This window comes from Lunatimonas salinarum (assembly GCF_017811155.1).
GTDB lineage: Bacteria > Bacteroidota > Bacteroidia > Cytophagales > Cyclobacteriaceae > Lunatimonas > Lunatimonas salinarum.
This window is the reverse complement of record NZ_JACVCV010000004.1, coordinates 57,672-173,014: the sequence shown is the minus strand read 5'-3', so window position 1 is coordinate 173,014 and position 115,343 is coordinate 57,672. Positions and strand designations below refer to the sequence as shown.

Here is a 115,343-nt window from a genome sequence, read left to right as displayed (position 1 = left end):
TGCCCACCAAAGGGAAGTGCCGCCGCCTCTTCAAAGGAGGCATTATGGGGTTTTGGGAGTACGTTGCCTTTCGCTTTAACCGCAATATACGCTGCATAGGTTCCGAACTGAAATCCCGTCATGCCGAATACCTCATCACCGGGTTTAAAGTTCGACACGTCCTCTCCAACACTTTCCACTATACCCGAGAAAACGGTTCCCAAGATGGGTTTTCGGGGCTTTCTGACGCCCAAGACCAGCCGCATAATGACTTTCATAACCCCCTCTACCTGCAGCCCCCGTACCCGCACGTCGCCGGAGTTGACCGCAGTTGCCCTGATCCTGACGAGGATTTCGTCTTTTTTTGCATGGGGTTTGGGTACATCTGCCAATTGCAATACCTCAGGTCCGCCATAGCGGGTACATATCACGGCTTTCATGGTGTTCATGGGAATGTTAAAGTAATGTTAGACCGGCTTGTTCTTTCCACAATGTATTCAAAAGATGGAGCATAAGCAATAGGTCCAGTGTACATCGAATGGGTTAGTTTTTTTCTCCATTTTTTAGTATCATGCCCATGAAACTGTCAGATCTGTCAATGATGCAAAATAATACGATCCGAATTGAGTATGCTACGTTACGGGGCGTGTTGGAAGCCGTTTTGAGTAGTAGGGGGTTCGACTCCGAAAAGGCGGCAGTTTGTGCGGGTTTGTTTGCCGATGCCAGCTTGGATGGGGTAGCATCCCACGGACTGAACCGGTTTCCGGAGTTCGTGCGCCTGGTGGAGGCGGGCATAGTCGACCCACGGGCGGAACCAAGCTTGGATTTTGCCTTACCCATTTTTGAGCGGTGGAACGGCAATCTCGGTGCGGGACCCTTAAACGCCCGATTTGCAATGGACAGGGCCATAGCCTTGGCAAAGGAACAGGGGATGGGCGCGGTAGCGCTCAGGCGAACCAACCACTGGAAGCGTGGAGGCAATTTTGGGTGGCAGGCCGGCAGAGCGGGCTGCGTGGCCGTTTGTTTTACCAATACATTGCCCAATATGCCTGCTTGGGGTGCAAAGGAGGCCAGGCTGGGAAATAACCCGTTGGTAATCGCGATTCCCCGCGAGCCAGAACCCCTTGTATTGGACATGGCGATGACTCAGTTTGCCTATGGAAAAATGCAGACTTACCTGCGGGAAGGCAAGCAGATGCCCTTTGCGGCAGGTTTTACTTCGGAGGGAAAAACAACCCAAAGTCCCGAAGAGATACTAGGTAGCGGATTGGCCATGCCCATGGGTATGTGGAAAGGAGCCGGATTGGCCATGATGCTCGATTTGATCGCTTCGCTGCTTTCCGGAGGATTGGCAACGAAGGACATTGGCAAGTTGGAGGAAGAGCATGCGATTTCCCAATTTTTCCTTTGCTTGTATCCACCTAAGTTGGGGCTGGAGCAGGAAAAAATAAACGAGCGGTTACTGGAGTGGGTAGAGGACTTGAAATCGGCGGCTACTTTTTCCGGACACCCATCCCAATATCCAGGCGAGCAGTCCCTGATTCCCATGAAAAAGTGGGGCGTATACCTTTTAGGGTCTGCCGGGAAATTGGTTTTAAAGAAAAAGGCTGCCCATTGCGGACAGCCTCTTCTTTTTTAGTTCTAACCAAGGTTTATTAGCCTATGGACGAATGATCTCTACGGCTATTCTTTTTGAAACACCCTCACGTAGTCCACAGCCATTTGCTGAGGAAAGATGGTGCTGCTGTCCGGATTGCCGGGCCAGTTTCCTCCGACAGCCACGTTCAGGATAAAGAAAAAGGGAGCTCTAAACTCATCCATTGAGTCCGGGCTGATATCTTGCTCGTGGTACACTTCATCGTCCAGGAGCCAAGTAATTTTGGATTCATCCCAGATGACGCTGTATACGTGGAAATTATCCGCCAGCTTGGCACCATCGGGCAGGGTTTTTTTGCCGCCCCGATAGGAGTAGGAACCGTTGTTGTCCCAGTGTACCGTACCGTGCACGGTGTCGTCCCTACCGGATGCATTTCCTCCGACCATTTCCATGATATCGATCTCTCCGCAGGCTGGCCAGCTTACTTCTGTGATGCTTTCTCCCAGCATCCAGATGGCTGGCCAGATTCCCTGTCCTTTTGGCATCGCTGCACGGATATCCATACGGCCAAATTGGAAACTCTTGTTTGCCTGTGTCTTGAGTCGGGAAGAGGTGAAGTTCTTCCCGCCGATGTTTTCACGTTTGGCGGTAATGACCAAGTAGCCATCTTTTAACTCGGTGTTTTCCCTGCGGTAAAATTGCAGTTCGTTATTTCCCCATCCGCACAAGTTAGGACAGCCATCGCCTAGTTCGAATACCCAGTCCGAAGAAAGGGTACTCGACTCAAATTCATCGTTCCAGACCAAGGCGTACCCGTCATAGCTCATCGGAGATTCGAAACCCGTAGTTGGCAGCCCAATCCCTAGAAGTTGCTCGGTGATGATGACCGTTTCTTCTCGCTTGATAAAGTCAGCTTCGGTGCTGTGTGCCTGTACGGTCACCGTATATTCGCCAGGAGCGGTGTATCTGTGCGTGGCCGTACTCCCTGTAGCCAACTCAGGTTCTTGGTTTCCGATTCCAAAGCCAATTCGAAAGAAGTTGGCTCTTTCTGCCGAAAACTGTACCTGTACGATACCGTTTTCCAATATTTCCACTGTCACATCCAGGTTGGTGGGAAGCAATACCTGCTCTTCCACATTGTCCGAGTTGCAGGCATTGGTTGCCGTCAGTAGGAGAAATAGGAGTAGTGCGTGCAGTGTCTTTGCCATGATGATCATCGTTTAGTCGTTAGCGGGGACAAGCACAAAGGTCCAGAATGTGCCGCCTTCACCGGAGATATCTATTGTTATCGTGAGCTCTTCGGAATTGGCGTCGTACCCCAGTATGTCATAGGTAACCGTTTCGTCGGCCCTTGGGGGGCCAGAAGTGTACTCTCCTCCATTATAGGCTTTAGGCAATGCAATGAAGGCACCAGTGCCGGTTACAGACAGTTTTGCCGGGGCATCACCGGATGGAGGAATGAAGGCAAACTGATGGTTTCCAGCTCCCCAGGCTTCTCCAGCTGTCCCGCTAAGGGCATCTACCGATTGGCATCCATCCTCTATCCCCATATACGCCTCTCCGAAAACGTCTCCCTGCGGGTCGTAAGTATAGGTGCCGTTGTCATTGAAAATGAACCGGTCATTAAATAAGCAAGGTCGGTCTTCACTGATATCATTTCCATTCGGGAACCACTCGTCACTACCTGGACTTGGCCCCACTCCGAAGGCTCCCGCTCCCGGTTTTAGTTTCCAAGCCTTTTCACCGGCTCCTACCAAGTTATTACGTGTAAACTCCGATAAGCCTAGCGATTGATCCGGTGCGGGAATCAACACGAAGTTCCAGAACACACTTCCATCGGTGCTGATATCGATGGAAAGGGATAATTGTCCCGTAGATGCGTCGTAGCCAATCACCTCATAGGTAACAGATTCATTTTCTCTAGGTGGTGCCTCAGCGTATTCTCCTCCGTTAAAGGCTTTGGGCAGTGCAATGAAGGCACCAGTTCCTGTTACCGTTATCTTGGGAAGATCAGTCGCTGTTCCAGGAGTGAATGTAAAGCTGTGTAGTCCAGAGGCCCAAGCTGACCCGGAAGCTTCCAGTAGATCGCTTTCAGGTTGACAGCCATCCGCAAGTCCCAAGTACCCCTCACCAAACACATCTCCCTGAGCGTTGTATTCGTAATTTCCGTTGGAATTGAAAATGAATAGGTCGTTGAACAAACAGGCTCTGTCTTCGGAGATATCCTCGCCATTGGGGAAGAAGGCATCGCTGCCCGGGCCGGGCCCTACCCCGAATGCACCGACAGCAGGATTTAACATCCATACCCTTCTACCATTTCCTACCAAGTCATTGAGGGTGAAATTAACATCTGGATTTTCCGGTTCCGGTTCTGGTTCCGGTTCGGGAAGCGGATCCGGTTCAAATCCTTCAGGAATCAATCGAATATACCAGGCTAGGTCAGTGTTGGCTTGATCTACAAAGCGGAGGAACATTTCGTTTTCTTCCAATCGAATGATCTGGTAAGTTCTTCCGCCGGCAAAGTAACCCAAGAAGCCGCCGGGAGAAATAGTCAGTTCGGGGTATCCTCCCTCAGGTTCTACGATAGACCACCTTAACCCATCAGGCGCTTCATACGGAGCAGACAAGTCGCCTACACCTGGATCAAATGAACCGGGGAAGTTACTGCCTTGTGCAGCGTTCAGGTACACAAATCCATTGGTTTCCATGTTAAAGCCGAATCCATCCAAGAAAAAGGTGTATCGGTCTGTATACATTCCGGAACCTTCTTTTTCGTTTGCCACGGCTTGGTACCATTCGGGGAAGTCACCCGCGGAGGATGAAGGATTGGGGCCTACACCGAAGTGGCCGGGTCTTCCCGCGTCTATTTTCCAAGTTTTTCCTTCGGTGGCTTCTACACCTCCCGTCAGCATATTAAAGATGGGTCGGTCCAGCAATAGCGGATCGGTCTGTTCAATAACGATATCTCTGGAAAAGGTCACGCTTCCCCCTGCATTGAAGACCGTAAGTGAGACCGTGTAGGTTCCAGCGAGGGGGAAGGTTCCCGTAACGGTTTTGCCTTCGCCCGTTTGGCCGTTACCTAGGTCCCAGTTCATCATAAAGAAATTCCCATCTGCGGTAAATTGCAGGATGTTGTCGCTTTCAGCGGTTGGCGTAAAGCTAAAGTTGGCCTCTGCTTCGGTAGGCGCGGCACCTTCTAGCCGGTACTCTTCTATGCAGCTCAATACTGCCACTAGTGGCAACAAGAGCCAAATATATGATAGGATCTTTTTCATTGTTCAATCAATTTAATAACCCGGATTCTGATTCCAATTGCCCCCGGCCAAGTCTATTTCTACCTGTGGGATGGGGAATACTTCGTGCTTGCCGGTCACAAACCCGCTGATTCGCTCAGCAGCTTGGCCCGTTCGTACCAGATCCCAAAATCTGTAACCCTCGCCGGATAGCTCCAATCTCCGCTCCCGTAGTATGGCTTGATACAGTGCGTCTCCTGTAGCGTTGATGGAAGGCATTTGTACCCTTGCCCTCACTTTATTTAGCTCTACTCTTGCCCTTTCATCGTTACCGGATCGCTGGAATGCTTCCGCTGCCATAAGCAGTACGTCTGCCCACCGGATTACCCGGTAGTTAAGGGGGCTGGTAAGGTCATCATCCGGCAGGCCTCGTTCGTCTGCACGCTTGATGTATTTGTTATTGTAGTAGCCTGTATGTCCTCCGCCTCCGATCGCATAGGTGATTTCATCTGCATTGGGTTGTGCGGCAATGAATGCTTCAATATCCAATATGGTGGCCCCTCGTCGGATATCGCCTTCTTCAAAGGAGTCGTAAAGATCCTGCGTGGGGAGGTTATAGCTGTTGCCGTCTGCATAGAATGGCCCTTCATACAGCCTGATGCCATGGAATCCGACGGCAGCGTTGCCATTCAGGCAGATTAGGCAACCGTAGTCACCGCCCTGCAATCCGGAAAACTGAATGGTGAACACATCTTCAGATACGTTTTGGTTTGCCACCAAAAACAGCGTGCTATAGTCTGAAAATAGGTCGTATCCGGCCGCATTGTTATCAATCAGATTGCCCAGTACCGTGGCGGATTCACTGTATTTGCCTTGATAGAGTAGCACCTGCCCCAAGAGCGCTGCCGCAGCACCGGAAGTCAAACGCCCCGTTTCGCTGACCGTCGCGGGGAGCACCTCGAGGGCTGACCGGAGATCCGATTCGATCTGGGCATAGATTTCTGCTTTTGGTGTTCGGGAGGAATTGGAGATCTCGTTTATTGAGATCCGTCGGTCCACTATCAGTGGCATATCTCCAAAGTACTTTACCAAATTGAAATAGAAATAAGCCCGCATCATTCTCGCCTCTGCAAGGATGAGGTCTTTGCCGTCAAATTCGATATTATCCTGATTCTCAAAGATGTAGTTTGCTCTCGCAATACCGGTGTAATTTACCCGCATCACGGCACGCAACTCCTCGTTTACGCCGCCATGCGTCATGTTTTGAATCTCATGCAGCCCCTGTGTATCGTTTACGCTTTCTCCACCGGCGATGGAGTTGTCGGAGGCGATTTCCCCTATCCACATATTGAGATAGGCGGGCTGTAGCATGTCGTAGACGCCGATGATCGCCCGGTCAAAGTCTTCTCTTGTATTGAAGAAATTTTCTGCATCCTGGGTGTATTCAGGATCTATATCCAGCAGGCTGTCGCATGCTGATATTATCCCTATGGGGATAATCAATAACCACTTATATATACCTCTCATGATGTTAAAATTTAATGTTAAACCCTGCCATTATTGTCCTTGCCTGTGGGTAGATACCATTATCTACTCCAGAACCAAGCGGATTACCTGATCCCACATCCGGGTCAAATCCTTGGTACCTGGTCAAGGTGATCAAGTTATTGGCGGCTACATAAAATCTAAAAAATTGCACTCCGAATTTCTGAGAAAGCTCCGTAGGAAGCGTGTAGCCCATCTGTACGTTTCTCAATCGGGCAAAGGAACCATCTTCTACATAGAAGTCAGAGAAAACAGTGTTTCTGGTGGCTCCAGTGGTGAGTCTTGGGATGTCATTTGAAGTGCCCGGACCTGTCCAACGGCCCAGGTTGTAGCTAAGTTGGTTGGCCCATGGCTGTTGCCTTTCGTAGTTTCGGATAATCTCTTGGCCAAGTGCCGCATACACGTTGGCGCCGAAGTCGATTCCTTTGAAGTCAACGGAGAAATTAAAGCCCATTACCACATCCGGAATAGGCGATCCGATCATTTTTCGGTCTGTATCATCGCCAAAACTGATGGCTCCATCGCCGTTATAGTCCACAAACCGAAGATCACCTGGCATGGCACCGGGTTGGGTAACCGGATTGGAAGCCACCTCCTCCGCAGACTGGAAGATACCGTTTGTTTCATATCCTACGAAGTAGCCGATTGGAAATCCTTTCTGGAATCTGGTGGCCACATTGCCACCGACACTAAACGGTGCGCCTGGAATAAATTCAAATCCTTCGGGAACGGCCGTTACCTCATTCTTTAGAAAGGTGACGTTGTAATCAAATCGGAAGTTGACACCCTGTGGTCTTACCGTGCCATAGCCCAGTTCCAGCTCGATGCCGCGGTTCATCACATCCCCCGCATTGATAACCGGAGGCGACCCCCCTGGTCCGTAAGATCCCAACAAGGCGGATACGTCAGGCTGAAACAACAGATCCTTGGTGTTTTTTATGAAATAGTTTGCCGTAAAGTCCAAATTTTGGAAGAAGGAGAAGTCCAGTCCAATGTTTGTCTGGTATGTGGTTTCCCATTTTAGATCCGGGTTGCTCGTATTTCCGATGGCCGCACCGTTCACGATAAAATCGTTGAATACATACGTGGCAGAGCCGTTTAGTAACCCTCGGTACCTAAATAGACCAATTTGGTCATTTCCGGAGACCCCAAAGCTGGTACGCAACTTCATAAAGTCTACGATACTCGAGCTGAAAAAGGATTCATCTGAAATGACCCAAGCGCCAGAGACTGCGGGGAAGTACCCGATCCGGTTATTTGGACCAAAGTTAGACGAACCGTCTCTTCGTAAAATGGCAGAGAAGAGGTAGCGCTTCTGAAAGTCGTATTCTCCTCGAATGAAGGCAGAGGTAAGTCGTTGCCTGCTCTGAAAAGAGCCGACGTTGTTCAAAAATCCGCCGGGAGCTTGGTTTGCGGAAATATCGGCAAAGTTAATGTCATTGTTTGGGATATTAAATGCGGTGCCGTTTAAGCCTTCGCTTCGGTTTCCTACTAAGGATACCCCAAACATACCCTTCACCCGATGGTCTTCAGTCAGGGCTTTTTCGAAGTTTAGGAAGGTTTCCAGGTTGTAATCCAAAAAGGTGCTTCTGGATTCAAACACACTGGCACCCCGCTCGATCTGCGATCCGCCTACATCGACAAGAACGGGATCAAGGTTGGCGTTTCTCGCTGAGTTTGCAAATTTTCCCGGGCCATACCAAACCAACGGATTGAAAACCTTGGAATCAACCAGGGCATAGTTATAGCCTGCACGGCCGGTCCATGTGAAGTTGTCGTTGATTTTATATTCAATTTCCTCTTTACCTACGAGCTTGTTTACCCAAGCATCGTTGTAGGCGTTTTCCATCTGTGCCAATGGGTTGATGATGTCGTTTACATTTTCTAGGTAGGAGTACCTGTTGCCGACAAAGATGGGTTCTGTTGGATAGGCGTTGATGGTGTTGTAGAGTACCGAGCCAATTCCTCCTTGGGGGAGCGTTTTGCTCTCTTCCCGAGTGTATAAAAGCACGTTGGTAAGCTTAACCCGCGGAGCCAGCTCTGTAGTGAAGTTGATACGGGCGTTGTACCGCTCAAAATTAGCCTTGGGACCACCCACGATACCCTGCTGTGAAAAGTAGGATCCTCCGATGGAGTAGGAGGTTTTTTCGGATCCTCCCGTTACCGTCATATTGTATTCCTGAATAGGCGCCGTTTGAAACACGGCATCTTGCCAATTGGTGCCCTCGCCCAACGCCACATTATTAAAGGGCATGGGTTGGCCACCTGCAGCGAAGGCTTCGTTTTTCAGAATGGCAAATTCCCGGGCATTTAGCAGGTCGAGCTTCCGTGCGGTTTCCTGCACGCCGTAATAACCCGTAAAATCCAGTCTTGGCTTCGTGCCGAGATTACCCTTTTTCGTTTCGATTAGGATTACGCCATTGGCAGCACGAACCCCATAGATTCCAGCGGTACCATCTTTTAGCACATTTACTGATTCGATATCGTTTGGATTTAAGGCATTAAGTCCGGCGGCATCGTAAATGACACCGTCCACCAATATGAGTGGATCGTTATCCCCAAAGGTTCCAATACCTCGGATACGGATGTTTGAAGTGCCTCCTGGTGCGCCTGAGTTGGTGGATATATTGACGCCTGCCAATTGTCCCTGTAAGGCTTGATCCACTCTCGGCATATTCATGCGTTCGATGGCCTCTCCTTTGAGTTGGGAGGTAGCCCCTGTGAGCTCCTTCTTGGTAGCTGTACCATATCCAATGACGACTACCTCATTTAAGTTAGTGAGGTCTTCTTGGAGAACAACGTTTATTTCTCCGGCATTTTCCACAGTAATTACCTGCTGCTTATACCCTATAAACGAAAACTGGAGTCTGTCTCCAGTAGAAGCATTGATGGTGTAGTTGCCATCCAAATCCGTTACAGCACCTACAACAGATTCGAGCTTCAAAATGCTAACTCCCGGTAGTGGAAAGCCGGTATCATCCGTGACTTGCCCTCTCACTACGTCTCCCTGCGCCCATACTCCCGCATGGAGCGAGAGCGCAAAACAAAACAGTAATAGTTTTTTCATTTTTTTTGGATTTATGAGCCTACAAGTTGGCGTTAAAAATTAGTGATACGAAAAAAGCCAGTACATCAATACTACATCACTGTACTTTGCAGCCTTTCACAATAATTCATCAAAACAACTAAAAAGGCTTTAATTGGTTCAATTTGAGGGGTTTTTTTAAAAGGATCTCAACTCATTTTTTTCAATAACTTACTACATCACGGATAAAACTAGTATCTTGTGTGTCAAATTAACTAAACCCAAAAGTTGAAGTCACTGCTAATTTATCTATTGAGCTTTTTTCAAGCCGTTGTCCTGTTTGGGCAGGGCTTGGGATTGCCTTTCTCAAGGTATTATGCGAGTCAGGAATACGGGGGAGGAATACAGAACTATGCCATCACTCAAAATCCTACTGGGATTATTTACATCGCAAACAACTACGGGTTGTTGGAGTACGATGGAACTTCCTGGCGACGCTATGCACTTCCTTCCGGATCAAAGGTACGCCATGTGCAGTTGGGTGAAGATGGCCTGATCTATGTGGCCGGTCAGGGGGATTTTGGTTTTTTTGGGCCAGATTCTTCTGGCGAGTTTGCGTTTCAGTCTCTGCGGGGCGAACTTCCCGAAGCCTACCGTGAATTGGAAGAAGTCTGGAGGGTATACTTGTTGGCGGATGCCCTGTATTTTTGCACGGATAGACATATTTTTGTTTTTGACAAGAACCGGCAGTTTCAGCAGGTGTTTTCGTCTAAGAGTTCCTTCGAAAGCTTCCATTTCAATGGAAATAGGCTATACATCAATGAGGTGGGTCAGGGGCTGCAAGTGGTGCAGGGCGGAGAGCCGACTCCAATTGGCGGAGCCCGCTTTTTTCAGGATCAATTGGTCACATCGGTCCTACAGTTATCACCGAGTGTCCTGCTTGTTTTTACACGGGATCAAGGCGTTTATCATGTGCAAGGCGAAACAATCACTCCATGGAGGCAAGCCGATGGAACAGGTGTCAACACAGCCTTGCGCCTGAGAAATGGACAGGTTATCCTAGGGACCCAAACTGACGGGCTCTACATGCTGGATGAACAAGGGCAACAGCTTTTGCACCTTGATACAAATAACGGTCTAACAAACAATGCCATCCTTTCTCTCTTTGAAGATCTTTCGGGAAACCTTTGGATAGGACATGCCAATGGCCTGACGTTACTCGAACTGGTCAATCCCTTTCGGAAGATTAATCAGTTTTCAGGACTTACCGGGACGGGGTATCACGCTACACTGTTTGATGGAAGTCTTTATTTGGGAACCAACAATGGGGTTTATGTATTGGGGGATACAGAAGCCGATGGCGAAGACGCTGTTTTTTTGCCAAATTCCCAAGGACAGGTTTATCAGTTGAAGGCGATTCAAGATCAGCTTTTAATTGCGCACAATGATGGCGCCTTTGTCGTGGACAATGGGATCGCCAAGAGGGTCGATGGACCCTCAGGTATTTGGAATTTCCAACCACTCCGGGGTCATTCCAATTTACTCTTGGTAGGTGGGTATAATGGCATTTACCTGTATGAGATTGATCCAGCCGGTATCCGTTATTTGCGGAAAATAAGTGGGTTTACAGAATCAAGCCGGATCATCGAGCAAGACGCCCAAGGGAATATTTGGGTGGCTCATGGCTACAAGGGACTGTACAAACTTCAGTTGGACAATAAGCTTCAGAGTGTTTCAGTGGAGGTGTATGGGCAGGAGGCAGGGCTTCCCTCCAAAACCATGAACAACGTATGGTATGTCAACAACCGACTGGTATTTACCACCCAATCCGGTATATTCCGGTTTGATGAGCAAAGGGGGCGCTTTGAACGCGACGAATTCTTCCAGAAGTTTTTTGGCAATGGAGATTTGCTGCATGTGCTTCTGGAGGATCCGCTAGGAAATATTTATTTTATCGGAGCACAGGAGGTTGGGGTATTGGAAAAACGGGTGGATGGAAGATTTGTGAAACGTACCGAGCTATTCAATCAGCTTCGCCCTTTACTGAATGATGACCTACAGAATATATCAGCCATTCGGGGAAATGAAGTGCTGTTTGCCGCAAACGAGGGCTTCGTTCGATTTAGCCTAAATGAGGGAAATTACCGTCCTCACGACTACCCAACACTGATTCGTTCGGTTCACCTAACAGGAGCAGTTGATTCCCTGATATTTGCCGGGGGGACGGCAAACACCGTGTCCGGCGGGGAGAAATGGCGGCCAAATATTCCATATAGCAGGGCGAATCTTCGAATTACTGCGAGCAACCCAACGCCTAACAATGAGAAGGAACTTGCCTTTCAATACTGGCTGGAGGGATTGGAGGAAGGTTATGGAGAATGGACTCAAAGCAATGAAAAAGCCTATACCAACCTGAGCGAAGGGAAGTATACCTTCCGTGCCAGAAGTAGAAACCTATACGGTCAAATAGCCGCCGAAGCCATTTGGTCTTTCGAAGTATTGCCGCCTTGGTATCGAAGCCGGTTGGCCTATGGAGCCTATTTTCTGTTGGTTTGTTTGGTAGGGCTTCTGGGCTATCGGACGGTGGACAGGCGATTTCAGCAAAAAACCCAGCAAATGAAGGATGCTTCTATGCGGGTGATACAAGAAAAGGAGTCGGAGCTGCTGAGCTCCCAAAAAGAACTGGAGTCACTGAGAACAGAGAAGCTCAAGCAGGAAATTCAGCTTAAAGACAAAGAGCTTGCGACCGCCACGATGCACCTAATTACCAAAAATGGGTTTATTGACCAAGTCAAAGGGAATCTCTCCGGGATCATCAAAAAGAGCAAGAACCAAGAGGTGAAAAATGAGATCCAAAAAGTGATCAAAAACATTGAGAAAAATATTGCCGAGGACGAGGATTGGGAGCAGTTTGAAATCCATTTCGACCAAGTGCATGGCGACTTCATGTCCCGGTTCAAGAAGTCCTTTTCCGACCTCAGTCCGCAGGAGATTAAGCTGAGTGCTTACCTGCGCATGAATTTGAGCACGAAGGAAATTGCTTATCTCATGAATATTTCTGTCAGAGGTGTAGAGATAGCGCGGTACCGGCTGAGAAAGAAGCTTGACCTACAGCGGGAAGATAATCTTCAGGAGTATATACTGAAATTTTAGGTGCCTAAAGCTGTTTGAAAGCACACTCAGTTACGCATGTGATGGATGCGGAAAGGGCAAAAACCGAAGCGGTTATTTCTCTTTGGCTACAAATTCAGAAGGAGTCATGCCATAGGTTTCTTTGAAGCACTTGATGAAATAGGATGGGGAACTAAATCCCACGGCATAGGCGGTTTCTGAAATCGTCTCTCCGGATTTAGACAGGCGCTGTAGGGCAAGTCGCAGTCGTTGATCCCGGATAAACGCCGACGTGGACAGTCCTGTGAGGGCGGTGAGTTTTCGGTGTAGCTGCATTCTACTCATGCCCATGTTTTTGCAAAATTTTTCCACTGTAAAGGTTGAGTCCATCAGTTCTTCGTCGACTATTTTTTGAAGCCTTTCCAAGAATTTTTCTTCCGTGGAGGAAACAGCGATTTCGGTGGGGGAAAAGTTTGATTTATTACCGTAGTGGATGCGCAGATTTTTTCTTAATTCGATCAGTTTTTGTATACGGAGTAACAGTTGTTTGGTGCTGAATGGTTTTGGGATAAAGTCATCCGCACCTACTTCCAGACCACTTAGCAGGCTTTCCTCGCCGATCTTTGCGGTAAGTAAGATGATGGGTATATGGGATGTTTTCTCGTCTTTTTTCAACTGACGGCAAAGGGAAATTCCATCCAATTCCGGCATCATGATATCCGAAATGATTAAATCGGGAATCTTTTTGAACGCCATATACAACCCTTCTGTACCATTGACGGCCTCCACCACGCGGTATAGGGGGCTGATAGATTCTCTCACGAAATCTCTTATTTGTGAATTGTCTTCTACCACCAAAATCAATGGCGCATCCTCAGCGGGAGGTAGCGGCCTGTTAATTTCTGTAGTCGCTAAGAATTCCTCCTCTTCCACCACCTGATCGGGCCGGAAAGCATATTTATCAACGGGGATTTGAACAGTAACTTCGAAGATGTCGGATTCGTGTACTTCCAAGTCAATATGGCCGTTGTGGAGCTCCACCAGATCTTTGACCAAGGGGAGGCCTATTCCAAATCCTTCCGATTTTGCGTTGGGTTTGAAAAATTTATCGAAAAGCCGGGATAGTTGATCGCGGGTATATTTGATCTGGCTTTCGTTGGCTATCCGCAGGACAAGGTGCTTGTTGGCTATTTCAGCGTGAAGCGATACCGTTGTGCCGGGTTTTCCATACTTGATGGCATTTTGCAGCAGATTACCGACTATTTTTTCGATTTTGTCGGCATCAAACCAAATTTCGGTCATCAAGGGGATGCTTTCACGCAGTCGTATCTGTTTTTCCGAGGAAAAATAAAAAAAATTTGAAACAATGGATTGAAGCAGTAGGCCAAGATTTCCTTTTTGGATACTGAGGACTTGTTTTCCGGATTTTATCTTCGAAACTTCCAGCAGTTGATCCACCAAGTTAAGAAGCCGTTGGGAATTCTGTTTGATCAGGTTTAACTGGGATTTGACCACAGGGCTGTCAGACTGGCTAATCAACCGCTCCACCGGGCCTGAAATCAGTGTTAAAGGCGTCCTAAACTCATGGGAAATATTGGTAAAAAACATTGTCTTAAATCGGTCGATTTCCAATAAATGTAATGCTTCTTCCTCCTTTAATTTTAGGTTATAATTCATTTGCCAGCGCCATTTTAGGTAGGTATATACCCACATCAAGCCGGCTGAAATCAAAAGAGCATACCCTAGGTAGGCCCACCAGGTCAGGTACCAGGGAGGTAAAATGGTGAAGTTAAGTGAGGCGGGGGTTTCAGACCATACGCCATCGTAATTGGAGGATTTGGCAAAAAAGGTGTAATCGCCCGGGGAGAGGTTTGTGTATCGGGCTTGGTGGTTGTTTCCCGAAAACACCCAATCGGCATCATGCCCTTCGAGTTTGTATTGAAATTCATTTTTGTTCGGCAGTGAAAATACCAGGCTGGCCATGCTGATAGTGAGGGTGTTGTCAAAATGCTTCAATGCTATTTCTTCTGCCGTATCAATAGGCTGCTCAAAAGCAACTATTCCGGTGATGGCAGTTTTTGGGGGAGTCTCATTCAAAAAAATGTTTCCGGGGTTAAACCAATAAACCCCTTCTAAACTTCCGAAATAAAGTGAACCGTCCCACTTTCTGAAATAGGCTCCTGTATTGAATTCCGTGGCGAGGCCATCGTAATTGGTGTAGTTTCTTACTTCGTAGGCTTGCTTGCCGACAGAGGGTGAAATTTTGGAGATTCCCTTATTGGAACTTACCCATAAGTTGCCATTGTCGTCGGGTAGAATGGCATAGACGACATCATTTGCTAACCCATGGTGGCTGGAAATTCGAATTACTTCACCGCTTTCTGTATTCAGTATGCTGATCCCCGACCCGTTTGTTCCTATCCAGAGCAATTTTTGCCCATCGAAATACAGGGATTTGATGCTGTTGGATGAAATTGAGGTTGAATCTTCTTCTCCGTGATTCCAGGTCTCGAATCTGCCGGATTTGGAGTCAAAACGTGCTATCCCGTTATTCTCTGTCCCTATCCAGAATTCGCCGTTTTCGCCTTCCTCAATTGTTCTGATGTTGTTTCCGGGGATGCTAAAGGGATCCGCAGCATCGTGTACATACTGTTGGATCACGCCTTTTTGTGGGTCGAACTGGATCAAGCCTTCGTTTCGGGTTGCCAGCCAGCACCGTCCTGTACTGTCGCGGATGATTTTCCACACCGTGTTTGCGGGCAGTGGAATCTCGCTGTTGGGGTGATAGTGTTGGAATTTCTCCGTTTTAAGGTCCATGATGCTCAGCCCCTCATCTTGGTACCCAATCCAAAGTTTACCCTTTCCATCGCCCAATAAACTCATCACCCGGTTGCTGGCGATGGAATTTTGGGTAATGTCGGATGCTGTTCGGGTTTTCCAGGTATTGTTTTTAGGATGATAGGACGTGAGTCCTTTGCCTGAAGTGCCTATCCAAAGGGATTCGTTTTCATCTACATAGAGAGAACGGACTACGTCAATATGGATGTTTTCAGGCACCTGTTGGTTGTGGAAAAAACTAAACTTTTCGAGAAAACGGTCATAAAAACTTAAGCCTCCGCCGTCTGTCCCAAACCATAACGTACCGGTGTAATCTTCGTACATGCAAAGTACATCATTGTAATGAAGGGAACGTGGATTTTGTTTTTGAAAAAAATAGTTATCCGCAGATAGGGCATCGGTATGGAGTTGGATTACGCCTTGTCCATAGGTCGCCAGCCAAATGGCTCCTCTCCGATCTACCATTATATCCAAAATCATTTCGCGTTCGAACCCACTGGGTAGGTTTTGGAAGATGGAATGGATCGGTTTGGGCGTGTTTGAGCCATTTTCGATGAGCTGTACGCCCGCATTTAAAGTGCCGGCCCATATGTTTCCCTGGCCATCTTGAATAGCGCAAGAATAATAGTGTCTGTCGTTCGAACCAATTAATTCGCGTGCAGTATCGCTGGCGCTGTCCCAAACGAGCACTCCATCCTTAAAGGTTATTAATAGTGAATTTTCCCCATAGTCGGCAATGTCAAGCAACTCACGGGAAGGGAATTCCCGTATGATCTCGGCAGATTCTGTGTCTTCGTTCCACCGGTATAGCTGACCAGAAAATGCCCCTATCCATATTTCTCCATTGTCACCCTCGTGTATACAGCTAGCCATCGAAATATCGTTTACGGCTACAAACTCCTTTTTTCCTGGAAGTAGCCGCTCAGGAACAGCTGATTCTGGGATGATCCAAATGCTGCCTTTTTGGTCTGCAAGCACCTTGCCCAGTTGGAGGTGTGATTCTTGGGTGACATCGGCAAATTTTTTGGGGAAAACCGTAAAACCTATTCCATCATACTTGTTCAACCCGTCTTGGGTGGCTATCCAAAAGTATCCTTCCCGATCTTGGGTAATGGAGACGGCCGAATTTTGAGAGAGTCCGTCATTCACGGACAATTGCCTAAACGAAAGGTCTACCTGCCCAAAGCTAAGCTCCGCTATGCTTAGAAGTGCCCAAATGAGCGACGTGAATTTTAGGGATTTAATAGACAATCTCATGGTATTGCATTGGTTGTGGCAATATCTTACAAAAAGGCCGGTAAGTGAAGGAATAGGTGAGAATCATTTGAATAATTTCGTCTTATGGTATCATTTGTTTTGATCAGCCTTTCTTTTCTAAAATGATACATACGTGTTATCCTTTGTTACATACCAGCAATTTTACCAGGTTGGTTTGTCCGATATTTAGCAATTAATAAATTCACTGTCAACCTAAATCTTTATAAAAATGAAGTCATTGCTCACAATTGCCATCCTATTGCTGTTTTTTCAGGCCAATAGCCAGCAACTTTCCGGAAACGTAAAGAACCATGGGAAAGCCGAAATGGATTTGGTGCTCATGCTTTTTGGGATGGACTATCCCATATCTATCGGCAAGGTGGATAAGAAGGGTGCCTTTACGGCGAGCTTAGCCGATACTAGTCTCGAAAAGATACCAGATGATTATAAGTCAATGTCTATGGGGCCTTTGTATTTCAATTTTCATTTCAATTGCAGTCCAGATGCCTTCGGTGATCAGGCCGAAAAGCCAGCAGCTAGGCAGGATTATGTACGGATGACCAATGGTAAAGGGGAATGGGCGGGAACTGTTTTTTTACTGTCGGATGAAGCACTTAAGCCATGGTTGGAGGATTCTGGCTATAATAATGCCGTGAAGGGCTCCTTTTATGAAGTTATGTATGTGGACGAAGACGTGGAGCTGAGCACATCCTGTACGAGCAGCGTGTATGCTGACGACAATACGGAGGTGCCCGTAGAATATGTCTTTGAAATCAGCCTGAAGAAGGGGTTTAATTGGGTCGAGTACACGATAGACGAGGTTTATAAGACAAATCCCGATGTTCGCGCTTCATTTCCGTCTAAAGTAACCATAACCAACCTGAAAGACCCGTCCAAGATGCATTGGATAGGTGTTTATTATTAATAAGAGCGTCTCCTGTTTCCATAATAGTTTTTAGCTGTCACAAACTGGCCCGGTTGATCGGGATGGAATTTCGCACGTACCATAGTCTTTTCAGCGTGTGACGGGTAGAGGTCATGCCTGCCTGTCCGGTAGGTAGGCTCGATTTCATCGAAATGTTACCGGATTGCCATGAGTTGTTACATGCTTTATGTCCATTGCTCTGGGGAAACAGCATTTTTGTTTGAAGGTCTATTCTGGCTTTTAGGGATTAGGATCTAAAGTTTACGATTGTTTACCTGTGTTTATTATGGAAATAATTTTACGTGCTCACTCCGCCACGACAAGATGGATGCTGTTTTTAGCGTTGATGCTCATGAGTGGGTCTGTAGTTTTTGGGCAGGCACCGACCGAACCATCTAAAAACCTTACGGTTTCAAATCTCGATGGAGACAGGTTTTATATCAGCTTCACGAGGGGCAATGGATCGAGAAGGATCATTGTTGCCGGTACGAATCCGGTGAGTGCCGTTCCAGTGGATGGAGCCGACTATCTGGCAGGGAACTTTGGCCAGGGAAATGAAATTGCACCCGGTGAATTTGTGGTGTATAACGGAACCGCCAATCAGACTTGGTTGTATGGATTCAATCATTCCACAACCTATCATCTGAAAATAGTTGAATACAACGGTGCAAATTTTTCCACCGTTTACCTAAAGAACCAATTTTTGGAGGGTACCGCCACCACGCTGACGGCACCGACTGTTCAGGGGAGTGGGCTTAGTTTCAGTCAAGTGACGGGCTCGGGAATGACTATAAGCTGGACCAATGGCAATGGCACCGGTCGGATCCTTATCGGCAAAGCCGATGGACCCGTAGATGTGGAACCTCAGGATTTGACAAGTTACAGTGGCGGCACCGCTCCGTTTGCAAACGGAACCAATTTGGGGAACGGGAATTTTGTACAATACTCCGGTGCCGGAAATAGCACGGCTATTAGTGGGTTAGATCCAAATCGAACCTATCATTTTGCGCTTTTTGAATACAATGGCAGCAGCGGACGGGTCTACCTGAGGCCGGGTACCCGATCCGCTCAATCCACCGTATCCACACCCACCGTGCCGGCGACGAATTTCACAGTCAGCACTGCCAATGTCGACGGAGATAGGTTTTATTATTCCTATACAAATGGGAACGGTGCCAGCAGGATGGTGATTGCAAAAAATGGAAGTCCGGTAACTTTCCTGCCTCAGGATGGAGCATCTTATGCGGGCAACATCAACTTTGGGTCGGGAACCGAAGTAAGTCCTGATGAATTCGTGGTATACAATGGTACATCAAACGCCAATTGGTTATACAACCTGGAGCCGTCTACAACGTACCATTTGGCCGTCTTTGAATACAATGGTACCGGCACCAATACCTACTACCTTCGGGATCCTTTTTTGACCGGGGAGCGGGCTACCCTCAGTCCACCCACGGTGCAGGCCAGCAATATGGTCTTCAGCAATATTTCCGGTAATTCGATGACGATCGGTTGGGCCAATGGCAATGGAACCGGAAGGGTGCTGGTAGCAAAGGAGGGTGCGCCGGTGGACGCTTCCCCTGCAGATTTTACAAACTATGGTGGTGGATCGGGTACATTTACCAACGGCAGTAACCTAGGAAATGGAAATTTTGTCCAGTACTCAGGTGGAGGCAATAATACCACAATTACCGGACTAAGCCCGGCCAAAACCTATCATTTCGAGGTGTTTGAGTACACAGGAAGTGGGTCTGGAAGGCAGTACCTCCGGCCCGGTGCGAAGGGCGTAGCATCCACCGTTTCTACTCCCTCCATCCCGTCTTCAAATTTTTCGGTCAATAATGCCAACGTGGACGGGGACCGGTTTTATTATTCATTTACCAGTGGCAATGGTTCCAGGCGGATTGTTGTGGCCAAAAAGGGAAGTGCAGTTACCTATAGACCGGTAGATGGAAAAGTCTTTACGGCTTCCACCACCTTTGCGCAAGGGGAGGAAGTTGCAACAGGGGAATTTGTGGTATACAGTGGTAACTCAAACGGCAGCTGGCTCTATGGTTTAGATCCGTCATCCACCTATCATCTGGCAATTTTCGAGTATAACGGAACTGGGGAGGAATCATTCTATCTTAGAGACCCTTTTTTGACGGGGGAAAGAGCGACACTTTTTCCGCCAACCATACAGGCCGGAAACCTGAATTTCACAAATGTTACCGGCAACTCGATGACGGTTAATTGGACCAATGGGGATGGAACCGGACGTGTATTGGTCGGAAAGGCAAATGCACCGGTGGATGCCGCCCCTGCTGATTTTACGAATTACAGTGGCGCGGGATCATTTGCCAACGGCAGCAATTTGGGCGAGGGCAATTACGTGCAGTACTCCGGTTCCGGTAGGAGCGTTAACATCAGCGGACTGAGCCCGAACGTCACCTACCACTTTGAGCTGTTTGAGTATACAGGCAGCAGCTCCGGTAGGCAATATCTCAAGCCCGGCACAAAAGCACTCCAAGCTACCGGAGCGGCTCCAACCATAGCGTCCTCTACGTTTACGGTGAACAACGCGAACGTAGACGGAGACAGGTTTTATTATTCCTTCACAGTAGGTGATGGCGCAAGGCGGGTCGTCATTGCGAAGAAAGGCAGCTCGGTTACTTTCCGGCCAACCAACGGGCAGATTTTTACAGGATCCACCACCTTTGGGTTTGGTACAGAGGTCGCCTCCGGTGAATTTGCCATTTACGACGGCACGTCCAATGGCAGTTGGCTCTACGGATTGGAACCCGCTACTGAGTACCATCTGGCGATCTTCGAATACAACGGAACCGGCGAAAACTCCTACTACCTTCGGGACCTCTACCTGGCAGCATCTAAGCCTACCCTAAGCCCTCCCTCTATTCAATCCAGCAATGCCTTTACCAGCAGTCGCAGCAATAATTCGATAAACATCTCCTGGACAAGGGGCGATGGCGCTAACCGTATACTGATCGGCAGAAAGGAAGGCCCCGTGAATGTAGAGCCCACGGATCTGGCTAATTATCCCGCATCAAGCATGTTTGGCGTCAGGCAAGTGGGCACCGGAAATTACGTCTTATACTCCGGTTCGGGAAACAATATCAACGTGACCAATCTGGAGCCAGGTACCAATTACCATTTTGCGTTGTTTGAATTCAATGGCAGTTCAGCGAGGCTTTACCTGAGACCTGGCTACTCCTTTGCCTTAGAAACATTTGGAGAAAGGCCTTCGGTGCAGGTGACTAATGCCACCTATTCCAATGTCGATTTTAACGGTATGGATGTAGGCTTTTCCAAAGGAAATGGAACGCGCAGGTTGGTGCTTGCCAGAGCGGGAAGTGCCGTCAACGCGGGACCGGCGGATTTTACTGCTTATTCCGCAAGTGCCACCTTTGGGCAAGGCGGTCAAATCGGTTCAGGCAACTTTGTGGTGTACAACGGTACCGAGGAGGGTTTTACCTTAGAAGGGCTTGAACCCGGCGTGACGTATCATTTCGCTTTCTATGAATATGCTACGTCGGAACAAGGAGACCTCTATCTGGCTCCTCCCTATACATCTTCCCAGTCATCCAAAACATCCGCAGATATAGGGATCACGGGTATCACCGCCCCCGTTTCCAGTTGTGAATTGGGTGATGCGGAAACCGTCAGCATCGAAATCACCAACTTCAATTCTGCTCCGATCGGTCCCTTTCAGGTGGCATACTCCTTAAATGGGGCTGCCCCGATCATCGAGCGTATTTCGGGCACAAATACCATCCCCGGAAACGGTAAATTGAGCTATACATTCCAGACGAAGGTGGACCTATCTGCCGAAGGAAATCACGAGCTGATAGCCTACACCATCTTGGAGGGAGATTCAAACCCTTCAAACGACCGCTTTGAAATAAGCATCAACAGCTCGGCGGAAAGCGATGCAAATGTATCTCCCGATGTGACCATCTGTCGGGGTACTCCCGCTTTACTTCAGGCTTCGGGAGGAACTTCCTATCGATGGAGCACGGGTGCCATCACCAACTTATTGGAGGTGGCTCCATTGGTGTCTACCGAATACCGGGTTACGATCACTACCTCAAATGGATGTCAGATAGAAAAGCGTGTTTGGGTGAATGTGGAGGAGTCTGGTGAGTTGCCCGTTATTTCCTCGGAGCCTGACCCGGAATCCTGTGAAGGAGGTCGCGTATTCAGTACCCAACTCGATATTCCGGTTCGATGGTATTTGGATGTGGATGCTGAAATTTTTGACCTTGGAGAATCTATTACGCTAAAATCCGATCGGTCAGGTAACTACATTGCTCGATACCAGAATGAAAGTGGCTGTGAAATCAGCTCTTCTCCATTGCTAGTGGAAGCAGCAGAACTGCCCGTGCTGACGGTCTCGGGCTTGACTACCATTTGTACAGGAGAATCCCTCACGCTATCCGTTTCAGGCTTAAGAGAACTGGTTTGGTCCACCGGCGAGTCGGGAGAGAGCATTACGATCAGCCCAACCGGCGACACGAAATATTGGGTCAGTGGGAAGTATAACGCAGATTGCCACTTTTCCGATACCTTGGAAATAAACGTGATACCGGCAACGGCACCCGAACCCGTACGACAGATGCTGCCCGCCAATGGATCGCTCAACCTGGCCCAACCGATTTCACTTTCTTGGACGCCCGGAGCCAATTCGGTAGTCTATGATGTCTTCGTATGGGAGGAAGGATCGGAAAAACCCAGTCAGCCGGTGGCAGCGGATATTCCTCAAATCAGTTATACCACCCGAAACCTAGAGCGGGGAAAAGCCTACCTATGGCAAATACACGCCAAAAATAGCTGCTTTGTGTCGGAGGGACCCGTGCAGCGCTTTGTTGCTGCAGGCCTTCCAGATCTGCTTATTCAATCGTATGTAGCCCCTGAAGCGGTGGTGGCCGGGAATACCCTAACCGTTTCTTGGGAGGTGAAAAATGTAGGTGCCGGTAACACGAACAATACCCGATGGAAGGATCGTATTTGGCTGTCGGCAGACTTGGATCTCCGAAAGGCAGACGATATCCTGCTGGGGACTTTTGATAATCCATCCTCGCTGATGGCGGGGGAATCCTACACCATGACCCAGGAAGTGCGGGTCCCGATCAACCTGAGAGGTGTTTATTACTTATTCATCATCACAGACAATGATGACGGGTATTGTACGATTGAAAACGGTGTTTGCGCCAACGAGCGTCGGTCCCATACGCAGACGGTTTCGGAAAGCGAAGAGCAGAATAACCTGATCTATCGCCCGATTTCGATAGGTATTCCCCCGTTGGCAGACCTCAAGGTCAATCAGGTCGGCGTCACCACGGATGCCTTTTCCGGGGATTCGATCAGTGTGTTGTATGAGGTTCAGAACATTGGAGAAAGAGATGCCAAAGGTCTGTTTTGGAGATTCAAGAGAGACAACGGACAATATAGCTACTCTACCGGTAATGCTGGGGGGACATTCGGTGGGGGCAATACCGTCAGTGCCGGTTCAGCGCCCGCAAATGTGAGTTTGACAGAATCTTGCAGAATCGAGTATTATTGGAGAGATGCCATTTACCTATCCCAGGAACCTGAATTTAACATCAGCAAATCCACCAAAATAGAGGAATATTCGGTCTTTTTAGCAGAGGAAGATAGCAATTCCAGCTGTATTACCGGAGGGGATGTTGCCGTGAATGCTACGTATACACAGCAGCGGGAGATGAAATTGCCCGATAATGTCTTTGGGACCTATTATGTGTACATCGTATCCAACTTCTCCGGAATGTTTGAAAACGATTACAGTAACAACGTCCGCCGCAGTGATCCCATCAATGTGATACTTCGGCCACCCTCAGATTTGGAAGTTGCGGACCTCCAAGTACCGGCAGAGGTGATCGCGGGCACCAACATGAAGGTGTCATGGACGGTGGAGAACATCGGAGCCAACCCTCCCAATGTGAGTTCGTGGGTGGATGAGGTGTTTATCTCTGACCAGCCGGATTTTGATAGATCCAAGGCCATCTCGATTTTCCGCAAAACATTTACCACACCACGCAGCTTCAATGAATTTGGAAGCAGCACCCCCATGCCGCTGGAAACCGGCGATAGGTATTCAGCAGAAGCCGAGGCCTTAGTGCCTGAGAGATTGTCCGGAGATTATTATGTTTATTTACTCACGGATAGTGATAACCGGGTATTTGAGTTTGACTCAAAATCTAATAACGTCAAACGAAGTACAGACACCATCAAGCTGATCACCGGTGAACGGGCCGAATTGACACCCGTATCCATCTCCTTTCCCGACACGGTTTATCGAGAGGCAGCTTTTCCCCTTAAATGGAGGATACGAAACAGCGGCACCAAGTCGGCTGTAGGGTTTACCGATAGGGTCTACTGGTCCGTCAGTCCCAACCCTGCTCAACAGCCAATAACAAGCATGGGCTCGATCCTTCATGGGGACAGCTTGCCTGCGGGACAAGCCGTAGAACGGACCCTGTTGGTCAATTTGCCAAAGAACGCACCGGATAGTATTTATTTTCATGTTTTTACCGATGTTTTTGATAACCTATTTGAAGTGGATGAAACCAATAACAGGGCCAGCAACCAAGCCTTAGGGGTTCATTCTCCCGTGGTTTTATCCCGAGAAGCGGAGCTTGTTGCCAGGCAGTCAGATTTAGCCGCTACGGATCTGGTAGTGAGCAACAGCAGCATTGGTTCTGGAGAACTGTTAAACATCAATTTCACGGTAGAAAACCTGGGGCCAGATGATGTGACGGACGCCTTTGTCACTCGGGTTTACCTGGCTAAAAGCAGTGTTCTCACAGAAGACGACCACTATCTGACCGAATTTGGAAGAGCCAGGCTGGCGGTTGGAGACCAATACGCTACAGGGAGGGCCGTGAAGATTCCTGAGTGGGCATCGGGTGAATACTTCGTTTACCTTTGGGTGGATTACCGGGGTGCTGTCACCGAAGATCAGGACAAAACCAATAATATAGCGGTACGGAAAATCACCGTGACACCGACTCCTGCGCCAGATCTGCAGATCACCGCGCTTTCAGCACCTTCGGAGGTCATCTCTGGAGAGGCATTCTATGTCACCTACACAGTAGAAAATAAGGGAGAAGGATCAACAAGGGCGGATTGGAACGACGGTTTCTTTTTGAGTACTTCCCCCTCCTTGGGTGCCGGGGCGCAGAATATCGGATTCAAAAACGTATCAGTCGCTTTGGCGAAAGGGGAAAGCTTAACCGATAGCGCATTGGTTAAGGCTCCAAGTAACTTTTCGGGAAATTACTTCTTGATCGCTAAGGCAGATTACCAGAACAGGGTCTTCGAAGGCCTAAACGGGGCAGAACTCAACAATGAGCGCAATCAGGTCCTATTGGTCACTATTTCAGATCCCACCGACTTAGAAGTAAGTTCTTTTTCGACGCCGGAATCAGCCTACTTGGGAGACGAGACCTCCGCTGAAATTGAAGTTACCAATGTAGGGGAAAAGCCCGCCTCGGGACGCCTTTTCAATGGATTCTATCTCTCCCCCGACAATCAGTTTGATGGTGCTGCAGACCCCTTGGTAGGCACACAGGATGCAGACGTGACCATCCTCCCCGGCCAAAGCCGGACATTTACCCTCAAAGGCCCTATTTTAGACCTGGCTCCAGGAGACTATTTAGGCATTGGTCGGACTAATTTATTGGCGTCCATCAATGAAGTCAATTACCAAAACAACTTGATGGTGGCGGAGCGGGCACTGAGCCTGGATGTAAGGTCTCTTCCATTGGATGTGCCTACATCTGCATCGCTCACTGCGGGTACTTGGCGCTATTACAGAGTCAATGTAAACGCAGATTTGGATCTGCTGATTGACTTGTCATCCAATCGGACCGTGGGTTCTAACGATGTGTTTGTCTCGTTTGGAAAGGTACCCACTCCCAATGAATTTGACTATCAAGGGATCCTAAAAAACCGCACTGACCAACGGGTTTTGATACCTGAAACGAAGTCTGGAACCTATTACATCCTAGTAAAAACCGATATTCCGCTAGGTCAACAGGTTGAACTGCTCGCCAGAGCGTTGCCTTTTAGTATTTTATCATCCAATCCCGGGGCGGTGGGAAATGGCACCGTCACCACTACACTTACCGGTGCGGGTTTCAAAGCGGGCATGGAGGTGTCTCTGTTGACAAATGGAGCCAAAGTGGCCGGGGCAACCCATGTAAATCTCACCAACAGCATGAGTGGTAGTTTGACTTGGCGACTGGGAGATGTGCCTTTTGGGGTTTATGATGTGGAAGTTAAAAATCCAGATGGGTCCCGGGTGACCTTGGCAAATGGTCTGGAAGTGGAACCCAGTACCGGATATGGAGGCTTGCGTTACGATATTCTTGCCCCTGACGTGGTGAGAAGAGGTAAGACCGCCTTTTATAATGTAGTCTTCCGAAACGAAGGGAATGTGGATGTGCCCTATGTGATAGCTGAACTGGCCATGGAGGATGATATCGTGATTTATGAGTTGAAGACCCAAGGAAACCTAAAGACCAATTCCACGGTGGATCCGTTGGGTAGGTTGTCCGATCAACCCGATTACGGCTTTGCCAATGGATTCCTCGTGTTGCCGCTGTATGGAAGGGATTTGAGGCCGGGTGAGGAGTTTTCAGCTAGCTTGTTATTGGGCAATTTTACGGGAAACACCTTTCCCATGCAGATAAAATCGGCAGGGGTTTCTCCGTCCGTGTTGGTGCTCAACCTGGTAGAAAAGATCGAAGCCACGCGGCAGCTTGCATTGGATAATCCGCAGATGTTTTCCAGCGACCGGGCACTGGTGGCAGATCAAGTGGGCTTCCGACATGCCATGCTTCATAATTACATAGATATCGGATTGATCACCACTTCAGATACCGTGGGGATAGATTTGGGCTGTCTCAATTGTAGTCTTGTTCCGTCTGACGGAAGTTTTGATCCCGAAACCGATAAAGGGATAGGCACACAGTTTTTGGGCAATGCCACCTTCGGACCTGGGCAATATTACCATTGGGATATCAACAAATACGGAGGTAGGGCAGGAGAAAATCCAGGATGGGACATGGTCAAGGTTTCCGGTAATCTTGCCATAACGGCGACCAAAAACTCCCCATTTACCATCAAGGTCAATAGTCTGGATTATAACAACAATCCGGGCTACCTCGCAGGGTGGTATCCTGCGGTCAATAAATGTTGGACGATTGCGGTGGCTGATAAGGGTATCACAGGATTTGATCCGGAAAAATTCGAAATCGATTTAACGGGGTTTCTAGCCTATAATTTTATTTACAACGGTCAGTTCAGCATAAGGCAGCTTGACGAATACACGATTTCCCTTTGTTTTACGGCGTATGTTCCCGGACCCGGTGAAGTTGGTGTTCCCGGTGCGCCTGGTGGATGGGGAGAAGACGGTTCTCCCGGAGGGCCCGGAGGTCCCGGAGCTCCGGGCGTTGCGCCTGGATCAGGGGGAAGAGGTGGAATAGGTGGTCCAGGAGGCGGAACACGGGGTCCCAGTGGGGGTAACGGAGGTTGTCCCCCCGGAATGGACTGTACACCGGATCCAGATCCGAATCCCGAGCCAAATCCAGACCCGAATCCAGACCCGAATCCGGATCCGGATCCGAATCCCGAACCAAATCCAGACCCAGATCCTTCGCCGGATCCCGGTCCAAACCCCAAACCCGCTCCACAGGGAAAATGCCCCTACCTGGAGGGCTGTGGTAACGATGAAGTGCCCGAAGATTCCATTGGAGATTGTACCCATGGAGTACCAGGTTCCCCCTTTGGGACGCCATGTCCTTCACCTCCGGGTAGGCCGGTGGTCCCACCGGGTGGCGGTGGTGGCGGTGGCGGAGGTCCCGCACCTACCGGATGCGCAGAAGGAGAGGGCAGTGGCGGGGCATTCGCCAGTTTCCGGAGTTCCTCTTACTGTGGCGCCTTATTTACCGGACTAGGTTGTGGTACTGCCATTGCTGGGTGCGGTGTTGCCGTGGCAGCGGGATGTGCCACAGTGATTGGTTGTCTACCCGGGGCTGTGGGCTGTGGGCTGGGGCTCAATGGCTGTGTGAGTTCCATCATGGATATGTACAACGTGCGAAAGCAATCCGAGGAAGCGTGGCTTGGGGGTTGCGTAGCAGGATTTTTTGACCCCAAAAAGCTAAATATTGCCGGAGGCTTGATCGACGTGGGGATTTGTGCCGGACAATCGGTGGTTTGCAAACCAGTGGTTTCCTCCTGCGACCCCAATGAAATCCTCGGACCGGCAGGGTACGGAGATGAGCGATTTGTTTCCAAAGACGAAGAGCTGCCGTTTACGATTTTCTTCGAAAACGACCCTGTTTTTGCCACAGCCCCTGCCCAGCGGGTGGTGGTGAAACAGGCGCTGGATCCAAATTTTGATCCGGCCAGTTTCCGACTTAATGGCTTCGGCTTCCAGAATATGACCTTCGATGTTCCCGCAGGCCTCACCAACTACACGGCCAAGTTGAACACCGCATCCCAAATCGGGGTGGACGTTAACGTGACCTTTGGGTTGGATCCGGTAAACAACGAGTTGTTTTGGGCTTTGCAATCCGTAGATCCAACTACCGGACTTCCCCCATTTGAAGCATTGGCTGGATTCCTGCCCGTCAATGATTCCACGGCGAGAGGAGAAGGTTTTGTGTCTTATACCATCAAAGCTGGAAGAGAAACCGTAACCGGAGACAGCCTCCGGGCCATGGCCAATATTTTCTTTGACACAAACGCACCCATTTTGACCAACGAGGCATTCAATACGGTGGATGCGGTAGCACCTACTTTGCTTGAAATCAAAGATATGTTGGTTGAATTTGATTCCTTGATGAGCTTTACCGTGATTACCCAAGATGATGCGGGAGGTAGCGGCTTAAAGGGCTTTGACCTCTTTGTTTCTGAAGATGAAGGGCCTTACCTGTTGCAAAGTATTGACAACGCGGTTGGAGAAAAATTTGTGTTCCGCGGCACCCCTGGAAAAAAATACTGCCTTGCCACGGTAGTGAAAGATCAGGTTAACAATGCTACTCGGGTGAGTGATGAAGATGTAATTTGCTTTACCACACCCGAAGATACAGCGCTTAGTACGACTGTCTATACGCTTCAGTCTGAAGTGTCCGGGCAGGGGCAAATTAACACACTACCGGGTGGATCGGTGTTTAGCGAGTCTGAGGAAATTCAGGTAGAGGCCGTTGCAGCTGTAGGATGGACCTTTGTGCGATGGGAGGGAGATGTCAGCGGTACGGACATACGTACTCAACTGACCATGGACAGCGATAAGCAGATTCGGGCGGTATTTATACAGGGAGATCTGCCGGTATTTGCAGTGAACACCCTAATAGAGGGTAACGGTACGGTTACCCGTGACCCGGCCGGTAGCGGATACCCTGCTGGAACTTTGGTGACTTTCACCGCTACGCCTGCAGCCGGATGGGAATTTGTAGCCTGGGAAGGGGACGAGTCCTCGTTAGACCCAACCATTACGGTTGCGGTGGACAAGGAGAAAAACCTGAAAGCCCTATTTGTGGAAATCCTGACCATTACCTTGGAAGGCACACCACCTACTTGCCCAGAGGCCTTTGATGGGATGGTCAAAAGTTATGTGTCGGGAGGCATTGCGCCATACGAATACAGTTGGCATACAGACGGGGACGTGCCAATAGAAGGGGTCGATTCGATCAATGAACTGAAGGCAGGAACTTACCACGTGCGGGTGACGGACGCAAGGGGAAAAACAGCAGAGCAAAGTGTTTCTATAGCTGCAGAGGATATCCAAGCCCCCGAAGTAAAGATAAATGAAGGGGTAGTGGTGTATTTGGATACACAAGGACAAGGCAGGCTGACTGTTGAAATGGTCGACGCCGGATCCACCGATAATTGCTCGATTGCCACGCGTACCATTAGCAAAGCAACCTTTGGCTGCTCCGACCTGGGCGAAAATGAGGTGATGCTCACGATCACGGATGGATCGGGGAATACCTCAACCGCCCGTGTGAACGTACAGGTACGGGATACCATTCCACCGGTAGCTTTGACAGTTCCCGCAGATAGTATCGTCTATGCGACTGCGTCTTCGGGGTATAACCTGCCCGATCATATCAACAAAGTTACCACAGAAGACAACTGTGGAGCCGTTGAGGTTACCCAAAGTCCCGCCGCGGGCACTTCTTTGGCGGCAGGCCAAGCGCATACCATTACGCTCACGGCCAAGGATGCAAGTGGTAACGAGACCAAAGCCGTCTTTGAGGTTACGGTGGAAGCACTTCAGATAGCGTCCGTGGCGGCTTTAGAAATGCTGGAAGTGCCCTGGAACACGCCGTTTAACGCACTTGCTCTTCCTCACACCGTTTCTGCCACGCTGAACAATGGAGAGACAGCTAACCTCCCTGTGACTTGGGAGGCCTTCGGCTACGATCCGATGGAATCGGGTATCTATAGCTTTTCAGGAACCATTGCGCCAACGGATGGGCTGACCAATCCAGCCCAAGTTCGGGCAGCGTTGACCGTTCTCGTATTGGAGAAGCCGGATCCGCAGGATTTATTACTTCATGTCAGCCAACAAAAGGTTCATCCCGATACTCCCCTGGCCACGTTGGAGACGGTAGATCCGGTGGATGATGTCCATTTCTACGAGTTGACGGATCAGGGAAGTGATAATGCCCATTTTATCCTGGATGGGAATCTACTGAAATGGAATAGCAGCCAGCCAGTTTCCGGTAAACCGACTTACACCATAGAGGTCAGTACCACTGACCGGGCGGGGAATCGCCTTACCAAGGTGTTTACGTTCGCCGTAAATTGGCCTACGCTGGATGACCTAGAGGTATTTAGTGCGTTCTCTCCCAACGGCGACGGGCAGAACGACACATGGGGGATTCCGGATCTTTTTGGCTTCCAACAGGTAAACATTACCATAGTGGATCGGGCCGGCAGAATCGTATTTAGCACCACAAATCCCACAGGCCGATGGGACGGCGCCTATCAGGGCAAGGCACTGCCGGCGGGCACGTACATCTACGTACTCGAAACAAAGGATCCCAGTCAAAGAAGGTCCGGGATCATCAACCTAATCACGAGATAACATGGAAAGAACATTTGGCAGGACACACACCGTGCAAAGGGCTGGGATTCTATCAATAGAGAGATGCTCCCGGTTAGGTTTCCCCATTCGGGTTATTGTCAAGATGGGACAGGTAGTCCAGGGCCTTGAGTACCAAATGATAAAAAAAATGAAAGTGAGACAGATACTAGTTGGGATGGTGCTATGCTGCGGTATTTCCGTGGAGGCATTCGGTCAGAGCAGGAAGTACATTTCCCAGTTTACGCAGTTTCAGAGTTACTACAATCCCGGCCTGACCGGCTACGAGGGCAGTGCGCTGAGAGGGTTTGTACGGAATCAGTGGAGTGGTGTGGAGGGTGCCCCAAAAACCAGGTTTTTGAGCATAGAACTTGACTTTGGCGAGTTGGGAGGATTGGAAGACCCAGCTCTCATGGGTAAAAATGCCGTGAGTCTGAACATGCTGCATGACACGTACGGGGCCTTTATGGAAACGGAACTGATTGGGGCCTATGCCAGCCGGATCCGCATAACAGACCGGCACAACGTACGCCTTGGCGCCGGTGTCAATTACCTGTCGGTCAGGTTGGATGGCAATGCGCTGACGGTAGAGCAGGCACAGGATGCATCCATTGGTCAGTATTTGGGCAGTTTCGCCAATATGCAGATCATTGATTTTAACTTGGGGCTCGCATTGACACACGAAGACTACTATATCTCCTACGGCATGCACCATGTCAATGGCGGGCGCTTGTCTTCAGGCGATGATTTTATGAACGGGCAGCCCATGTCTATCATGGTGCAGACCGGATACCGGTACTCATTTAGCGAGAGTGTCACCGGTATTGGAAATTTTTTCTACCGCAAGCAAGAGGGCTTTGCAGATAATACAGAAATCAACCTGAAAGCGCTCATGCTGGATACCTTTTGGGTGGGAGCAGGGCATCGGTTAAACTACGCAAACTCGCTGCACGTCGGATACCTCGGAGGCGCTATTCGCTTGGGCTATGTATATGAGTACCCCATTAACTCCAGCCGGCAGTTTTTGGGCAACACCCACGAATTTATGGTTATGTTCCGGTTTTTTGACCAACAGGGGCCGGGTGGGATTTGGTAGTTTTGGATCCTTGTAATGGGTTTGTGTTAAATGGCAAGATCGTGGGAGATTCCATGTATTGTATTGGATGCTATCCCTTTGCCAGCTCCGTGCAGGCTTTTACCAGCACATCCAACTCATCCAGCGTTGTATAGAGGTTGGGACTGATTCGGCAGCCGTGAACGTTTTGACCGTCGATTGCTACGGTGAAAATCTTGTATTTATCCATCAGGACCTTTGCAAAATCTGCCGGTTTCATGCCCTCGATGCCTACGTTTCCGATCCCGCAATGGCGCGCAGGATCCGCGGGCGTGTTGACGATTACACCGGGAATATCCCGCACCTTGCTGGTCCAATACGTTTGCAGATACCGGAGTCGTGCTTCTTTTCGCGCTCCGCCGATGGCATCGTGGTAGTCGATGGCGTCGTTGATGGCCAAGTCGGTATGCGCGGGGTGGGTACCCACGTGGTTAAGCCCATGAATATCAGTGTGAGCGCGGGACCCCTCAGCAAGCAAGGGCCAGATCTTTTCCGCATTTCCTTTCTTGACGTACAGTAGCCCGGCACCAAGCGGCGTACTCAGCCATTTGTGCAGACTGGATCCGTAGTAGTCGCAATCCAGGTCAGGCAGGTTAAATTGAAAATGGCCAAAGGCGTGGGCACCATCCACCAATACCGAGACCCCTTTGCTATGGGCCATGTCGCAGATTTTACGTACCGGCAGGATCTGACCGGTGATATTGATGATGTGGGAAACCATGAGTAGCCTGGTCTTTGGCGTGATTACCCGGGCATAGAGATCCACGATCTCTTCGTCCGATTTGGGGTGGTTTGGTACAGAAACCACTTTGTTTACGACCCCGTATCGTCTGGCAGCGAGTTTGAATTGATTCAGCATGGCGCCATAATCCTGTTCTGCCATGACTGCTTCATCCCCTTCCTTCCAGTCAATGCCCGTGATGATCATATCCAGCGATTCGGTGGCGTTGCGGGTGATCACGAGCTCCTCCGGGCTGCAACCTCCCATTGCTGCAAGTCGGGCTGCTGTGGCATCTTTGTCTTTCTTCCTATGGTTCCGCATGTACCAGGATCCCTGGTAATTTACATCCCGTACGTGTTGGATGAAATTTTCCAGTGTCTCCTGCGGTACAAAGCAGTAGAAACCATTTTCCAGGTTGATATAATCGGGTTTTAGCTTGTATCCCGCCCGTATCCTTGCCCAAAAATCTTCATCTGATGCGAGCTGGGTTGGGGGAATATGCTCCACGCCGGACAGAAGCTGGGCAAAGGAGTTAATTCCAGGGCTGGCCGTAACACCCAATGCCATCAGATTTTTGAGGAAGGTTCGTTTTTTCATGTGTTTGGGAAGTTTGGTTAAATGTAACGAAAAAATGGCTGGATTTACAAGGGGTATTTTGTGTTTGGTACTTGTTTGTGGGTTTTGTGGGTGTTTTTGGTTCAGTGTTCATGGTTTAGATCCAGCTCAATAAAAATACAGGCGTTCGTAACAGCAATCCTCATCAGATAATTCTATTTTCTTTCCTAAACTCGGCCAATTTCTGATTTTTTAAGGCTGCTGCCTTACTGACGCTGATATACTCCTCCGCTAAGGCCCTAAACAAAAACTGGGAAAAACGATTGGAATGCTCTACTCCTTCGTAATCCACGGGCTCAGTGACCCGAAATCCCAACTGATTGAAAACCATGTTAAACTGTTTGAGGTAATTTCATGAAATCAAACCCAAGTTTTTAGCTCGATAAACCAAGGCTTGCATAGAAATCCCATACTGTTGTTTGATTGCACCCAGTTCATTCATCGACAGCTTGCTTCTCTTACCTCCTAATTCCTGCCGTAAGATTTCCTTGTGGATCAACATAGCTGATGCAAAAGCATGGCAGAATTTTTCCTTTTGCTTGTCTTCGTATCCATTGACATCAAGGAGCAAATGCCCCAATTCATACAAAGCAGTAAAACGCTTTCTGACAAGTTTGTTCTTAAACTTGGCTTTATTAAGGACGATTAAGGGAATGTCTTTCCCATTCACCCAAGTGGCAAAGCCATCAAAAGACTCTTCGGAATTCAATTTCTCCGAAATCAATGACTGTATCGGTATGAAAATAGTCGGTCCTGACTTTCAAGGCTTCTGCCAAAATGCCGATCATTTCAGAATCAGGAATAACCTGCCCCTGCTCGTATTTGCTGAGTGCTTGTTTGGTGATACGGTTTTCTATTCGGTCCGACAGACCTTGGAGGGATAAGCCATTCATCAAACGGGCTGATTTGAGACGGGAGGCGAGGTATTTCATTGGTTCTAAGTGTTTTCACTTAAAATAAAAATACCTATTTTGGTTGACAAAACTAAATTTTATTACATGGGTGTCAACTGACTTTCTTAATAGAGTAAAATAAAATTAATTATTGCATGGCTTGTTGAGGCATATTGTATTATTTTACGCTTGGTATTACACAGCATGTTAATAATCTCTCCTTGAAAACAACAACCTATAATATTGACAGAATTAAACACTTGATCCAGCAATACCAGTTGGATAAGGAAGAGTTCCTGCAATTGGTAAGTGAGGGATTAAAGAATTCTTTAACCTGGGAAACTGTTTTCAAGGAAGAAATCCAGATTAACCATCTCAAGCGAATAGACAAGATTTTCAAAAAGGGGCTTTCTTATTACTTAGATCCAACGCCTCCTGTTAAGAGTAAGGATTCAAGTATTTTTTTCAGAAAGGAAAAATTTGGGACAAACCTGAATCTTGCTGCAAAGAAAATTGTAAATCATTTTGAGGAGCTAAAGATTTCTCTTTCAGGATTGGCTAAGCTCTCTGATATCAATCTGGAAAGAAAGATCTCTGTTTTCAGTAGTAATGATAATCCTATTTCGGTTGCGAATAAGGTCCGTGAACTACTGATGCCCCGTTTTAAAAAAGACCCAAAGAAATTTCTCAATGCCTTAATTGATAAATTTGCTGAATACAATATTTTGGTATTTGAATATGTAGAGCATCCTGCTTTGAAAGAAAAAACGAATATTGATGGATTCTTTTTGCAGCCAAATGTCATTGTATTGAGAAGAAATCAGGATTATTTCAAAAGAGAAATATTCACTCTTGCACATGAGCTTGGTCATTATCTTCTCAACCAAGAAGAAGTAGAGTCCATGGATTATGATCACATGGCTTTTGGGAAGATCAATAAGATAGAGGCATGGTGTAACAATTTTGCTTTTGCCTTTTTAGCAGGATCCGAGTTTATTAATTTGGAGAAACTGCCCAATCTTACCACACGGAATGATTATAACTTTGATGAAGTCAAAGCCATTTCGGATCAAACACATTTGAGCTTTACCGCTATTCTGACTTATCTCGTTAACAAGGGAAAAGTGGGTGGTGCTATTTATGCCAAAATGAGAAGTAATCAAGAGGAAGAGAATCAATTGAGAAAAGAAGAAGAGAAAAAGAAGCGGGAGCTGGAAAAAGAAATGGGTAAAGCTTCCATGGCAAGCATAGGTAAACCCATTAAATCCCCATTGTTTGTATCCACTATACAGTCTGCTTTTTTTGACGGGGTAATCAATGAATATGAGCTGTGCAAAACGCTTAATCTCAAGCCCAACCAACTTGAAAAATACCTGAGATGAAGGCTGTAATCGATACCAGTTCCCTTTTGAGTTTGGTTCGGTATTACCTGCCTTTTGATAAGAATGATATACTTTTTAATCTAATCAAGACTAAAATAGAAACCAGAGAGATAGTAATACTTGATGCAGTTCTCCAAGAATGTAGATTTGTTTCTAAAAAGTTGGTCGTCAATAAGCTGGCCTATTTGGTCGAAAAAGAATTTCAGAAGACATTTCACATTCCCGTTAAGACTGATGAACTACTTCCTTTGGCTCCAAAGAAATTTCTTGGTATGCTTCAGAATCAATTTATAGCCAATAATTTTCAATATAGAAAACTGAATGAAGCAGAGTTTGAGGTAAAAAAGAAGGAGTTTATGGAGTCTGCCGATGCAAAAATGATCATGCAATGCCAGTATATAATGAGGGAATTTTCCGATGAAGAGGTTTTTATTGTGACAGAGGAAAGCAATTCAGAAAATGACCATAAGCTTTTCAAAAAAATCCCGGCAATTTGTCAGATTTTAGGTATCAAGGTATTAAACCTTCCTGAACTTTTGAACAAGTTTACGGAGTTGGACCTTGGATTTAATTTTAAAATCATAAACCAATAAAATGGATGAGATTCAAATTTACGCCTCCGCAACTGTCGCTATTTTAGGTATCGCATATCCCATTCTTCTTCAGGTTATTTCCAGATTAGACGAAAAGTATGATTCTGATTATATCGTGGAGCTTTTTGAAAGGGAATGGAGCAGAAAACTATTCATCATCAGTTTAATAGCCACATTGATTTCCACATTAATTTGGACGATGAAGTGGCCTCCATTGATACTAAGAGATTTCTATATTGTACAAAACTCTGCTGCTATTTTGGTTATTACAACAACGACTTTTTTAATAATCGTGTTTTTCAGGTTTGTAGATAAGGTCATTGTGTATTATACCCCTCAAAAAATTGTAAAGTATTTCATAAAGGAGCATGAAAATTCCAGAGAAGACTTGAAATACTTTAAAGCTCTATCAAATATCTTTTTGGTTTCGATCAAGCGACACCAAAAAAGCATATCAAAAACCTTGTCAAATTTTTTCTATGGAGAATTCAGAAAAGTGCGTGAAAAATATAGAAATCAGCCTGTTGAGTGTCCGCAGCAATTTTATGATCTCCTGTACAATTCAATAGAAGAGTTGATTCTTACAAAAGAAAGAAGAAATAGAACCTTGGAATACAGGATAGGCAGTGGTATTTGGCTTATCGGAGAAACAGAAGAAGTGCAAATTTCTGAAAGAACATATTTATGGTTATGGTTAAACCTGCGCATAGCAGCTCAATTTAATCATGATGATATGGTGTTCGCATATTGGGAAAATGCTGATCAATATTACTCATATAATCTCCAAAGGATAGAACCCATTCATGATTTAAATCCTACAACTGGCTCGGTTGAACCATCAAATCAAGATGAAATAAAACAGCGGGAATCCGAAAGAGAAAGGTTCATTGAATTTCATTATGCTTTAGGTGGGCTTTTGACATTTTCCAAAAGATTTGACTGCATAAGAAGAATGTTTGAGCATACAAATCAAATACCACCTAAGTATGTATTACTTCCAGATTCGATGAATGAAATATTCAAGTTCTTTTTTATAATCAGAAATGACTTTAACCGTGAATATGAATGGATTTCAAATAAATACCCCTTTCCAAAATTAAGTGGACTAAGAGCTGATGGAATGGTGAAAAGATGGATTTGTTCATATATGGCAATTCTGTTTTTGAGGCAGTATACTTTGCATTCCTATTTTATTTATTCACGTCCTTTAGATTACCCCAATTTACCTCCAACACAGGGAGAAAAAAAGACATGGATTGAGGGGATGGATTTCTTCAAAGGGCTGGTTGTTGATCTTCTCGGAAATTCTGAAATAATGGAGTCATTAGGGTTAGGGTTTCTGACCAAGAGTTGGTGTGAAGAAAACGAAAAACCTTATCCATTAGAGTTTTTTGATAGTCTGAAAGAAAAGCTTGAAGCGGAATATGAACAAGGGTCGCTTACAATATCTGTGAATCCTGGAAAAGAAAACCAGTTTATTGATTCAAGTAAAAGAATAATTGAGCCTGCGGTAGAGTCTGCATTGAGGATAAATAATGCTTCACCTATCGAAGGAGAGGTTGATAAACGGTATGTGATTGGAGAAAGGATGTTGCAAAGCAAAGACCCTTTTTCCGAGAACCCCGAGGCATCGCATGCAAATTTTGATTCCATTTTAGCGGAAGTTATTGCAAGAAAAATTATTGATGGTTTGGGATTTACTTTCTTTTTGAAGCTTGCTAAAACATATTTAATGCGATCGGATTCCCTTTTTATGGCAATTGATGCTCTCAAGGTTAATAAGGAGGAATTTGTGATCGTCAATTTTGGAGTGAGGATTAGCTACTATATAGAGTCTATCAATGTTAGAGGGTTGACAGAGGAATCATAGAAAGAAATTCCTATCATAAACTTTAAGGGAGGAAGGTCTGTAAACCGTGCTCTATTTGTTCTTAAAAAAGCAGATTTTCCAGAAATCACTTCACTTCCCATAGATCCGGAGGTAGAAGAAAAGTATATATTGAAACCCATAAGTGATCAATTTAATATAAAAGGGTCTGTAATTGATTTGTATCAAAACGAAGATATCAGAAAGGAATTCACTGGTAAAGAAAAATCAGATGAAGAGTTGAAGAAGTCCGTTTTGGTTTCGATATACCTAACTCTTGAGATAAAATGGAAAAAAGAAGCTAAGATCGTGGAGCTTGCAGAACGTTCGCCCTGGGAAGAACAAGGGATTGCACATGAACTTAAGGATATTGTTCCTTTTGAGTAGATCACTCAGCGCATAAAATGAGCTTCGGAAAAATGGAACTTGAAAGAGTTATAAAGCTTAGTGAAAAATTTTAATTGAATCACTCCTCCTGCTTTCCCTCCCCCGCCTTATCCCTCAACAGCTGCGTAATATCAATCGGTGGCAACAGATACCCGCCCATAGGCCCCAGATTGGTGATTTGATAGATAATGTTCCGGAGATTGTTAATCATCATATTGAGGGTGGAAAATTGAGTTAGGTTGTTTTTGAGATTCTCGTCGAGGGCTTCCGGGTTTTGAATACGGAAAGTACCGCCTCCTTCTACCATAATTTTATACCCGGGAAGTGGTTTGTCACCATCTTCATTGATCTCAACAGTGGTAAAAAGTAGGATTTCTTTGGTTTTCTCATTCTCCCGGCGTCTAAAATCTATATCCACAACATAGGATTGAAACAATTCCTTGACGTCAAATTCTGACTCCTTCGGAATTACAAACTCTACATGCGATTCCAACAACTTGAAATCCAATAACTGTAAAGGGGAAAATTTAGCTTTCATCCGGCCATTGCATAATCATCCTCCGCCATAGGACTAACAGCCATTACGGTTTGAGGATTGGTTACTTGATTTTTTAATTTGAGGTACTCTTGGGTTTTGGACCAGCGCTGATGATAAGCAGTCACTTCTTCATTTATCCTTGCTTCCAAAGCCTCTTTTGTGGTTATAAACTCATCCTCTGCCAGAACAGTATGCATTGTAATTCCCAGAACCTTTTCAAGCTTATCTATGGTAGAAAACTTAAAGTCACCTTGACCCTTGACCCATTTGCTGACCTGCTGAGGGGTGACTTCCAATTCTCTGGCAAGCTGGGCTTGACTCCATCCCTTTTCATCCAATGCATCCAAAAGCCTTAAAGCAACTTTAGCAGCTTGTCTAAGCGTTGTTTTGTTGGCTTTCCTAAATTCTACCTTTTCCTTCCAATTGGAAGTTGGGTTTTCGGAAGCTAGTCCTTTGATTTTTTTTTCAGTCTTATTCATTGTTGTCAAGGTCTAGGTAAACAAATTCAGGAGTTTCTCCTTCTTCATTGAGGTATTTTTTAACCCTTTCCAATTTATGTAACTCCAATTTGGTGTGTGGCCTATCAGCCATTTGATGGGTTAGTTTGATAGCCCCGCCAGTAATAACGAAAGAGGAACCGTACCGGATGGCATAAACGCGTAAAAATGAATTGCTTTGGGGTCCATAGGCTTTTAATGCTTGTAGAGGATATGTTTTTTCTTTCTCTCTATTGTCCAGAGGTTTAAAGTAATCCGCTAGGGATTTTCCAGTTTTATCCTCTGCCAACTTATAAAGGAGCTCGAATAAGGCATCCGCGTCTTCGATTGTCTGTAGTACGATTTTGTTAAGTTTGGCTTTCGGATAGTAGCTCTCGTAATCTTTCTTATACTTCATGAAGAACTCCCTAAGAAACTCTACATCTGACCACTGTTCTTGTAGTACTTCAAGCGCATCCAAGTCCTCTCTTTCGTACTTGACAGCGAAGAGGCTTTCTTTAGAGCGTTCAAAGATACTAACAATTTTCATAATATCAACCTGTAGGTTTATATTTAGCTTTCAGGCCATACCTCTCTTTACCCCCCCCATCTCCACCACCACATACTTGACCTCCCGCACACCATCTCCCCCTCCGAAATGCTTTCGTCAATATAGCTTGGGGCAGTTGGTCAACCTGTCCAAGCCATACTCATTCAATTTCGGAATTTGATTGAATGAGTATTCATAATGCAAATTTCCAATTTCAAATTCACCCCTCCTTCCATCCACTGACCACCTGCTGCATGTCCCTTACGGCCCGTACGAGCTGCTGTAGGTCGGTTTCGGGCTCGGGGAGTTGGCGGCTGGTGTAGGCGTGGAATTTCCATATCTCCAGCACCTCGCCCGCAGCCACCGCATATGGCTCAAAGAGGGGGTTGAGGGACTTTAGCCTTACCATGCCGTCCGGATCCACCGTCACCAGCTTAAAGACAAAATCCTGTTGCCCACTCAGGATCACAATGCAGGGGGTGTCGGCTTTGAGGCCGGACCAGTCTTCCACATACTGCGTCACCACGTCGCTTCCCCCGGGGATGGGCAGCATGGAGTCTCCCACAATGGGGAAGATCCGATAGGTGCCTTGTTTGGGCAGGTTGGGCAGGGAGAACTTGGGCAGGGAGGCGATAAATTCGGGATCGTTGTATCCTGCCATGTATCCCGCCTTGGCCTTGATGGGCACGTATTCCACGTGCTCGTTGTTGCCCTTGTCCACGCTGATGGCCAAGACCCGCAGATTGCCTCCCCGGATGTATACGTCGTTGCCCGCCTCTAGCTCCCGAAGCTTTAGCTCCCCAAGTTTGGAGAGGTCCACCCGGATCAGGCTGTCTATGCTGATGCCGAAATACCCGGAGATACCCAGGAAATCTTCCGGGGAAGGGGCCTTGGTCTGCCCGGACTCCAGGGCGTTTACCTTGGAGCGGGTCAGGCCCAGGGCTTCTGCCAGCCCCTGCTGCGTTTGGCTCCTGCGCTCACGAAGAAATTTCAGGTTTCCCGAAAAAAAGTTTTTTGGCTTTTCCATCAGATTTTGGTATTATTAAAGTCAATGATTTGACATGATACGTGTCAAATATAGGGGTTTTGCCAAATATATGAAACTGACAAGCAATAAAATAGAACGACTGCGCCAGTTGCGGCAGGAGGTCATGGCACTGGAGGGATCCCTGCCCCGGGAAGCCCAGCGGGGGAATACGGCCCTGGAGCTGGGTCCCATGCAGGCGGCCTTTCCGAGGCATGTGTTTCCCCTTGCCGCCAACCACGAGTTTGTCAGTACCACCGCTTCAGAGGCGGCAGCCACCCAAGGATTTATCACCTCCCTGCTGGGCATGTTGCTCCGCAAAGGGGGCTTCTGCCTCTGGATAGGGAACCGACGGCGAGTGTTTCCGCCCGGTATGCGGCTGTTTGGCCTGGATCCGGATCGGGTGGTGTTTGTGGACTTGTCTTCTGAAAAGGAGGTGCTCTGGACGCTGGAGCAGGCCCTGAAATGCGATGCATTGGCGGCGGTGGTGGGAGAACTCCGGGAGCTGAGCTTTGCCGATTCCCAACGCCTGCAACTGGCCGTGGAGCGCAGCCGGGTCACGGGTTTTCTGCACCGCCATCAGCCCCGGAGCCTGCACGCCACCGCCTGCACTACCCGCTGGAAGGTGGCTCCCCTTCCCAGTCAGGTGGAGGAGGGAATGCCCGGCGTGGGTTTCCCTACTTGGCGGGTGGAGTTGCTGAAGGTACGGAATGGCAGGCCCGGGACTTGGGAGTTGGCCTGGAGGGGACAGGGATTCCGTCCCTTGTCCAGAAAGGAGCTGTTCCAGGAACGCGTACAGGAGGGGCGTCGCTATGCCTAGGCGTTTTCTGTCCCTATGGTTTTGCCATCTGACCACCGACCGGCTGGCGATACGCAGGCCCGAGCTGAAGGGAAAGGCCTTTGTGTTGGCAGCTCCCGAGCGGGGGAGGACGGTGGTGCGGGCGGCCAGTAGAGAGGCGTTGGCGCTGGGCATCCATCCTGGCACAGCTGTGGCAGATGCTCGGGCCATTTATCCCACCTTGGAGGTGTTGACCGACAAGCCCGGCTGGGGAGATAAGCTGCTGTATCGCTTGGCGGAATGGAGCCTGCGCTACACACCTTATGCGGCTCCGGATCCCCCGGCCGGCCTGATGCTGGATATTTCGGGTTGTCCGCACCTTTGGGGCGGGGAGCGGCCCTACCTGGAGGCGGTGCTGGCTGAGTTGGGGGCCAAGGGCTACCGCGTGCGGGGGGCCATAGCCGATACCATCGGTGCAGCCTGGGCATTGGCGCGCTACGGGGAGGAAGATGGTTGCATTGCCGGTGCCGGAGGGCAGCGGGAGGCCTTGCTGTCTTTGCCGCCCAGTGCGCTGCGTTTGGAGGCACCTGTGCTGGAAGGGCTGCAGAAGTTGGGGTTTCGCCAGATCCATCAGTTTATCGATATGCCCTCGCCTACCCTGCGGAGGCGTTTTGGTGAGGGCCTGTTGCGGCGGCTGGGGCAGGCAGTGGGCATGGCGCAGGAATCCTTTACGCCGGTGCAGCCCCGGGTTCCTTACGAGGAGCAACTGCCCTGTCTGGAGCCCATCAGCACGCGAAAGGGGATAGAGATAGCCCTGCAGCATTTGCTGGATAGGTTATGCCAGCGTCTTTCCCGGGAGGGCAGGGGGCTGCGCAAGGCGGTGTTCAGTGGGCTGCGTGTGGACGGAAAAACGGTTCAGATCAGTATAGGTACGGGTAGGGCTTCCCATAACCCGGAGCACCTGTTCCGCCTGTTTGCCTTGAAGATACCCACCTTTGAGCCGGCCTTGGGGGTAGAACGCTTTACCCTGGAGGGGCTGTTGGTGGAAAAAGTGCACAGCCCGCAGGAACAATTGTGGCACCGCTCCGGAGATCCCGCTGCCGTGGCCGAGCTGCTGGATCGGGTGGAGGCCAAGGTGGGTGCTGGACACATACACCGTTACCTGCCCCAAGAACACCACTGGCCCGAGCGTTCCATCCGTCCTGCGGAGTCATTGGACGAGCAGTCCGACACCGCCTGGCCCGACACGTCCCGTCCCCTGCACGTACTGCCCGAACCGGAGCCCATCGAGGTGATGGTACCCCTGCCCGATTACCCTCCGGTGCATTTCAGGCATCAGGGCAAAATCATTCAGGTAGCCAAAGCCGACGGACCCGAACGCATAGAGCAGGAATGGTGGCTGCAGACCGGTGCTCCCCGCGATTACTACTGTGTGGAGGATCCCTCGGGAGCCAGGTACTGGCTCTTTCGGCTGGGGCTGTATGGCAATGGGGAGCCTAGGTGGTTTTTGCACGGCTTTTTCCCATAGCTAGGCGGCGGGTTTTGAACAAGACAGATCAACGATAATGCGCGAACAAGATTATATCGAACTACAGGTAACGACAAACTTTTCCTTTTTGCGGGGAGGTTCCCATCCGGAAGAGATGGTTTGGCGGGCCAAGCAGCTGGGGTATGGAGGGGTGGCGGTGACCGACCGCAATACCCTGGCGGGCATCGTCCGTGCCCATGCGGCAGCCAAGGAGTCCGGCCTGCGTTTTATCCCCGCCTGTAGGCTGGATCTGCTGGATGGCCCCAGTCTCTTGGTCTATCCTACGGATCAGGAGGCCTATGGACGTCTTTCTTCGCTGCTCACGGTGGGCAATATGCGGGCGGAGAAAGGGGTGTGCCACCTTTACCGCGCGGATGTCTACGAATATGCGGAGGGTATCCTGTTTATTGCCGTGCCGCCGGCAGAGCTGAATGCGGAGCTGGATTTTTCCCCGGATTTTTATGCCGCATTGGAAGCATACAAGGAGGCTCTGGGCAATCGACTTTCCCTTGGTGCGGCTTTTTATTACGGGGGCAGAGACCACAAGCGCATGCATAGGCTGCTTCTTGCGGAGCAACGTTTGGGAATACCGCTGGTGGCCGTAAACGATGTGCACTACCATGCGCCAGGTAGGCGGGCCCTGCAGGATGTGCTTACCTGCATTCGGGAAAAGTGCACGGTGCAAAGTGCGGGCTTTCGCCTGCACCCCAATGCCGAACGCTACCTTAAGCCCCGGGAGGAGATGTTCCGGCTGTTTCGGGACTATCCGGCTGCCTTGAGGCGCACCCTGGAGATAGCCGAATCCTGTACTTTTTCTCTGGATCAATTGAAATATCAGTATCCCGAGGAGATCACCAGCGAAGGGCGCAGCCCACAGGAGGAACTGGAACTGCTGACCTGGGAAGGGGCGAAGGTTGCTTTCGGAGGTCGGATTCCGGAAAGTATCCGGGAGAGCATCGTCTATGAGCTTGAGTTTATCGCTCGCAAGGAATATGCTTCTTATTTTCTTACCGTGTACGACTTGGTGCGCTTTGCCCGGGATCGGGGCATACTCTGTCAGGGGCGGGGTTCGGCTGCCAATTCGGTGGTCTGCTATTGCATGGGCATTACTTCGGTGGATCCTTCCAAGTTTAAGCTGCTCTTTGCCCGGTTTATGTCCGATGCCCGCAACGAGCCCCCGGACATCGATGTGGACTTTGAGCACGAGCGGCGGGAGGAGGTGATGCAGTATATCTACGAAAAATACGGCCGTGATCGGGCGGGCATCGTGGCCACGGTCACCCAGGTGCACTGGAAGGGTGCCGTGCGGGATGTGGGCAAGGCCATGGGTCTGTCACTGGATGCGGTGGATCGGCTCGCCAAGTCGGGGCATGAGCTTACGGAAGAGTGGCTGCAAGGGGATGCGGTGTCGTCGCAGGGTTTTAACCCCAAGGATCCCCACCTGCGGAAGACGCTGGCGCTTACCCGGCAGTATATGGGGTTTCCCCGTCAGTTGGGGCAGCATACGGGTGGGTTTGTGATCACGCGGGACAAGCTGGCCAAGCTGTGTCCGGTGCTCCATGCCCGTATGGCCAACCGTACCTGCATCGAATGGGACAAAGACGATATCGATGCCTTGGGCTTTTTGAAGGTGGACGTGCTGGCGCTGGGGATGCTTACCTGCATCCGAAAGGCCTTTGACCTGGTGAGGGATCATTATGGGAGGGAGCTTACGCTGGCCAATATTCCGCAAGACGATCCCGAAGTCTATGAGATGATCTGCCATGCGGATACGCTGGGGGTGTTTCAGATAGAAAGTCGCGCGCAGATGTCCATGCTGCCGAGACTGCAGCCGCGGACTTTTTACGACCTGGTGATCGAGGTGGCCATCGTACGGCCGGGACCCATACAGGGAGATATGGTGCACCCCTACCTCAAGAGACGCAGGGGAGAAGTGCCCGTGGAGTATCCCTCCAAAGAGTTGGAAGAGATCCTGGGCCGGACGCTGGGGGTGCCGCTGTTTCAGGAGCAGGCCATGGAGATTGCCATCGTGGCGGCGGGCTTTACCCCGGCCGAGGCGGACGGGCTGCGCCGTAGCATGGCGACCTTCAAGGCCCACGGGCTGGTGAGCCAATACGAGAAAAAGCTGGTGGGAGGCATGGTGGCCCGCGGATACGAGGAGGAGTTTGCCAAGCGGGTGTTTCGGCAGTTGGAGGGGTTTGGCAGCTATGGTTTTCCTGAGAGCCATGCGGCCAGTTTTGCGCTGCTGGTTTATATATCCTGTTGGCTCAAATACCATTACCCGGATGTTTTTGCGGCGGCCTTGCTCAACAGTCAGCCCATGGGGTTTTACCGGCCGGCCCAGATCGTGACGGATGCCCGCAAGCACGGCGTGGAGGTGCGGGCTGTGGACGTGAACCGCTCCCTGTGGGATAATGTGTTTGAGGAAAAGCAGGGGAAATACTTTGCCATCAGGTTGGGTTTTCGGCATGTAAAGGGGTTGCAGCAGGAAGATATGGAGCGGTTGGTAGCTCGTCGGACAAGGCCCTATGCCCAGGTCACTGAGCTGATCCATGTGGGGGTGCCCAAGGCTGCTTTGGAGCGTTTGGCAGATGCGGATGCGTTCCGCTCTATGGGGCTGCACCGCAGGCAGGCGCTGTGGGATGTGCTTGCCCTGCAGGGCAGGCCGGTGGGGGTGTTTGAGGGGCAGGTGCTGGAGACCCCGGAGGAAAGAAAGATAGCCCTCCCGGAAGTATCCCCCATGGAGCATGTGATGCGCGACTATGCGGCCACCACGCTTTCGCTGAAGGCGCATCCGGTCAGCTTTGTGCGCGAAAAGCTGGACCAGCTACGGGTGATTCCCACGGGCCTCTTGGGCAAGTTGAAGGATGGGGCTTTCGTGAAGGTCTGTGGGCTGATTACCGTTAGGCAACGCCCCGGGACGGCCAAAGGGGTGCTTTTTGTGACCATTGAGGATGAGACGGGCTTTGCCAATTTGGTGGTGTGGGCCAAGACCTTTGAGCAGTATCGTCCGGTGATCCTGCAGTCCAAGCTGCTGATGGTGGCGGGCAAGGTGCAGATAGAAGGGGAGGTGATCCACGTGGTGGTGCGCTCCTGCCACAACCTGAACAGCCTGCTGCGGGTAGATCCCGATGCACGCAATATCGGTTCGGTAGGGAAATCCGTACGTGCCGGCTCTGCTAAGCCGGGGGCTAAACCACTGGCTACGCTGGACAAACCGGTGCAGGGAGAGCTTTTCCCTTCCAGGGATTTTAAGTGAGAGAGGAGTTTCCATCGCTTTCCTTACGGGTAGGGATAAAGGCCAACAGATAATGACATCTAAAAAAAACGGTCCACTGAAATTTTTTTTCACCGGTTGGGTTTTATTATTGGGTATTGTAATTAATTTCTAACCTTAAAATCCTTTTAAAATGAAAGAGTTATCAATTTTACAAATGGAAAACATCGTTGGAGGGACTAGTACTTCAAACAACTGCTCAAACTTAGGTAATGGCTTAGCTATAGGAGGAATGATAGTGGGAGCTACTCTACTAGCAATAGGTCCTATTGGATGGGGTGCGTTATTGAGTTTTGGATTAAGTTATGCGTCTGTAATGGCTTGCCAATTTGGGTATGCTTAACTTTATTCAGTGAGTACTAAAATAAAAGGTAGTCAGATGAAGACTCTAAATTTGATTCTATTGGTAATCTGTATTGTGCTAATTATCTCAACCGTTTACGCTTACGTCGTGGATGAGATCTCCCTTAGGCTGTTTGTGCTATTGCTTGCATCCATGACCATCTCAGCAGTGATTGTGGGCAGACGATTGGTGACTGGTGCCTAATAAATGGATGCCCTACAAGTAGGTTGATTTTTAAAAAGAGCGTTGGGCTGCCCGTCCGATGCTCTTTTTTGTAAGGTATTATCTCGGCAAAGTGGGTTGTAAATGGGGAATAACTTGTAAAATTATTTCAAATGATGTATATTTGTTTGTCAAATGAAACTGATTATGGCAAAGGTTAAAAAATACATGCCCCCGGCCCAAGAGGATGTGTCCGCCCTTCATGATCTCCAAGGGGAGTACGGATATGCCGATACATTTGTCGTCCGGAGGGGAGATGATAGGGTCAGTTATGAGGTAAAGAGAGGCTATGGGTATTTTTTGGTCTCCCTCAGAGATGTCCACAGTATGTTTGATGTGGCGGCACACCTAGAAAAGAACCTTACATTTGCCGAGATTTCTCCCATCGTTGATTTTTTGGAGCTGAAGATGGTGGATGTGGCCAAGGCGACGGCTGTTTCGCCGAGCACGGTATCCAGGTGGTCTGCTGCGAGCCTGATAGGTACGCCGGGTTCTTACCAGTTCTTTAAGATCGATGAGGCCATCAGGAAGGGTATGGAGGGTTTTGGTCAGCAATCCCACTTCAAATCCTGGCTGCACACTCCCAATTTATCCCTAGGTCAATCTAAGCCGGTGGATCTGATGCTTTCCATGGCGGGCATAGAGCTGGTGCATGAGGCGGTAGATGCCCTCCACTACGGCAATTTCCTCTAGCGCATGTTGACATATTACCGCATGATGTCGGAGAGGTACCACCAAGCGCCGTACAGCAGTTCCCTGTCTGGCGGAAGGTGGAACCCCAAAGGGTTGCCCATGATCTACGCGGCAAGCTCGGCTGCTTTGGCGGCTTTGGAGTACCTATGTATCAAGGGGACATCTGTTGGTGCCGATCCGTGGTTTGTGATCGTATATGAGATCCCGTCCGATAGCCTGATCGGTACACTCGAAAGGAGCAGTCTTCCCGAGAATTGGGATGTATTGCCCCATGGCAAAGCGACCCAGGATTTTGGCAGGCAGTGGCTGATGCAAAATACCTTTCCCTTTCTCCAGGTTCCTTCCGCGCGGTTGCATGAGTCTTTTTATCCGGAAGAGCACAATTTATTGATCAATCCCTCCTTTCCCGGTATACAGGAGCTGTTGCGGGTGGTGGATACCCGCAAGTTTGCTTACAAACTTGGGGGCTGATGGCACTTCGGTGGATGGGTGCCTCAGGGTATTGATTCCACGTCTTTGCGCTTGGGAGGTGTCTTCGCAGCCTTCTTTCTGCGTTGCCCGAGGCTAATGATTTTGCACCCTTGGTGCTGATAATTAACCAAACACCAACGGTGCGACGGGCACTGGTATGGCCTAAAGGGCCATGGAATCGTGCGGCCACCTCCATTAAAGCACCAATGGTGCGGTAATCATAGAAATAGCCTACCAAGGTTATGCAAACATGTCATTCCAATCCCCGTAAGCACCAAAGGTGTGACAATCCATCCCACAGACATCCCGATCTGTTTTTTAGAGCCACTGCCGGAGAAACTCCAGGATATCGGCTCTCATTTCCGCGGTTTCCTCGTGACCCACGTCGTAGATCTTGAGTTTCCAGGCGTCGGGAGCCCCTTCATTTTCGTAAGCTTTCTTTAGCTCAGTGTCGATGATTTCCAGCCCTTCGAGCGGGGTCAGGGGGTCGAATCGTCCGGCAAGCCCAAAATGGGGCCGTGGGGCGATCAGCGCATTGATGGATGCGGTCGTAAAGTGCGTTAGGAGGTCGGGCACGTAGTAATAGATGCCGTGGAGGCGAAGTTCTCCCTTGTCCATCAACGTATGGAAGTCTGTCAGACAGTTGAGGTCTACCACCACCTTGATTCGTTCATCCAAAGCTCCCAGCCACCAGGCCATGGTGCTTCCCATGGACATGCCCATGGTGGCAATGCGGTCTGTATCCAAATCTTCACGGGTGTGCAAGTAGTCCAATGCCTTCAGGTTATCATATACCATCATGCCAAACATCACTTGCCCCTTCCAAAGCATCTCCTTGAAGATATCCAGTTCCGGTCTTCCAGACCGCTCGCCAAAGCCCCACGAATCTAAGCAGAATGCGGCGTAGCCCTCCTCGGCCAAGGCTTTGGCATAGGCCGGTGACTGCATTTCCTTTCTGCCCATCACCAGTTCATTTTTGCCCACCGCATATTGGCCGAAGTGGGAATGGTTAAAAAATACCAAGGGTAGTTTTCCTTGGGCGTTGGCGGGTTTGGTAAAGAAGGCAGGCACCTTCTCTATCCCGTTCAGGTCCATCAGCCATTTTTCGGTCACCATTCCGTCGGTTTCGGTTACAGCTACCAACTCCACGGATATTGGTCGGTCCCTTTCGGGCAGTCGTCCCAGCAATTTATAGAGTTCGGTTCTGCGTGTTGTTTTGGAGATCATTTCGTCGCTTTTGATAGAATCGGATTGGATGGGATGGGTACATGCCTGCCAAATGAGTAGGACGAGAACCAAAAAATAAAAAGGGGTTAATAACTTCCTGTTCGATTGGGGGGCATCGTTCATAAGAGAGAGCTTTTGTTATCCTAAGGTAGCTTATTTTGTGCAATACAGCCCGCTTTCTGGGAGCATACAGGTAAAATACGGCTATTTTTTTAATCTATAGTTGCTTTGTTTTCAGCTATCCGCTCTGATACCCGACAGGTAAGAAGATTGGCTTTGTCAGCTTCGTACCAATTCACCTCATTGGAATGCGCTGAATTTGTTATTTTTAGCCGATGAATGAAGTTCACGAGCTGTTTGATTTTTTCAAAGACCATCTGTCGATACGTGCGATAGCTGAGGAGTTGGCGGTTTTTCAGCTTGATACCTATTTATCTGAGATGGGAAACCGAAATTTCCAGACTGCCGTAGTGGCTACTCCTGCAGGCCTGATGAAATTTGATGCGGGGGATGATCGCCTGATGGAAATTCCCGCAGATGAGGTATTTTCTCTGAACGCCCCATTGCTATCGGTATTTCCGCATATCGCGGAGAAAAGGAGGGTGTTTTTGCGGAGTGGAGGAAGGGTTACGCATATTGCCACCCGTAGCGACTTGGACAAAATCCCCGTTCGATTGGCCTTGTTTGGATTTGTGAGTGTCTTGGAGACGGTGTTAAAAGAAATGGTGCGTACCTTTGTGCCGAAATGGGAGCAGAGTTTGTCCAGTGAACGGCTGGCGGCTGCCCGTAAGCTTTACCGGATGAAGCGCTCCCGTTCTGAAGAGATTGATCTGGTCCAATGCCTGCATTTGGCAGACCTGGGTTCGGTTTTTTCGAAGGAAAAACGGTACCGAATTTTTGGGAATCACCTCAGTAGAAAGGCCTTTGACGACACCATGCGAGATTTGGGGAAGTTACGGGATGCTCTCGCCCATTCGCAGGATATGTTGCCCTTTGAATGGAGGGAAATATCGGAATTGATATCGTTTATTCTTCACGTGTTGGACACCGACTTTCCGTCACCTACGTTCAAGTAGGCGATTGGGGGTAGGTAGGGAAAGCGCTGCCATTTCTCCGATCATCCCCACCCGGAAGCTGCCGTGAACATCGATTCTGGGTGTAGTTTCCGGTATTCGTCCACTAGGTATTCGGGTAAAGAGTTTTCCACGAAAGGTACCCTCCATCAGGCGCTGTTCTTGGCTGGTACGGGTTACCTCTACTTCGAAAAAGACATCCATATTCGGGTCGTTGGTGCGCTGTTTGTTTAGGGTATAGTTTCCGACCAAAAAGCTGATAATTCCACTTTCCTGTTTGGTCCCCGACTGTGGCGAAAAACTAAAGTTGGCAAAAAAGCAGGCATTGGCTCCTGGGTTGATGGTACAGTGTCCATCCACATCGATGAGCAGTATATCCAATTGGTTTACGAACACCAAGTAGTTTTGAGGCTGGGCGTCTGGCTTTTGTTCCACGAAGCCCAGTCCGCCGTCCACATTTAAATAGTTTTCGGCTAGCCGGTAGCGGTATTCAAATTGCTCTTCACCCACATTCAGCTGAAAAAACACCTCTTCCTCCATTCGGGTGTTTGGTTCCTCTTGATCGCTTGTGCAAGCAGCAAGCAATAGAAGAAGGATAGGGAGCAGAAAGCGGAGGCGGACCATGTTTTTTGAGACGGTGTTTTATCCCGTCAATTTATGGATATTACTTTAGTTTAGCTATTGATGCTCAGGGAAATATTTTGTGTCTCAATTGGAGGGTAGGGAATGTGCCGGTGTTCCAAAATGTGCCATCATGAGGATGGCACCGGCGGTTCCATCCATGGTGGGTTCATTGGTACTGTAATCTCCTACGTCGTCGTGATACACCACATGGCGGTTTTGTAGGTGGGCAAATTCATCCGGGTCGTTAAGGGTTAGACCAAGCAGTTTATCGTGGATACTGCGGTATATAGGGCCATCTACTAAGCCTCCCGGTACAGCTAGTTCCAGCATCACGTAGACGCTTGTGTGCACATCCTTGGGGAATTCCCCCTCTGCCGGTAATCCTGTAAACATGGAAGTTCCCCAGGGGTTTCTGCCAAAGAGCCAATCTCGCTGTGCCGCCAAAAATTGGGCGTACTGCTTATCCCCAGTCATTTTTTCGTAGAGGATAATCTGTGCGATCAGGCTGGTGAGCAGGTTATTGCTGCACCAGATAAAAGGGATTCCGATATGGTAGGGGTTGGATTTGGCTCGTTGCAAGGTATATTCGATGCCCTCTTGGTAATAATTGGCCAGCGTTTTTTGCAGGTCTTCATCGGCGACGGTATGAAGTGCATAGTGCCCCATATTGATAAAGGGATACAGTTGGTAGTGTGCTGCTGTGTCCCGTACGGTCCATGTGTCTGAGTTAGCGCTTTGAAGGGCATAGGCTGTGGCTTGCTCCAAGTAGGCTTGCTCTCCGGTGAGTCGATAGAGTTCGGCCGCACCCCACTCCATATCGTCAGCCCACGTTTCCTCATTGTAGCGGTAAGGTGCCCCGTAGCTGTTTCCCTGTTGATAGCCTTCCTTTTCCCTTCCCAGGGCATATAATGAGATCGCAGCCCTCCGGCATTTTTCAGAATAGGCGGGTTCATCCAACTGCTCTTTCCAGATCCGTGCGGCAATGGCCATGGCAGCGGCACTGCGTCCTGCCAAGTTGGCTAAACCGGTAGCTTCGCTTTGGTATTTACCGAGACCTTGCGGTTCGCCTGTGGCGATATAGGCTGCCCGATACTCGTTTTCACCCCATCCGTAGTCCGAGTTATCCTTGTTGGGAATCTTGAATCCCCGGTGGTCCCGGTCGTCGGCAATCTGGTGAAAAAGGATATCCTCTCGCGGGTGGAGTTTATGGATCCAATCCAATCCCCATTTAGCTTCGTCTAGGACATCGGGAATGCCGTTGCTGCCGGGCTGTCCGAGGCCATTGAAGTTGTCCTCAAACCTGTCCGGATAAAGTTCATAGGCCATCAGCATGTGCGCTGTGGCATAGCTTCCGGTAATCAGGTATTTAAGCTGGTCTCCGGCATCGTGCCAGCCACCGCTTAAGTCAAAATAGGTGCTATCTGCGACAGGGCCGTAAAAGCTTCTGCCGTCTTTGGCGTGGCATACCATATCCAAGGTGGGGTTGTAGCCGCAGCGCTGCTGACGCATGAATTCCAATAACGTTTCTTGGTGGTGTCCATAGGCATCTTCTCCAATCCGAAAGGAGCTGGAGGTTGTTCCGGATTTTTTGGTTTTCAAATAATAGGTGCCAGGTGTGTGGACGTCACTAAAATCTAGGGTGTAATAATACGGGAATACGCCCCAGTCACGGGTTTTTACCTGTTCTGGCCTGATTTCATAAACCGTGTTGCCACTCTTTTTTTCCACAAGCAGGATCCGCTCTTGGGATCGTTTTTTCGAAAAGGCCAACGCCACCTTGCTGTCTTGCGGAAGGTACCCCAATTGGTTGACACGCAAATAAAGTGAATCCTGGGCCTGTAATGTGTGGCCCAGGATGTAAAAAAGGAGCATACAAAGTATTTTTCGCATATGCTTTTACGCGTTATTTCTGCCAGTTTCCGTCTACTGTACGCCAGATATGTAAGGGGTTGCCATCTTGCAGTTCTACTGGCAGTAAGCGGGCCGGCATATCCTGAAAGGCTACCGGTCTGGCAAATCGTTTGATCGCATACACTCCTACCGAGGTGGAGCGGCTGTCGGTGGTAGAAGGGTAAGGGCCTCCGTGTTGCATGGCGTACCCTACTTCCACGCCGGTAGGGGCTCCTTTAAAGAGCATTCTACCGCATTTTTCCTCGATTAGGTTGAGGAGCGCTATTTCGGAGGCAATCTCGGCTTCGTCTGCCCAAATGGTGCAGGTCAGTTGACCATGAAGAGCCGCTACGGCCTCATGCAGTTGGGCTACATTGCGATAGGTTACCATGATACCAAAAGGACCAAACACCTCTTCTTGGAAGTCTCCGTTTTTTATCCAGTCGGAGGCAGCTACTCTGGCAAAGGCCGGGGATCCAAGGATCAAATCTTCCGTATTGGAAACCGTTACCCAGGTCAAGTTGCCGTTGTCACTTAGGCGGCGTAGGGCGGCATAGTAGGTTTTGGCAATGCCTTTGTGCAACATAGGCGCTTGGGCCACAGCCTGCATTTTTTCACCCACTGCAGCGGCAAAGCGATCAGCTAAGGCCTCGGGGACAAAGATCAAGCCGGGGTTGGTGCAAAATTGTCCTACCCCCAACGTTAGGGAACCCACGTAAGCAGCTGCTAAAGCATCCAAATTGGCAGCTAGCTTTCCTTCAAAGGCAAATATGGGGTTTACACTGCCCATTTCCGCAAATACGGGAATGGGGTTTTTACGGGCGTTGGCGGTATCGAATAGGGCCTTTCCTCCTCCGAAGGATCCGGTGAAGGCGATCGCTTTTGCCAGGGGATGGGCGGCCAGTTCTTGCCCTTCCTTGATGCCTCCTTCCACGTGCTGAAAGACGTATTGTGGCATTCCGGAGAGTTCCGCCGCTTTTTGGATGGCCTCTGCCACCATTTGCGATGTTTTGGGGTGTGCAGGATGCGCTTTGTATACTACCGGGCATCCTGCGGCCAACGCTGAAACGGTATCTCCACCCGCCGTAGAAAAGGCCAGTGGAAAGTTACTGGCACCAAATACGATGATAGGCCCCAGCGGTCTGAGCATTCGGCGGATGTCTGGTTTGGGCAGAGGAGCTCGGTTCGGATCGGCCGGGTCAATTGTGGCCTCCACCCAACTTCCTTCGGCCACCAGTTTTGCAAAGAGGCGGATCTGCCCCAAGGTTCGCCCTATTTCGCCTGTAATTCGCCCTTCGGGCAGGTTGGATTCGGAGGAGGCCAAAGGGATCAGTTGCTCCTTGATGGCTTCGATCTGCGCAGCTATTGCTTCCAGAAAGGTTGCTTTGGAAGCTGCTGAAGCCTGCTTATACGTTAAAAATGATTGCTGGGCATGGCCCATGATTTCATCAATAGATGGCATGATATTGTTAGGTTTAGTATGGAGTTAATACGGGAAACCGGTTCCAAAAGTGTGGTCTCCGGCCAATTGAACGTTCAAGTTAGTCCTTATCACAGACTCTAGCAACTGATTGTCCATACATTTGCGCAATTCTGATAAGTCTGGTCAGCCATTGATGGCTTGTTGCCCGGAAGGGTTGAAATTTGTAGCTTTGAGTCTTTAACCCTTACAGATTCAAGTCAAGTGGCTCATATGTCTTCGTCGATCAATCTTTCTGAAATAGCCATCAGGCATCAGTTGCAACCGGGCGATATTGGGGCCGTGATCAGGCTTCACGGAAAATTGTATTACGAGCAGTTTGGATTTGGTCTTGGTTTTGAACTATATGTAGCCGAGACCTTTGCCGGCTTCGTCCGGGATTTTAAGCAGGGAAGTGATCGGGTATGGTTGGCCGAGTACAGGGGTGATTTTGCAGGCTTTATCTCCCTGGTTCACCGTTCCGCCCAGCAGGCGCAGTTACGGTATTTTATCATTTCCCCTGTTTTTCGGGGACTTGGTTTAGGTAGTTTGTTGTTCGGGAAGTGCTTGGAAAGTGCACGCAAATGTGGGTACGATTCGGTGTATCTATGGACAACAGACCTGCTGGTACAGGCAGGGGCTATGTACCGAAAAGCAGGGTTCGAGTTGGTAGAGGAGGGACGTTCCAGTACCTTTGGTGTGCCTATGGTGGAGCAAAAGTATGAGCTTAAGTTGTGAACTCGTAAAGGCAGTTTAGTTATATGAGACTAGTGAGTGATCGATTTTTACTTGGTTTGGCGGTACTGTGGCTTTGCAGTTTGGTTGCATTCGGGAATGCTTTCGGACAACAGTCAAGCTGGAATTGGGGTGGTCCCTTGGATCCGGTACAGGCTAATTTTGACATCACGAAGGTGTATTTGGAGTTGGAGATATTTCCGGAAGAAAGAGCAATTGCCGGGAATGCCACCCTTCACTTGGAATATGTTTCCGATACGGATAAGTTGCGGTTTCAGTTGATCGATGCTTATACCGTTGAGCGTGTGGAAGCAGGAGGCATTTCGCTGCCGTTTTCCCATAAAAATGACCTAATTGATATTCACTTGGGAGATCTGAGGCCCGATTCGGTCGTAGTTGTCTATGGTGGTGGCACGCCCGTTGCCGTTAATCCTCCTTGGTTAGGGGGCTTTACCTGGACGAAGGATGATCTTGGGTATCATTGGATGGGACTTTCTTCCCAAAACGAGGGGGGTAAGCTTTTTATGCCCTGCTTGGATCATCCCAAGAGCAAGCCCAAGCATGGCGTGCGGATGCGGATCACTGTGCCAGAGGCTTACACGGTAGCTGCCAATGGTCTTTTGAAGGACAGGATGGTGGAGCAGGGCAAAGCGACCTTTCATTGGGAGTCTTATTATCCCATCATGAATTACAATATAAATTTTACCATGGGGCGGTTGCACCGGGAAGCCAAGACCTTTCGGTCTATTTCCGGGTATGATATACCTATGGTGGTGTATGTGCTGGAGGAAAATAAGCACCGTGCTCCGCTCCTATTGGAAGTATTAGAGCAAAGCACCCGCACGCACGAACACTTTTTCGGACCATTTCCATTTCCGAAGGAGAAAATAGCTGTCGTGGAAACTCCCTACTTGGGCATGGAGCATCAGACCATTAACGCGTATGGGAATAATTTTCAGTTTGTGCGTATGGGGGAAGTTTGGTATGACCACCTGCTGCATCATGAGTTGGGCCATGAATGGTTTGGGAATAAGGTTTCCATTGACGATTGGTCAGATTATTGGATCCATGAGGGCATTACTTCCTATGGAGATTGGCTTTTTTATCTCTTACACGACGGGGAGGAAGCTTATCATGCCAAAGTGGCGGATGCCCGGAAGCGAATCCAAAATAGGCTGCCCGTGGTGAGCCCTCCCGATAGTTTCTCTGACGAGGCCTATCACTCCGATGTATATGCGAAAGGTGCGTACATGATGCACGGTTTGCGGTTTTTATTAGGGGATGAGCGGTTCTTTCCTCTGCTGAAACATATCGCGGATCAGGAGGTGTTTACTTATGAAAATCAGGTAGATACCGAAGAGCTGATCACTTTTTTGGAAGAGGAGTCAGGTGAAGCCATTGGGCCGTTTTTACGGCGTTACTTGTACCAAGCGGATCTGCCCAAAGTTAAAGTCAGCCGAAAAAGGAAAAACCAATATGAAGTCAGTATTCCTGATATTGATTTTACACTCCCGGTAGAGGTGAAAACAGCTCGCGGCATAGAAAGGGTTGAGTTGGGCGGGAAACCCACGATTATCCTCAGCGAGAAACCCATTGAGATCGATCCACGGAATTGGTATTTGTTCAGGAAGCAATAAAGGTTCGTTTTACGGTGGAGAATGTAATTTAATTGGTTATTTTTGTAAAATACCTGATTGTAGGTGTTTGCATGATAAAATCGCCCCACTCATGTGAGATTCTAAAAACTAATGTTCCTACAGTCAGTTGATAATAGTAGCGGGTTTATCCTGAGATAGACTAAGTAACCAATTCATTATAAAAACTAATAGCACATGAAATCGAGCATGACGAGATCGTCACACACTGGAATGCCCCGATAGCTATCGAGGCAACCATGCGACCTGCCTGCCGGTAGGCAGGGATTCCATCTGAACTTTGAAAAATCAATTATAGACACATGAAATCGAGCACGACGCAAGCGACACACAGAGGGACGACTGTAATTCGTGCGAGATTCCATCTGATCGCTTAAGAACAAATTAAAAACAGATGAAACATCAATTGAAAAGTATTCCCTTGATTATAGCTTTGGGATGGGGAGTTTTTGCATGCGGTAGCTCCAACACCAATACAGAAAGAATCGGCGGGGAAGTAATCGCCGAGCCAGTCACTCCTTCGTTGACCTTGCTGTGGGAAACTCCTGCCGAGTTGATCACCAATGAATCGGTTCATTTTGAACCATCAAACGGGAACATCTATGTGACGAATATTGAGGGCGGTCCTGCAGAGAAGGATGGGGTAGGTTCGATCTCGATCATTTCGAAAGATGGACAAATCGTAGAGCGAGAATGGGTGAAAGGATTACATGCTCCGAAGGGAATGACGGTCTTGGACGGAAAGCTGTACGTCACCGACGTAGATGCACTTGTGGAGATTGATCTTGCCACCGGAGAGATTCTGAAAAAATACGAAGTGGAAAACGCTCAATTTCTTAATGATGCAGATACCGATGGATCCCGGGTGTATTTTACAGATATGAGGGCCAATAAGATCCTGTACTTGGAAAATGGAGTCATTGGAACCTTCGCAGAAGATCAGCCGAACATCAATGGCTTGCGCATTGGACCGGACAAAGTGCTATACGGGCTAGATGCCGAGGGATTTAAGAAATATGATTCAGATGCTACCTTTGAGGTGATAAATGATGTCGTGACAGGGGGAGATGGTCTGATTATTCTAGATGGAAGCACTTTCCTTGTTAGCCGTTGGAAGGGGGAGATCTACCTGATTCAGGATGGAAAGGAAACCCTTCTATTGGATACCTCAGCAGCCGAATCCAATACCGCAGACATTGGGTTTATTCCCGGGGAAAACATCGTCTTGGTTCCCACCTTCTTTAAGGACAAAGTTGCCGCTTATCGACTAGCGTATTGATTCAGTCTCATACTCAATAATTGGGCGATTTGAATCATATGGAACAAAGAGGTGTTTTGAACGTAGCCCTGCGATAAATCGCTTTACTTTTATTGGTAAATGCGTTTAATTTGCGTAGCGGGTAGGTGCTTGGAAACCGACCTCTCCCATATTTGAATAAGTTAATGCTTGCATATGAATAAATCAGAAAATATAAACTACGAGGTAGAAAAGAATGCCGAGGTAGTCAGTCAGCTAAATGACTTGGTGAGTGATACGGTAGATTCTACCTTAATGGATCCGGACGATTGTTGGCAGCCGACGGATTTTCTGCCGGACATGACCCAGCCGGACGCGTTGGAGCAAGTGAAATTGCTTCGGGAACGTTCAGAAGGCATTCCTGATACGATCATTACGTCGCTCGTGGGAAATATGATCACCGAAGAGGCATTGCCGAGTTATCAAACCTACTTCAATATGTTGGAGGGGGTGAATGAGGATGGAAACCTGACTAGTCCCAAAGGCTGGGTACGCTGGACTCGTGCTTGGACTGCCGAGGAAAACCGCCACGGAGATTTGCTGAATAAGTACCTTTACCTGTCCGGCAGGGTGGATATGAGGCAGGTGGAGCAAACAATCCACCGATTGATTTACAATGGATTTGACCCTCGTTCCGAAAAGGATCCGTATCAGGCGATTATCTATACGTCCTTTCAGGAGCGTGCCACCAAGATTTCCCACGTGAATACAGGAAAGTTGGCTGATAAAGCAGGGGATACCGTGCTGGGAAGAATATGCAAGCAGATAGCCGGAGACGAGGCCCGTCATGAGAAGGCCTATAAGTCATTCATGACCCGCATTTTTGAGATAGACCCGAACGGTGCGATGTTGGCCTTTGAAAAGATGATGCGTAAGCAGATCGTAATGCCTGCGGTGCTAATGGGCAAGGGAGGTCCCAACCCCACTATATTTGACCAGTTTTCTGCTGTCACTCAAAAGATCGGAGTATATACCGGTTGGGATTATGCACGCATTATCGATCACTTGGTGAAGCTGTGGAATGTCGAAAACGTAACAGGCTTAAACGATGTAGCCTCTAAGGCGCAGGATTATTTAGCCGGTCTATCTGCCCGTTACCTTCGATTGGCAGACAGGATGAAGGTGCCCGATGAAATCAATCTGGCTTGGTTAAGTCAGATAAGGTCTACCTGACGTATAGCAAGTATAAATCAAATACAAAGGCGAAAGTGATTTCGCCTTTTTTGTTTGATTTTTATGGGGTGTCTATCATTTTCCGGTTCGAAAGGTGCCCCAATAAACCAGTACCTATCGAGTTTTGGTTGTTTGAGTTTGTAGAAAAAATTCACGAAGTGCATTTAACAGGCTAAAAAAATTTATTATTTGACAAACATAATTATTACCTTGTACGGGAATTTAACAAAAATCTGTATCTATGGACAACAAGAGAAGATCTTTCCTGAAGAAGCTGGGCATGGCAAGTGCAGCTTCTGCGGTGGTTCCTTCTGCCTTGGCATCAGGTAATGAACTACACCAAGTAACTATTTTACATAGACGAACGCCTCATCAGGCAGATAGCGTGATCCGTTTAGGTTTGATTGGTGCGGGGATTATGGGCTCCGAAGATCTATCCACCGCTTTGCTGCACCAACATGTGGAGGTAGTAGCAGTTAGTGACTTGTATCAGGGTAGACTCGAACGAGCAAAGGAAAAGTGGGGAAGTCATCTTTTTGCTACCACTGACTATAAGGAACTGCTTAAGCGCAGCGATGTGGATGCCGTCATCATCGGAACCCCGGATCATTGGCATAAGCAAATAAGCATAGATGCCTTGAATGCCGGTAAGCATGTGTATTGTGAAAAACCCATGGTGCATTCGGTAAAGGAGGGACACGAGGTAATTGATGCCTGGAAGAAATCCGGGAAGATTTTCACCGTAGGCAGTCAGGGTATATCCTCCTTGGGGAATGAAAAGGCCAAGGAGCTATTAGCTGAGGGTGCGATAGGGGATATTAACTATGCAGAAGGATTTTGGGCGCGTCATTCTCCGGAGGGGGCTTGGCAATACGCCATCCCCACCGATGCCTCTGAAAAAAATGTGGACTGGAAGCGGTATATTGCCAATACCACCAATAGACCTTTTGATCCCTTGCGGTTTTTCCGTTGGAGAAATTACTTAGATTATGGGACAGGGATGTCTGGAGACCTGTTTGTCCACTTATTCACCAGTTTGCATTTTATCACCAATTCTTTAGGGCCAAATAAAATTTCGGCCATGGGTGGGCTCCGTTATTGGAAGGATGGGCGAGAGGTTCCCGACGTGTTGCTGGGTATGTTTGACTACCCAAACAGCGCCCAGCACCCCGGTTTCAACTTGTCTTTGCGTTGCAACTTTGTGGACGGAACAAGTGGTTCGACCTATTTGAAAATTGTGGGCAGCAAAGGTTCTATGGACGTGAAGTGGGACGAGGTCGTCGTCAAGAATAATCAGAGTGCGGCATCCAACGATCCCTTCTTGGAACAGCAGGCAAAGATGAATCAGGGAGCGGAGGCTCGAAAGAAAATCCTTCCGCCGAGAGAAATGGTCTATAAGGTGGAATCTGGATACCGAGGGGCGCATTACGATCACTTTGGTAAATTCTTTACAGCCATTCGTGAAAATGGTGCTGTGGTGGAAGATCCGGTGTTTGGTTTCCGTGCGGCTGCGCCGGCATTGCTATGTAACGACAGTTATTTTCAGGACAAGTTTATATCATGGGATCCGGTTAATATGAAATTGGTGTAACTTTGTCTGTTTCGCTTACGCCTTACTAATGTAAAACTTAAATTACTACCTAAAAATGAAGAGAAATTTGTTTATGTCTTTTGCAGTGCTTTTGATGATGGGCTGCGGGGCTTCCGATGAGATTGAATTGTTCAATGGCAAAGATTTGTCAGGCTGGCAAATTTATGGCACAGAAAAATGGTATGTAGAGAATGGGGTATTGGTATCGGAAAGTGGTCCGGATGCTGAATACGGGTATCTTGGTACTACCGAAAACTACAAGGATTTTGAACTCACGGCGGAGTTTAAGCAGGATCAGGACGGTAATAGTGGCATCTTTTTCAGATCTACTTTTGAAGGGACGAAGGTTTCTGGCTGGCAGGTGGAAGTGGCTCCCCCCGGTAACGATACAGGAGGTATTTATGAATCCTACGGAAGAGGGTGGCTGATAAAGCCCGATCCGGAAAAGGATAAAAACCTCAAATTTGGAGAGTGGAACGACATAAAAGTCCGTGTGCAGGGTAATCAAGTGACCACATGGCTTAATGGTGTGGAAATGGTTGATTATTCGGACGAGAAAATTGGGCAAGGCGAAGGACAGATTGCACTTCAGATCCACAGTGGAGGAGGTTTGAAGATTTCTTGGAGGAACCTAAGACTGAAGCAACTTTAATCTCCGATTGGTTCAGGCACAAAAAAGCCGTAGGTATCAGAAACCTACGGCTTTTTTTCTACTATCAAGGCTTTTTGTGATGATTAGACCTTCATGATCTCTTCTTCTTTTTTAGTAAACAATTCATCGATTTTGGTGGAGAATTTGTCGGTGTATTTTTGGACAGTATCCTCTGCGCGCTTCACTTCATCTTCAGGTGCGCCCTCTTTTTGCAGTTTCCGGAGGCTTTCGTTGGTGTCTTTTCGGATTGAGCGTATGCTGATTTTTCCGTTTTCACATTCGTTTTTCACTTGTTTCACCAGGGACTTTCTACGTTCTTCGGTGAGGGGAGGGATGGTAAGCATGACCATTTCGCCATTATTCTGAGGATTAAGTCCCAAGTCAGAGTTTATAATGGCTTTTTCGATTTCACCGATAAGGCTTCTTTCCCAGGGTTTAATGGCTAAAGTTCGAGCATCTGGTGTAGTGATGGAGGAAACCTGCTGTAAGGGAGTAGGGGCTCCGTAGTATGACACCACGATGCCGTCCAGAAAGTTTGGCATGGCCTTGCCTGCACGGATTTTTACCAATTCCGAGGAGGTATGGTCCACGGCTTTTTTCATTAAGCTCTGTGCCTCGTCCAAGAATAATTGTATCTCTTCCATGTTCTTATCGCGCTTATTTTGAAGTGATTAATGTACCAACGTCTTTTCCTTCGACTAGGTTTATCAGATTTTGTGCTTTGTTCATGTCAAAAACGATGATGGGCAGGTTGTTTTCCTGGCAGAGCGTGAAAGCAGTCATGTCCATTACGTTTAGGTTTTTTTCGTACACTTCCTGAAAGGAAATCGTATTGTATCGTGTGGCAGAAGGATCTTTTTCTGGGTCGGCAGTGTATACCCCATCTACCCGGGTACCTTTGAGAACCACCTCTGCTTCAATCTCAATGGCCCGTAAGCTGGCGGTGGAATCGGTCGTAAAATAAGGGTTGCCAATACCGGCACCGAATATTACGATTCTGCCCTTTTCCAAATGCCGGATAGCACGACGCCTGATAAAGGGTTCGCATACGCTTTCCACCTTGATGCCTGACATAAGCCGGGTATACATACCGTTTTGTTCCAATGCGCTTTGCAGCGCCATTGCGTTGATCAACGTGGCCAACATGCCCATGTAGTCGCCTTGAACCCTGTCTATTCCAACATTTCCGGCTTGCACACCTCTAAAAATATTTCCACCCCCTATTACAATGGCAATCTCTACTCCCAAATCCCGCACAGCTTTGATTTCTGCAGCATATTGCTGTAGCCGTGTTGGGTCAATGCCATATGACTGGCCGCCCATCAGGGCTTCGCCGCTTAGTTTGAGGAGTATTCGTTTGTATTTCATACCTGTGTGGTTTGTATTGCCTTTTAGATGCTGTTCAACCGCTTTTACCGGTTCATTGCCGAAAGTCTCCGGATCACCACAAAAAGTCTTCACCTTTCTGCGCTGGAATTTTTAAATCGGACAAAGATAATTTCTTGTTTTTAGAAAACTAAATCTATCCCTTAAAATTGAATAAGCAACTGGTTTTTTTCAACACTTTGCCCTGTTTGAACCGCAATCGCTTTTACTGTTCCATCTTGAGGAGCTTTGAGCGTGTTTTCCATCTTCATTGCCTCTAAAATCAACAGGGTGTCCCCTTTTTTCACGGACTGTCCCACAGATACAGGTATGCTCAAAATCAACCCTGGCATAGGTGCTTTGACATTGGCGGGAAGAGTAGTCTGTTTGTTGTGGATTCCTAATTTCTCCAAAAGCAAATCTTGGGTATCCTGGATTTGGAGCGTAGCTATTTTTCCATCTAACTTTAAGGTTAGGACTTTCTCCTTTTTGTTCCAATCGATTATTTCCAAATTGTGGGAACGGTTCCGATGTAAGATGTGATAATGCTTTTCTTTAATCCGCCGCATGTCCCAATCTACGAGCTGGGATCCGGCTATAAATAGTTCCTGCGATTTGGCTACGTTGATGCTTGTAGCTCCTAGGTTGATTTTGTACATTTTTTCTAGATTTCGGACTAATGGAAACCAAATAGCGGTTAAATTTGTCAAGCTAGGGCGAAGGAAGGTGAAAATTCATTTCCTTGGTACAATTGCCTAGCGTGAATTTAGTCAATATTATGGGGTTTCCCGTTTATTTATGCAAAGATCTATCCCTATTGCCATTCTCTCAACACTCTTTTTGGGTCTATTTTTGTCATGCAAAACAAGTAATGGGCCGGTTTCAGAAGCCGGAACAAAGGTAGGTGCGAGCAGCGCTGCGGAAACTTTCCCTTCTGACTTGGTGGCCACTCCCGCGCCAAGGCCTTTGGTGGATAAGTTGGAGGAGCAGATGCAGGGGTACCGCGAGACTCCGGAAAGGAAGTTTGATCTGATTCACACCAGTTTGGACTTGTCATTTGACTATGTCGATAGGCAGGTGAATGGTACGGCATTGTTACAGGTAAGACCCTACTTTTATCAGCAAAATGAACTTAGCCTTGATGCGAAGGATTTTGATATCCATGATAGTTGGTTAATCCTGGGGGACGATAAGGAGCGAACTCCACTTAATTATCGTTACGACGGAAAGCGGGTGGACTTATTTCTGCCGCGTACCTTTTTTTCGTCCGATACGCTGTTGATAGGTCTAAGGTATACCGCCAAACCTGAGGAGACTACCCAACCTGGAGGAACGGCTGTTACGGATACAAAAGGATTGTACTTCATCAATCCAAATGGTACAGAGGACAAGCCCCGGCAAATATGGACGCAGGGAGAGACCTCATTTAGCTCCAAATGGTTTCCTACCATAGACCATCCCAACGAACGGCAAACCCATGATATAAAAATTCGGGTAGATAGCGCGGATATTACCATTAGCAATGGCCGACTCCTATCTCAGACGAGTCATTCAGATGGTACACGCACAGACCATTGGGAGATGAACATTCCTCATGCACCCTACCTTACCGCAGTCGCCATAGGTGATTTTGCGAAGGTTTCGGACAAATGGCGTGATATGGAGGTTAATTATTACGTAGAGCGGGAGTTTGAAAGGGGAGCGGCCCGGGTGTTTCAACACACGCCGGAGATGCTGACCTTTTTCACGGAATTGTTGGGGGTAGATTATCCGTGGCAAAAATACGATCAGGTAGTGGTTCGGGATTTTGTGTCTGGGGCAATGGAAAATACCACCGTATCGATTTTTATGGAGTCACTTAACCTCGATGAACGAGAGGCCTTGGACAGTGACTGGGATTACATCATTGCGCACGAGCTTTTTCATCAATGGTTTGGAAATCTAGTCACCACGGAGTCTTGGTCTAACTTGCCGTTGAATGAGTCATTTGCGGACTATTCCGAATACTTATGGTTTGAATACAAAGAAGGTAAGGACAGGGCGGATATGCATCATCTAGCGGCCATGGAGCAGTATATGGATGAAGCGCAGGAAAAAAAGGTAGATCTGATCCGGTTTCAGTATGAGCATGAGGACGATATGTTTGATAGCCATAGCTATGCAAAAGGCGGGCGAATACTGCACATGTTACGTAGACACCTGGGAGATGAGGCATTTTTTGCATCACTTCGTCAATATCTGGATCAGCATGCCTACAGCAGTGTGGAGATTCATGATTTGCGCTTAGCCTTTGAGCATGTCACGGGACGAGACCTGAACTGGTTTTTCAACCAATGGTTTATGGCTTCTGGACATCCGGTACTGGATATTAACCTAGATACTGGTAACCCTGACAGTTACCTGCTCACGTTATCCCAAACGCAGGACTTGGAAACTACGCCTTTGTATCGGATCCCATTTAAGGTGACTTTTTATAAAGAAGGAGCAGTGGAAGTACGTGAATTTGTGCTGGATCAGGCAACGCAGCAGTTCGCGCTGGAAAATGGTCTAGGTGTTGATGCGGTGATTGTTGATGAGGATATGGTGTTGTTGGCAGAAAAGCGCAGCTACAGGGGGGCTGAGGCCCTGAAAAAACAGTTTGCCTTTGCCAGGTCTGGTATTGCGAGACTGGAAGCGTTGGATAGCTTGACATCGGACTATTTGGCATTTGAGGATATTAATCAGGTGATTTTGAATGCATTAGATGATTCTTTTTCAGAAGTCCGGGGTTTAGCGCTTACCCGAATTCCCCAGTCCATGAGTCTGGACCAAGTAGATGCTGGATTGGCGGCGAAGGTACTACACTTAGCAGAGGAGGATCCTAGCCACGAAGTGAGGGCATCAGCGATTGGGTTATTGGCAGAATTGGATGGAGAAAGGTATGCCGGTGTTTTTCAACGATTGGTACAAAATCCCTCGTATGTGGTGGCGGGAGCGGCCCTGACAGCCGTGATGGATCAGACCGGTGGGATGGAAGCAAAAATGGAGATGTTTGAAGCCCTAAAGGAAGAGCGAAATATCCGGATGGTTGTGCCACTCGCAGATTTTCTAACCTCAGAGGGTAAAGTGGGATACGATGGGTGGTTTGATACGAAGCTAGGGGCGATGACCGGCGAATCGCTTTACTATTTTATTGGCTACTACGGAGATTATTTTGCTAGTGTCCCCGGTTCAAACAAAGCAGTTGCACTCAAGAAGCTCATGGAACTCGCTGGGAAACATCCCGCAAACTACATTCGTCTCACTGCCTTTCAGTCTCTATTTGGATTCATCGATGAGGCGGGGGTACTGGAGGAAGTACTGAATTTACATGCGGCGGAATCCGACGAGTTGGTCCGAAATTATCAGCGCTTTTTTTTAGAACCCTACCTAGAGGAAAATTAATATCCTGATTATGAAACTACTACTTATGGGGTTTTATAAAAAGATATCTTTTTTTTTGGTTTGTTTTGAATGTTTCGGAAAAGGCTATAATTTTGCCATCCGTTACGAAGATAAACTGTCGTGACACAACAAAACGTTGGGGGAATACCAAAGCGGCCAACTGGGACGGACTGTAAATCCGTTGACTTATGTCTTCACAGGTTCGAATCCTGTTTCCCCCACAGAATTGCCTTAAATTCACTTTCTTTTTCTGGATTTGGATTAGATTAATCTGAAAAAAAGGTATAAATTTACGAGCCAATTCTCAGGAGGATGCCTTTAACGCTGGTGGTCAAGTACAAACTAGTCGTAAAAAGGGTGTTAAAGAAATTAAAAGCGGGAGTAGCTCAGTTGGTAGAGCGGCAGCCTTCCAAGCTGCAGGTCGCGGGTTCGAGCCTCGTCTCCCGCTCTATGCTTTTATAGGCATAATAAATGTTACCAGCCGACGTAGCTCAGGGGTAGAGTGCTTCCTTGGTAAGGAAGAGGTCACGGGTTCAAATCCCGTCGTTGGCTCGATACATTGATACAAACAAACGAAATTTTATCATTAACTAAACAAAGGATTTTCACGCATGGCAAAAGCAACCTTTGACCGTTCCAAACCACACGTTAATATAGGTACGATTGGTCACGTCGATCACGGTAAGACTACTTTGACTGCTGCCATTACAACTGTATTGGCCAGAAAGGGTCTTTCTGAATTAAGAGACTTCGCTTCTATCGACAACGCTCCTGAGGAGAAAGAAAGAGGTATTACCATCAACACCTCTCACGTTGAGTATCAAACTGAAAGCAGACACTATGCACACGTTGACTGTCCTGGTCACGCTGACTATGTGAAAAACATGGTTACGGGTGCTGCCCAGATGGACGGTGCCATCCTTGTGGTGGCTGCTACAGACGGTCCGATGCCCCAAACTAGGGAGCACATCCTATTGGCCCGTCAGGTAGGTGTACCTGCGCTGGTAGTTTTCATGAATAAGGTAGACTTGGTAGACGATCCTGAATTGTTGGAGCTTGTTGAGATGGAAGTTAGGGAACTCCTTTCATTCTATGAATTCGACGGAGACAACATTCCTGTAATCGCCGGTTCTGCACTTGGTGCCTTGAACGGTGAAGAGAAGTGGGAAGCCACTGTAATGGAGCTTATGGATGCGGTTGATAACCACATCCCGCTTCCAGAAAGAGCAATTGATAAGGAGTTTTTGATGCCTGTTGAAGACGTTTTCTCGATCACTGGTCGTGGTACTGTTGCCACTGGTAGGATTGAAAGAGGTGTTATCAACTCTGGTGAGCCAGTAGACATCATTGGTATGGGAGCTGAAGGCTTGAAATCTACGGTTACTGGTGTGGAAATGTTCCGTAAGATTCTCGACAGAGGTGAAGCTGGTGACAACGTAGGTTTGTTGTTGCGAGGTATCGAAAAGTCGCAGATCAGAAGGGGTATGATTATCTGTAAGCCTGGTTCTGTGAAGCCTCACGCACATTTCAAGGCGGAAGTGTACGTACTTTCAAAGGAAGAAGGTGGACGTCATACACCATTTTTCAATAAATACCGTCCTCAGTTTTATCTTAGAACCACCGATGTGACAGGAGAGATCAAACTTCCTGAGAACGTAGAAATGGTTATGCCTGGTGACAACATCACCATCGAGGTGACCCTGATTAGCCCTGTTGCCCTTGAGAAGGGACTTCGATTTGCTATCCGTGAGGGTGGTAGAACAGTAGGTGCAGGACAGGTTACTGAGATTTTGGATTAATTTCTGAGATTTATACGATAAATGCAGGTGCGATTCTGAATTTTTTCGGAATCGCATTTGTTTCTTATGACATTTCTACCTACTTTTGCGTTCCGTAAATGGAGGAAGTGTCTACGGGCATAGTTCAATGGCAGAATAGCGGTCTCCAAAACCGTTGATGGGAGTTCGAATCTCTCTGCCCGTGCTAAAGAACCATAAAGCCCTTTCGTGGATGTCAGAGGTATTTCATGCCGGACATCTTCTACCAAAGGTGGGGTCTATTAAATCAGGTTACATGAACGTCAAGAATTTTGTAGTTGAATCCATCGACGAGATGAAGAACAAGGTCACTTGGCCTAAGTACGCTTCATTGCAAAACAGTGCAGTCTTGGTGCTTGTTGCGTCGTTGATTTTCGCCTTGGTAATAGGGCTCATCGATCTTTCATTCGAGAGCGTTATGAAGTGGTTTTATGATTTATTCTAATAGAATCAAAATTACATAATGGCTGAGCAGAAATGGTATGTCCTTAGAGTGGTTGCCGGGCAGGAAAAGAAAGCTAAAACGTATTTAGACAACGAGATAGCCAGGCAAAAGCTCGAGGAATATATTCCGGAAGTGTTGATACCTTCTGAGAAGATTTATGAGATGCGTAATGGCAAAAAGCGTGTTCGGGAAAGAAACTTTTTTCCTGGTTACGTTTTGGTTCATGCGGATCTCAGCCATGGCGAAGCCAACCATGTGATTACGAGTATTCCGGGAGTGATCGGTTTTTTAGGGTCAAACCAGGGGGGAGCTTCCAAAACCCCCGAGCCATTACGTCAGTCGGAAGTCAACAGGATTTTAGGTCGTGTTGAAGAGATTGATGAGTTTGCGGAAAAACTGGATACACCATTTATAGTTGGAGAGACCGTGAAGGTAATGGACGGTCCTTTCAGTGGTTTCTCGGGAATGATTGAGGAGGTGTTTGAAGACAAGAAGAAACTTAACGTTATGGTTAAGATATTTGGTCGAAACACTCCTGTTGAATTAAATTTTATTCAAGTAGAAAAACAAGACTAGGAAATGGCAAAAGAAATCACTGGTTATCTGAAATTACAGGTGAAGGGTGGCCAAGCGAATCCATCTCCTCCTGTTGGTCCAGCTCTTGGTTCCAAGGGTTTGAACATCATGGAGTTCTGTAAGCAGTTCAATGCCAGAACACAGGAGAAAATGGGCCAGGTTGTGCCGGTTCTTATCACTATTTTCTCCGATAAGTCTTTTGAATTTGTCGTCAAAACGCCACCGGCTGCGAATATGCTGTTGGATGCGGCAAAAGTGAAGGGCGGCTCTTCGGAGCCCAACAGGAAAAAAGTGGGCTCTGTGACTTGGGATCAAGTAAAAACGATCGCTGAAGTGAAGATGCCAGACTTAAATGCTTTCGAGGTGGAGGCTGCCATGAGAATGATAGCTGGCACCGCTAGAAGTATGGGAATTACTGTTTCAGGGAAAGCTCCTTGGGAGGATTAAATAAAGGGATATGGCTAAGTTAACAAAAAAACAAAAAGAAGCTCTTTCTAAATATGATCCTAGCCAAGCCTATTCTCTGGCTGAGGCATCTAGCATTGTGAAGGAAATATCTAATGCGAAGTTTGATGCTTCCGTGGATATAGACATTCGGTTGGGTGTTGACCCTAGAAAAGCTGACCAAATGGTTAGAGGGGTAGTGGCCTTGCCACATGGTACAGGTAAGGATGTGAAAGTGCTTGTGCTTTGCAGCCCTGACAAAGTAGACGAGGCGAAAGAAGCAGGCGCAGACCACGTTGGTTTGGATGATTATATCGCCAAAATCGAAGGAGGTTGGACAGATATCGATGTAATCATCACCACGCCTAATGTAATGGCAAAGGTAGGTAGACTAGGAAGGGTTTTAGGTCCTAGAGGGCTGATGCCTAATCCGAAATCTGGTACGGTAACGCTTGATGTCGGTAAAGCTGTGAAAGATGTAAAAGCAGGTAAGATCGACTTCAAGGTGGATAAGTTTGGTATCCTTCATGCAAGTGTTGGAAAGGTTTCATTTTCTCCGGACAAAATTCTGGACAACGCGATGGAATTGATTCAGACTGTGTCGAAATTGAAGCCAGCTGCGGCGAAAGGTACTTATTTTAGAAGTATCCACATCTCTAGTACCATGTCACCGGGTATTATCATCGATAAATCTAGTATTCAAGGTATATAATCATGACAAGAGAAGAGAAAAAATCCATCATTGATGAACTTACCGAGAAGTTTAAGGAAATCCCGCATTTCTACGTAACGGATGCGTCGGGTTTTTCAGTAGCTCAGGTAAATGCATTCAGAAGGATGTGTTTCGAGAAAGGACTCGAATACAAGGTTTATAAAAATACGCTTGTAAAGAAGGCGCTTGAAAACTTGGATGCGGACTATACCGATTTCAATGATAAAGCATTGAAGGGGTTTTCGGGGATTCTTTTTTCAAAGGAAGTAGGCAATCTGCCTGCTAAGACTTTGTTGGAATTTCGGAAGAAGCTTGGCAAAAAAGAGACACGTCCTAAATTCAAGGGAGCCTCGATAGACGGAGATGTGTTTCTAGGTGAAAATAACCTGGAAATCCTTTCTAACCTTAAATCAAAAGACGAGTTGCTCGGAGAGGTTATCGGTTTGTTGCAATCTCCTGCGAAGAATGTTCTTTCTGCTCTTCAGAGTGGACAGCACATACTTGCCGGTGTGGTCAAAACGCTTTCCGAAAGGGAGTCTTAAAATTAAATTCAATCAATTCAGTTAAAAATCAAACAATTAAATATTTTATACAATGGCAGATCTTAAAGCATTCGCTGAGCAGTTAGTTAACTTGACTGTTAAAGAGGTTAATGAGTTAGCCGCAATTTTGAAAGATGAGTACGGTATCGAGCCCGCTGCTGCCGCTGCTACAGTTGTAGCTGCCGGAGCTGGTGGAGGTGAAGCTGCTGCTGAAGAAGAAAAGACTTCTTTCGATGTTATCTTGAAAGCTGCTGGTGGACAGAAATTGGCTGTAGTTAAACTTGTAAAAGAGTTGACCGGTCTTGGACTGAAAGAGGCTAAGGAAGTAGTAGACGGTGCTCCTAAGGCAATCAAAGAGGGTGTTAGCAAAGACGAAGCTGACGCACTTAAGAAGCAACTTGAAGAGGCTGGCGCTGAAGTAGAATTGAAGTAATTTGAGTAACCGTTCCTTCTTTTGGAATGGGTTATCCAAAATAGACCTGACTTTAAAGTCAGGTCTTTTCCTGTTTATGGACAACAAATTAATTGCACTATTCGTAGCAATATTTGTGTTTGATTAATAATTAATATAACTAAAAACATATACTGCCTTGGCTATCCAGAATCAAACCGCAAGGAAAAGTTTCTCATCTATAAAGGTAGTCAAAGACTATCCCGACTTTCTAGACATTCAACTGCAGTCCTTCAAAGATTTTTTCCAGTTGGATACCCCTGCTGAAAAGCGAAGACAGGATGGTCTTTTCAAGGTGTTTTCCGAAAATTTTCCCATTTCTGATTCCCGGGAAAATTTCACCCTTGAATTTATCGACTATGCCGTTGATCCTCCAAAGTACAATGTATCTGAGTGTATTGATCGGGGACTTACCTATTCCGTTCCACTGAAGGCCAAACTTCGGTTGTTATGTTCGGACGAAGATAATGAGGACTTTGAGACCATCGAGCAGGAAGTTTTCTTAGGAAATCTTCCCTACATGACTGAAAAAGGCTCTTTTGTCATCAATGGTGCGGAGCGCGTAATCGTTTCTCAGTTGCACCGCTCTCCGGGGGTTTTCTTTGCCCAAAGCAAGCATACCAACGGTACCAAGCTGTATTCAGCTCGAATAATCCCATTCAAGGGTTCTTGGATTGAATTTGCAACGGACATCAATAATGTCATGTATGCTTATATTGACCGAAAGAAGAAATTTCCGGTGACTACATTGCTTCGAGCGATAGGATACGGTTCGGATAAGGAGATTTTGGACCTGTTTGGGCTATCTGAAGAAGTAGATGCTAACAAGTCAACGCTTAAAAAAGTGATTGGTCGTAGATTGGCAGCGAGGGTATTGAGAACCTGGGTAGAAGACTTCGTAGATGAAGATACAGGTGAGGTGGTATCGATTGACCGTAACGAGGTGTTATTAGAGCGGGATTCCGTACTTACAGCCGAAGATGTTGATCTAATCCTTGATTCTTCTACAAAGAGCATCATTCTTCACAGGGAAGATGTGAATGTTGCAGATTATTCCATTATTTACAATACGCTCCAGAAAGATAACTCCAACTCAGAGAAAGAAGCAGTTGAGGTTATTTACCGCCAGTTAAGAAACACGGAAGCCCCTGACGAGGCGACTGCTCGGGAGGTGATTCACGGTCTTTTCTTTTCTGATAAAAGGTATGATCTCGGCGAAGTGGGTAGGTATCGAATCAACAAAAAACTAGGGCTTGATATTGATCCTGAAAAGATTGTATTGACCACAGAAGATATTATTTCCATTGTGAAGTATCTTATCGGGTTGATAAACTCTAAAGCAGTAGTGGATGATATTGACCACCTGAGTAATCGAAGAGTACGAACCGTTGGAGAGCAACTTTATAGTCAGTTTGGGGTGGGACTTGCCCGTATGGCTCGTACGATTCGTGAAAGAATGAACGTTAGAGACAATGAGGATTTCAAGCCGGTTGACCTGATCAATGCGAGGACGCTTTCTTCTGTCATCAACTCGTTCTTTGGCACCAATCAGCTTTCCCAGTTTATGGATCAGACTAATCCTTTGGCGGAATTAACGCACAAGCGGCGCTTGTCTGCGTTGGGTCCAGGTGGTCTGTCTAGAGAACGTGCTGGTTTTGAGGTTCGTGATGTTCATTATACCCATTACGGTCGTCTATGTACGATTGAAACACCGGAAGGCCCAAACATTGGGTTGATATCCTCACTCTGTGTGCACGCCAAGGTGAATTCTATGGGCTTTTTGGAAACTCCATACCGAAAGGTAAAGGAGGGGCAAGTAAGCATGGATCCAAAGGACATTGTGTTCCTGACTGCGGAGGAAGAGGACGATAATAATATTGCACAGGCTAATGCACCATTGGATGATTCAGGAAACTTCATCAATGACAGGGTAAAGGCTCGTTTTGAGGGTGACTTCCCGGTATTGGAGCCTAGTGAGATCAACTACATGGACGTAGCCCCAAATCAGATCGTTTCGGTAGCAGCTTCGTTGATTCCCTTTTTGGAACACGACGATGCGAACCGTGCGCTGATGGGTTCAAACATGCAGCGGCAGGCAGTTCCATTGTTAAAAGCAGAAGCTCCTTATGTAGGGACTGGCCTGGAAGGGAAAGCCGCTATCGACTCTAGGGCCTTGGTATTGGCAGAGGCAGATGGTGTAATCGATTATGTGGACGCGAAAAAGATAGTCGTCAAATACGACCTGAGCGATGATGAGTTGCTAGTTAACTTCAGCGACGAATACAAGACATACCACCTGACCAAGTTCCGGCGAACGAATCAGGATACGACGATCAATTTGTCGCCTATTGTACTGAAAGGGCAACGCGTCACCAAGGGGCAGGTATTGGTAGAGGGATATTCTACCAATCAAGGCGAGTTGGCGTTAGGGAAAAACCTTCTTGTGGCTTACATGCCTTGGCAAGGTTATAACTTCGAGGATGCGATTGTTATTTCTGAACGGGTTGTACGTGAGGACATTTTCACTTCCATACATATTGAGGAGTTCCAACTTGAAGTTCGAGATACCAAGCGTGGAGAGGAAGAACTAACTTCTGAAATACCAAACGTGTCAGAGGATGCGGTTAAAAATCTGGATGAAAATGGGATTATCCGGGTGGGTGCTGAACTGAAAGAAGGTGATATCATCATCGGAAAGATCACACCAAAAGGAGAAACTGATCCGACGCCAGAAGAAAAGCTGCTTCGAGCGATCTTTGGTGATAAAGCGGGGGATGTGAAGGATGCGTCTTTAAAGGCTTCTCCTTCGCTAAATGGTGTGGTGATCGAGACAAAGTTGTTTTCGAGGCCGAAAAAGGACAAGGACCTCCGAGCCAAATCAAAAGCGGAAGTTGAAAAGCTGAAGCAAAAGTACAGCAAAGACTTACTTGCAATCCGTGCAAGGATGATTCAAAAGTTGGTGGTTTTGCTGGATGGAAAGGTTTCCAATGGTGTAAGGCACAAATTTGGAGACGAAATCATCAGCAAGGGCATGAAGTTTAACTATCAGAACATAGAGAATAATCTTTTCCCTGCAAAGAACCCGTACAGGGATGAGAGCAACTACAATGTGCCTGAGGAAGCCAATCTGATTTCTGATATCATTTTGGACGACTGGACGGATGATTCGCACACCAACGATTTAGTGCAGCAATTGGTGAAAAACTATACCAATTCCCGAAATGAAATTTCCGGAATATTTAAGCGGGATAAGTTTACCCTGGAAGTTGGCGACGAATTACCGGCTGGGATTGTTCAATTGGCCAAGGTCTACGTAGCTAAAAAGCGTAAGCTAAAAGTAGGGGATAAGATGGCTGGACGTCACGGAAACAAAGGTATTGTGGCCCGTATCGTACGCGATGAGGATATGCCATTTTTGGAAGACGGAACGCCTATGGATATTGTACTTAATCCCTTGGGTGTGCCATCCCGTATGAATATCGGTCAAATCTTTGAGACGGTTTTGGCATGGGCTGGAATGAAGCTAGGCAAGAAATACGCCACACCGATCTTTGATGGGGCCACTACGGAAGAAGTTGCCGCAGAGTTGACAGCGGCTGGGCTTCCTTCATTTGGCAGGACCTACCTGTTTGATGGCCTGACCGGTAAGAAATTTGACCAGCCGGTGACGGTGGGAGTTTCCTACATGTTGAAGCTGGGTCACTTGGTGGATGACAAGATGCACGCAAGATCTATTGGACCATATTCTTTGATCACACAGCAACCTTTGGGCGGTAAAGCCCAGTTTGGTGGTCAGCGTTTTGGAGAGATGGAAGTTTGGGCATTGGAAGCCTTCGGTGCTTCTCACGTCTTGCAAGAGATCTTGACTGTTAAGTCTGATGATGTAATTGGCCGGGCAAAAGCCTATGAAGCCATAGTTAAAGGTGAGAATCTTCCCAAGCCGAATATTCCGGAATCCTTTAATGTGTTGGTGCATGAACTAAGGGGACTTGCACTGGAGATTACACTAGACTAGAATTGACTATTACGGGCTGAGAGGCCCTCAAACTACTCACACAAATAACTATGGCGTTCAGAAAAAATAAAAAACTAAACAACGACTTTTCCCGGGTCACCATTAGTTTAGCTTCACCTGAGTCCATTTTGGACAGCTCACATGGTGAAGTAACCCAGCCGGAAACCATCAATTACAGGACTTATAAGCCAGAAATGGGAGGCTTGTTCTGTGAGCGGATTTTCGGACCGGTAAAGGACTGGGAATGTCATTGTGGTAAATACAAGCGCATTAGATACAAAGGGATTATTTGTGACAGGTGTGGCGTAGAAGTGACCGAGAAAAAAGTACGTAGAGAGCGTATGGGACACATCGAACTGGTGGTTCCGGTAGCGCATATTTGGTACTTTAAATCCTTACCTAATAAGATAGGATATCTTCTGGGCCTTCCCACCAAAAAGCTTGATCAAATTGTCTATTATGAAAGGTATGTGGTCATCCAACCCGGTTTAAAAGGGGACGACGGACTACAATACTTGGATTTCCTTACTGAGGATGAGTACTTGGACATCATGGACAAGCTTCCCAAGGAGAACCAAATGCTGGATGACGAGGATCCTACCAAATTCATCGCAAAAATGGGTGCCGATGCATTGGAGATGCTGTTGGCACGACTAGACTTGGACGATCTGTCCTATAGCCTAAGGCATCAGGCCGCTACGGATACCTCCCAGCAGCGTAAAGCAGAAGCGTTGAAGCGACTCAAAGTGGTGGAAGCGTTCCGGGATGCCCGGACACGTATCGAGAATCGTCCCGAGTGGATGATCGTACGTATGGTGCCGGTTATTCCGCCGGAATTGAGGCCATTGGTTCCCTTGGACGGAGGACGTTTTGCTACTTCTGACTTAAACGATCTTTACCGGAGGGTAATCATTCGAAATAACCGCCTGAAGCGCCTGATCGATATCAAGGCTCCAGAGGTGATTCTCCGAAACGAGAAACGGATGCTTCAGGAAGCCGTAGATTCCCTGTTTGATAATTCCCGCAAAGTGAACGCCGTTAGATCTGACGGTAACCGGGCGCTGAAGTCTCTTTCTGATATGCTGAAAGGAAAGCAGGGTCGTTTCCGTCAAAACCTGCTCGGAAAGCGGGTGGATTATTCCGGTCGTTCTGTGATCGTAGTAGGCCCTGAGTTGAAGCTCCACGAATGTGGACTGCCTAAAAACATGGCGGCCGAGCTTTTCAAGCCCTTTATCATCCGGAAATTGATAGAGCGCGGAATTGTGAAAACCGTTAAGTCTGCCAAGAAAATAGTAGACAGAAAAGACCCTGTGGTGTGGGATATTTTGGAAAATGTATTGAAAGGTCACCCTGTGCTCTTGAACCGTGCTCCAACGCTACACCGTTTGGGTATACAAGCGTTCCAGCCGAAATTGATCGAAGGTAAGGCGATACAGTTGCACCCGTTGGTGTGTACTGCGTTCAACGCTGACTTTGATGGTGACCAAATGGCGGTTCACGTACCGCTGGGCCATGAGGCAATATTGGAAGCCAGCACCCTGATGCTTTCCTCCCACAATATTCTGAATCCAGCGAACGGTGCCCCCATTACCGTACCCTCTCAAGACATGGTTTTGGGATTGTACTACGTGACCAAAGGCAAAAAGTCCACCGAGGCAGAGCCGGTATTGGGTGAAGGTATGGTCTTCTATGGAGAAGAAGAAGTGATCATTGCATTGAACGAGGAGCGTATATCCAAGCATGCACATATCAAATGTAAGGTAACCGTCCGGAAGGAAAACGGTGAGCTTGCCAGCGAAATTATAGATACGGTAGCCGGTCGCCTGATTTTCAATCAGTTTGTTCCGGAGCAGGTTGGGTTTGTAAACGAACTTCTTACCAAGAAGAAACTGCAACAGATTATTGCAGAAGTCGTAAAAATTTGTGGAATAGCACGTACAGCTCAATTTTTGGACGATATCAAACATCTCGGATTCCAGATGGCTTACCAAGGTGGATTGTCTATGGGCTTGGATGATGTGATTATTCCGGAGGAAAAGGATCCGCTGATTGATAAGGCCAAGTCGGAAGTTGACCAGGTTTGGAACAACTATCTGATGGGTTTGATCACCGATAACGAACGTTATAACCAAGTAATCGATATCTGGACCAGAACCAATTCTAACCTCACCAACATTCTGATGAGGCAAATGGAAGAGGATAACCAAGGGTTCAATGCGATCTTCATGATGATGCACTCTGGCGCAAGGGGATCTAGGGAGCAAATCCGTCAGTTGGGTGGCATGAGGGGATTGATGGCTAAGCCGCAGAAAAACCTTCAGGGTTCTGTGGGAGAAATCATCGAAAACCCGATTCTTTCCAACTTTAAAGAAGGATTGGATGTATTGGAATACTTTATCTCTACCCACGGTGCGAGGAAGGGTCTTGCAGATACAGCACTTAAAACCGCAGATGCTGGCTACCTCACCCGAAGATTGGTGGATGTAGCGCAGGATATGATTATTTCAGAAGAAGACTGTGGAACACTTCGTGGGCTGGTGGTACAAGCACTGAAAGATAACGACGAGATAGTGGAGCCGCTTTCCGAAAGGGTAGTGGGTCGTATTGCGGTGCATGATGTGGTGGATCCAATCAGTGATGAGCTGATTATCGCCTCCGGTGAGGAAATCACGGATGCCATTGCTAAGAGAATAGACGAGTCCGCAGTGGAAGAGGTTGAAATTCGTTCTGTTCTAACCTGCGAGACCCGTAGGGGAGTCTGCGCGAAATGTTACGGAAGAAACCTTTCTACCGGTAGCATCGTGCAGGTAGGCGAGTCTGTGGGTGTCATTGCCGCACAATCCATTGGTGAGCCCGGTACTCAGTTGACGTTGAGAACCTTCCACGTGGGAGGTACTGCTTCAAATATCTCCGTAGAGGCCAGCATCAATGCGAAGTTCGAGGGGGTGGTTGAATTTGAAGAAGAGCTTCGCTGGATAGAAACCACCAACAAGGACGGGGAATCGGTATCGATCGTCATGGGGAGATCAGGTGAAATCAAGATCAATGATCAAAAGTCGGGTAAGACCTTGGTTTCAAACCACGTCCCTTATGGTGCTGTATTGAACGTCAAGGACGGTCAGAAGATCGGAAAAGGCGAGTCCCTATGTACTTGGGATCCCTACAATGCGGTCATCTTGTCTGAATTTGACGGAACCGTAGAGTTCGATTCGATCATTGAAAGTGTTACCTATAAAGAAGTAGCGGATGATCAGACAGGATACCGTGAGAAGGTAATCATCGAAACCAAAGATAAGACCAAAAACCCAGCTGTAATTGTGAATTACGGTGACGAGTCCAAGTCCTACAATATTCCGGTCGGTGCCCACCTTTCCGTAGAGGAAGGGGATAAAGTGCGGTCTGGACAAATTTTGGTGAAAATTCCTCGATCAGTTGGAAAAACCCGCGATATTACGGGCGGTCTTCCAAGGGTAACGGAGCTTTTTGAGGCCCGTAACCCATCAAACCCCGCAGTGGTTTCTGAAATCGACGGAGTGGTTAGCTACGGGGGCATCAAGCGAGGTAATCGGGAAATATTTATTGAATCCAAAGACGGCGTCAAGAAGCGGTATATGGTTTCCCTGTCTAAGCATATCCTGGTTCAGGAAAACGACTTTATCCGTGCGGGAGAGCCGTTGTCTGATGGCGCTATTACGCCAAACGATATCCTTTCCATTAAGGGCCCGACGGCAGTTCAGGAATACTTGGTAAACGAAATCCAAGAGGTGTACCGTTTGCAAGGTGTAAAGATCAACGATAAGCACATTGAGGTAATCGTAAGCCAAATGATGCAGAAGGTAGAGATTTTGGACGCCGGAGATACCGGATTCTTACAGAATCAAATCGTAAACAAGTGGGCTTTCCGGGAGGAAAACGACTCCATTTTGGATAAAAAGGTGGTGATGGATGCGGGAGAGTCCTCCACGTTGAAGCCGGGCATGATCATTACGGCGCGCAGGCTCCGTGATGAAAACTCCAGCTTGAAGCGAAAGGACTTAAAGCTCGTACAGGTTCGGGATGCGCAAGCTGCCGTTTCCCAACCGACCTTACAAGGTATTACTGCATCGTCCTTGGGTACAGAAAGCTTCATCTCTGCGGCGTCATTCCAGGAGACCACGAAGGTACTTAGTGAGGCGGCTATAAAAGGAAAGCGTGATGAATTATTGGGCCTCAAAGAAAACGTGATCGTAGGTCATTTGATCCCTGCCGGTACCGGTCAGCGCAATCTTGAGCGCGTGCTTGTAGGCTCCAAAGAAGAATACGAACGTCTAGTAGCTGAGCGGGACAAGCAGCCTGTCAAAAAGGCGAAAGAAACCGTGAAGTAAGTTTTTATTCAAAACCTAAAAAAAGGTCTGTAATTATGCAGGCCTTTTTTCATTAACTCTAAACGAATATGGCAGAGCAGGAAAAGGATAAGCCGATGGGGCAGCAGATCAATGTCGAGCTGAGCGATGAAATAGCCGAGGGGGTTTATAGTAATCTGGCGATGATTGCACACTCCCAATCGGAGTTTGTGGTAGATTTCATTCGTCTCATGCCTGGAGTACCGAAGGCGAAGGTCAAGTCCCGTATCATTATAACACCGGATCATGCCAAGCGATTGTTGGCCGCGCTCAAGGATAATATCGAAAAATACGAGAAGGCTTTTGGCAAGATCCAAAACGGACAGGGAGCACCGGAATTTCCGTTGAATTTTGGAGGTACCTTGGGCGAAGCGTGACGAAAATATAACTGCTTAATTTTGTTTGTTTTATTGATTTGTTTACCTTTGCAGTCCAAAAAATAAAAGTTCAAGAGCAGTAAATTAACTTTATCTATTAATGCCTACTATACAACAGTTAGTAAGAAAAGGTAGAAATACCCTTGAAACAAAGTCCAAATCCAGGGCTTTGGACGCTTGTCCGCAGCGTAGAGGGGTGTGTACCAGGGTGTACACCACTACCCCAAAGAAGCCTAACTCAGCGATGAGGAAAGTGGCTAGAGTGAGGTTGACCAATGGAAAAGAGGTGAACGCCTACATCCCAGGAGAAGGACACAACCTTCAGGAACACTCTATTGTGTTGATCCGAGGAGGCAGGGTGAAAGACCTTCCTGGAGTTCGGTACCATATTATCCGTGGCGCCTTGGACACAGCGGGTGTGAAGGACAGAAAGCAAGGTAGATCTAAGTATGGCGCTAAGCGTCCAAAGGCAGGTAAAGGAGCTCCGGCTGCACCGGCGAAAAAGAAATAATAGTTATAACGTATAGTTAAAATGAGAAAAGCAAAACCTAAAAAGAGGTATATTCTTCCTGATCCCAAGTTTCACGATACCTTGGTCACCAAGTTTGTAAACTGTCTGATGGTTGACGGAAAGAAAAGTATTGCCTATAAGATTTTCTACGATGCGATCGCAAAGGTAGAAGAGAAGGTAGGTGAGAATGGTCTTGAGGTTTGGAAAAAAGCACTTAACAATATCACTCCATCTGTAGAGGTGAAGAGTCGTAGGGTTGGTGGAGCTACTTTCCAGGTGCCGATGGAAGTTAGACCTGAGAGAAAGCAGTCACTTGGTATCAAGTGGATGATTACCTACGCCCGGAAGAGGGGTGAGAAGACTATGATGGATAGGCTGGCAGGTGAAGTTATTGCAGCAGCAAAAGGCGAAGGTGCTGCCGTTAAGAAAAAAGACGATACCCACCGTATGGCTGAAGCAAACAAAGCATTCTCGCACTTTAGATTTTAATAGATAATGGCAAGAGATTTAAGATTTACCAGAAACATTGGTATTGCCGCGCACATTGATGCCGGTAAGACGACCACTACTGAAAGGATCCTTTTTTATTCCGGCGTAAGCCATAAAATTGGAGAGGTTCACGACGGCGCGGCTACCATGGACTGGATGGCACAAGAGCAAGAGCGAGGTATAACAATCACTTCTGCTGCTACTACTGTTTTTTGGAACTACAGAGACAACAAATATCAAGTTAATATAATCGATACCCCAGGTCACGTGGACTTTACCGTAGAGGTAAATCGTTCATTGCGTATTTTGGACGGATTGGTATTCCTTTTTAGTGCCGTTGATGGCGTGGAACCACAGTCTGAGACCAACTGGAGGCTCGCTGACAACTATAAAGTAGCCCGAATCGGTTTCGTAAATAAAATGGACCGCGCTGGAGCTAACTTTTTGGAAGTGTGTAAGCAGGTGAAGGAAATGCTGGGTAGCTATGCTGTACCCTTGCAGCTTCCTATCGGTTCGGAAGATAAATTCCGAGGTGTGGTAGACTTGGTAAACAACCGAGCTATGATCTGGAATGAAGCGGATATGGGGATGACCTACGATGTGGTGCCCATTCCAGAAGACATGGAAGAGGAAGTTGCTGAATGGAGAGAGCACCTTTTAGAGGCAGTAGCCGATTATGACGACTCCTTGATGGAGAAATTTTTCGAAGATCCTGATTCTATCACAGAACAAGAGATCCTTTCCGCTCTTCGTAAAGCGGTGATCGACATGAAGATTGTTCCTATGGTTTGTGGTTCATCCTTCAAAAACAAGGGTGTACAGACTATGTTGGATTTGGTTATGGAGTTGTTGCCATCGCCGTTGGACAAGGACGATATCATTGGTCACGCCCCAGACTCTGAAGATGAAATCCGGATATCCCCCGATGAGAGCGAGCCGTTCACCGGATTGGCATTTAAGATTGCCACAGACCCTTTCGTGGGTAGACTTTGCTTTGTGAGAGCGTACTCCGGTAAATTGGAATCTGGTTCTTATGTATATAATACCCGTTCGGGTAACAAAGAGCGTATCTCTCGCGTGTTTCAGATGCACGCCAACAAGCAGAATCAGATCGATGCCTTGAGGGCAGGAGATATTGGAGCCGTTGTTGGTTTTAAAGACATCAAAACTGGTGATACCCTATGCGACGAAAAGCGTAAGGTAGTATTGGAATCTATGGTATTCCCTGAGCCGGTAATTGGTTATGCCATTGAGCCTAAGACACAGGCGGATGTAGACAAGTTAGGTATGGCCATCTCCAAATTGGTGGAAGAGGATCCAACCCTACAGGTAAATACCGACCACGAAACCGGTCAAACAATTCTTAGAGGTATGGGTGAACTCCATTTGGACATCATCATAGACCGACTGAGAAGGGAGTTTAAGGTGGAGATTAACCAAGGAGCACCTCAGGTCGCCTATAAAGAGGCGCTGTATGGATCGGTTGAGCACAAAGAGGTGTACAAGAAGCAAACCGGTGGTAAAGGTAAATTTGCCGATATCGTATTTGAACTTGGACCAAAAGAGGCAGATCTGGAATCTGGTGAAATAAAGCCAGGTTTAGATTTTGTAAATGGTATTGTCGGTGGTGTGATTCCTAGGGAATTCATACCTGCGATTCAGAAAGGTTTTGCTGAAGCGATGAAGAACGGTCCGTTGGCGGGTTATCCGATAGAATCGATGAAAGTTCGGTTGTTCCACGGTTCCTTCCACGATGTGGATTCGGATGCCCTATCATTCGAATTGGCTGCGAGGATCGGTTTCAAAGAGGCTGCCAAGAAATGTAAGCCCCAGCTTTTAGAGCCCATCATGTCTGTAGATGTGGTTACCCCAGATGAATATACTGGTCCAATCACTGGTGATTTAAACAGAAGGAGGGGCTTGATGAAAGGGATGGATACCAAAGGTTCCTCCACTGTGATTCGTGCAGCGGTTCCATTGTCTGAGCTCTTTGGATACGTTACTGACCTAAGAACGATCTCTTCCGGCAGAGCTACCGCTTCATTAACATTCTCCCACTATGAGCCTGTTCCTACGAACATCGCTGAAGGGGTTATTGCCAAGGTAAAAGGTGAGAAAGCCTAAATATTGACAGAACATGAATCAGAAAATTAGAATAAAACTAAAATCTTACGATCACAGCTTGGTGGATAAGTCATCAGAAAAGATTGTAAAAGCAGTGAAGTCAACAGGTGCAGTAGTAGTGGGTCCTATACCTCTTCCTACTAAGAAGGAGAAGTTTACCGTATTGCGATCTCCCCACGTGAATAAGAAATCACGTGAGCAGTTTCAGCTTTGTACGTACAAGCGGTTGGTGGATATTTACTCCAATAGTTCCAAGACTGTCGATGCATTGATGAAAATCGAGCTCCCGAGTGGGGTTGATGTTGAGATAAAAGTTTGACGAAAGCAATGATAAAGCCTGCGCCTTGGTGCAGGCTTTTTTATTTGTTGCATGTGATAAATGGATTTTTGGTTAGTACTCTCGCAAAAGGTTCCGAATAGCCTTATATTTTTACCTAATTAATTGAAAATATTAAAGTTGGGATTTGTAAGGTGAATTTTAATTGCTAACTTTGCAGTCCTTTAAAAAAGCACAGGTGTGTCCATACTTGTGTTTCTTGGTTTATTATCTAACAGAAGATGTCTGGAATAATAGGAAAAAAAGTTGGAATGACTAGCATTTTCAGTGCCGATGGGCGTAATGTCGCATGCACGCTAATAGAAGCTGGTCCTTGCGTAGTGACGCAAGTAAAAAATGTTGAATCAGACGGGTACAATGCTGTGCAATTGGCGTACGGGGAGCGTAAGGAGAAGAATACGCCCAAGCCGTTGGTTGGCCATTTTAAAAAGGCTGGCACTACGCCAAAGCACAAAGTTGTAGAGTTCAGGGACTTTAGGGTTGAGTTCGAAGGTCAGGTAGACCTGGGTAAGACCGTTAAGGCTTCGGAAGTTTTTGTAGAGGGTGACTTCGTGGATGCGATTGGCACCTCTAAAGGTAAGGGTTTTCAGGGTGTGGTAAAACGTCATGGATTTGGTGGCGTCGGTGGTCAGACCCACGGTCAGCATAACCGTCAGCGTCACCCTGGTTCTATTGGTGCATGTTCTTGGCCTTCAAGGGTTTTTAAGGGGATGCGCATGGCTGGAAGAACCGGAGGAGATCGGGTGAAGGTGATCAATTTAAAGGTATTGAAGATCTATCCCGAGCAGAATCTATTGTTAGTAAGCGGATCTGTTCCAGGACCGAAAAATTCTTACGTAATTCTAGAGAAGTAACAAGATGGAATTAGCAATATTAAAACAAAGCGGTGAAGAAACCGGCAGAACGGTTAATCTTTCCGAAGAGATATTTGGAATAGAGCCAAACGATCATGCGATCTATTTGGATGTGAAGCAATATCTGGCCAATAAACGGCAAGGCACGCACAAGTCAAAGGAGAGAAATGAAGTGGCTGGGTCTACCAAGAAGATTAAGAAGCAAAAAGGTACTGGAGGTGCTCGGGCTGGTTCGTTGAAATCGCCTGTATTCAGAGGTGGTGGAAGGGTGTTTGGTCCCAAACCCAGAGATTATTCTTTCAAGTTGAATAAGAAGTTAAAGCAATTGGCTAGAAAATCAGCCTTTACCTATAAAGCCAAAGATAACAGTGTGTTGGTGTTGGAGGATTTCAGTTTTGATGCTCCTAAGACCAAAGACTACATTCAGCTTTTGACCGGGTTATCGCTAGCAGATAAGAAGACTTTGTTGTTGATTCCAGAGGTGGACAAGAACGTAGTACTATCTAGCAGAAACCTGCCGAAGGCGAAGGTGATGGTGGTTAATGATGTCAATACCTATGAGCTGCTTAATGCCGATAGCTTGGTATTATGTGAGGGCGCTGTAAGTAAGTTAGAAACCCTATTATCGAAGTAAGATGAAGAATGTATTAAAGAAACCTTTGATTACTGAGAAGATCTCTGCGATGAATGATCGGGGAGTATATGGCTTTGTGGTCGAAAAGACGGCGAAGAAGCCTCAGATTAAAAAGGCAGTGGAAGATATGTATGGTGTGAAAGTAGTGGATGTGCGCACGATGCGTTACGCTGCTAAAAAGAAAACACGATATACCAAGGCCAAAATCGTATCAGGCTATACCAATGCCTTCAAGAAGGCCATCGTCCAGGTAGCGGACGGTGAGATTATTGATTTTTACGGAGAAATATAATTAAGGAAGAATCATGGCAGTTAAAAAACTTAAGCCGGTAACCCCCGGAACCAGATTCAGAGTAGCTCCTGCATTTGATGAAATTACAGCATCAAAGCCAGAGAAAAGTTTGTTGGCCCCGTTGAAAAAAAGCGGAGGTAGGAACAATTCCGGTAAGATGACTAATCGATATATAGGCGGAGGACACAAGAGGAGGCTTCGGGTGATTGACTTCAAGCGTACCAAAGACGGTGTTCCGGCTACTGTAAAGACAATCGAATACGATCCCAATCGTACGGCAAGGATTGCGTTGCTGTTCTATGCTGATGGGGCTAAGACCTATATCATTGCGCCAGAGGGACTACAAGTGGGCCAGGTAGTAATATCCGGGGAGCAGGTAGCACCTGAGGTAGGTAACTGTATGCTTATCAATAATATCCCATTAGGTACGATTGTGCATGCGATAGAATTGAAGCCCGGTAAGGGGGCTGCAATGGCTCGAAGCGCCGGAAGCTACGCACAAATTGTAGCCCGTGAGGGTAAGTATGTGACAGTTAAATTGCCTTCCGGTGAGATGAGAATGGTGTTGGGTACCTGTAGGGCTACGGTGGGAACTGTGTCTAACGGCGATCATATGAACGTAGTACTCGGTAAAGCTGGTAGAAACAGGTGGTTAGGCCGACGTCCAAGGACTAGAGGTGTGGCGATGAACCCAGTAGATCACCCAATGGGTGGTGGTGAAGGCCGCTCTTCTGGAGGTCATCCGCGTTCCAGGACAGGTTTGCTCGCCAAAGGCAAGAAGACCAGGTCACCCAAGAAGTATTCCAACAAACTTATCATCAGTAGAAGATCTAAATAACTATGGCACGTTCATTAAAAAAAGGTCCGTATATAGAGCACCATTTATTGCAGAAGGTGGATGCGATGAACGAATCCGGCAAAAAATCTGTAATCAAAACTTGGTCCAGAAGATCGATGATATCTCCGGACTTTGTAGGCCATACCTTTGCTGTGCATAACGGTAACAAGTTTATCCCGGTTTTTGTGACAGACAACATGGTGGGGCATAAGTTGGGAGAGTTTGCCCCAACGAGGAATTTCAGAGGCCACATTGCCAAAAAAGATAAAGGAAAGAGATAATCATGGAAGCAATAGCAAGATTAAACGATGTTCCTACCTCCACCAGAAAAATGCGTCTTGTGGCAGATCTTGTGCGAGGCAAGCGTGTGGGGCATGCATTAAGTATTCTGAGGTACACACCTAATCACGGTGCCATTAAATTGGAAAAACTTTTGTTGTCGGCAGTGGCTAACTGGCAGGCGAAAAATCCTGACGAAAAATTGGAAGACGCGGACTTGTACATCAAAACAATCATGGTGGACGGTGGCCGAATGCTGAAGCGTCTTAGGCCTGCCCCTCAGGGTAGAGCTCACAGAATACGAAAAAGATCAAATCATGTAACCCTGATCGTTGACTCAGTGAGCGATGGCGTTACCGCTGATGTTGTTGAATCAACCGAAAATGTAAACTAACATATGGGACAGAAAGTTAACCCGATTGGTTTAAGACTTGGTATCATAAAGGGCTGGGATTCAAACTGGTATGGTGGAAGGGATTTTGCCGACAAGCTTTATGAAGATCAAAAAATCAGAAACTATGTTTATGCGAGGATCCCTAAAGGTGGTATCTCGAAGGTGATCATTGAGCGAACGCTAAAGCGTATTACGCTTACTATACAGACAGCCCGTCCCGGAGTGGTTATCGGAAAAGGGGGGTCAGAAGTGGATAAATTGAAAGAGGAGCTTAAGAAGCTTACCAACAAAGACGTACAAATCAATATTTTTGAGATCAAACGTCCTGAACTCGACGCTAAGCTTGTAGGTGAGTCAATCGGTCAGCAGTTAGAAGCGAGGATTTCTTTTCGGAGAGCGATGAAGCAATCCATAGCAGCTACCATGCGCGTGGGGGCCGAAGGTATCAAGGTAAAGCTTTCAGGTCGACTTGGTGGAGCGGAAATGGCACGTTCAGAAATGTACAAAGAAGGACGTATTCCTCTTCATACGCTTCGAGCTGATGTGGATTATGCGATTTCTGAAGCGCAAACGGTATATGGTATTATCGGTATCAAAGTTTGGATTTTCAAAGGTGAAGTTTACGGAAAGAGAGATCTTTCTCCTAACGTGGTTGCATCCGGTGATAGCAAAGGCAACGCTGCGCCTGCCGGCAACAGGAGACGAAGAGAAGGTGGACCGAAACGAAGAAAGCGAAGCAATTAATTTCACCCTAATTGACGAATCATGTTACAGCCAAGAAGAACGAAATTTAGAAAAATGCACAAAGGCAGGGTCAAAGGTATCGCCCAAAGAGGGCATACATTGGCGTTTGGTAACTTTGGCATTAAGTCTTTGGAGCCGGGATGGATTACCTCCCGTCAGATAGAAGCGGCCCGTATTGCGATGACCCGGGCAATGAAGAGAGAAGGTCAGGTCTGGATTCGAATTTTTCCAGACAAGCCCATTACCAAAAAGCCTGCTGAGGTTCGTATGGGTAAGGGTAAGGGTGCTCCTGAGTATTGGGTGGCGGTGATTAAGCCTGGTACTATCCTTTTTGAAGCAACTGGAGTTAGTTTGGAAGTGGCCCAGGAGGCGTTGAGATTGGCTCAACAGAAACTTCCGGTCAGTACAAAATTTGTGGTACGTAGAGAATACGTAGGATAATATACAAAGATGAAAAATTCCGAAATAAACGCACTCACAGAGGGCGAACTGAACGAACGTATCGTAGCTGAGCAGGAGAATTTAACAAAGTTGAAGTTCGCTCATGCCATTTCTCCCATAGAGAATCCAAATAAGATCAGTCAGGCAAAAAAGTTGGTCGCGAGATTAAAGACCGCTTTGAGGGCAAAACAACTAGCTAAATAATGAATACGATGGCTACTACAGAAAGAAACCTGCGTAAAGAAAGAATAGGAAAGGTAGTTAGCAGCGCGATGGACAAGTCTATCACTGTTGCTGTAGAACGGAGGGTAAAGCATCCCATCTACGGTAAATTCGTTGCTAAGACTACCAAATTTATGGCTCATGACGAGAACAACGACTGTAACCCAGGCGATCTGGTGAAAATCAGCGAGACTCGTCCGCTGAGCAAAAACAAGCGTTGGAGATTAGTAGAAATTATTGAAAGGGCTAAGTAATCATGATACAACAAGAATCAAGATTGAGTGTTGCGGATAATTCAGGTGCCAAAGAGGTGCTTGTCATCCGCGTACTGGGTGGAACCGGCAGACGATATGCTTCCATCGGAGACAAAGTGGTCGTCACCGTGAAATCAGCTCTTTCATCCAGCAATATGAAAAAAGGTACCGTCTCCAAGGCGGTTATCGTAAGGACTAAAAAGGAAGTGAGAAGAAAAGACGGTTCATATATCCGGTTTGAGGATAATGCCGCAGTTCTCTTAAATAACAACGACGAGCCTAGAGGGACGCGTATTTTTGGGCCTGTAGCCCGAGAGTTACGTGAAAAGCAGTTTATGAAAATTGTGTCTCTAGCCCCAGAAGTACTGTAATCATGGAAAAGAAAGTGATAAAGCATCCCAAAATGCATATCAAAACCGGGGACACCGTTAAAGTTCTGTCCGGTGATGATAAAGGCAAGCAAGGCAAAGTGCTTTCGGTAGATATTGCGAAGAGAAGGGCCATCGTAGAAGGCCTTAACATTGTCACCAAGCACCGGAAGCCAACGGCTAACTCTCCACAAGGAGCAATTGACAAAATCGAGGCCCCCATTCATGCAAGTAATCTGATGTTGGTAGATCCTAAGACAGGAGAAGCTACGCGTACTGGTAGAATGCGCGGGGATAATGGTAAATTAGTAAGGTATTCAAAGAAAACTGGGGAGGTGATCAATGGCTAGACCTAGATTGAAGGAAAAGTTTGTTTCTGAGGTTTCCGCTGAATTGAAGGATAAATTCCAATACAAATCTGTGATGCAGGTACCTCGGCTGACCAAGATTGTTATCAACAAAGGTATTGGAGCGGCTGTTGCAGACAAAAAGTTGGTTGATCAAGGAGTAGAAGAGCTTACTATCATTGCTGGGCAACGTGCGGTGGCCACTAAGGCAAAGAATTCCATTTCCAACTTTAAATTGAGAGAGGGGATGCCGATAGGTGCCAAGGTAACGCTTCGAGGCGATCGAATGTATGAATTTCTCGATAGGTTGGTGAGCGTTGCGCTTCCGAGGGTAAGGGATTTCAAAGGTATTTCTGACAAAGGATTTGACGGACGCGGAAATTACACCCTTGGTGTTACCGAGCAAATCATATTTCCGGAGATCAGTATCGAGAAAGTGAATCGTATATCCGGGATGGATATTACTTTGGTAACATCTGCGGAGACAGATGAGGAGGCCTTTGCATTGCTAAAGGCAATGGGAATGCCGTTTGTAAATAAAAATAACCAAAACTGATCATGGCAAGAGAGTCGATAAAAGCTCGTGAACGAAAGAGAGAGCGTTTGGTAGCCAAGTATGCCAAAAAGAGGGCCGAACTTAAAGCAGCCGGTGACTACGAAGCGTTGGATAAACTTCCCAAGAATGCTTCTCCCGTTAGGCTTCATAACCGGTGTAAGCTAACTGGGCGTCCTAAAGGCTATATGAGAAAATTCGGTATCAACCGAGTGACCTTTAGGGAGATGGCTTCTGCGGGCAAGATACCTGGTATCACTAAATCGAGCTGGTAAAAATCAGACAAATGTTTTTATTCTGAGAATCATTGTGTAACTTTGCCCGCCCATTCAGGGCGTGCAGTTAGACTGTTTATAAATATGACTGATCCAATAGCTGATTATCTGACCAGATTGAGAAACGCAATTAAAGCGTCTCACCGGATTGTGGAGATCCCTGCTTCTAATATTAAGAAGGAGATCACCAAGGTTCTTTTTGACAAAGGATATATTCAGAACTACAAGTTTGACGATAATGGCCCCCAAGGCACCATCAAAATTGCGTTGAAATACAATCCTGCCACCAAAGAGAATGCCATCGTTAATCTTACGAGGGTAAGCAAGCCAGGCTTGCGTAAGTACGTGGGCAAGGAAACCCTTCCCCGTGTAATCAATGGTTTGGGAGTAGCCATCATTTCTACTTCCCGTGGAATCATGACTGACAAAGAGGCTCGGACCGAGGGAATCGGTGGTGAAGTACTTTGTTACGTATATTAATATCGGAATACGATGTCTAGAATAGGTAAAAAACCAATAAATATACCAGCGGGTGTTACTGTAGACGTGTCCAAATATAATGAGGTCACTGTTAAAGGTCCCAAAGGTACGCTGAAGCAGGAGATAAATCCTGATATTACCGTAACCGTCGAAGGAAATCAGGTGACGGTGTCACGCCCTACAGATTCTAAGCGCCATAAGTCACTGCACGGTCTTTACAGATCTTTGCTGAATAATATGGTGATCGGTGTGAGTGAAGGGTATAAGAAGGAACTGGAACTGGTAGGTGTGGGTTATAAGGCCACTAATCAGGGCCAAGTGCTTGAATTGGCACTTGGATACTCCCACAATATTTTTTTCGCTCTTCCTCAAGAGATCTCTCTAAAAACGGAGACACCCAAGGGAAAAAATCCGCTCATCACATTGGAGGGCATTGACAAGGAGTTGATCGGACAGATCGCGGCCAAAATTAAATCCTTCAGAAAGGTTGAGCCATTCAAAGGGAAAGGTGTACGCTTTGTCGGTGAGTTTGTAAGACGTAAGGCTGGTAAAACTTCTGCTAAAAAATAATTGAGACATGGCTTTTAATAAGAACGAACGTAGACGTAGAATTAAGAAGAGTATTCGGAGAAAGATCTCCGGTACCGATTCTAGGCCTCGCTTGGCGGTATTCAAGAGTAATACCGGTATATATGCTCAGATAATAAATGACCTGGTAGGGCATACACTTATGAGCGCATCTTCCAAGGAATTGGGTGCAAAGGCGAATGCCAACATTTCGGTGTCTAAAGAAGTGGGCAAAAAGCTGGCTGAGAAAGCATTGGCCGGTGGAGTGACAGAAGTTGTTTTTGATAGAAGTGGATACCTCTATCATGGAAATGTGAAAGCTTTGGCAGACGGTGCCAGAGAAGCTGGCCTTAAATTTTAATAGATATTATGTCCCAAATACGAAAAAAACCAATTAGGGCTACTGATACTGAGCTGAAAGAAAAAGTAGTAGCTATAAACCGAGTTGCCAAGGTGGTGAAAGGTGGTAGACGATTTTCCTTTTCAGCGATCGTGGTAGTAGGTGACGGAAACGGCATCGTTGGATATGGCTTGGGAAAGGCCAATGAGGTGACTGATGCTATTACAAAGGGCATAGAAGATGCAAAGAAAAACCTTATTCAGGTGCCGCTTTATAAAGGGACTGTGCCTCATGACCAATTAGGTAAATACGGTGGCGGTTTGGTGCTCATCAAACCGGCTGCACCTGGTACGGGAGTTCTTGCCGGTGGTGCCATGAGGGCGGTACTGGAAAGTGCAGGTTACACGGATATCCTTGCCAAATCAAAAGGTTCGTCAAACCCTCACAATGTGGTGAAGGCTACCATTGATGCGCTAGAAAATATGCGGGACGCCATTGCCGTTTCGCAGCAGAGGAGGGTTAAATTGTCCAAGGTTTTTAACGGTTAATACAATGGCGAAGGTAAGAGTAACACAAATTCGAAGCACGATCAAAAGACCGAAGGATCAAAAAGCAACTATCATTGCCTTGGGTTTGGGGAAGATCAACCGCACAGTTGAACTAGAAGGTACTCCTCAGATAATGGGGATGATCAATAAAGTGAGTCACCTTGTAAAAACTGAGCAAGTTTGATAGGCTGATCCTCTAGGTATAGAGTCCTTATTTAATGAGCTCTTTGTAAAACGAAAAGAACATGAAACTACATACATTAAGTCCGGCTGAAGGTTCTGTGAAAGACAGAAAGCGAATCGGTCGGGGAACAGGGTCAGGCAGAGGAGGCACCTCTACTAGAGGCCATAAAGGTGCGAAATCCCGGTCAGGTTACAAGCGAAAATTGGGTTTTGAAGGTGGTCAGATGCCCCTTCAACGTCGGGTTCCTAAGTTTGGATTTAAAAATATCAATCGGGTTGAATACAGACCTATCAATTTGGTAGATCTGCAAAAGCTTGCTGATAAATTGAATACAGACACCCTGTCGTTTGAAACCTTGGTTGAAAATGGCCTTGTGTCTAAGAAAGATGTTGTAAAAGTCCTAGGAACAGGCGAACTTACCAGCAAATTGCACGTGAGTGCGCACAAGTTCTCAGCGTCCGCCGAGGAGGCTATCCAAAAGATTGGCGGAACGGTCAATAAGCTTTAAACAATGAAAAAATTCATCACAACAGTTAAAAACATCTTTTCGATCGAAGATTTGAGGATTCGTATCCTGAATACCATTGGGTTTTTGGTGGTTTTTAGAATCGGTTCTTTTATCGTATTGCCAGGAGTAGACCCGAGTCTTCTCGGTGAATCTGCTGGAGGAATATTTGGATTGATAGATACGTTTTTGGGAGGTTCCTTTAGCAGGGCATCTATCTTTGGATTGGGCATCATGCCGTACATATCCGCTTCCATCGTATTGCAATTGTTAACTGTTGGTGTACCCTATTTTCAAAAGCTTCAGAAGGAAGGGGAGTCCGGCCGGAAGCGAATTAATCAAATTACCCGGGTTCTGACGATTTTGATCACCGTGGCGCAGGGTATAGGCTACATAACAGCAACTATTCCTAACGAAGCGATCATGATCAACAAAACCATGTTTATGTTTAGTTCGTTGGTCTTGCTTACTGCCGGTACGATGTTTTGTATGTGGCTGGGTGAAAAAATCACCGAAAAGGGTATTGGTAACGGTATATCGATGTTGATTATGATCGGTATTATTTCAGCGTTGCCAGGAGCTATCATTGCCGAGTCCATTTCAAAAGGTTCAGGCGGGATTCTGTTGCTTATCATAGAGGCGGTGGTGCTGTTTTTCGTGGTAGTTGGAACTGTTGCGCTTACTGAGGCGACTCGTAGGATTCCGGTGCAGTATGCAAAACAAGTCGTAGGCGGAAAAGTATATGGTGGTCAAAGGCAATATATCCCTATCAAGGTAAATGCCTCTGGTGTGATGCCTATTATCTTTGCGCAGTCATTGATGTTTTTACCTGCGTTGGTAGCGCAGATTTGGGCTGAGTCCAGTGACATTGCTGCTTATATCGGGACTACGTTCAGCGATTTTACGAGTTGGCAATACAACTTGGTCTTTGCTGTAATGATAATCTTGTTTACCTTCTTCTACACGGCAATCACTGTTAACCCGGAACAAATTGCAGAGGATATGAAACGAAATGGAGGGTTTATCCCGGGGATTAAACCGGGAGGTCCTACTGCTGATTTTATCGATAATATTATTTCGAGAATCACGCTTCCAGGTTCTATTCTTTTGTCGCTAGTGGCTATTATGCCAGCCTTTGCGATTATCGCAGGCGTAAGTGGTGAATTTGCCCAGTTTTACGGAGGTACATCTCTGCTTATCATGGTTGGTGTGATCCTTGACACATTGCGGCAAATAGAAAGCTACTTGCTTATGCGGCACTATGAAGGAATGATGAAAAGCGGTAACATGAAGAATGACCCTTCTAGTTATGCAGTAGCCTAGTATGATACGGTACAAGACCAGGGAAGAGGTTGAGTTGATCAAACAAAGTGCTCAGATTTTAGGAAAAGCACACGGAGAGGTTGCCAAATATGTAAAAGAAGGGGTAAAGACCTCTTTTCTAGATAAGATTGCTGAGGAATACATTCGAGACCATCAGGGAATCCCTTCCTTTAAGGGATACAATGGGTTTCCTGCTTCTCTTTGTATCTCTGTTAATGAAGTAGTCGTACATGGGTTTCCAAGTGGCTACGAATTGAAGGATGGTGATATAATCTCAATAGATTGTGGAGTCTTTTACCAAGGTTTTCATAGCGATTCTGCTTATACTTACCCTGTCGGTGAAGTTTCTCCTTCTATTTTAAATTTGCTGAATGTTACCAAAGAATCCCTGTATTTAGGGATAGAAAAGGCTGTTTATCACAACCGAATTGGGGACATAGGGCATGCTATTCAGAAATTCGTTGAGGCTAAGGGTCTGACGGTAGTCAGAGAGTTAGTAGGTCACGGTCTTGGTAGAAGCCTCCATGAGGCACCCGAAGTGCCAAATTATGGTAAGCGAGGCAGCGGTCAGGTTTTAAATGACGGGTTGGTGATTGCCATCGAGCCCATGGTGAATCTGGGGTCAAGGAATGTAGTTCAGGAAAGGGATGGTTGGACGATACGTACAGCAGACCGGAAAGCATCTGCACACTTTGAGCATACGGTAGCGATTTTCAAGGACAAAACAGAGGTTCTCACCACACATCAGTATATAGAAGAAAATTTTACATATGGCTAAACAGGCATCAATAGAGCAAGATGGTACCATTATCGAGGCGCTGTCCAATGCAATGTTTAAAGTTGAGTTGGAAAATGGGCATCAGTTGATTGCGCATATTTCCGGGAAGATGAGAATGAACTATATTAAAATTCTGCCAGGGGATAAGGTTAAGTTGGAGTTGTCTCCTTACGACCTGTCGAAAGGGAGGATTGTGTATCGTTATAAATAATCAGTAATTCGTCACGGAGTGCTTAGATTCTCCAAAATTTGATACAATCATGAAAGTAAAGGCGTCTATTAAGAAAAGAAGTGCTGATTGCAAAGTGATCCGTAGAAAAGGAAAACTGTATGTGATCAATAAAAAGAATCCCAAGTTTAAACAAAGACAAGGTTAATTACTATGGCTAGAATTGCAGGTGTTGATATACCAGACAACAAGCGGGGAGAAATCGGCCTAACCTATATTTTCGGTATAGGCAGGAGCTCTGCTAAGGCTATCCTTAACAAGGCAGGTATTTCATTGGATAAAAAAGCAGGTGAGTGGGATGACGATGAGTCTACCGCCATTAGGAACATCATCGCTGAAGAGTATAAGACAGAGGGTGTATTGAAATCCGAGGTTCAGCTCAGCATTAAGCGATTGATGGATATTGGATGTTATAGAGGTTTGAGACACCGTAAGGGTCTGCCCGTAAGAGGCCAAAAAACCAAGAACAATGCCAGAACCAGAAAGGGTAAGAGAAAAACTGTTGCCAACAAGAAGAAAGCAACTAAATAAATCTTGATTTAGATCATGGCTCAGAAAAGAAACGAAAAAGCGAAAGCTAAAAAGCGAGTTGTAAAGGTAGAAGCAGTGGGTCAAGCCCATATCAAAGCTTCTTTTAACAACATCATCATATCCATTACCAATAATTCAGGTCAGGTTATCTCTTGGGCATCTGCAGGTAAAATGGGATTTAGAGGTTCGAAAAAGAATACTCCCTACGCGGCGCAGATGGCAGCCCAAAACTGCGGTCAGGTAGCTTATGACCTAGGTTTGCGTAAGATCGAGGTGTTTGTGAAGGGTCCTGGTGCGGGGAGAGAGTCAGCTATTAGAACGTTACAAAATGTAGGACTCGACGTAACAACAATTACGGATGTGACTCCGCTGCCGCACAATGGCTGTCGCCCTCCAAAACGTAGAAGAGTATAATTTTAAAGTAGAGATAGCATGGCTAGATATAGAGGTCCAAAAGCGAAGATTGCCCGTAAGTTCGGTGAACCTATCGAAGGGCAAAGTAAAGTACTTCAAAAGAAAAACTATCCTCCTGGGCAACATGGCAGGGGAAGAAGGAAGAAGCAGTCTGAATACGCCATTCAGTTGATGGAAAAGCAAAAGGCAAAATACATCTACGGAATTCTGGAGCGGCAGTTTGCTAAGATGTTTGACATTGCTTCGAGAAAAAAAGGTGTGACGGGCGAGAACCTACTACAACTGTTGGAATCTAGGCTAGATAATACGGTTTACCGATTGGGTATCGCACCTACTCGAAGGGCCGCACGTCAGCTTGTTTCCCATAAGCATATATTGGTAAACGGTGAATTAGTAAACATTCCTTCTTTTACCTTGAAGCCCGGTGATATCGTTGGCGTTAGGGAACGTTCCAAGTCGTTGGAGGCGATCACGAACAGTCTGACAGGCAGACCGGCAAACAGGTTCCCTTGGTTGGAGTGGGAAGCGTCCTCTTTGAGTGGTAAGTTTGTTAGTATTCCTGTGAGGGAAGACATTCCCGAGAATATCAAAGAACAACTCATCGTTGAACTTTACTCTAAATAAAATTTAATTCCCGACCTTAAAAGAACTATCGATATGTCCATATTAGCATTTCAAATGCCGGAAAAAGTGGTGATGGAAAAAGCAGACGATTTTCATGGTCTGTTTACTTTCAAGCCGTTGGAAAAAGGTTACGGGGTTACTATTGGTAATGCATTGAGGAGAATCCTTCTTTCCTCCTTGGAGGGCTATGCAATAACGGCAGTGAAATTTCCTGGCGTAGTGCATGAGTTTTCCAGTATAGATGGAGTAGTAGAAGATGTTACTGATATTATCCTAAATCTTAAGCAAGTAAGATTTAAAAAGCTGCATGAATCCATAGATGGTAAAATCACCGTTGAAGTTAAAGGCAAAGACGTCTTTACCGCCGGAGATATTGCCAAATATACTTCATCTTTCGAAGTTTTGAATCCGGATCTTATTATCTGCCATTTGGATGAATCTAAAAGCTTGGAAATCGAACTAACGGTTGAAAAGGGAAGAGGATACCTACCCGCAGAAGAATCCAAACCGAAAGAGCAGGTATATGGTGTCATCCCAATTGACGCAATATTTACTCCCATCAAAAATGTAAAATACCGAGTGGAAAATACTCGGGTGGAGCAGAAGACTGACTACGAGCAATTGGTGATGGAAGTTAGTACTGATGGGTCTATCCACCCGGAAAAGGCCCTTCAGGAATCTGCAAAGATCCTCATACAACATTTCATGCTGTTCTCTGATCAAACCATGGTAATCGATGCACCGGGAAGTGGAGCGATAGAGCCCATTGATGAAGAGTATCTGCACATGAGGAAATTGCTGAAGACCTCACTGAGTGATTTGGACCTTTCTGTCAGAGCTTACAACTGCCTAAAAGCGGCCGATGTGAAAACATTAGGTGATTTGGCTAGACTGGAGATTTCAGATATGATGAAATTCCGAAACTTTGGTAAGAAGTCGTTGGCGGAGTTGGAGCAGTTGATCCAGGAAAAGGGCCTTACCTTTGGAATGGATTTGTCTAAGTATAAACTTGATGAAGAATAAAATAAAATGAGACACGGCAAGAAATTTAACCACCTTGGAAGGACTGCTTCGCACAGAAAAGCGATGCTTTCCAACATGGCTAGTTCGCTGTTCCTGCATAAGCGCATATCCACTACGCTGGCTAAAGCCAAGGAACTGAGAAAATATGTAGAGCCATTCATCACCAGGGCTAAGGAGGATACCACGCACAACAGGAGGGTCGTTTTTTCCTACCTTCAGAACAAGGATGCCATTAAGGAGCTTTTTGGCACCGTAGTGGATAAGGTTGGAAACCGACCTGGTGGATACACTCGAATTATTAAAACAGGATTTCGTATAGGTGATAATGCCGAGATGTGTATCATCGAATTGGTTGATTTTAACGAATTGATGTTACAGGATGCGAAGCCTGCCAAGAAGTCTTCTAGAAGAAGAAGCAGAAGAAGTGCCGGTAAAAGCGAGTCCGAAGCCAACACAGCAGCGCCTGTGGCGGAAGAAGCCGCTCCGGTTACTGATGCAGCTGAAGACAAAGCTCCTGAATCGGATGCTGATTCCACCGAGGAGAAAAAAGCGGAATAAGTTGGAGTATGTATAACTGCATGCATTTTCGAAAAAGGGATTGGGCTTAGGCTCAATCCCTTTTTTGTATCCTTTCACCATTTATTCGATCACTTACTGATAAAATCCTTAAATTTGTCCATTCAAATTTTATCATGACAAGAAAAAAAGCAACACTTCTTTTGGCAGACGGAATGGTCTTTCACGGTACACTTGTTGGAAAGGAAGGAACTAGTGGAGGAGAGATTTGTTTCAATACCGGTATGACCGGTTACCAAGAGATTTACACAGATCCATCCTACACCGGTCAAATCATTGTAAACACCACTCCGCATATTGGAAACTATGGGGTGGTGGATGAGGAAGCCGAATCAGCTAAACCACCGATTGCAGGTATTGTAGTCAATGACTTTTCAAATGTGTATAGCCGTCTCGATGCCAAGCAATCCTTACAAGAGTATCTTGAGGTAAATGGGGTCACTGGTATTGCAGATGTAGATACTCGGCTTTTGGTTAGACACATTCGATCCAAAGGGGCCATGAATGCGATTATTAGCTCTGAGATAACAAATATTGAGGATCTGAGGGCAGAATTAAAAAAGGTGCCCGATATGAATGGTCTTGAACTGTCCTCACAGGTTTCTACCAAGGAGCCTTTTTTCTTTGGGGATGAGCATGCAAAGGTGAAAGTAGCTTGTGTCGACTATGGTATAAAACGAAATATCCTTCGTTGTCTTGCAGAAAGAGGAGTCTATTGCAAGGTGTTTCCAGCTAAGACGACACTTCAAGAAATGGAAGCTTGGGAACCCGATGCTTACTTTCTATCCAACGGTCCAGGTGATCCGGCCGTGATGGATTATGCTGTGGATACAGCCAAAGATATTCTGGAATTAGGAAAGCCCTTATTTGGCATTTGTTTGGGGCATCAAATTTTGGCGAGAGCGTGTGGTGTATCTACCTACAAGATGCATCATGGACATCGTGGGCTAAACCATCCGATTAAAAACCTGCTTACTGGTAATAGTGAAATCACCTCACAGAACCATGGCTTTGTGGTCTCTAAAGAGGATATCGAAAAGAACCCGGATTTGGAAATAACCCACATCCACCTCAACGATGGAACAGTTGCAGGTATACGGTTGAAGGGAAGGCCTGCATTTTCGGTTCAATACCACCCGGAATCAAGTCCCGGGCCACATGACTCCCGGTACCTATTCGACCAGTTTATTGCTTTAACGAAACAGTAAAAAACAAACCTTTTATACTATGTCATTGATTCAAACTATTCACGCAAGACAAATTTTAGACTCAAGGGGTAACCCCACGGTAGAAGTAGATGTATTTACAGATTCAGGGGCATTTGGAAGGGCGGCCGTTCCAAGTGGTGCCTCCACCGGTGTGCACGAAGCGGTGGAACTGAGAGACGACGACAAGAGTGTTTACATGGGCAAAGGCGTTTTGAAAGCCGTTGCTAATGTAAACGATGTGATTGCCCCTGAACTGGTAGGCTTCGACGTATTTGAGCAGAACCACATTGATCAGCTGATGATCAGCCTTGATGGCACCAAAAACAAATCTAAGCTAGGGGCAAATGCAATTTTGGGAGTTTCCTTGGCAGTAGCAAAGGCCGCAGCCATGGAGGCTGGACAGCCTCTTTTCAGGTATGTCGGTGGCGTAAATGCGAATACCCTCCCTGTACCCATGATGAACATCCTTAACGGCGGTTCCCATGCAGATAATGCGATCGACTTCCAGGAGTTTATGGTCATGCCGGCAGGAGCTCAGAGTTTTTCTGAATCTTTGAGAATGGGCACTCAGATCTTCCATCACCTCAAGTCTGTATTGAAGGCCAAAGGGCTCTCTACCAACGTAGGGGATGAAGGGGGCTTTGCTCCAAACCTTCGATCTAATGTAGAGGCAGTTGAGGTAGTGCTGCAGGCCATTGAGAAGGCGGGGTTCCGTCCAGGTGAAGATGTATTCATCGCCATGGATGCGGCGTCTTCTGAGTTTTATGATGAAGAAAGAGGCTTGTATGTGTTTAAGAAATCTACCGGGGATGAACTGACTTCCCAGCAAATGGCCGATTACTGGAAGGATTGGGTAGCCAAGTATCCGATCAAGTCCATTGAAGATGGAATGCACGAGGACGATTGGAACGGATGGAAATTGATGACGGATTCGGTTGGAGATAAGATCCAAATAGTAGGTGATGACCTTTTTGTGACCAACGTAGAAAGATTGCAGACTGGTATCGAGAAACAAATTGCGAATGCGCTTTTGGTTAAAGTGAATCAGATCGGTTCATTGACAGAGACCATCAATGCAGTGGATTTGTGTCACCGAAATAAATACAAGTCGGTAATGTCTCACCGTTCCGGTGAAACAGAAGACGCTACCATCGCTGATTTGGCCGTAGCGTTGAATACTGGACAGATCAAAACCGGATCAGCCTCCCGATCTGACCGTATGGCCAAGTACAATCAGCTCTTGAGAATCGAGGAGCAGCTCGGCGAATCGGCGTATTTCCCAGGTCTGAAGTTTTAACATGCTAATAGGAGGTTACAAACCTTAAAAGCTCCGATTCGTCGGGGCTTTTTTTATGCATATTTTTAAATTATTAAAAAATTAGGTAAATTATTCGTCTAAATCTAATTCATTGGTTCTATGCGCTTTTTGTGTGTTTACCCTTGCGTGGCTATCTTGATGATCCTTTTGGCATCCTGTGAGTCCTCTCCGGATTCTTCCCCCTTTGACCCCATTGTGTTGATGGAGGTGGTCGAGGATTCGTTTTCATGGGAGATTAAGGAATTGATCCCCTTGGAAACCAGGTCAGATAACCTGATCAGCACCCAAGTAGAACTTAGGTTTTGGGACGATGGATACTTGATTTGGGAGAGTCAGCAACAGGGAGATGTTCATTATTTTTTGAGTGATGGGGCTTATGCAGGAAAATTATTGGAGGTTGGGGAAGGCCCCGATAAAGTGGCCCGAATATCCCATTTATTGCGCCCTACAAACGATCTGGAAATTCTAACCGGACAGGGTATGGATACCGAACTTATCCGGTTTCCCATGCCAAAGGGCACACCGGAATCCACCAAATTGAGTGTTTTGGGCTTTTCTGCGGAATGGAGTCCATCCGAGCGCTTAGCGGTGTATGCCGGGCATAATTTACCGGTCTCGGACCATCGACTTTATTTGTTGGATGAGGAGGGTGGTATAGTCGGCCGGTTTTTGGAGAACGATTATTCCAACGATATGATGCCGATCACAGGTGTTAACCTGTATTCGTTCCCTGATCGGTTGTTTTTCCACGATTCCTTTGACGATGTGATCTACGAGGTGGTGGGTGATAGCATTACTCCCCACGTATCCTTTGATTTTGGGCGCATGGCTGTCCCAGCCGAGTTTTGGGAGGAAGATTTGATGGAGGGATTTATGAAGCTAAATGAGCGGGGATTTGCCGATGTGTATAGGATGCACGACAGTGAATCGTACAGTCTATTTGAAATTTACGTTCAATCCATGCAAGGGGTAGAAAACCATCAGGTTTTGCTGGACAAGTCCAGCAACCGCTTAAAGAAGCAAGTTTTGCATCAGCACGATTCTGCGGTTTTTTACCAGCCAGTGGGATTTCGTTCGGATCGGGAGTTGGTTTTTTTGGTGGAAATGAAGACGCTGAAGTCGGGTGTGGGGCAAATGGAATTGGCTCCAGGGCTGCGGGACCAGCTAGAGGGGTGGGCAGACGACGACAATCCGGTATTGATCGTGGTGGCTTTGCGATAGGATGCCTCTCGTACTTGATTCTGCAAAATCAACTATTACTCCTTATAAATGAGTGTAAGATTAACCCTGCATTTATGGCGAAGGTGCATTTCAACAAGGAAGGATCTAACAGTTTAGCGGACAAACTACAACTTTCAATTTAACCTGCCGTAAAGTAGAAAGGGACGTACTAGATTCCTTTTTTCAATCAGGCTATGTTCAAACAGCTAGTAGCAGTATCATTTGCTTTTTTTCTATCGATTGGCAGCAACTTCGGAATTGCCCAGCAGGTATCTATTACAGGACGTATAGTTGATGGCACGACCAATGAGCCCCTTCCTTTTGCCTCCGTGTTCATCAACAATTCCATGCAAGGATCCGTAGCTGATCAAAATGGTCGGTTTGAACTGAAGGTGAATAAAGGTGTCTACGAGATTATTGTTTCCATGATGGGATATGACAGACTGGTTTACCAAGCTGATTTTACCTCCAACCCTCCAACATCCTTGTTTGAGCTTGCTCCGCTTGTTGTTGAATTGAATGAATTGGAAATAAAGGCGGAAAGAAGCAGAGAGTGGTATGAGAACTTGAAAACCTTTCAATTTTTTTCCTTGGGAGCAGCGAGAATGGGATCCGAAGTGAAATTCTTAACCCGGAAGTGCTGATCATAGACAGGCAAGAAAGTTCGCTAAAAGTCAAAAGTGTGGATTTTTTGGAAATTGAAAATCACGGATTAGGTCTACATATCAGGTACTTGTTATCATCCTTTCAATACGATATGGAAGAGGGGATTTTCCGCTATATGGGATATCCCAGTTATATGGAATTCGATGGAGGTAAAAGGTACAAACTCAATAGATGGGCAAAGGCAAGGAAAAGAGCGTATTTAGGTTCTTGGCTGCATTTTAAAAGAGCTCTCAGGGACGGTATAGTGAGTGAGGAAGGGTTTGAAGTGAGACGTATGGAATTGATTCCAAATCCGGACAGGCCGGATGATCAGATCATAGAAAAGGCTAAAAAACGTATGCAGGAAATACAGGAACTTCCGTATAGTTTGTTTAAAGATTCCCTTAATGCATTGATTGAGAAGGAGAAGCTACCTAAAACAATCGAGAAAGTGGAGGAGAACCTGTTGGCTTCCAATACCTACAGCCGTAACGTGGAGGGGGTCATCGAATTGGATTTTGAAAACTATCTTCAAATAACCTATAAACATGCCAAACTCCCCAAAGAATATGTGAAGAGCTTTCATAGTGGCTATCGTCCAGTTTCTGAAAATCCGGTTTCCAGCATCCACTTGATAGCCCCCCTCACCATCTACCCATCAGGTCAGGAATCGAATCCGTTGAACCTTCATTTATTCGGATATTGGGCATGGCAAAAAATGGCGGATTCACTTCCTATGGACTTTTCATTGGAGGATTAATCGTAAATCCCTATCGGCAGCTTCGCCGGAGGTGTCATGGGTTTGATGATTTTATTCTCTCCTTTTAACTCTTGGAATACCTTCATTGACTATATTTGTGTAAACATATAAGAAGGCGATGGGCAAATACCTGAAATACACCAAAAACTTCTACTTTATTTTTACCGTTTTATTTGTGGCTTGGATGGTCTTTATAGATACCAATGATATCGTAAGCCATATTAAGCTACGCGCAAAACTTCGCGATTTGGAACGGCAGAAGGAGTTTTACTTGGAGAGAAAAGAAAAGGTGCAGGCTGATCGGGAAGAATTGATGAGCAATTATGAACTTTTGGAGAAGTTTGCCCGTGAAAGGTATTTGATGAAACGAAAATCGGAAGACTTATATGTTATTATCGAAGAATAGCTTGGGAGGTGGTAAGCTGCTGTTTCTTGCCTTAAGCCTAACCCTATTGGCCGTCGTCCAGGTGTCTGCCCAGCGGGAGATTTACCCGGAGGACAACCCTCCCTTGTCAGAAAGAATGTACTTTGGAGGTAACCTCAGCCTTCAATTTGGGACAATCACATTTATAGATGTTTCTCCTTTGGCGGGAGTCATGATCACGGAGAAGTATTCCGCAGGCGTGGGTGCCACCTATCAATATTTCAACGATCGTTTTTTTAACTACAATTCCAACATTTATGGGGGCAGGATCTTTAACCGATATAATGTGTTGCCCCGGATTTTCGCGCACGCAGAGTATGAGACATTGAATCTGGAGGTAGCCAATCAGCTGCCCAATTCCAATGATATTGTGCTAACAAGAGATTGGGTTCCTGGATTTTTGGTCGGGGCCGGATATTTTTCACCGTTTGGCAATAGAGGAGGGATGAATTTTATGTTGCTTTATAATCTATTGCACGATAATTTAAGATCTCCCTACCGTGAACCTTATGTGGTAAGAGTGGGTTTTGTATTCTAAAGCTATTCTTTCTATCCCCCCCTTATATATGAAGTCGTTTATTGATCGCCTGCACCAGTCACACAACGATTGTCCGGGATGTCCATCGCCCAAGGTGATCAACCGTTTTTTCGAGGATATCCTTGGTATACTGTTTCCGGAACATGCCAACGAGGTGTTGAGGGAGCGAGGAACCCTTGAAATGAAGTACTTTGATCTCCAGGTGCAGTTAAAGCGTATCCTCGCACGAAATAGCCAGCTTCATTCCGGCGATGGAGAGGAGTTGGCTGTAACGTTTTTTGATTCCTTGGAGCAGGTTTATGACCTGCTGCTGGAGGATTTGGAAGCAATTTTTTCCGGTGATCCGGCGGCAAAGTCAAAAACAGAAATAATCCGCTGCTATCCGGGGTTCTATGCAGTGGCTGCTTATCGGATTGCCCACTTGCTGCATAAACTGGGGATATTTCTCATTCCTAGGATGATTACGGAATATGCGCATAGCCGAACGGGAGTGGAGATTCACCCTGGGGCGAAAATAGGCCGACACTTCTGCATAGATCACGGTACGGGGATAGTTATTGGCGAAACCACCGTAGTGGGCGACCATGTCAAAATCTACCAAGGCGTGACCCTCGGAGCACTGAGCGTAAACAAGGAGGATGCGGATAAAAAGCGGCATCCAACTATTGAAGATCATGTTGTCATCTATGCCGGTGCGACCATTTTAGGCGGTGACACGGTGGTTGGTAGGGAAAGTATCGTGGGGGGCAACGTATGGTTGACCAAGAGTATTCCTCCGAAAAGTAAGATATATTACCAGACCAAACTCTACGATGCCTCGTCCAATCTGACCGATCTCTACGTACTCAAGAAGGACGATTGAAGTGGCAATTTCGTATGGCCAAACAAAGTTACTGCATGAAATTAGTTGAGCTGATAGGCAATACACCGCTGATTGCCCTTGAAAATATCCCCGTTAATCCGGGTGTTAAGATTTTTTGTAAGCTGGAAGGTCAAAACCCTGGAGGGTCTGTCAAGGACCGAGCCGCTTACCACATGATTCGAAGAGCGATGGAGCGAGGAGAGATCCATAAGGGGTCTCGGTTGGTTGAAGCAACCAGTGGCAATACGGGCATTGCCCTTGCGATGGTGGCGAACCTACTTGGTGTAGAGATGACCCTGATCATGCCAGACAATTCCACCAAAGAGCGGGTACTTTCCATGGAGGCTTACGGAGCGAAGGTGATTCTTACTCCTGCCGAAAAAACGATCGAATATTCGAGAACCCTGGCAGAGGAGATGGCTGCAAATGAAGGGTTCCACATGCTCAACCAATTTGCCAACCCAGATAATTTCTGGGCACATTACCAAACCACAGGGCCAGAAATCTACAGAGATACTGAGGGAAAAGTCACGCACTTTGTATCTGCCATGGGTACCACCGGGACCATTATGGGGGTATCCCGTTACCTGAAGGAAAAGAATCCCAATATTCAGATTGTGGGAACCCAGCCTACGGATGGATCCAGCATTCCCGGCATACGACGCTGGTCTCCGGAGTTTTTACCCAAGATATTTGAGTCAGACCGGGTAGACCGAGTCGTGGACGTTAGCCAAGAACAAGCCACGGCTATGACACGGCGCATGGCCAAAGAAGAAGGTATCCTAGCTGGCATGAGCAGTGGCGGCGCCTTGTTTGCTGCATTAACGGTGGCAGCGGAATTGGAAGAAGGGGTGATTGTGTGTATCACGTGTGACCGGGGTGATCGGTACTTGAGTTCGGATCTTTTTGGATAGAAGGAAAGTCTAATCATCTCGGTGAGAAGACATGGTGGGTACTTGTTTGATTGTACCGGTTTATTTCACCTACGTACCTAACCGAACTAATCAGTCCCCATGCAGTCGCTGAAACGCCACTAATTAACGCTTTTGCAACAGGTTGAGCCACCCATGCCGTCAACTCCGGTACACAGGAGGAAAGGTTTGCTACAAATTTAAGGGTGCTATCTTCCTTGTCTGTTTCCGGCTGACTGACCTCTAGCGCGAAGACAGTGATAAAGAGGGCAACGTGAAGGCCTCCGAATAGGGTAGTCGACACCATTGAAAATTTATCAAAGAACTCTTTGCTAGTGGTTAGCTTATCAGAAGCCGTTATCGCTTCTAAAACCAATGGAAAAAACTGAACGGCCCAGATTGTTTCCTCTACGGCAGCGGGCGCGTCGTTCGGGTTGGTCTCCAGGTTAAACGAAGAGCCTATCGGAAACTGCGAAAGCTGAAACAAGGTGTTAAAACTGAGCCCGATTCGTTTTAGCTTGGCAGATGTAGCGGGCATGCTGTTTAGGTAAGTATTAAACACACCCGTAATGGCAACGAATCCTAGAAAGCACCCGCCCAAGCCCAATGAAGCTTTCTCCTGAGAGATCTGGGTTTGGGTACGCTCGTCCTGGTTTACAGGTATCACTGTTACTGCCGAGGAAATTAGAGTCCGGTACCGGTTTAGGTCTTCACCGTGAAAGGGCCCATGATCGGATCCCGTAGCGAGTTTATACAAAATGGTGGCCGGGATAGCTCCTACCAATGCACCAAAGCTGTAGAGGGTAAGTGTGGCTCCGGAGTCTTTCATGATGTAATGTTCGTATAGCCGGGTCACAAATGGGATATCAATCCGAGTTGCAAGGAGCTTATCGAGCTCAATTAGTAATTGTTCCAGCTGTGTGAAAAACCAGTCGATACCTGCAATCAGCATATCAAAAAGATTATCTGAGATAACTTCCAATAGATCTATCAACCGGTCCACGATCGTGGTTAAACTAAACTCGGTACCGGAGAACAGGTGTAGATTGGCCATGTCGCTGAGAATTTGATCCGATTTGCCCGGGTTGTTGTTATTGATTAAATTCAGCGCATCCTGTGCTTGACTGGGAGTTGTGGTTACATCTGTATCGTCGCTCATGTTTGCATCTTTGGCGTGATCGCTTGCCATATTTTGCATGTAGGAACCTTTGATACTGGTCCGCTGAGTAGGAGCGGTATTGTCATTCATGGACGACTTATGTTGCGCGGCATCGGATTTTAACTGCTCCAGCCACGTATGTGTGCTGACCTTGAGCCCTTTTGCCCAATTCAAGGTGGCAGTCTTGGTTCTCCCAAGTTTCCCCTGTGCGGCAATCATCGCCGATTTCAATAGCTGTTCGTTGAACCGTTGTGTTTCAAGGATATCGTCCCAGTCAAGAATCGCCTTTACAAAATTAATTGCGCCTTCTACCGTGGCTTCTACTTTTGCCAAAACGCCCTTCACAGCTTCGACGGCATGCTCTACGGTATGAATGGCGAAAGCTGTCACCGCATCGAAGGCATCGGTGATAAATACCACAGCCACCCGTACCGTCTCCTTGATTGTTTCATAAACGTGTTCTACCGTTTGCACTACAAAGCTGACCGCATCCCGGATTGCTGCGAAGAGGTCGAAGAAACTACGCGTACGGTTGGTTTCGTCTATCGCAGCTAGCAGGTCGGAATAGGAAGGGGTAGAATCAGACCGCTGCCGTTCATTGGTAATGCCCAGCAGCAGGCGGGTTAGGGGATCATTGACGATGAGGTTTTCTGTCAAGGCCATATTTCGCATCCGATTTGAACGGTGATTTTCCATTACCACAAAGGTTCCGTTTTCATCCTTTCCAAAACTCCAATCAGGCATTTCATTGACAGAAAGGGAGCGGCTGATGCTAGGTTGTCCTTGGTCCACCGCATATCCCGAAATCACATCGGTTTGCGGATTATAGGTGTCGGGAGAAGCGGTAGCATTTTCGTAGAGGCGGCGCATCGGTGGTGTGACAATTTCCCGAAGACGCTGTTCCACAGGTCGAACCACAGGCGTATTGCTCTGAGGTGTTTTTTCCGTTCCAACTCCCATAAAGTTCTGAATAGCCTTTGCTACATGAGATACAGAATCACGGTGCTCGGGCGTTACGATTGCTCTTGGCGCTTGGTCCGCGGCCATTTTGACTTTTTTGTTCAACAAATCGTCTTCGGTGACCTCTGCAAGCGCGTGATGGGCCTGCCTATCCGGGAACACCAGGAGTGCATGGTCCTGAAGCATGAAAGGAGCTGTAATGCGCAGCACGGGGGCTAGAAGGTCTTCCGCTGGCAGCGCAAAGGCGATCATTCCCTGTGCGTTTGTAGACATCACGTAGGGTTGATTGATAGCTATCGGGGTCGTGGCTGTTTTGCCGGAATCTTCCGTTAGGATGTTTGTATTTTGAAATGGATTATTGGGTTCGGCCTGAATACTAATCGACAAGTCAAGGTCAGGAAGTAGGGAGTCGTTTCCGTCGTGGGCGATTATTTGTATGCGGTATGAATTCCGCGGTGTAATTTGATCATCGTCAAAATGATAGTCTTCCATCAACGTAACTTGAGCAACGAGGTAAGGAGATCCAAGTGGTTCTAAGTCAATATCCGAAAGCTCGGTGAATTCAGGTTTGTTTACCGGAAAGGCATGTTGTTTAGTAGTCGAGGTATCTCTTCCGAGGGCATTTTCAAATGCCCAGCGACCCACCAGTCCTGCTTCGTTCCCGGTGAGGTAATGATACATCATGTGTCGTATTTCCCCTATCGCCAAGGTTCTGTTCCAGAAGCGAATCTCGGCAAAGCTGCCGTCTACGGCCGTAGCGCCATTACCGAAGGCACCAAACTGCAGTTGCAACAGGTTCCCTAATTGGACTAAACCATTAGAAACGCCCGATGCAGGTGAAAAAGTGCTTGTTCCGTCAAAATAGCCGCTTACTCCTGTCGTGGAGATAACGAACGCCAAATGATGCCATTCTGTTAACTCGGTGCCTGTGGTATCCATTACAAATTGGGTGTATTGGTCGTCTACCGCATTCTTAACGGATAGGACCAGTCGATCACCTTCTTTCGCCAAGGATACGTTGACCATTTCGTTGGTACCTAGACCACGAAAAAGGAAGCCGTCGGTATTTACCTGTGCCCAGAGCTCCAGCGTAAAATCCGACCCGGATAGATCGGTGTACGGTCGTGTTTGCATGCCACCCTTGTCCGGGCCAACGTGCAGCACTTCCCTCATTGCCAAGGAGGATTGTAAGGGGTACTTGACATCGTTTTCGAGCATGGGAAGAAAAACCCGATTGTTGCCATAGATTTCCTCGTCCACTTCAAAAGTACCAAGAGGCTGGTAGTCTGAAATGGTCGGGTCAGTGGCGTCAGGCACCACGCCCCGTGCAAATTCAGCAACTTCTTCGGCAGAGAGCGGCCGGGACCAAAAACGAAGGTCGATGAGATCGCCTGTAAATACGGAATCATCCGCATCTGAGGTTTGCTTCGCACCAAGTAGTAGCGGCTGGCTTAAGATCACACCGTCATTCATATAGCTACCAGGGGGATAGGGGCCCGGTTTTCCGTTAAGGTAGAAGGTGGTAGAATTGCCAACTGAATCTTCCACGATCGTTACATGGTTCCAATCGCCGGTGGCTGCTTGAATGCCAGATCCATAGCCGTTAAGCGTTAATCCGCTTGGATCTTCAAGTATCCATGGGGTCCCACCATCATTGGGATGGTCGGTGTTGGACACGTCGCCGTAGCTGATGAGCGTGCCGGAGGCTCCCGCTCTGCAACGGATCCAAAATGCCACACTACGATCTTTGATTGGGAAACGGGAATAGTTGCCGTTAAACATGATCACAGGATTATTATCTGTCCGGATATGCTCTTGGGCATGGAAGTAAGGCTGCACGGTGTCGAGCCAACGTCCAAGGCGCCGGTCATAGTGTAGGTCATCGAGGGGGAGATTTAGGTAGGGGGTAGTGTTTTCGGGCAGGTCTCCCAGTGCGTCTATGTTGATCGCGTCGGCGCCTAAGGCTTCCCTATATAGGTGCAGTTCACTCATGCAGCCCCGGGCTTCCTGAAGGTTTCCAAATTGCCCATCTTGGGATAAATCCGGAGCTTGATTGCCGATGTAAAGGGGACCCGAGGGGAGTAATCGCATCGGCTGGGGTTGGGTGGCGCTATTGAGGATTTCGAGCGTAATGGTGTCGATGAGCACCGCGTTGGCATAGCAGCTGATGGCATAGCCCGAAGGCGTGCTTTGAAGCGTAATGGCAAGGTGATGGGCTTCCTCCGTCCAAAACAACGGAAAGGCGCCAGTAGAAAAATAGTGACCGTTTCCGGCGAAGTTAAGGTCTATTCCGCCAGATTGAATGGAGATATCTAGGAAAGTCACCGTGTCATCGTAGATACTTCCGGTATCGTAATTTCCGTAAAAAAGCCGGGTGGGCTGGTGGGTCCACAGCGAAAAGGTACATGCTTCGGTGGGAAAATTATTAAGTTCGGAGACAAGAAAAACCTGGCCTCCTAGACCTGTGTTGGCTAATGTTTGCATGTGGTTGGAATTTGTTTGGTTAAAATGGTGTGGTGTATGAGAGTATTCGTTGACGAACCGATATTTTTGATTGGCTATGCGGCGCGTACTTGAGATTCCAGCTGTACAAATAAGAAGCGATTGGGGGAATCTTGGTTCTTAAACCAGGGGTACGAAAAACATGTACTACTCATACCCGTGTTTGATTCAAGATCCCTTCTGGAATTGATGGCAAATCAAATTTTGTATATCTATAAAAATACGATAAAAAAAATTATCGTGTGAAAAAATAAGGGAATAAATTGAAAATATTTTTTGCTCTATGGGTAAGGGTAAAGGGTTGTTAAGTTGTCCTACTTAAAATGGGCTTATCCAGACCGCTAATTCTTACCAAACAATTTCTACTATGCTTTTATCCATTATCTCGATATTAGGTAGTTTTTTCCGCTAGCTAACCGGTATTGTTACTTCATGCATTCTACCGAAAGGGTAAACGGTAAAACCACCGTTCAATTTGAAACCCATGAATCGCGTCTATTTACGGAAGGAAAAAAACTGGAGCCGCTAAAGAGGCTTTCCGGTAAATGGGTCATTGAGGAAAAGGGAAAATATGCTATCCTGAGTTATCATATCATATCCGTCCCCAACAGCGCGAGGCCCCGATGGATAGTAGATCCCATCGTGCGAAAAATTCTCTGGACCAATATGGAGTTGCTAAGGGCAACCGCAGAACAATCTTGAGCTGGCTTGGTTAGTAAATTCGTTGATCGGTCAATGAAGGATAATCGTAAGCTTATCTAAAGGATGCGGAATAGTCAGCGTTCGGGTATCCTCGCATTGATGGTATGGGTGTCGATTGTCTGGAAATGGGTCAAAATCGCTGATCCGATCCAAGAAAGAGATATCCTCTTTTTCTAACTTCTTCATAACCTCCCCTACGCTAGCTTGGGTTTCTGTAAATCCATGGAAATAAATCTTTACCGTATGGAACTTAGATTTGTAGTTGCCGCTGGACTCTTCAAAAATAAGCACTTTGTGGGAATGGTCAAATAGCAAGTTTCGTTTGAAATGGGCATTATTTCTATAGTCCAACGTGGTGCCGTCGTCCTCGTAGTGAAGATGGGTACTCGTTCCGGATCCACGGTATACATGCATACGGAGAATTCCGTCATGGGCTTCTCCGGTATGGGATACGGGTTCCTGCAGGGCTACGATACTCCCGGCTTTCACGAATACGGGTAGGTAGCTCAGTGGGCATTCCCAATAACACACCTGATTGCCCTCCATCGGTTGGGAATTGAAAAAATAGTACCATTTCCCTTCGGGCAGAAAGACCTTGGTGACGGGCCGAAAACTTTCGACCGGAACCACCAAAAATTTATCGCAAAACAGGTATTGATTATCGAATGGCCCTTGGAAAACCCGATCGTCAAAGGCGTAGTCAATGGCGAGGCTTTTCGCTACCGGGAGTCCGCTGGAGCAACTTTCTAGAAAGGCTGCGTAGATGGTAGGCAGTAGTTTGTAACGTAGCTTTATGTAGTTTTTTGCGATTTCCTCCACCTCTTCTCCAAAGGACCAAGGTTCCGAATCGTTGCTGTTGATCATGGAGTGCGCTCTGAATAGCGGAGAAAAGGCACCCAAACTAATCCATCTGGCGAATAGCTGCGGGTTGGTATTGCCTGCAAAACCCCCTACGTCGAATCCGGAAAAAGGTACACCGCTCAATCCCAGGCTATTCACCAATCGCATACCCGCAAGCATGTGCTCGTCCGAGGCTACGTTGTCTCCGGTCCAAACGGCTGCATACCGTTGGATACCGGCATATCCAGATCGTGAGAGCACAAAGGGTCTATTATTATCCGCATGTTTGAGAGATCCTTCCCGAGTACTTCGGGCCATCTGCATGCCGTATACATTTCGTGCCTTGCGGTGGCTGCATCGTTCCCCCTCAAAGTCAAACTCAATGATATTTGGCATGTGCTGGCCCCAAGTGGCAGGTTCGTTCATGTCTGTCCAGAAACCGTCTACTCCCAGGGAACTGTAAAAGGAGAGTTTGTTCGCCCACCACGCCCTCGCAGCAGGGTTGGTGAAATCGGGAAAGGCACACCAGCCCGGCCATACATGTCCTTCGTACGGTACTTGATCCGGATAGCGTAGAAAGAGCCCTTGCTCAATCCCTTCCACGTAGGGAGTGTAATCTGGGTCCTTATTAATTCCGGGATCCAGTATTACCACCACCTTAAATCCACGTTCCTTCAGACTTTTGATCATAGCGGCCGGATCGGGGAAGGTTTTGCCGTCAAAGGTAAACACCTTGTATTTTTCCATGTGGTGGATGTCCAAGTAGATCACGTCCGCAGGAATTTCTTTTTCGCGGAAGGTATCTGCCAATCGTAGTACCTCGCGATCCGGGTAATACGAATAACGGCATTGTTGGTAACCCAATGACCATAGGGGTGGCATCTCCATTCTGCCGGTAAGCTGGGTATAGGCCTGAATAATGGATGCCACGGAGTCGTCGTGGAAAAAATAATAGTCCAAGTCGCCATCGTCTGCGCTGAAATAGCTGAACCGGTTGTTACTGGCTCCAAAATTGAAGACCGATTTATGGGGGTTGTCGAAGAATATGCCATAGGCGTTTCCGCCGTTCAGTCCGATATAGAACGGGACTGAGAGGTATAAGGGGTCAGCATCAATGCCGTACCCGAAGCTGTCCGTATTCCAATTGGTGTAGGCTTTTCCCCAGCGGTTCAGCCCTCCGGTCTTTTCACCTAGCCCAATGAATTTTTCCCAAGGCTGCAGCTTTTTATAGCAGCTTACCTCAGTGCCCAGCCAATTGATACCGATGGCTGGATCGTCTTCACAGAGAACTTTCCCCTGAGGGATCGCAAAGGACAGCGAAAAGCATTCTCGGGAAATGGTTACGGTCATCTTCTTGGTAGATAGCCATAGGATGTCAGGCGAGGAGCGAAACTCAAACAAGCCAGCTACGGGTTTGGTGGTAACCGCATAGGGATTGGGTGAAAATGCCTCGTATCTACTCACCTGTACGCGGATGGTGTGGTCTGCATAGACCTGAATGGAAAAATAAGCCTCTTCGGTGTGCCCACTAATTCCGTAGGGTGTTACCTCCCAATTTCGGATGGGTCCCGGGGTGATGATGGTGTGTGGCTGCTGTAAGGGAGTCATGGCAGATGGCTGGGTTTACGTGTTGTTCGCGGTGCGTTCACAGGTACCAAGTTAACAAGTATACCGAAGGGAAAAAAGCAGCAACCTATGTTCCGGGTGTTTGACGTTGGAGCGAACAGGATTTGTCTGTCTGGTTAGTGGGTAAACGGGCTGATTTTCAGCGAAGAAACAGACTGGCAAAAATTGGTGGGTTTCATTCGGGGGGAGTCGGTTTTGGTGCGAATTATTGATGGGGCCAATTTTATTGAAAGTAATTTCAACAAACGTACTCTACCTTATGGTCTGGAGTCGTTTATTTATGACCTGCTTTTGGTGTATCGGTTACCGAAAGCGTCTATAGCCCGCTTGCAGAAAGCAAATCATAATGCCAATTTTGTTCGTTACTCCAATTTACAATTTGGACAAATCTCGTCAGCCTGTTTTTTTAAAAACGTCTCATTAGCAGCATATTGCAATTAATTTTCTATATTTAGCAGCAGCACCCAACAAAAGGGATATTTCCCCAGCCAATTTATGTAAACGAATCACCTTAGCATAATCTGCAGATGTAAATGTAGATCACATGCTGACCAGCGCTTCGATTTCCCTGCAGGTAGCCACCATCAGAAAAAAAGGAACCTATGATTAAATTCTTTCGAAAAATCCGCTTCGAGCTGCTGGAGGAAAATAAAATTGTGAAGTATCTGAAATATGCCGTGGGTGAGATTGTGCTGGTTGTCATTGGGATCTTAATTGCTATCCAAATCAATAATTCCAATCAAAAGCGCTTAAATGCAGAAGCATTGGAAGGCTATCTGAATAGTATAGCGAACAATGTTCAGAGCGATCTGAATAAGGCTGAAATGTATACCCAAAAACGCCTTGAACTTTTTCCCAGAATATCAGGCATGAGGAGGCGAATGTCTCCGGAATATCAGAAAATCATGTCGGAAGTTTATGGCGAAAACCTAACGGCAGACGCTCGCTACAGTGTCCAAAACCTCAGCTTTATGGCCCAGACCATCAACGAAGCTTGGAGCAGCATTTATCTGACTCCCAACCTCAGTGGATTTGAATCTTTAAAGAGCTCAGGCTTCCTCAGTCAGCTCCAAGGCACGGATTTGGAAAAACTGCTTTTCGACTACTATAATAAATTGGATGAGCTGATCCTTTTGGAGAATAATTATAATTCCGGTATTCAGCAATCTTCAGAAGAATTTATAAAAGCAGACCTTCCCGGCACCTATGCTTTTTTTAGCTCGGGTACGCGAGACTGGAGTACCGAACTGGGAGGACGTCTACCGGCTATGGTGGATGAAATTCTCGACCACCCAATCCTATTTCCTGTTTTTTTCTGGCCTTATGAACTCATCGTGAAATACGAAAACCTTCTAGTACGGGGGCACGCCTTACATGAAATGATTGTCACAGGTAAAAAAGCCTTTGACGAAGAAATCAATCAGCAGTTAGCGCAGATTTTTGATGAATACGGAGATGTTCCCTATCCTAAAATCATACGAAACGGATACAATACGCATTACTACAACAGTGCAGTGGCAAGCCCAAACAACAATCAAGGAGTTAATATGCAATTTCTAGGTAGCCAT

General features: G+C 47.0%; 101 protein-coding genes and 4 tRNA genes (2 of these 105 cut by a window edge). 82 read left to right on the top strand and 23 right to left on the bottom strand.

Annotation, left to right across the window (positions count from 1 at the left end; translation table 11 throughout):
- Positions 1-428, bottom strand: partial view of an NAD(P)-dependent alcohol dehydrogenase gene (locus IAQ59_RS06330; protein ID WP_245189463.1) — the beginning only. The gene continues 496 nt to the left of window position 1, outside the view; only the first 428 of its 924 coding nucleotides appear in the window; its start codon is at positions 426-428; the stop codon falls past the left edge of the window.
- Positions 429-556: 128 nt separating this feature from the next.
- On the opposite strand from IAQ59_RS06330, the gene yiaK reads away from it, so the two are divergent.
- On the top strand, positions 557-1,618 hold the full coding sequence (yiaK, locus tag IAQ59_RS06325; protein ID WP_209329948.1) for a 3-dehydro-L-gulonate 2-dehydrogenase: 1,062 nt from the start codon (positions 557-559) through the stop codon (positions 1,616-1,618).
- A gap of 44 nt (positions 1,619-1,662) precedes the next feature.
- On the opposite strand, the gene IAQ59_RS06320 is transcribed toward yiaK, so the two are convergent.
- From IAQ59_RS06320 to IAQ59_RS06305, 4 genes are read right to left on the bottom strand one after another with little or no spacing between them, the layout of a single operon-like run.
- On the bottom strand, positions 1,663-2,793 hold the full coding sequence (locus tag IAQ59_RS06320; RefSeq protein ID WP_209329947.1) for a family 16 glycosylhydrolase: 1,131 nt from the start codon (positions 2,791-2,793) through the stop codon (positions 1,663-1,665).
- Positions 2,794-2,796: 3 nt separating this feature from the next.
- On the bottom strand, positions 2,797-4,851 hold the full coding sequence (locus IAQ59_RS06315; protein ID WP_209329946.1) for a PKD domain-containing protein: 2,055 nt from the start codon (positions 4,849-4,851) through the stop codon (positions 2,797-2,799).
- Positions 4,852-4,863: 12 nt separating this feature from the next.
- Complete coding sequence (locus tag IAQ59_RS06310; protein WP_209329945.1) at positions 4,864-6,336, bottom strand: RagB/SusD family nutrient uptake outer membrane protein; 1,473 nt, start codon at positions 6,334-6,336, stop codon at positions 4,864-4,866.
- A gap of 4 nt (positions 6,337-6,340) precedes the next feature.
- Positions 6,341-9,421: a SusC/RagA family TonB-linked outer membrane protein gene (locus tag IAQ59_RS06305; RefSeq protein ID WP_209329944.1), complete on the bottom strand. Its 3,081-nt coding sequence runs from the start codon at positions 9,419-9,421 to the stop codon at positions 6,341-6,343.
- Positions 9,422-9,667: 246 nt separating this feature from the next.
- Between IAQ59_RS06305 and IAQ59_RS06300 the strand changes: the two genes are divergently transcribed.
- The gene (locus tag IAQ59_RS06300) at positions 9,668-12,532 is read left to right on the top strand and encodes a ligand-binding sensor domain-containing protein (RefSeq protein WP_245189462.1); all 2,865 of its coding nucleotides are present in this window, start codon (positions 9,668-9,670) and stop codon (positions 12,530-12,532) included.
- 72 nt (positions 12,533-12,604) lie between these two features.
- On the opposite strand, the gene IAQ59_RS06295 is transcribed toward IAQ59_RS06300, so the two are convergent.
- Positions 12,605-16,585 carry a hybrid sensor histidine kinase/response regulator transcription factor gene (locus tag IAQ59_RS06295; protein WP_209329943.1) on the bottom strand — a complete coding sequence of 1,327 codons (3,981 nt, stop codon included), beginning with the start codon at positions 16,583-16,585 and terminating at the stop codon, positions 12,605-12,607.
- A 229-nt stretch (positions 16,586-16,814) separates the two neighbouring features.
- On the opposite strand from IAQ59_RS06295, the gene IAQ59_RS06290 reads away from it, so the two are divergent.
- The 3 genes from IAQ59_RS06290 to IAQ59_RS06280 all read left to right on the top strand — a co-directional run bounded on the left by IAQ59_RS06290 (position 16,815) and on the right by IAQ59_RS06280 (position 31,720).
- Positions 16,815-17,510, top strand: a complete 696-nt coding sequence (locus IAQ59_RS06290; protein WP_209329942.1) for a hypothetical protein — start codon at positions 16,815-16,817, stop codon at positions 17,508-17,510.
- A 286-nt stretch (positions 17,511-17,796) separates the two neighbouring features.
- Positions 17,797-30,627, top strand: a complete 12,831-nt coding sequence (locus IAQ59_RS06285; RefSeq protein ID WP_209329941.1) for a CARDB domain-containing protein — start codon at positions 17,797-17,799, stop codon at positions 30,625-30,627.
- A gap of 148 nt (positions 30,628-30,775) precedes the next feature.
- On the top strand, positions 30,776-31,720 hold the full coding sequence (locus tag IAQ59_RS06280) for a PorP/SprF family type IX secretion system membrane protein (RefSeq protein WP_209329940.1): 945 nt from the start codon (positions 30,776-30,778) through the stop codon (positions 31,718-31,720).
- Between the two features lie 70 nt (positions 31,721-31,790).
- Here IAQ59_RS06280 and IAQ59_RS06275 read toward each other — a convergent pair whose 3' ends face one another.
- The 4 genes from IAQ59_RS06275 to IAQ59_RS22300 form a co-directional block, all read right to left on the bottom strand.
- Positions 31,791-33,056 carry an aminotransferase class V-fold PLP-dependent enzyme gene (locus IAQ59_RS06275; protein WP_209329939.1) on the bottom strand — a complete coding sequence of 422 codons (1,266 nt, stop codon included), beginning with the start codon at positions 33,054-33,056 and terminating at the stop codon, positions 31,791-31,793.
- A gap of 163 nt (positions 33,057-33,219) precedes the next feature.
- Complete coding sequence (locus IAQ59_RS22310) at positions 33,220-33,405, bottom strand: hypothetical protein (protein WP_245189461.1); 186 nt, start codon at positions 33,403-33,405, stop codon at positions 33,220-33,222.
- Between the two features lie 21 nt (positions 33,406-33,426).
- Positions 33,427-33,798, bottom strand: a complete 372-nt coding sequence (locus IAQ59_RS22305; protein WP_245189460.1) for an ImmA/IrrE family metallo-endopeptidase — start codon at positions 33,796-33,798, stop codon at positions 33,427-33,429.
- Positions 33,761-34,006 (bottom strand): helix-turn-helix domain-containing protein, encoded by a 246-nt coding sequence (locus IAQ59_RS22300; protein ID WP_245189459.1) that lies wholly within the window; start codon positions 34,004-34,006, stop codon positions 33,761-33,763. Before IAQ59_RS22300 ends, IAQ59_RS22305 begins: the two co-directional genes overlap by 38 nt.
- A gap of 182 nt (positions 34,007-34,188) precedes the next feature.
- Here IAQ59_RS22300 and IAQ59_RS06265 point away from each other — a divergent pair, with 182 nt between their 5' ends.
- The 4 genes from IAQ59_RS06265 (at position 34,189) to IAQ59_RS06250 (ending at position 38,196) form a co-directional block, all read left to right on the top strand.
- On the top strand, positions 34,189-35,349 hold the full coding sequence (locus IAQ59_RS06265; protein WP_209329938.1) for an ImmA/IrrE family metallo-endopeptidase: 1,161 nt from the start codon (positions 34,189-34,191) through the stop codon (positions 35,347-35,349).
- A complete protein-coding gene (locus tag IAQ59_RS06260; protein WP_209329937.1) occupies positions 35,346-35,942 on the top strand; it encodes a DUF4411 family protein in 597 nt (198 codons plus the stop codon). The genes IAQ59_RS06265 and IAQ59_RS06260 overlap by 4 nt, the downstream gene beginning before the upstream one ends.
- Before the next feature lies 1 nt (position 35,943).
- Positions 35,944-37,812 (top strand): hypothetical protein, encoded by a 1,869-nt coding sequence (locus IAQ59_RS06255; RefSeq protein ID WP_209329936.1) that lies wholly within the window; start codon positions 35,944-35,946, stop codon positions 37,810-37,812.
- Between the two features lie 129 nt (positions 37,813-37,941).
- Positions 37,942-38,196 carry a hypothetical protein gene (locus IAQ59_RS06250; RefSeq protein ID WP_209329935.1) on the top strand — a complete coding sequence of 85 codons (255 nt, stop codon included), beginning with the start codon at positions 37,942-37,944 and terminating at the stop codon, positions 38,194-38,196.
- 79 nt (positions 38,197-38,275) lie between these two features.
- Here the strand turns inward: IAQ59_RS06250 and IAQ59_RS06245 are convergent, their stop codons facing one another.
- The 4 genes from IAQ59_RS06245 to IAQ59_RS06230 form a co-directional block, all read right to left on the bottom strand.
- A complete protein-coding gene (locus tag IAQ59_RS06245; protein WP_209329934.1) occupies positions 38,276-38,734 on the bottom strand; it encodes a protein-export chaperone SecB in 459 nt (152 codons plus the stop codon).
- Complete coding sequence (locus tag IAQ59_RS06240; protein WP_209329933.1) at positions 38,731-39,213, bottom strand: helix-turn-helix domain-containing protein; 483 nt, start codon at positions 39,211-39,213, stop codon at positions 38,731-38,733. Before IAQ59_RS06240 ends, IAQ59_RS06245 begins: the two co-directional genes overlap by 4 nt.
- The gene (locus tag IAQ59_RS06235) at positions 39,206-39,760 is read right to left on the bottom strand and encodes a hypothetical protein (protein WP_209329932.1); all 555 of its coding nucleotides are present in this window, start codon (positions 39,758-39,760) and stop codon (positions 39,206-39,208) included. The genes IAQ59_RS06240 and IAQ59_RS06235 overlap by 8 nt, the downstream gene beginning before the upstream one ends.
- A 220-nt stretch (positions 39,761-39,980) precedes the next feature.
- On the bottom strand, positions 39,981-40,787 hold the full coding sequence (locus IAQ59_RS06230; RefSeq protein ID WP_209329931.1) for an XRE family transcriptional regulator: 807 nt from the start codon (positions 40,785-40,787) through the stop codon (positions 39,981-39,983).
- A 70-nt stretch (positions 40,788-40,857) separates the two neighbouring features.
- Between IAQ59_RS06230 and IAQ59_RS06225 the strand changes: the two genes are divergently transcribed.
- The 7 genes from IAQ59_RS06225 (at position 40,858) to IAQ59_RS06195 (ending at position 48,096) form a co-directional block, all read left to right on the top strand.
- Positions 40,858-41,604, top strand: a complete 747-nt coding sequence (locus IAQ59_RS06225) for an ImuA family protein (RefSeq protein ID WP_209329930.1) — start codon at positions 40,858-40,860, stop codon at positions 41,602-41,604.
- Entirely contained in the window at positions 41,597-43,090 is a 1,494-nt protein-coding gene (locus IAQ59_RS06220; protein ID WP_245189458.1) for a Y-family DNA polymerase, read from the top strand. Before IAQ59_RS06225 ends, IAQ59_RS06220 begins: the two co-directional genes overlap by 8 nt.
- Positions 43,091-43,127: 37 nt before the next feature.
- The gene (locus IAQ59_RS06215) at positions 43,128-46,349 is read left to right on the top strand and encodes an error-prone DNA polymerase (protein ID WP_209329929.1); all 3,222 of its coding nucleotides are present in this window, start codon (positions 43,128-43,130) and stop codon (positions 46,347-46,349) included.
- Positions 46,350-46,500: 151 nt separating this feature from the next.
- Positions 46,501-46,710 (top strand): hypothetical protein, encoded by a 210-nt coding sequence (locus IAQ59_RS06210; protein ID WP_209329928.1) that lies wholly within the window; start codon positions 46,501-46,503, stop codon positions 46,708-46,710.
- Between the two features lie 36 nt (positions 46,711-46,746).
- Positions 46,747-46,914 (top strand): hypothetical protein, encoded by a 168-nt coding sequence (locus IAQ59_RS06205; protein WP_209329927.1) that lies wholly within the window; start codon positions 46,747-46,749, stop codon positions 46,912-46,914.
- Between the two features lie 165 nt (positions 46,915-47,079).
- Positions 47,080-47,625: an antitoxin Xre/MbcA/ParS toxin-binding domain-containing protein gene (locus tag IAQ59_RS06200; protein WP_209329926.1), complete on the top strand. Its 546-nt coding sequence runs from the start codon at positions 47,080-47,082 to the stop codon at positions 47,623-47,625.
- Between the two features lie 3 nt (positions 47,626-47,628).
- On the top strand, positions 47,629-48,096 hold the full coding sequence (locus IAQ59_RS06195) for an RES family NAD+ phosphorylase (RefSeq protein WP_245189457.1): 468 nt from the start codon (positions 47,629-47,631) through the stop codon (positions 48,094-48,096).
- Between the two features lie 318 nt (positions 48,097-48,414).
- Here IAQ59_RS06195 and IAQ59_RS06190 read toward each other — a convergent pair whose 3' ends face one another.
- On the bottom strand, positions 48,415-49,446 hold the full coding sequence (locus IAQ59_RS06190) for a dienelactone hydrolase family protein (RefSeq protein WP_245189456.1): 1,032 nt from the start codon (positions 49,444-49,446) through the stop codon (positions 48,415-48,417).
- 212 nt (positions 49,447-49,658) lie between these two features.
- Between IAQ59_RS06190 and IAQ59_RS06185 the strand changes: the two genes are divergently transcribed.
- Entirely contained in the window at positions 49,659-50,399 is a 741-nt protein-coding gene (locus tag IAQ59_RS06185; RefSeq protein ID WP_209329925.1) for a hypothetical protein, read from the top strand.
- Here IAQ59_RS06185 and IAQ59_RS06180 read toward each other — a convergent pair.
- From IAQ59_RS06180 to IAQ59_RS06170, 3 genes are all read right to left on the bottom strand, one after another.
- Positions 50,382-51,020, bottom strand: a complete 639-nt coding sequence (locus IAQ59_RS06180) for a hypothetical protein (protein ID WP_209329924.1) — start codon at positions 51,018-51,020, stop codon at positions 50,382-50,384. The genes IAQ59_RS06185 and IAQ59_RS06180 overlap by 18 nt on opposite strands.
- 84 nt (positions 51,021-51,104) lie before the next feature.
- Entirely contained in the window at positions 51,105-52,910 is a 1,806-nt protein-coding gene (locus IAQ59_RS06175; protein ID WP_209329923.1) for a glycoside hydrolase family 9 protein, read from the bottom strand.
- Positions 52,911-52,923: 13 nt separating this feature from the next.
- Positions 52,924-54,372 (bottom strand): aldehyde dehydrogenase (NADP(+)), encoded by a 1,449-nt coding sequence (locus tag IAQ59_RS06170; RefSeq protein WP_209329922.1) that lies wholly within the window; start codon positions 54,370-54,372, stop codon positions 52,924-52,926.
- Positions 54,373-54,603: 231 nt separating this feature from the next.
- Here IAQ59_RS06170 and IAQ59_RS06165 point away from each other — a divergent pair, with 231 nt between their 5' ends.
- The 6 genes from IAQ59_RS06165 to IAQ59_RS06140 all read left to right on the top strand — a co-directional run bounded on the left by IAQ59_RS06165 (position 54,604) and on the right by IAQ59_RS06140 (position 61,472).
- The gene (locus IAQ59_RS06165) at positions 54,604-55,107 is read left to right on the top strand and encodes a GNAT family N-acetyltransferase (RefSeq protein ID WP_209329921.1); all 504 of its coding nucleotides are present in this window, start codon (positions 54,604-54,606) and stop codon (positions 55,105-55,107) included.
- 23 nt (positions 55,108-55,130) lie between these two features.
- A complete protein-coding gene (locus IAQ59_RS06160; RefSeq protein ID WP_209329920.1) occupies positions 55,131-56,741 on the top strand; it encodes a M1 family metallopeptidase in 1,611 nt (536 codons plus the stop codon).
- Between the two features lie 412 nt (positions 56,742-57,153).
- Positions 57,154-58,038: an NHL repeat-containing protein gene (locus IAQ59_RS06155; protein WP_209329919.1), complete on the top strand. Its 885-nt coding sequence runs from the start codon at positions 57,154-57,156 to the stop codon at positions 58,036-58,038.
- A 174-nt stretch (positions 58,039-58,212) separates the two neighbouring features.
- Positions 58,213-59,229 carry an acyl-ACP desaturase gene (locus IAQ59_RS06150; protein WP_209329918.1) on the top strand — a complete coding sequence of 339 codons (1,017 nt, stop codon included), beginning with the start codon at positions 58,213-58,215 and terminating at the stop codon, positions 59,227-59,229.
- A gap of 241 nt (positions 59,230-59,470) precedes the next feature.
- The gene (locus IAQ59_RS06145; RefSeq protein ID WP_209329917.1) at positions 59,471-60,820 is read left to right on the top strand and encodes a Gfo/Idh/MocA family protein; all 1,350 of its coding nucleotides are present in this window, start codon (positions 59,471-59,473) and stop codon (positions 60,818-60,820) included.
- Positions 60,821-60,875: 55 nt separating this feature from the next.
- Positions 60,876-61,472, top strand: a complete 597-nt coding sequence (locus IAQ59_RS06140) for a 3-keto-disaccharide hydrolase (protein ID WP_209329916.1) — start codon at positions 60,876-60,878, stop codon at positions 61,470-61,472.
- An 83-nt stretch (positions 61,473-61,555) separates the two neighbouring features.
- On the opposite strand, the gene frr is transcribed toward IAQ59_RS06140, so the two are convergent.
- The 3 genes from frr to IAQ59_RS06125 form a co-directional block, all read right to left on the bottom strand.
- Positions 61,556-62,116, bottom strand: a complete 561-nt coding sequence (gene frr, locus IAQ59_RS06135) for a ribosome recycling factor (protein WP_209329915.1) — start codon at positions 62,114-62,116, stop codon at positions 61,556-61,558.
- Positions 62,117-62,129: 13 nt separating this feature from the next.
- Positions 62,130-62,840 (bottom strand): UMP kinase, encoded by a 711-nt coding sequence (gene pyrH, locus IAQ59_RS06130; protein WP_209329914.1) that lies wholly within the window; start codon positions 62,838-62,840, stop codon positions 62,130-62,132.
- Positions 62,841-63,001: 161 nt separating this feature from the next.
- Positions 63,002-63,496 carry an acyl-CoA carboxylase biotin carboxyl carrier protein subunit gene (locus tag IAQ59_RS06125; RefSeq protein WP_209329913.1) on the bottom strand — a complete coding sequence of 165 codons (495 nt, stop codon included), beginning with the start codon at positions 63,494-63,496 and terminating at the stop codon, positions 63,002-63,004.
- 139 nt (positions 63,497-63,635) lie between these two features.
- Between IAQ59_RS06125 and IAQ59_RS06120 the strand changes: the two genes are divergently transcribed.
- The 57 genes from IAQ59_RS06120 to cysM all read left to right on the top strand — a co-directional run bounded on the left by IAQ59_RS06120 (position 63,636) and on the right by cysM (position 105,989).
- Positions 63,636-66,260, top strand: a complete 2,625-nt coding sequence (locus tag IAQ59_RS06120) for a M1 family aminopeptidase (protein WP_209329912.1) — start codon at positions 63,636-63,638, stop codon at positions 66,258-66,260.
- Positions 66,261-66,398: 138 nt separating this feature from the next.
- Positions 66,399-66,481: transfer RNA gene (locus tag IAQ59_RS06115), tRNA-Tyr, on the top strand.
- Between the two features lie 154 nt (positions 66,482-66,635).
- Positions 66,636-66,708, top strand: a tRNA-Gly gene (locus IAQ59_RS06110).
- 32 nt (positions 66,709-66,740) lie between these two features.
- Positions 66,741-66,812, top strand: a tRNA-Thr gene (locus IAQ59_RS06105).
- A 59-nt stretch (positions 66,813-66,871) separates the two neighbouring features.
- Entirely contained in the window at positions 66,872-68,059 is a 1,188-nt protein-coding gene (gene tuf, locus IAQ59_RS06100; RefSeq protein ID WP_209329911.1) for an elongation factor Tu, read from the top strand.
- A 113-nt stretch (positions 68,060-68,172) separates the two neighbouring features.
- Positions 68,173-68,243: transfer RNA gene (locus IAQ59_RS06095), tRNA-Trp, on the top strand.
- Positions 68,244-68,333: 90 nt separating this feature from the next.
- Entirely contained in the window at positions 68,334-68,522 is a 189-nt protein-coding gene (gene secE / locus IAQ59_RS06090) for a preprotein translocase subunit SecE (RefSeq protein ID WP_010856309.1), read from the top strand.
- Between the two features lie 18 nt (positions 68,523-68,540).
- Entirely contained in the window at positions 68,541-69,098 is a 558-nt protein-coding gene (gene nusG, locus IAQ59_RS06085) for a transcription termination/antitermination protein NusG (protein ID WP_209329910.1), read from the top strand.
- Between the two features lie 3 nt (positions 69,099-69,101).
- Entirely contained in the window at positions 69,102-69,545 is a 444-nt protein-coding gene (rplK, locus tag IAQ59_RS06080) for a 50S ribosomal protein L11 (protein ID WP_209329909.1), read from the top strand.
- 10 nt (positions 69,546-69,555) lie between these two features.
- Positions 69,556-70,254: a 50S ribosomal protein L1 gene (rplA, locus tag IAQ59_RS06075; RefSeq protein WP_209329908.1), complete on the top strand. Its 699-nt coding sequence runs from the start codon at positions 69,556-69,558 to the stop codon at positions 70,252-70,254.
- Between the two features lie 2 nt (positions 70,255-70,256).
- Positions 70,257-70,796: a 50S ribosomal protein L10 gene (gene rplJ / locus IAQ59_RS06070; protein WP_209329907.1), complete on the top strand. Its 540-nt coding sequence runs from the start codon at positions 70,257-70,259 to the stop codon at positions 70,794-70,796.
- 52 nt (positions 70,797-70,848) lie between these two features.
- Positions 70,849-71,229: a 50S ribosomal protein L7/L12 gene (gene rplL, locus IAQ59_RS06065; protein WP_209329906.1), complete on the top strand. Its 381-nt coding sequence runs from the start codon at positions 70,849-70,851 to the stop codon at positions 71,227-71,229.
- 157 nt (positions 71,230-71,386) lie between these two features.
- Positions 71,387-75,262 carry a DNA-directed RNA polymerase subunit beta gene (gene rpoB, locus IAQ59_RS06060; protein WP_209329905.1) on the top strand — a complete coding sequence of 1,292 codons (3,876 nt, stop codon included), beginning with the start codon at positions 71,387-71,389 and terminating at the stop codon, positions 75,260-75,262.
- Positions 75,263-75,312: 50 nt separating this feature from the next.
- Positions 75,313-79,626 (top strand): DNA-directed RNA polymerase subunit beta', encoded by a 4,314-nt coding sequence (gene rpoC, locus IAQ59_RS06055; protein ID WP_209329904.1) that lies wholly within the window; start codon positions 75,313-75,315, stop codon positions 79,624-79,626.
- 68 nt (positions 79,627-79,694) lie between these two features.
- A complete protein-coding gene (locus IAQ59_RS06050; RefSeq protein ID WP_209329903.1) occupies positions 79,695-80,021 on the top strand; it encodes a DUF3467 domain-containing protein in 327 nt (108 codons plus the stop codon).
- 100 nt (positions 80,022-80,121) lie between these two features.
- The gene (gene rpsL, locus IAQ59_RS06045; RefSeq protein ID WP_035806986.1) at positions 80,122-80,532 is read left to right on the top strand and encodes a 30S ribosomal protein S12; all 411 of its coding nucleotides are present in this window, start codon (positions 80,122-80,124) and stop codon (positions 80,530-80,532) included.
- 21 nt (positions 80,533-80,553) lie between these two features.
- On the top strand, positions 80,554-81,021 hold the full coding sequence (rpsG, locus tag IAQ59_RS06040) for a 30S ribosomal protein S7 (RefSeq protein ID WP_209329902.1): 468 nt from the start codon (positions 80,554-80,556) through the stop codon (positions 81,019-81,021).
- A gap of 6 nt (positions 81,022-81,027) precedes the next feature.
- Positions 81,028-83,145 (top strand): elongation factor G, encoded by a 2,118-nt coding sequence (gene fusA / locus IAQ59_RS06035; protein ID WP_209329901.1) that lies wholly within the window; start codon positions 81,028-81,030, stop codon positions 83,143-83,145.
- A gap of 13 nt (positions 83,146-83,158) precedes the next feature.
- Positions 83,159-83,464, top strand: a complete 306-nt coding sequence (gene rpsJ, locus IAQ59_RS06030) for a 30S ribosomal protein S10 (RefSeq protein ID WP_010856297.1) — start codon at positions 83,159-83,161, stop codon at positions 83,462-83,464.
- A 239-nt stretch (positions 83,465-83,703) separates the two neighbouring features.
- Positions 83,704-84,336 (top strand): 50S ribosomal protein L3, encoded by a 633-nt coding sequence (gene rplC, locus IAQ59_RS06025; RefSeq protein ID WP_209329900.1) that lies wholly within the window; start codon positions 83,704-83,706, stop codon positions 84,334-84,336.
- 4 nt (positions 84,337-84,340) lie between these two features.
- Complete coding sequence (gene rplD / locus IAQ59_RS06020; RefSeq protein WP_209329899.1) at positions 84,341-84,970, top strand: 50S ribosomal protein L4; 630 nt, start codon at positions 84,341-84,343, stop codon at positions 84,968-84,970.
- Position 84,971: 1 nt separating this feature from the next.
- A complete protein-coding gene (gene rplW, locus IAQ59_RS06015; RefSeq protein ID WP_209329898.1) occupies positions 84,972-85,262 on the top strand; it encodes a 50S ribosomal protein L23 in 291 nt (96 codons plus the stop codon).
- 13 nt (positions 85,263-85,275) lie between these two features.
- Positions 85,276-86,100, top strand: a complete 825-nt coding sequence (rplB, locus tag IAQ59_RS06010; protein ID WP_209329897.1) for a 50S ribosomal protein L2 — start codon at positions 85,276-85,278, stop codon at positions 86,098-86,100.
- A gap of 2 nt (positions 86,101-86,102) precedes the next feature.
- Positions 86,103-86,381: a 30S ribosomal protein S19 gene (gene rpsS / locus IAQ59_RS06005; protein ID WP_209329896.1), complete on the top strand. Its 279-nt coding sequence runs from the start codon at positions 86,103-86,105 to the stop codon at positions 86,379-86,381.
- Positions 86,382-86,383: 2 nt separating this feature from the next.
- On the top strand, positions 86,384-86,773 hold the full coding sequence (rplV, locus tag IAQ59_RS06000) for a 50S ribosomal protein L22 (RefSeq protein ID WP_209329895.1): 390 nt from the start codon (positions 86,384-86,386) through the stop codon (positions 86,771-86,773).
- A gap of 3 nt (positions 86,774-86,776) precedes the next feature.
- Positions 86,777-87,517: a 30S ribosomal protein S3 gene (rpsC, locus tag IAQ59_RS05995; protein ID WP_209329894.1), complete on the top strand. Its 741-nt coding sequence runs from the start codon at positions 86,777-86,779 to the stop codon at positions 87,515-87,517.
- A gap of 21 nt (positions 87,518-87,538) precedes the next feature.
- Positions 87,539-87,958 (top strand): 50S ribosomal protein L16, encoded by a 420-nt coding sequence (gene rplP / locus IAQ59_RS05990; RefSeq protein ID WP_209329893.1) that lies wholly within the window; start codon positions 87,539-87,541, stop codon positions 87,956-87,958.
- Positions 87,959-87,967: 9 nt separating this feature from the next.
- Positions 87,968-88,162, top strand: coding sequence for a 50S ribosomal protein L29 (gene rpmC / locus IAQ59_RS05985; protein WP_209329892.1), 195 nt, complete (start codon positions 87,968-87,970; stop codon positions 88,160-88,162).
- Between the two features lie 8 nt (positions 88,163-88,170).
- Positions 88,171-88,434, top strand: coding sequence for a 30S ribosomal protein S17 (rpsQ, locus tag IAQ59_RS05980; RefSeq protein ID WP_209329891.1), 264 nt, complete (start codon positions 88,171-88,173; stop codon positions 88,432-88,434).
- Positions 88,435-88,436: 2 nt separating this feature from the next.
- Positions 88,437-88,805, top strand: a complete 369-nt coding sequence (gene rplN, locus IAQ59_RS05975; RefSeq protein ID WP_010856286.1) for a 50S ribosomal protein L14 — start codon at positions 88,437-88,439, stop codon at positions 88,803-88,805.
- A 2-nt stretch (positions 88,806-88,807) separates the two neighbouring features.
- A complete protein-coding gene (gene rplX, locus IAQ59_RS05970) occupies positions 88,808-89,152 on the top strand; it encodes a 50S ribosomal protein L24 (protein WP_209329890.1) in 345 nt (114 codons plus the stop codon).
- Positions 89,145-89,705, top strand: coding sequence for a 50S ribosomal protein L5 (gene rplE / locus IAQ59_RS05965; RefSeq protein ID WP_209329889.1), 561 nt, complete (start codon positions 89,145-89,147; stop codon positions 89,703-89,705). Before rplX ends, rplE begins: the two co-directional genes overlap by 8 nt.
- A gap of 2 nt (positions 89,706-89,707) precedes the next feature.
- Positions 89,708-89,977, top strand: coding sequence for a 30S ribosomal protein S14 (gene rpsN, locus IAQ59_RS05960; RefSeq protein ID WP_010856283.1), 270 nt, complete (start codon positions 89,708-89,710; stop codon positions 89,975-89,977).
- A gap of 84 nt (positions 89,978-90,061) precedes the next feature.
- Positions 90,062-90,457 (top strand): 30S ribosomal protein S8, encoded by a 396-nt coding sequence (gene rpsH / locus IAQ59_RS05955; protein WP_209329888.1) that lies wholly within the window; start codon positions 90,062-90,064, stop codon positions 90,455-90,457.
- A gap of 12 nt (positions 90,458-90,469) precedes the next feature.
- Positions 90,470-91,027 carry a 50S ribosomal protein L6 gene (gene rplF / locus IAQ59_RS05950; protein WP_209329887.1) on the top strand — a complete coding sequence of 186 codons (558 nt, stop codon included), beginning with the start codon at positions 90,470-90,472 and terminating at the stop codon, positions 91,025-91,027.
- 7 nt (positions 91,028-91,034) lie between these two features.
- Positions 91,035-91,385 carry a 50S ribosomal protein L18 gene (gene rplR, locus IAQ59_RS05945; RefSeq protein WP_209329886.1) on the top strand — a complete coding sequence of 117 codons (351 nt, stop codon included), beginning with the start codon at positions 91,035-91,037 and terminating at the stop codon, positions 91,383-91,385.
- 8 nt (positions 91,386-91,393) lie between these two features.
- Positions 91,394-91,912, top strand: coding sequence for a 30S ribosomal protein S5 (rpsE, locus tag IAQ59_RS05940; RefSeq protein ID WP_209329885.1), 519 nt, complete (start codon positions 91,394-91,396; stop codon positions 91,910-91,912).
- A 4-nt stretch (positions 91,913-91,916) separates the two neighbouring features.
- A complete protein-coding gene (gene rpmD / locus IAQ59_RS05935; protein WP_209329884.1) occupies positions 91,917-92,096 on the top strand; it encodes a 50S ribosomal protein L30 in 180 nt (59 codons plus the stop codon).
- A gap of 61 nt (positions 92,097-92,157) precedes the next feature.
- A complete protein-coding gene (gene rplO, locus IAQ59_RS05930) occupies positions 92,158-92,604 on the top strand; it encodes a 50S ribosomal protein L15 (protein ID WP_209329883.1) in 447 nt (148 codons plus the stop codon).
- A gap of 3 nt (positions 92,605-92,607) precedes the next feature.
- Positions 92,608-93,924: a preprotein translocase subunit SecY gene (gene secY / locus IAQ59_RS05925; protein WP_209329882.1), complete on the top strand. Its 1,317-nt coding sequence runs from the start codon at positions 92,608-92,610 to the stop codon at positions 93,922-93,924.
- Position 93,925: 1 nt separating this feature from the next.
- Entirely contained in the window at positions 93,926-94,702 is a 777-nt protein-coding gene (map, locus tag IAQ59_RS05920; RefSeq protein ID WP_209329881.1) for a type I methionyl aminopeptidase, read from the top strand.
- The gene (infA, locus tag IAQ59_RS05915; protein ID WP_209329880.1) at positions 94,695-94,913 is read left to right on the top strand and encodes a translation initiation factor IF-1; all 219 of its coding nucleotides are present in this window, start codon (positions 94,695-94,697) and stop codon (positions 94,911-94,913) included. Before map ends, infA begins: the two co-directional genes overlap by 8 nt.
- A gap of 49 nt (positions 94,914-94,962) precedes the next feature.
- Positions 94,963-95,079 (top strand): type B 50S ribosomal protein L36, encoded by a 117-nt coding sequence (gene ykgO / locus IAQ59_RS05910; protein WP_009053196.1) that lies wholly within the window; start codon positions 94,963-94,965, stop codon positions 95,077-95,079.
- A gap of 5 nt (positions 95,080-95,084) precedes the next feature.
- Entirely contained in the window at positions 95,085-95,462 is a 378-nt protein-coding gene (rpsM, locus tag IAQ59_RS05905; RefSeq protein ID WP_209329879.1) for a 30S ribosomal protein S13, read from the top strand.
- 15 nt (positions 95,463-95,477) lie between these two features.
- Positions 95,478-95,876, top strand: a complete 399-nt coding sequence (gene rpsK / locus IAQ59_RS05900) for a 30S ribosomal protein S11 (protein WP_209329878.1) — start codon at positions 95,478-95,480, stop codon at positions 95,874-95,876.
- Positions 95,877-95,894: 18 nt separating this feature from the next.
- Positions 95,895-96,500: a 30S ribosomal protein S4 gene (gene rpsD, locus IAQ59_RS05895; RefSeq protein ID WP_209329877.1), complete on the top strand. Its 606-nt coding sequence runs from the start codon at positions 95,895-95,897 to the stop codon at positions 96,498-96,500.
- A gap of 33 nt (positions 96,501-96,533) precedes the next feature.
- Positions 96,534-97,523 carry a DNA-directed RNA polymerase subunit alpha gene (locus tag IAQ59_RS05890; RefSeq protein ID WP_209329876.1) on the top strand — a complete coding sequence of 330 codons (990 nt, stop codon included), beginning with the start codon at positions 96,534-96,536 and terminating at the stop codon, positions 97,521-97,523.
- A gap of 6 nt (positions 97,524-97,529) precedes the next feature.
- Positions 97,530-98,081 (top strand): 50S ribosomal protein L17, encoded by a 552-nt coding sequence (rplQ, locus tag IAQ59_RS05885; RefSeq protein WP_209329875.1) that lies wholly within the window; start codon positions 97,530-97,532, stop codon positions 98,079-98,081.
- 134 nt (positions 98,082-98,215) lie between these two features.
- A complete protein-coding gene (gene carA / locus IAQ59_RS05880) occupies positions 98,216-99,307 on the top strand; it encodes a glutamine-hydrolyzing carbamoyl-phosphate synthase small subunit (RefSeq protein WP_209329874.1) in 1,092 nt (363 codons plus the stop codon).
- A 19-nt stretch (positions 99,308-99,326) separates the two neighbouring features.
- Positions 99,327-100,604 (top strand): phosphopyruvate hydratase, encoded by a 1,278-nt coding sequence (gene eno, locus IAQ59_RS05875; RefSeq protein ID WP_209329873.1) that lies wholly within the window; start codon positions 99,327-99,329, stop codon positions 100,602-100,604.
- A 120-nt stretch (positions 100,605-100,724) separates the two neighbouring features.
- Positions 100,725-101,846 carry a 6-bladed beta-propeller gene (locus tag IAQ59_RS05870; RefSeq protein WP_209329872.1) on the top strand — a complete coding sequence of 374 codons (1,122 nt, stop codon included), beginning with the start codon at positions 100,725-100,727 and terminating at the stop codon, positions 101,844-101,846.
- 194 nt (positions 101,847-102,040) lie between these two features.
- Positions 102,041-102,490, top strand: coding sequence for a carboxypeptidase-like regulatory domain-containing protein (locus tag IAQ59_RS05865; RefSeq protein WP_209329871.1), 450 nt, complete (start codon positions 102,041-102,043; stop codon positions 102,488-102,490).
- Positions 102,484-103,251, top strand: a complete 768-nt coding sequence (locus tag IAQ59_RS05860) for a hypothetical protein (protein WP_209329870.1) — start codon at positions 102,484-102,486, stop codon at positions 103,249-103,251. The genes IAQ59_RS05865 and IAQ59_RS05860 overlap by 7 nt, the downstream gene beginning before the upstream one ends.
- A gap of 118 nt (positions 103,252-103,369) precedes the next feature.
- Positions 103,370-103,657 carry an FtsB family cell division protein gene (locus IAQ59_RS05855; RefSeq protein WP_209329869.1) on the top strand — a complete coding sequence of 96 codons (288 nt, stop codon included), beginning with the start codon at positions 103,370-103,372 and terminating at the stop codon, positions 103,655-103,657.
- Positions 103,638-104,213 carry a hypothetical protein gene (locus IAQ59_RS05850; protein WP_209329868.1) on the top strand — a complete coding sequence of 192 codons (576 nt, stop codon included), beginning with the start codon at positions 103,638-103,640 and terminating at the stop codon, positions 104,211-104,213. The genes IAQ59_RS05855 and IAQ59_RS05850 overlap by 20 nt, the downstream gene beginning before the upstream one ends.
- 28 nt (positions 104,214-104,241) lie before the next feature.
- Positions 104,242-105,075 carry a serine O-acetyltransferase EpsC gene (gene epsC, locus IAQ59_RS05845; RefSeq protein ID WP_209329867.1) on the top strand — a complete coding sequence of 278 codons (834 nt, stop codon included), beginning with the start codon at positions 104,242-104,244 and terminating at the stop codon, positions 105,073-105,075.
- Between the two features lie 35 nt (positions 105,076-105,110).
- A complete protein-coding gene (gene cysM, locus IAQ59_RS05840; RefSeq protein ID WP_209329866.1) occupies positions 105,111-105,989 on the top strand; it encodes a cysteine synthase CysM in 879 nt (292 codons plus the stop codon).
- A gap of 13 nt (positions 105,990-106,002) precedes the next feature.
- Here the strand turns inward: cysM and IAQ59_RS05835 are convergent, their stop codons facing one another.
- Positions 106,003-110,589 carry a LamG domain-containing protein gene (locus IAQ59_RS05835; RefSeq protein WP_209329865.1) on the bottom strand — a complete coding sequence of 1,529 codons (4,587 nt, stop codon included), beginning with the start codon at positions 110,587-110,589 and terminating at the stop codon, positions 106,003-106,005.
- Positions 110,590-111,039: 450 nt separating this feature from the next.
- Here IAQ59_RS05835 and IAQ59_RS05830 point away from each other — a divergent pair, with 450 nt between their 5' ends.
- Positions 111,040-111,309 (top strand): SRPBCC family protein, encoded by a 270-nt coding sequence (locus tag IAQ59_RS05830; RefSeq protein WP_209329864.1) that lies wholly within the window; start codon positions 111,040-111,042, stop codon positions 111,307-111,309.
- A gap of 30 nt (positions 111,310-111,339) precedes the next feature.
- Here the strand turns inward: IAQ59_RS05830 and IAQ59_RS05825 are convergent, their stop codons facing one another.
- Entirely contained in the window at positions 111,340-113,757 is a 2,418-nt protein-coding gene (locus IAQ59_RS05825) for a glycoside hydrolase family 31 protein (protein ID WP_209329863.1), read from the bottom strand.
- A gap of 620 nt (positions 113,758-114,377) precedes the next feature.
- Here IAQ59_RS05825 and IAQ59_RS05820 point away from each other — a divergent pair.
- Positions 114,378-115,343 carry the 5' portion of a DUF6090 family protein gene (locus IAQ59_RS05820; protein WP_209329862.1) on the top strand. The gene runs 351 nt beyond the window's last position, so only the first 966 of its 1,317 coding nucleotides appear in the window; its start codon is at positions 114,378-114,380; its stop codon lies off the right edge, out of view.

What these genes read in the sequence shown, in the direction of transcription:
- rplO (WP_209329883.1), top strand. Translation starts at nt 92,158, where the DNA reads ATGAAACTACATACATTAAGTCCGGCTGAAGGTTCTGTGAAAGACAGA.
- IAQ59_RS06320 (WP_209329947.1), bottom strand. Translation starts at nt 2,793, where the DNA reads ATGATCATCATGGCAAAGACACTGCACGCACTACTCCTATTTCTCCTA.
- rpsG (WP_209329902.1), top strand. Translation starts at nt 80,554, where the DNA reads ATGAGAAAAGCAAAACCTAAAAAGAGGTATATTCTTCCTGATCCCAAG.
- eno (WP_209329873.1), top strand. Translation starts at nt 99,327, where the DNA reads ATGTCATTGATTCAAACTATTCACGCAAGACAAATTTTAGACTCAAGG.
- IAQ59_RS06290 (WP_209329942.1), top strand. Translation starts at nt 16,815, where the DNA reads ATGAAGTCATTGCTCACAATTGCCATCCTATTGCTGTTTTTTCAGGCC.
- IAQ59_RS06260 (WP_209329937.1), top strand. Translation starts at nt 35,346, where the DNA reads ATGAAGGCTGTAATCGATACCAGTTCCCTTTTGAGTTTGGTTCGGTAT.
- IAQ59_RS06160 (WP_209329920.1), top strand. Translation starts at nt 55,131, where the DNA reads ATGAGACTAGTGAGTGATCGATTTTTACTTGGTTTGGCGGTACTGTGG.
- IAQ59_RS06155 (WP_209329919.1), top strand. Translation starts at nt 57,154, where the DNA reads ATGAAACATCAATTGAAAAGTATTCCCTTGATTATAGCTTTGGGATGG.
- IAQ59_RS06150 (WP_209329918.1), top strand. Translation starts at nt 58,213, where the DNA reads ATGAATAAATCAGAAAATATAAACTACGAGGTAGAAAAGAATGCCGAG.
- IAQ59_RS06215 (WP_209329929.1), top strand. Translation starts at nt 43,128, where the DNA reads ATGCGCGAACAAGATTATATCGAACTACAGGTAACGACAAACTTTTCC.
- pyrH (WP_209329914.1), bottom strand. Translation starts at nt 62,840, where the DNA reads ATGAAATACAAACGAATACTCCTCAAACTAAGCGGCGAAGCCCTGATG.
- rplD (WP_209329899.1), top strand. Translation starts at nt 84,341, where the DNA reads ATGGAATTAGCAATATTAAAACAAAGCGGTGAAGAAACCGGCAGAACG.
- rplW (WP_209329898.1), top strand. Translation starts at nt 84,972, where the DNA reads ATGAAGAATGTATTAAAGAAACCTTTGATTACTGAGAAGATCTCTGCG.
- rplQ (WP_209329875.1), top strand. Translation starts at nt 97,530, where the DNA reads ATGAGACACGGCAAGAAATTTAACCACCTTGGAAGGACTGCTTCGCAC.
- tuf (WP_209329911.1), top strand. Translation starts at nt 66,872, where the DNA reads ATGGCAAAAGCAACCTTTGACCGTTCCAAACCACACGTTAATATAGGT.
- rplP (WP_209329893.1), top strand. Translation starts at nt 87,539, where the DNA reads ATGTTACAGCCAAGAAGAACGAAATTTAGAAAAATGCACAAAGGCAGG.
- IAQ59_RS06245 (WP_209329934.1), bottom strand. Translation starts at nt 38,734, where the DNA reads ATGAAAGCTAAATTTTCCCCTTTACAGTTATTGGATTTCAAGTTGTTG.
- IAQ59_RS06190 (WP_245189456.1), bottom strand. Translation starts at nt 49,446, where the DNA reads ATGAACGATGCCCCCCAATCGAACAGGAAGTTATTAACCCCTTTTTAT.
- IAQ59_RS06305 (WP_209329944.1), bottom strand. Translation starts at nt 9,421, where the DNA reads ATGAAAAAACTATTACTGTTTTGTTTTGCGCTCTCGCTCCATGCGGGA.
- IAQ59_RS22310 (WP_245189461.1), bottom strand. Translation starts at nt 33,405, where the DNA reads ATGGTTTTCAATCAGTTGGGATTTCGGGTCACTGAGCCCGTGGATTAC.
- IAQ59_RS05855 (WP_209329869.1), top strand. Translation starts at nt 103,370, where the DNA reads ATGGGCAAATACCTGAAATACACCAAAAACTTCTACTTTATTTTTACC.
- IAQ59_RS06235 (WP_209329932.1), bottom strand. Translation starts at nt 39,760, where the DNA reads ATGAAAATTGTTAGTATCTTTGAACGCTCTAAAGAAAGCCTCTTCGCT.
- cysM (WP_209329866.1), top strand. Translation starts at nt 105,111, where the DNA reads ATGAAATTAGTTGAGCTGATAGGCAATACACCGCTGATTGCCCTTGAA.
- rplL (WP_209329906.1), top strand. Translation starts at nt 70,849, where the DNA reads ATGGCAGATCTTAAAGCATTCGCTGAGCAGTTAGTTAACTTGACTGTT.
- rpmD (WP_209329884.1), top strand. Translation starts at nt 91,917, where the DNA reads ATGGCGAAGGTAAGAGTAACACAAATTCGAAGCACGATCAAAAGACCG.
- infA (WP_209329880.1), top strand. Translation starts at nt 94,695, where the DNA reads ATGGCTAAACAGGCATCAATAGAGCAAGATGGTACCATTATCGAGGCG.
- rplC (WP_209329900.1), top strand. Translation starts at nt 83,704, where the DNA reads ATGTCTGGAATAATAGGAAAAAAAGTTGGAATGACTAGCATTTTCAGT.
- rplF (WP_209329887.1), top strand. Translation starts at nt 90,470, where the DNA reads ATGTCTAGAATAGGTAAAAAACCAATAAATATACCAGCGGGTGTTACT.
- IAQ59_RS06285 (WP_209329941.1), top strand. Translation starts at nt 17,797, where the DNA reads ATGGAAATAATTTTACGTGCTCACTCCGCCACGACAAGATGGATGCTG.
- IAQ59_RS06050 (WP_209329903.1), top strand. Translation starts at nt 79,695, where the DNA reads ATGGCAGAGCAGGAAAAGGATAAGCCGATGGGGCAGCAGATCAATGTC.
- rpsS (WP_209329896.1), top strand. Translation starts at nt 86,103, where the DNA reads ATGGCACGTTCATTAAAAAAAGGTCCGTATATAGAGCACCATTTATTG.
- IAQ59_RS05890 (WP_209329876.1), top strand. Translation starts at nt 96,534, where the DNA reads ATGTCCATATTAGCATTTCAAATGCCGGAAAAAGTGGTGATGGAAAAA.
- IAQ59_RS06165 (WP_209329921.1), top strand. Translation starts at nt 54,604, where the DNA reads ATGTCTTCGTCGATCAATCTTTCTGAAATAGCCATCAGGCATCAGTTG.
- rplR (WP_209329886.1), top strand. Translation starts at nt 91,035, where the DNA reads ATGGCTTTTAATAAGAACGAACGTAGACGTAGAATTAAGAAGAGTATT.
- nusG (WP_209329910.1), top strand. Translation starts at nt 68,541, where the DNA reads ATGGCTGAGCAGAAATGGTATGTCCTTAGAGTGGTTGCCGGGCAGGAA.
- IAQ59_RS06185 (WP_209329925.1), top strand. Translation starts at nt 49,659, where the DNA reads ATGAATGAAGTTCACGAGCTGTTTGATTTTTTCAAAGACCATCTGTCG.
- rplV (WP_209329895.1), top strand. Translation starts at nt 86,384, where the DNA reads ATGGAAGCAATAGCAAGATTAAACGATGTTCCTACCTCCACCAGAAAA.
- IAQ59_RS06195 (WP_245189457.1), top strand. Translation starts at nt 47,629, where the DNA reads ATGTTGACATATTACCGCATGATGTCGGAGAGGTACCACCAAGCGCCG.
- rpsK (WP_209329878.1), top strand. Translation starts at nt 95,478, where the DNA reads ATGGCTCAGAAAAGAAACGAAAAAGCGAAAGCTAAAAAGCGAGTTGTA.
- IAQ59_RS06140 (WP_209329916.1), top strand. Translation starts at nt 60,876, where the DNA reads ATGAAGAGAAATTTGTTTATGTCTTTTGCAGTGCTTTTGATGATGGGC.
- IAQ59_RS06125 (WP_209329913.1), bottom strand. Translation starts at nt 63,496, where the DNA reads ATGTACAAAATCAACCTAGGAGCTACAAGCATCAACGTAGCCAAATCG.
- IAQ59_RS06275 (WP_209329939.1), bottom strand. Translation starts at nt 33,056, where the DNA reads ATGAAAAAACGAACCTTCCTCAAAAATCTGATGGCATTGGGTGTTACG.
- rpmC (WP_209329892.1), top strand. Translation starts at nt 87,968, where the DNA reads ATGAAAAATTCCGAAATAAACGCACTCACAGAGGGCGAACTGAACGAA.
- rpsD (WP_209329877.1), top strand. Translation starts at nt 95,895, where the DNA reads ATGGCTAGATATAGAGGTCCAAAAGCGAAGATTGCCCGTAAGTTCGGT.
- IAQ59_RS06180 (WP_209329924.1), bottom strand. Translation starts at nt 51,020, where the DNA reads ATGGTCCGCCTCCGCTTTCTGCTCCCTATCCTTCTTCTATTGCTTGCT.
- IAQ59_RS05870 (WP_209329872.1), top strand. Translation starts at nt 100,725, where the DNA reads ATGCGCTTTTTGTGTGTTTACCCTTGCGTGGCTATCTTGATGATCCTT.
- IAQ59_RS06200 (WP_209329926.1), top strand. Translation starts at nt 47,080, where the DNA reads ATGGCAAAGGTTAAAAAATACATGCCCCCGGCCCAAGAGGATGTGTCC.
- IAQ59_RS06280 (WP_209329940.1), top strand. Translation starts at nt 30,776, where the DNA reads ATGAAAGTGAGACAGATACTAGTTGGGATGGTGCTATGCTGCGGTATT.
- rplB (WP_209329897.1), top strand. Translation starts at nt 85,276, where the DNA reads ATGGCAGTTAAAAAACTTAAGCCGGTAACCCCCGGAACCAGATTCAGA.
- IAQ59_RS05850 (WP_209329868.1), top strand. Translation starts at nt 103,638, where the DNA reads ATGTTATTATCGAAGAATAGCTTGGGAGGTGGTAAGCTGCTGTTTCTT.
- frr (WP_209329915.1), bottom strand. Translation starts at nt 62,116, where the DNA reads ATGGAAGAGATACAATTATTCTTGGACGAGGCACAGAGCTTAATGAAA.
- IAQ59_RS22300 (WP_245189459.1), bottom strand. Translation starts at nt 34,006, where the DNA reads ATGAAATACCTCGCCTCCCGTCTCAAATCAGCCCGTTTGATGAATGGC.
- IAQ59_RS06240 (WP_209329933.1), bottom strand. Translation starts at nt 39,213, where the DNA reads ATGAATAAGACTGAAAAAAAAATCAAAGGACTAGCTTCCGAAAACCCA.
- IAQ59_RS06205 (WP_209329927.1), top strand. Translation starts at nt 46,747, where the DNA reads ATGAAGACTCTAAATTTGATTCTATTGGTAATCTGTATTGTGCTAATT.
- rplK (WP_209329909.1), top strand. Translation starts at nt 69,102, where the DNA reads ATGGCAAAAGAAATCACTGGTTATCTGAAATTACAGGTGAAGGGTGGC.
- IAQ59_RS06170 (WP_209329922.1), bottom strand. Translation starts at nt 54,372, where the DNA reads ATGCCATCTATTGATGAAATCATGGGCCATGCCCAGCAATCATTTTTA.
- epsC (WP_209329867.1), top strand. Translation starts at nt 104,242, where the DNA reads ATGAAGTCGTTTATTGATCGCCTGCACCAGTCACACAACGATTGTCCG.
- IAQ59_RS05835 (WP_209329865.1), bottom strand. Translation starts at nt 110,589, where the DNA reads ATGCAAACATTAGCCAACACAGGTCTAGGAGGCCAGGTTTTTCTTGTC.
- rplJ (WP_209329907.1), top strand. Translation starts at nt 70,257, where the DNA reads ATGACAAGAGAAGAGAAAAAATCCATCATTGATGAACTTACCGAGAAG.
- yiaK (WP_209329948.1), top strand. Translation starts at nt 557, where the DNA reads ATGAAACTGTCAGATCTGTCAATGATGCAAAATAATACGATCCGAATT.
- rpsN (WP_010856283.1), top strand. Translation starts at nt 89,708, where the DNA reads ATGGCAAGAGAGTCGATAAAAGCTCGTGAACGAAAGAGAGAGCGTTTG.
- IAQ59_RS06225 (WP_209329930.1), top strand. Translation starts at nt 40,858, where the DNA reads ATGAAACTGACAAGCAATAAAATAGAACGACTGCGCCAGTTGCGGCAG.
- IAQ59_RS05865 (WP_209329871.1), top strand. Translation starts at nt 102,041, where the DNA reads ATGTTCAAACAGCTAGTAGCAGTATCATTTGCTTTTTTTCTATCGATT.
- IAQ59_RS05825 (WP_209329863.1), bottom strand. Translation starts at nt 113,757, where the DNA reads ATGACTCCCTTACAGCAGCCACACACCATCATCACCCCGGGACCCATC.
- IAQ59_RS06255 (WP_209329936.1), top strand. Translation starts at nt 35,944, where the DNA reads ATGGATGAGATTCAAATTTACGCCTCCGCAACTGTCGCTATTTTAGGT.
- rplN (WP_010856286.1), top strand. Translation starts at nt 88,437, where the DNA reads ATGATACAACAAGAATCAAGATTGAGTGTTGCGGATAATTCAGGTGCC.
- IAQ59_RS06220 (WP_245189458.1), top strand. Translation starts at nt 41,597, where the DNA reads ATGCCTAGGCGTTTTCTGTCCCTATGGTTTTGCCATCTGACCACCGAC.
- rpsH (WP_209329888.1), top strand. Translation starts at nt 90,062, where the DNA reads ATGACTGATCCAATAGCTGATTATCTGACCAGATTGAGAAACGCAATT.
- IAQ59_RS06175 (WP_209329923.1), bottom strand. Translation starts at nt 52,910, where the DNA reads ATGCGAAAAATACTTTGTATGCTCCTTTTTTACATCCTGGGCCACACA.
- secY (WP_209329882.1), top strand. Translation starts at nt 92,608, where the DNA reads ATGAAAAAATTCATCACAACAGTTAAAAACATCTTTTCGATCGAAGAT.
- secE (WP_010856309.1), top strand. Translation starts at nt 68,334, where the DNA reads ATGAACGTCAAGAATTTTGTAGTTGAATCCATCGACGAGATGAAGAAC.
- IAQ59_RS05830 (WP_209329864.1), top strand. Translation starts at nt 111,040, where the DNA reads ATGCATTCTACCGAAAGGGTAAACGGTAAAACCACCGTTCAATTTGAA.
- rpsJ (WP_010856297.1), top strand. Translation starts at nt 83,159, where the DNA reads ATGAATCAGAAAATTAGAATAAAACTAAAATCTTACGATCACAGCTTG.
- fusA (WP_209329901.1), top strand. Translation starts at nt 81,028, where the DNA reads ATGGCAAGAGATTTAAGATTTACCAGAAACATTGGTATTGCCGCGCAC.
- rplE (WP_209329889.1), top strand. Translation starts at nt 89,145, where the DNA reads ATGGCTAGACCTAGATTGAAGGAAAAGTTTGTTTCTGAGGTTTCCGCT.
- rplX (WP_209329890.1), top strand. Translation starts at nt 88,808, where the DNA reads ATGGAAAAGAAAGTGATAAAGCATCCCAAAATGCATATCAAAACCGGG.
- IAQ59_RS06210 (WP_209329928.1), top strand. Translation starts at nt 46,501, where the DNA reads ATGAAAGAGTTATCAATTTTACAAATGGAAAACATCGTTGGAGGGACT.
- map (WP_209329881.1), top strand. Translation starts at nt 93,926, where the DNA reads ATGATACGGTACAAGACCAGGGAAGAGGTTGAGTTGATCAAACAAAGT.
- IAQ59_RS06295 (WP_209329943.1), bottom strand. Translation starts at nt 16,585, where the DNA reads ATGAGATTGTCTATTAAATCCCTAAAATTCACGTCGCTCATTTGGGCA.
- rpoC (WP_209329904.1), top strand. Translation starts at nt 75,313, where the DNA reads ATGGCGTTCAGAAAAAATAAAAAACTAAACAACGACTTTTCCCGGGTC.
- IAQ59_RS06145 (WP_209329917.1), top strand. Translation starts at nt 59,471, where the DNA reads ATGGACAACAAGAGAAGATCTTTCCTGAAGAAGCTGGGCATGGCAAGT.
- rplA (WP_209329908.1), top strand. Translation starts at nt 69,556, where the DNA reads ATGGCTAAGTTAACAAAAAAACAAAAAGAAGCTCTTTCTAAATATGAT.
- IAQ59_RS06120 (WP_209329912.1), top strand. Translation starts at nt 63,636, where the DNA reads ATGCAAAGATCTATCCCTATTGCCATTCTCTCAACACTCTTTTTGGGT.
- IAQ59_RS06230 (WP_209329931.1), bottom strand. Translation starts at nt 40,787, where the DNA reads ATGGAAAAGCCAAAAAACTTTTTTTCGGGAAACCTGAAATTTCTTCGT.
- carA (WP_209329874.1), top strand. Translation starts at nt 98,216, where the DNA reads ATGACAAGAAAAAAAGCAACACTTCTTTTGGCAGACGGAATGGTCTTT.
- rpsC (WP_209329894.1), top strand. Translation starts at nt 86,777, where the DNA reads ATGGGACAGAAAGTTAACCCGATTGGTTTAAGACTTGGTATCATAAAG.
- rpsE (WP_209329885.1), top strand. Translation starts at nt 91,394, where the DNA reads ATGTCCCAAATACGAAAAAAACCAATTAGGGCTACTGATACTGAGCTG.
- IAQ59_RS06315 (WP_209329946.1), bottom strand. Translation starts at nt 4,851, where the DNA reads ATGAAAAAGATCCTATCATATATTTGGCTCTTGTTGCCACTAGTGGCA.
- IAQ59_RS06310 (WP_209329945.1), bottom strand. Translation starts at nt 6,336, where the DNA reads ATGAGAGGTATATATAAGTGGTTATTGATTATCCCCATAGGGATAATA.
- rpsQ (WP_209329891.1), top strand. Translation starts at nt 88,171, where the DNA reads ATGGCTACTACAGAAAGAAACCTGCGTAAAGAAAGAATAGGAAAGGTA.
- ykgO (WP_009053196.1), top strand. Translation starts at nt 94,963, where the DNA reads ATGAAAGTAAAGGCGTCTATTAAGAAAAGAAGTGCTGATTGCAAAGTG.
- rpsL (WP_035806986.1), top strand. Translation starts at nt 80,122, where the DNA reads ATGCCTACTATACAACAGTTAGTAAGAAAAGGTAGAAATACCCTTGAA.
- rpsM (WP_209329879.1), top strand. Translation starts at nt 95,085, where the DNA reads ATGGCTAGAATTGCAGGTGTTGATATACCAGACAACAAGCGGGGAGAA.